General features: G+C 60.5%; 108 protein-coding genes, 1 tRNA gene, 1 other RNA gene and 1 riboswitch (2 of these 111 running past the window's edge). Of the genes, 59 read left to right on the forward strand and 51 right to left on the reverse strand.

Annotation, left to right across the window (positions count from 1 at the left end; all coding sequences use genetic code 11):
* The 3 genes from XMD517_RS12985 to rsgA all read left to right on the forward strand — a co-directional run.
* A protein-coding gene (locus XMD517_RS12985) for a bifunctional 2',3'-cyclic-nucleotide 2'-phosphodiesterase/3'-nucleotidase (protein ID WP_173488423.1) crosses the window boundary here: on the forward strand, positions 1–3 show its 3' portion. 1950 nt of this gene lie to the left of the window's left edge; only the last 3 of its 1953 coding nucleotides appear in the window; the start codon falls outside the window, past its left edge; it ends in the stop codon at positions 1–3.
* Positions 4–55: 52 nt separating this feature from the next.
* An RNA gene (gene ffs, locus XMD517_RS12990) (signal recognition particle sRNA small type) lies at positions 56–153 on the forward strand.
* A gap of 281 nt (positions 154–434) precedes the next feature.
* On the forward strand, positions 435–1463 hold the full coding sequence (rsgA, locus tag XMD517_RS12995; protein ID WP_173484897.1) for a ribosome small subunit-dependent GTPase A: 1029 nt from the start codon (positions 435–437) through the stop codon (positions 1461–1463).
* 4 nt (positions 1464–1467) lie between these two features.
* Here the strand turns inward: rsgA and XMD517_RS13000 are convergent, their stop codons facing one another.
* Positions 1468–1962, reverse strand: a complete 495-nt coding sequence (locus XMD517_RS13000) for a dual specificity protein phosphatase family protein (RefSeq protein ID WP_173488046.1) — start codon at positions 1960–1962, stop codon at positions 1468–1470.
* A gap of 146 nt (positions 1963–2108) precedes the next feature.
* Here XMD517_RS13000 and XMD517_RS13005 point away from each other — a divergent pair, with 146 nt between their 5' ends.
* The 4 genes from XMD517_RS13005 (at position 2109) to recR (ending at position 5378) form a co-directional block, all read left to right on the forward strand.
* The gene (locus XMD517_RS13005) at positions 2109–2486 is read left to right on the forward strand and encodes a YidH family protein (RefSeq protein ID WP_173484899.1); all 378 of its coding nucleotides are present in this window, start codon (positions 2109–2111) and stop codon (positions 2484–2486) included.
* 84 nt (positions 2487–2570) lie between these two features.
* Positions 2571–4355, forward strand: coding sequence for a DNA polymerase III subunit gamma/tau (locus XMD517_RS13010; RefSeq protein ID WP_173484900.1), 1785 nt, complete (start codon positions 2571–2573; stop codon positions 4353–4355).
* Positions 4356–4421: 66 nt separating this feature from the next.
* Positions 4422–4766: a YbaB/EbfC family nucleoid-associated protein gene (locus tag XMD517_RS13015; protein ID WP_055187468.1), complete on the forward strand. Its 345-nt coding sequence runs from the start codon at positions 4422–4424 to the stop codon at positions 4764–4766.
* Between the two features lie 15 nt (positions 4767–4781).
* Positions 4782–5378: a recombination mediator RecR gene (gene recR, locus XMD517_RS13020; RefSeq protein ID WP_055187469.1), complete on the forward strand. Its 597-nt coding sequence runs from the start codon at positions 4782–4784 to the stop codon at positions 5376–5378.
* Positions 5379–5830: 452 nt separating this feature from the next.
* Here recR and XMD517_RS13025 read toward each other — a convergent pair whose 3' ends face one another.
* The 3 genes from XMD517_RS13025 to argH all read right to left on the reverse strand — a co-directional run bounded on the left by XMD517_RS13025 (position 5831) and on the right by argH (position 11333).
* Positions 5831–8362: a DUF4175 domain-containing protein gene (locus tag XMD517_RS13025; RefSeq protein WP_173484901.1), complete on the reverse strand. Its 2532-nt coding sequence runs from the start codon at positions 8360–8362 to the stop codon at positions 5831–5833.
* 15 nt (positions 8363–8377) lie between these two features.
* Positions 8378–9643: a diaminopimelate decarboxylase gene (gene lysA, locus XMD517_RS13030; RefSeq protein ID WP_173484902.1), complete on the reverse strand. Its 1266-nt coding sequence runs from the start codon at positions 9641–9643 to the stop codon at positions 8378–8380.
* A 295-nt stretch (positions 9644–9938) separates the two neighbouring features.
* Complete coding sequence (gene argH / locus XMD517_RS13035; RefSeq protein ID WP_254449774.1) at positions 9939–11333, reverse strand: argininosuccinate lyase; 1395 nt, start codon at positions 11331–11333, stop codon at positions 9939–9941.
* 22 nt (positions 11334–11355) lie between these two features.
* Between argH and XMD517_RS13040 the strand changes: the two genes are divergently transcribed.
* From XMD517_RS13040 to XMD517_RS13055, 4 genes are all read left to right on the forward strand, one after another.
* Positions 11356–11943: a TlpA disulfide reductase family protein gene (locus tag XMD517_RS13040; RefSeq protein WP_173484903.1), complete on the forward strand. Its 588-nt coding sequence runs from the start codon at positions 11356–11358 to the stop codon at positions 11941–11943.
* A 435-nt stretch (positions 11944–12378) separates the two neighbouring features.
* Positions 12379–12771, forward strand: a complete 393-nt coding sequence (locus XMD517_RS13045; protein WP_173484904.1) for a hypothetical protein — start codon at positions 12379–12381, stop codon at positions 12769–12771.
* The gene (locus tag XMD517_RS13050; RefSeq protein WP_217360408.1) at positions 12771–13709 is read left to right on the forward strand and encodes a sterol desaturase family protein; all 939 of its coding nucleotides are present in this window, start codon (positions 12771–12773) and stop codon (positions 13707–13709) included. The genes XMD517_RS13045 and XMD517_RS13050 overlap by 1 nt, the downstream gene beginning before the upstream one ends.
* Before the next feature lie 153 nt (positions 13710–13862).
* Positions 13863–15047, forward strand: coding sequence for a lytic murein transglycosylase (locus XMD517_RS13055; protein WP_173488047.1), 1185 nt, complete (start codon positions 13863–13865; stop codon positions 15045–15047).
* Here XMD517_RS13055 and XMD517_RS13060 read toward each other — a convergent pair.
* Entirely contained in the window at positions 15044–15625 is a 582-nt protein-coding gene (locus tag XMD517_RS13060; RefSeq protein WP_173484906.1) for a DNA-3-methyladenine glycosylase I, read from the reverse strand. The two genes, XMD517_RS13055 and XMD517_RS13060, sit on opposite strands and share 4 nt — an antisense overlap.
* Positions 15626–15789: 164 nt before the next feature.
* On the opposite strand from XMD517_RS13060, the gene XMD517_RS13065 reads away from it, so the two are divergent.
* The 5 genes from XMD517_RS13065 to XMD517_RS13085 all read left to right on the forward strand — a co-directional run bounded on the left by XMD517_RS13065 (position 15790) and on the right by XMD517_RS13085 (position 21187).
* The gene (locus tag XMD517_RS13065; protein ID WP_173484907.1) at positions 15790–16602 is read left to right on the forward strand and encodes an EAL domain-containing protein; all 813 of its coding nucleotides are present in this window, start codon (positions 15790–15792) and stop codon (positions 16600–16602) included.
* 278 nt (positions 16603–16880) lie between these two features.
* Positions 16881–18059: an acetyl-CoA C-acetyltransferase gene (locus XMD517_RS13070; protein ID WP_055190408.1), complete on the forward strand. Its 1179-nt coding sequence runs from the start codon at positions 16881–16883 to the stop codon at positions 18057–18059.
* Positions 18060–18398: 339 nt separating this feature from the next.
* Positions 18399–19121: an acetoacetyl-CoA reductase gene (gene phbB, locus XMD517_RS13075; RefSeq protein WP_173484908.1), complete on the forward strand. Its 723-nt coding sequence runs from the start codon at positions 18399–18401 to the stop codon at positions 19119–19121.
* A gap of 267 nt (positions 19122–19388) precedes the next feature.
* Entirely contained in the window at positions 19389–20330 is a 942-nt protein-coding gene (gene gcvA, locus XMD517_RS13080; protein ID WP_173484909.1) for a transcriptional regulator GcvA, read from the forward strand.
* Entirely contained in the window at positions 20327–21187 is an 861-nt protein-coding gene (locus XMD517_RS13085; protein WP_173484910.1) for a DMT family transporter, read from the forward strand. The genes gcvA and XMD517_RS13085 overlap by 4 nt, the downstream gene beginning before the upstream one ends.
* A gap of 87 nt (positions 21188–21274) precedes the next feature.
* Here XMD517_RS13085 and XMD517_RS13090 read toward each other — a convergent pair whose 3' ends face one another.
* The 3 genes from XMD517_RS13090 to XMD517_RS13100 all read right to left on the reverse strand — a co-directional run bounded on the left by XMD517_RS13090 (position 21275) and on the right by XMD517_RS13100 (position 22543).
* Positions 21275–21442, reverse strand: a complete 168-nt coding sequence (locus XMD517_RS13090) for a YdcH family protein (RefSeq protein WP_074963795.1) — start codon at positions 21440–21442, stop codon at positions 21275–21277.
* Positions 21443–21561: 119 nt separating this feature from the next.
* Entirely contained in the window at positions 21562–22323 is a 762-nt protein-coding gene (locus XMD517_RS13095; RefSeq protein WP_173484911.1) for a tRNA1(Val) (adenine(37)-N6)-methyltransferase, read from the reverse strand.
* 4 nt (positions 22324–22327) lie between these two features.
* Complete coding sequence (locus tag XMD517_RS13100) at positions 22328–22543, reverse strand: DUF2007 domain-containing protein (RefSeq protein WP_173484912.1); 216 nt, start codon at positions 22541–22543, stop codon at positions 22328–22330.
* A gap of 73 nt (positions 22544–22616) precedes the next feature.
* Here XMD517_RS13100 and XMD517_RS13105 point away from each other — a divergent pair, with 73 nt between their 5' ends.
* Positions 22617–23609 (forward strand): polyprenyl synthetase family protein, encoded by a 993-nt coding sequence (locus XMD517_RS13105; protein WP_173485579.1) that lies wholly within the window; start codon positions 22617–22619, stop codon positions 23607–23609.
* Between the two features lie 230 nt (positions 23610–23839).
* On the opposite strand, the gene XMD517_RS13110 is transcribed toward XMD517_RS13105, so the two are convergent.
* From XMD517_RS13110 to XMD517_RS13125, 4 genes are all read right to left on the reverse strand, one after another.
* Positions 23840–24682: a 4-(cytidine 5'-diphospho)-2-C-methyl-D-erythritol kinase gene (locus XMD517_RS13110; RefSeq protein ID WP_173484913.1), complete on the reverse strand. Its 843-nt coding sequence runs from the start codon at positions 24680–24682 to the stop codon at positions 23840–23842.
* Between the two features lie 3 nt (positions 24683–24685).
* Entirely contained in the window at positions 24686–26404 is a 1719-nt protein-coding gene (locus XMD517_RS13115; RefSeq protein WP_173484914.1) for a tetratricopeptide repeat protein, read from the reverse strand.
* A gap of 119 nt (positions 26405–26523) precedes the next feature.
* A complete protein-coding gene (locus XMD517_RS13120; RefSeq protein ID WP_173484915.1) occupies positions 26524–28176 on the reverse strand; it encodes an electron transfer flavoprotein-ubiquinone oxidoreductase in 1653 nt (550 codons plus the stop codon).
* Positions 28177–28305: 129 nt separating this feature from the next.
* Positions 28306–29313, reverse strand: coding sequence for a phosphatase PAP2 family protein (locus XMD517_RS13125; RefSeq protein WP_173484916.1), 1008 nt, complete (start codon positions 29311–29313; stop codon positions 28306–28308).
* A 126-nt stretch (positions 29314–29439) separates the two neighbouring features.
* Here XMD517_RS13125 and greA point away from each other — a divergent pair, with 126 nt between their 5' ends.
* Positions 29440–29910, forward strand: coding sequence for a transcription elongation factor GreA (gene greA / locus XMD517_RS13130; RefSeq protein WP_055190395.1), 471 nt, complete (start codon positions 29440–29442; stop codon positions 29908–29910).
* A 46-nt stretch (positions 29911–29956) separates the two neighbouring features.
* The gene (locus tag XMD517_RS13135) at positions 29957–31006 is read left to right on the forward strand and encodes a hypothetical protein (protein WP_173484917.1); all 1050 of its coding nucleotides are present in this window, start codon (positions 29957–29959) and stop codon (positions 31004–31006) included.
* Between the two features lie 232 nt (positions 31007–31238).
* On the opposite strand, the gene XMD517_RS13140 is transcribed toward XMD517_RS13135, so the two are convergent.
* The 4 genes from XMD517_RS13140 to XMD517_RS13155 form a co-directional block, all read right to left on the reverse strand.
* Positions 31239–34583 carry an efflux RND transporter permease subunit gene (locus tag XMD517_RS13140; protein ID WP_173484918.1) on the reverse strand — a complete coding sequence of 1115 codons (3345 nt, stop codon included), beginning with the start codon at positions 34581–34583 and terminating at the stop codon, positions 31239–31241.
* 3 nt (positions 34584–34586) lie between these two features.
* Positions 34587–36053 (reverse strand): efflux RND transporter periplasmic adaptor subunit, encoded by a 1467-nt coding sequence (locus XMD517_RS13145; protein ID WP_173484919.1) that lies wholly within the window; start codon positions 36051–36053, stop codon positions 34587–34589.
* 112 nt (positions 36054–36165) lie between these two features.
* Positions 36166–36717: a molybdenum cofactor biosynthesis protein B gene (gene moaB, locus XMD517_RS13150; RefSeq protein WP_173484920.1), complete on the reverse strand. Its 552-nt coding sequence runs from the start codon at positions 36715–36717 to the stop codon at positions 36166–36168.
* Positions 36718–36818: 101 nt separating this feature from the next.
* The gene (locus XMD517_RS13155) at positions 36819–37616 is read right to left on the reverse strand and encodes a uracil-DNA glycosylase family protein (protein WP_173484921.1); all 798 of its coding nucleotides are present in this window, start codon (positions 37614–37616) and stop codon (positions 36819–36821) included.
* A 266-nt stretch (positions 37617–37882) separates the two neighbouring features.
* On the opposite strand from XMD517_RS13155, the gene XMD517_RS13160 reads away from it, so the two are divergent.
* From XMD517_RS13160 to XMD517_RS13190, 7 genes are all read left to right on the forward strand, one after another.
* The gene (locus tag XMD517_RS13160) at positions 37883–38848 is read left to right on the forward strand and encodes an aspartate carbamoyltransferase catalytic subunit (protein WP_173484922.1); all 966 of its coding nucleotides are present in this window, start codon (positions 37883–37885) and stop codon (positions 38846–38848) included.
* Positions 38841–39281: a hypothetical protein gene (locus XMD517_RS13165; protein WP_173484923.1), complete on the forward strand. Its 441-nt coding sequence runs from the start codon at positions 38841–38843 to the stop codon at positions 39279–39281. The genes XMD517_RS13160 and XMD517_RS13165 overlap by 8 nt, the downstream gene beginning before the upstream one ends.
* A 1-nt stretch (position 39282) precedes the next feature.
* Positions 39283–39729: a hypothetical protein gene (locus tag XMD517_RS13170; protein ID WP_173484924.1), complete on the forward strand. Its 447-nt coding sequence runs from the start codon at positions 39283–39285 to the stop codon at positions 39727–39729.
* A gap of 81 nt (positions 39730–39810) precedes the next feature.
* Positions 39811–40440 carry a hypothetical protein gene (locus tag XMD517_RS13175; RefSeq protein ID WP_173484925.1) on the forward strand — a complete coding sequence of 210 codons (630 nt, stop codon included), beginning with the start codon at positions 39811–39813 and terminating at the stop codon, positions 40438–40440.
* Positions 40441–40582: 142 nt separating this feature from the next.
* A complete protein-coding gene (gene pyrC / locus XMD517_RS13180) occupies positions 40583–41845 on the forward strand; it encodes a dihydroorotase (RefSeq protein WP_173484926.1) in 1263 nt (420 codons plus the stop codon).
* Positions 41846–41952: 107 nt separating this feature from the next.
* Entirely contained in the window at positions 41953–42561 is a 609-nt protein-coding gene (plsY, locus tag XMD517_RS13185; RefSeq protein ID WP_173484927.1) for a glycerol-3-phosphate 1-O-acyltransferase PlsY, read from the forward strand.
* A 4-nt stretch (positions 42562–42565) separates the two neighbouring features.
* Complete coding sequence (locus tag XMD517_RS13190) at positions 42566–42994, forward strand: DUF805 domain-containing protein (RefSeq protein ID WP_173484928.1); 429 nt, start codon at positions 42566–42568, stop codon at positions 42992–42994.
* An 8-nt stretch (positions 42995–43002) separates the two neighbouring features.
* Here XMD517_RS13190 and XMD517_RS13195 read toward each other — a convergent pair whose 3' ends face one another.
* Complete coding sequence (locus XMD517_RS13195) at positions 43003–43257, reverse strand: DUF167 domain-containing protein (RefSeq protein WP_173484929.1); 255 nt, start codon at positions 43255–43257, stop codon at positions 43003–43005.
* 72 nt (positions 43258–43329) lie between these two features.
* On the opposite strand from XMD517_RS13195, the gene XMD517_RS13200 reads away from it, so the two are divergent.
* The 3 genes from XMD517_RS13200 to XMD517_RS13210 all read left to right on the forward strand — a co-directional run bounded on the left by XMD517_RS13200 (position 43330) and on the right by XMD517_RS13210 (position 46015).
* Complete coding sequence (locus XMD517_RS13200) at positions 43330–44436, forward strand: class II histone deacetylase (protein ID WP_173484930.1); 1107 nt, start codon at positions 43330–43332, stop codon at positions 44434–44436.
* A gap of 304 nt (positions 44437–44740) precedes the next feature.
* A complete protein-coding gene (locus XMD517_RS13205) occupies positions 44741–45319 on the forward strand; it encodes a nitroreductase family protein (RefSeq protein ID WP_173484931.1) in 579 nt (192 codons plus the stop codon).
* Positions 45320–45328: 9 nt separating this feature from the next.
* Complete coding sequence (locus XMD517_RS13210) at positions 45329–46015, forward strand: EI24 domain-containing protein (protein ID WP_173484932.1); 687 nt, start codon at positions 45329–45331, stop codon at positions 46013–46015.
* A gap of 33 nt (positions 46016–46048) precedes the next feature.
* Here the strand turns inward: XMD517_RS13210 and XMD517_RS13215 are convergent, their stop codons facing one another.
* From XMD517_RS13215 to mce, 3 genes are read right to left on the reverse strand one after another with little or no spacing between them, the layout of a single operon-like run.
* The gene (locus XMD517_RS13215; RefSeq protein WP_173484933.1) at positions 46049–46570 is read right to left on the reverse strand and encodes an alpha/beta hydrolase; all 522 of its coding nucleotides are present in this window, start codon (positions 46568–46570) and stop codon (positions 46049–46051) included.
* A gap of 39 nt (positions 46571–46609) precedes the next feature.
* Positions 46610–46885 carry a DUF1467 family protein gene (locus tag XMD517_RS13220; protein WP_173484934.1) on the reverse strand — a complete coding sequence of 92 codons (276 nt, stop codon included), beginning with the start codon at positions 46883–46885 and terminating at the stop codon, positions 46610–46612.
* Entirely contained in the window at positions 46885–47289 is a 405-nt protein-coding gene (gene mce / locus XMD517_RS13225; protein ID WP_173484935.1) for a methylmalonyl-CoA epimerase, read from the reverse strand. The genes XMD517_RS13220 and mce overlap by 1 nt, the downstream gene beginning before the upstream one ends.
* A gap of 291 nt (positions 47290–47580) precedes the next feature.
* Here mce and XMD517_RS13230 point away from each other — a divergent pair, with 291 nt between their 5' ends.
* Together XMD517_RS13230 and XMD517_RS13235 are read left to right on the forward strand one after the other, a co-directional pair.
* Positions 47581–48300, forward strand: coding sequence for a response regulator (locus XMD517_RS13230; RefSeq protein ID WP_173484936.1), 720 nt, complete (start codon positions 47581–47583; stop codon positions 48298–48300).
* A gap of 258 nt (positions 48301–48558) precedes the next feature.
* Positions 48559–48792, forward strand: coding sequence for a hypothetical protein (locus XMD517_RS13235; RefSeq protein WP_173484937.1), 234 nt, complete (start codon positions 48559–48561; stop codon positions 48790–48792).
* Between the two features lie 109 nt (positions 48793–48901).
* Here XMD517_RS13235 and aspS read toward each other — a convergent pair whose 3' ends face one another.
* The 3 genes from aspS to XMD517_RS13250 all read right to left on the reverse strand — a co-directional run bounded on the left by aspS (position 48902) and on the right by XMD517_RS13250 (position 52561).
* Positions 48902–50677, reverse strand: coding sequence for an aspartate--tRNA ligase (aspS, locus tag XMD517_RS13240; RefSeq protein WP_173484938.1), 1776 nt, complete (start codon positions 50675–50677; stop codon positions 48902–48904).
* A 109-nt stretch (positions 50678–50786) separates the two neighbouring features.
* Positions 50787–51455 (reverse strand): aminotransferase class IV family protein, encoded by a 669-nt coding sequence (locus XMD517_RS13245; RefSeq protein ID WP_173484939.1) that lies wholly within the window; start codon positions 51453–51455, stop codon positions 50787–50789.
* Entirely contained in the window at positions 51410–52561 is a 1152-nt protein-coding gene (locus XMD517_RS13250; protein WP_371732393.1) for an aminodeoxychorismate synthase component I, read from the reverse strand. The genes XMD517_RS13245 and XMD517_RS13250 overlap by 46 nt, the downstream gene beginning before the upstream one ends.
* A gap of 331 nt (positions 52562–52892) precedes the next feature.
* Here XMD517_RS13250 and carB point away from each other — a divergent pair, with 331 nt between their 5' ends.
* Positions 52893–56159, forward strand: a complete 3267-nt coding sequence (carB, locus tag XMD517_RS13255; protein WP_173484941.1) for a carbamoyl-phosphate synthase large subunit — start codon at positions 52893–52895, stop codon at positions 56157–56159.
* 135 nt (positions 56160–56294) lie between these two features.
* On the opposite strand, the gene XMD517_RS13260 is transcribed toward carB, so the two are convergent.
* Entirely contained in the window at positions 56295–56942 is a 648-nt protein-coding gene (locus tag XMD517_RS13260) for a hypothetical protein (RefSeq protein WP_173488049.1), read from the reverse strand.
* 157 nt (positions 56943–57099) lie between these two features.
* On the opposite strand from XMD517_RS13260, the gene XMD517_RS13265 reads away from it, so the two are divergent.
* Positions 57100–57918 (forward strand): hypothetical protein, encoded by an 819-nt coding sequence (locus XMD517_RS13265; protein WP_173484943.1) that lies wholly within the window; start codon positions 57100–57102, stop codon positions 57916–57918.
* Here XMD517_RS13265 and rimO read toward each other — a convergent pair whose 3' ends face one another.
* The 4 genes from rimO to XMD517_RS13285 form a co-directional block, all read right to left on the reverse strand.
* Positions 57919–59337: a 30S ribosomal protein S12 methylthiotransferase RimO gene (gene rimO / locus XMD517_RS13270; protein ID WP_173484944.1), complete on the reverse strand. Its 1419-nt coding sequence runs from the start codon at positions 59335–59337 to the stop codon at positions 57919–57921.
* 267 nt (positions 59338–59604) lie between these two features.
* Complete coding sequence (locus tag XMD517_RS13275; RefSeq protein ID WP_173484945.1) at positions 59605–59988, reverse strand: VOC family protein; 384 nt, start codon at positions 59986–59988, stop codon at positions 59605–59607.
* Positions 59989–60166: 178 nt separating this feature from the next.
* Complete coding sequence (locus XMD517_RS13280) at positions 60167–60772, reverse strand: GcrA family cell cycle regulator (protein ID WP_173484946.1); 606 nt, start codon at positions 60770–60772, stop codon at positions 60167–60169.
* A 100-nt stretch (positions 60773–60872) separates the two neighbouring features.
* The gene (locus XMD517_RS13285) at positions 60873–61772 is read right to left on the reverse strand and encodes a DMT family transporter (RefSeq protein WP_173484947.1); all 900 of its coding nucleotides are present in this window, start codon (positions 61770–61772) and stop codon (positions 60873–60875) included.
* Between the two features lie 291 nt (positions 61773–62063).
* Here XMD517_RS13285 and XMD517_RS13290 point away from each other — a divergent pair, with 291 nt between their 5' ends.
* The 3 genes from XMD517_RS13290 (at position 62064) to XMD517_RS13300 (ending at position 64578) form a co-directional block, all read left to right on the forward strand.
* Positions 62064–63248, forward strand: a complete 1185-nt coding sequence (locus XMD517_RS13290; RefSeq protein ID WP_173484948.1) for an aspartate aminotransferase family protein — start codon at positions 62064–62066, stop codon at positions 63246–63248.
* Positions 63245–64171 (forward strand): ornithine carbamoyltransferase, encoded by a 927-nt coding sequence (argF, locus tag XMD517_RS13295; RefSeq protein ID WP_173484949.1) that lies wholly within the window; start codon positions 63245–63247, stop codon positions 64169–64171. Before XMD517_RS13290 ends, argF begins: the two co-directional genes overlap by 4 nt.
* 158 nt (positions 64172–64329) lie before the next feature.
* Positions 64330–64578 (forward strand): hypothetical protein, encoded by a 249-nt coding sequence (locus XMD517_RS13300; RefSeq protein WP_173488050.1) that lies wholly within the window; start codon positions 64330–64332, stop codon positions 64576–64578.
* A 93-nt stretch (positions 64579–64671) separates the two neighbouring features.
* Here the strand turns inward: XMD517_RS13300 and XMD517_RS13305 are convergent, their stop codons facing one another.
* The 3 genes from XMD517_RS13305 to hrpB form a co-directional block, all read right to left on the reverse strand.
* A complete protein-coding gene (locus tag XMD517_RS13305) occupies positions 64672–66153 on the reverse strand; it encodes an inorganic phosphate transporter (protein ID WP_173484951.1) in 1482 nt (493 codons plus the stop codon).
* 206 nt (positions 66154–66359) lie between these two features.
* Entirely contained in the window at positions 66360–66818 is a 459-nt protein-coding gene (locus XMD517_RS13310) for an NUDIX hydrolase (protein ID WP_055190320.1), read from the reverse strand.
* A gap of 333 nt (positions 66819–67151) precedes the next feature.
* Entirely contained in the window at positions 67152–69602 is a 2451-nt protein-coding gene (gene hrpB / locus XMD517_RS13315; protein WP_173484952.1) for an ATP-dependent helicase HrpB, read from the reverse strand.
* A gap of 206 nt (positions 69603–69808) precedes the next feature.
* Here hrpB and meaB point away from each other — a divergent pair, with 206 nt between their 5' ends.
* The 6 genes from meaB to XMD517_RS13345 all read left to right on the forward strand — a co-directional run bounded on the left by meaB (position 69809) and on the right by XMD517_RS13345 (position 75659).
* Complete coding sequence (meaB, locus tag XMD517_RS13320; protein WP_173484953.1) at positions 69809–70792, forward strand: methylmalonyl Co-A mutase-associated GTPase MeaB; 984 nt, start codon at positions 69809–69811, stop codon at positions 70790–70792.
* Between the two features lie 427 nt (positions 70793–71219).
* Positions 71220–73049, forward strand: coding sequence for an ABC transporter ATP-binding protein (locus XMD517_RS13325; protein WP_173484954.1), 1830 nt, complete (start codon positions 71220–71222; stop codon positions 73047–73049).
* A 110-nt stretch (positions 73050–73159) separates the two neighbouring features.
* Complete coding sequence (locus XMD517_RS13330; protein ID WP_173484955.1) at positions 73160–73726, forward strand: hypothetical protein; 567 nt, start codon at positions 73160–73162, stop codon at positions 73724–73726.
* Between the two features lie 350 nt (positions 73727–74076).
* Positions 74077–74364 carry a 50S ribosomal protein L28 gene (gene rpmB / locus XMD517_RS13335; RefSeq protein WP_055190275.1) on the forward strand — a complete coding sequence of 96 codons (288 nt, stop codon included), beginning with the start codon at positions 74077–74079 and terminating at the stop codon, positions 74362–74364.
* A 198-nt stretch (positions 74365–74562) separates the two neighbouring features.
* Entirely contained in the window at positions 74563–74919 is a 357-nt protein-coding gene (locus tag XMD517_RS13340; protein WP_173484956.1) for a hypothetical protein, read from the forward strand.
* A gap of 173 nt (positions 74920–75092) precedes the next feature.
* Positions 75093–75659, forward strand: coding sequence for a copper chaperone PCu(A)C (locus XMD517_RS13345; RefSeq protein ID WP_173484957.1), 567 nt, complete (start codon positions 75093–75095; stop codon positions 75657–75659).
* A 314-nt stretch (positions 75660–75973) separates the two neighbouring features.
* On the opposite strand, the gene XMD517_RS13350 is transcribed toward XMD517_RS13345, so the two are convergent.
* Positions 75974–76705: an NAD-dependent deacylase gene (locus XMD517_RS13350; protein ID WP_173484958.1), complete on the reverse strand. Its 732-nt coding sequence runs from the start codon at positions 76703–76705 to the stop codon at positions 75974–75976.
* A 64-nt stretch (positions 76706–76769) separates the two neighbouring features.
* Positions 76770–77420 (reverse strand): helix-turn-helix domain-containing protein, encoded by a 651-nt coding sequence (locus XMD517_RS13355; RefSeq protein ID WP_173484959.1) that lies wholly within the window; start codon positions 77418–77420, stop codon positions 76770–76772.
* A 105-nt stretch (positions 77421–77525) separates the two neighbouring features.
* Between XMD517_RS13355 and XMD517_RS13360 the strand changes: the two genes are divergently transcribed.
* Positions 77526–78026: a low molecular weight protein-tyrosine-phosphatase gene (locus tag XMD517_RS13360; RefSeq protein ID WP_173484960.1), complete on the forward strand. Its 501-nt coding sequence runs from the start codon at positions 77526–77528 to the stop codon at positions 78024–78026.
* Between the two features lie 216 nt (positions 78027–78242).
* Here XMD517_RS13360 and XMD517_RS13365 read toward each other — a convergent pair whose 3' ends face one another.
* From XMD517_RS13365 to XMD517_RS13375, 3 genes are all read right to left on the reverse strand, one after another.
* The gene (locus XMD517_RS13365) at positions 78243–78563 is read right to left on the reverse strand and encodes a hypothetical protein (protein ID WP_254449773.1); all 321 of its coding nucleotides are present in this window, start codon (positions 78561–78563) and stop codon (positions 78243–78245) included.
* A 234-nt stretch (positions 78564–78797) separates the two neighbouring features.
* On the reverse strand, positions 78798–79793 hold the full coding sequence (locus XMD517_RS13370; RefSeq protein ID WP_173484961.1) for a 1-phosphofructokinase family hexose kinase: 996 nt from the start codon (positions 79791–79793) through the stop codon (positions 78798–78800).
* 114 nt (positions 79794–79907) lie between these two features.
* The gene (locus tag XMD517_RS13375) at positions 79908–80972 is read right to left on the reverse strand and encodes a Glu/Leu/Phe/Val dehydrogenase (protein ID WP_173484962.1); all 1065 of its coding nucleotides are present in this window, start codon (positions 80970–80972) and stop codon (positions 79908–79910) included.
* A 122-nt stretch (positions 80973–81094) separates the two neighbouring features.
* Between XMD517_RS13375 and XMD517_RS13380 the strand changes: the two genes are divergently transcribed.
* Complete coding sequence (locus XMD517_RS13380; protein WP_055190259.1) at positions 81095–81550, forward strand: Lrp/AsnC family transcriptional regulator; 456 nt, start codon at positions 81095–81097, stop codon at positions 81548–81550.
* A 204-nt stretch (positions 81551–81754) separates the two neighbouring features.
* Here XMD517_RS13380 and XMD517_RS13385 read toward each other — a convergent pair whose 3' ends face one another.
* Positions 81755–83242 (reverse strand): hypothetical protein, encoded by a 1488-nt coding sequence (locus XMD517_RS13385; protein WP_173484963.1) that lies wholly within the window; start codon positions 83240–83242, stop codon positions 81755–81757.
* An 82-nt stretch (positions 83243–83324) separates the two neighbouring features.
* Between XMD517_RS13385 and lepA the strand changes: the two genes are divergently transcribed.
* Positions 83325–85124, forward strand: coding sequence for a translation elongation factor 4 (gene lepA, locus XMD517_RS13390; protein ID WP_173484964.1), 1800 nt, complete (start codon positions 83325–83327; stop codon positions 85122–85124).
* Between the two features lie 1395 nt (positions 85125–86519).
* On the opposite strand, the gene XMD517_RS13395 is transcribed toward lepA, so the two are convergent.
* Positions 86520–86963, reverse strand: a complete 444-nt coding sequence (locus XMD517_RS13395; protein WP_173484965.1) for a type II toxin-antitoxin system Phd/YefM family antitoxin — start codon at positions 86961–86963, stop codon at positions 86520–86522.
* A 117-nt stretch (positions 86964–87080) separates the two neighbouring features.
* Between XMD517_RS13395 and XMD517_RS13400 the strand changes: the two genes are divergently transcribed.
* From XMD517_RS13400 to XMD517_RS13410, 3 genes are all read left to right on the forward strand, one after another.
* Positions 87081–87587 carry an alkylphosphonate utilization protein gene (locus XMD517_RS13400; protein ID WP_173488051.1) on the forward strand — a complete coding sequence of 169 codons (507 nt, stop codon included), beginning with the start codon at positions 87081–87083 and terminating at the stop codon, positions 87585–87587.
* A gap of 1 nt (position 87588) precedes the next feature.
* Entirely contained in the window at positions 87589–87783 is a 195-nt protein-coding gene (locus XMD517_RS13405) for a CTP synthetase (RefSeq protein WP_254449772.1), read from the forward strand.
* Between the two features lie 72 nt (positions 87784–87855).
* Positions 87856–88041, forward strand: a complete 186-nt coding sequence (locus tag XMD517_RS13410) for a hypothetical protein (RefSeq protein WP_055190246.1) — start codon at positions 87856–87858, stop codon at positions 88039–88041.
* 121 nt (positions 88042–88162) lie between these two features.
* Here the strand turns inward: XMD517_RS13410 and XMD517_RS13415 are convergent.
* Positions 88163–88239 (reverse strand) — tRNA-Arg (locus tag XMD517_RS13415).
* A 343-nt stretch (positions 88240–88582) separates the two neighbouring features.
* On the opposite strand from XMD517_RS13415, the gene XMD517_RS13420 reads away from it, so the two are divergent.
* Both XMD517_RS13420 and XMD517_RS13425 read left to right on the forward strand, forming a co-directional pair.
* Positions 88583–89953 (forward strand): efflux RND transporter periplasmic adaptor subunit, encoded by a 1371-nt coding sequence (locus XMD517_RS13420; protein ID WP_173484967.1) that lies wholly within the window; start codon positions 88583–88585, stop codon positions 89951–89953.
* Between the two features lies 1 nt (position 89954).
* A complete protein-coding gene (locus XMD517_RS13425) occupies positions 89955–93095 on the forward strand; it encodes an efflux RND transporter permease subunit (RefSeq protein ID WP_173484968.1) in 3141 nt (1046 codons plus the stop codon).
* A gap of 70 nt (positions 93096–93165) precedes the next feature.
* On the opposite strand, the gene XMD517_RS13430 is transcribed toward XMD517_RS13425, so the two are convergent.
* From XMD517_RS13430 to fabA, 10 genes are all read right to left on the reverse strand, one after another.
* Positions 93166–93594: a helix-turn-helix domain-containing protein gene (locus XMD517_RS13430; RefSeq protein WP_173484969.1), complete on the reverse strand. Its 429-nt coding sequence runs from the start codon at positions 93592–93594 to the stop codon at positions 93166–93168.
* 109 nt (positions 93595–93703) lie between these two features.
* Positions 93704–94447 (reverse strand): HisA/HisF-related TIM barrel protein, encoded by a 744-nt coding sequence (locus XMD517_RS13435; protein WP_173484970.1) that lies wholly within the window; start codon positions 94445–94447, stop codon positions 93704–93706.
* A 203-nt stretch (positions 94448–94650) separates the two neighbouring features.
* A complete protein-coding gene (locus tag XMD517_RS13440) occupies positions 94651–95733 on the reverse strand; it encodes a zinc-binding dehydrogenase (RefSeq protein ID WP_173484971.1) in 1083 nt (360 codons plus the stop codon).
* Between the two features lie 95 nt (positions 95734–95828).
* A complete protein-coding gene (pcaD, locus tag XMD517_RS13445) occupies positions 95829–96635 on the reverse strand; it encodes a 3-oxoadipate enol-lactonase (RefSeq protein WP_173488052.1) in 807 nt (268 codons plus the stop codon).
* The gene (locus tag XMD517_RS13450; RefSeq protein WP_173488053.1) at positions 96632–97828 is read right to left on the reverse strand and encodes an endonuclease/exonuclease/phosphatase family protein; all 1197 of its coding nucleotides are present in this window, start codon (positions 97826–97828) and stop codon (positions 96632–96634) included. Before XMD517_RS13450 ends, pcaD begins: the two co-directional genes overlap by 4 nt.
* Positions 97825–98805: a threonine/serine dehydratase gene (locus XMD517_RS13455; protein ID WP_173484974.1), complete on the reverse strand. Its 981-nt coding sequence runs from the start codon at positions 98803–98805 to the stop codon at positions 97825–97827. The genes XMD517_RS13450 and XMD517_RS13455 overlap by 4 nt, the downstream gene beginning before the upstream one ends.
* Entirely contained in the window at positions 98802–99641 is an 840-nt protein-coding gene (locus tag XMD517_RS13460; RefSeq protein WP_173484975.1) for an alpha/beta fold hydrolase, read from the reverse strand. Before XMD517_RS13460 ends, XMD517_RS13455 begins: the two co-directional genes overlap by 4 nt.
* A 262-nt stretch (positions 99642–99903) precedes the next feature.
* Complete coding sequence (locus tag XMD517_RS13465) at positions 99904–100692, reverse strand: enoyl-ACP reductase (protein WP_173484976.1); 789 nt, start codon at positions 100690–100692, stop codon at positions 99904–99906.
* A 78-nt stretch (positions 100693–100770) separates the two neighbouring features.
* Complete coding sequence (fabB, locus tag XMD517_RS13470) at positions 100771–102000, reverse strand: beta-ketoacyl-ACP synthase I (RefSeq protein ID WP_173484977.1); 1230 nt, start codon at positions 101998–102000, stop codon at positions 100771–100773.
* A gap of 60 nt (positions 102001–102060) precedes the next feature.
* Positions 102061–102570, reverse strand: coding sequence for a bifunctional 3-hydroxydecanoyl-ACP dehydratase/trans-2-decenoyl-ACP isomerase (gene fabA / locus XMD517_RS13475; RefSeq protein WP_173485582.1), 510 nt, complete (start codon positions 102568–102570; stop codon positions 102061–102063).
* A 203-nt stretch (positions 102571–102773) separates the two neighbouring features.
* Here fabA and irr point away from each other — a divergent pair, with 203 nt between their 5' ends.
* Positions 102774–103190 (forward strand): Fur family transcriptional regulator Irr, encoded by a 417-nt coding sequence (gene irr, locus XMD517_RS13480; protein ID WP_173484978.1) that lies wholly within the window; start codon positions 102774–102776, stop codon positions 103188–103190.
* A gap of 234 nt (positions 103191–103424) precedes the next feature.
* Here the strand turns inward: irr and XMD517_RS13485 are convergent, their stop codons facing one another.
* Positions 103425–103853 (reverse strand): peptidylprolyl isomerase, encoded by a 429-nt coding sequence (locus XMD517_RS13485; protein WP_055190227.1) that lies wholly within the window; start codon positions 103851–103853, stop codon positions 103425–103427.
* 149 nt (positions 103854–104002) lie between these two features.
* Positions 104003–104872 carry a hypothetical protein gene (locus XMD517_RS13490; RefSeq protein WP_173484979.1) on the reverse strand — a complete coding sequence of 290 codons (870 nt, stop codon included), beginning with the start codon at positions 104870–104872 and terminating at the stop codon, positions 104003–104005.
* A gap of 279 nt (positions 104873–105151) precedes the next feature.
* Between XMD517_RS13490 and miaB the strand changes: the two genes are divergently transcribed.
* The 8 genes from miaB to metK all read left to right on the forward strand — a co-directional run.
* Positions 105152–106489, forward strand: coding sequence for a tRNA (N6-isopentenyl adenosine(37)-C2)-methylthiotransferase MiaB (gene miaB, locus XMD517_RS13495; protein WP_173484980.1), 1338 nt, complete (start codon positions 105152–105154; stop codon positions 106487–106489).
* A 286-nt stretch (positions 106490–106775) separates the two neighbouring features.
* Complete coding sequence (locus tag XMD517_RS13500) at positions 106776–107315, forward strand: OmpA family protein (RefSeq protein ID WP_173484981.1); 540 nt, start codon at positions 106776–106778, stop codon at positions 107313–107315.
* Positions 107312–107674, forward strand: coding sequence for a hypothetical protein (locus tag XMD517_RS13505; RefSeq protein WP_173484982.1), 363 nt, complete (start codon positions 107312–107314; stop codon positions 107672–107674). The genes XMD517_RS13500 and XMD517_RS13505 overlap by 4 nt, the downstream gene beginning before the upstream one ends.
* Positions 107675–107840: 166 nt before the next feature.
* Positions 107841–108887, forward strand: coding sequence for a PhoH family protein (locus XMD517_RS13510; protein WP_173484983.1), 1047 nt, complete (start codon positions 107841–107843; stop codon positions 108885–108887).
* Positions 108888–108924: 37 nt separating this feature from the next.
* Entirely contained in the window at positions 108925–109425 is a 501-nt protein-coding gene (ybeY, locus tag XMD517_RS13515; protein WP_173484984.1) for an rRNA maturation RNase YbeY, read from the forward strand.
* 91 nt (positions 109426–109516) lie between these two features.
* Positions 109517–110431 (forward strand): hemolysin family protein, encoded by a 915-nt coding sequence (locus tag XMD517_RS13520; RefSeq protein WP_173488061.1) that lies wholly within the window; start codon positions 109517–109519, stop codon positions 110429–110431.
* 11 nt (positions 110432–110442) lie between these two features.
* Positions 110443–111948, forward strand: a complete 1506-nt coding sequence (gene lnt / locus XMD517_RS13525; RefSeq protein WP_173484985.1) for an apolipoprotein N-acyltransferase — start codon at positions 110443–110445, stop codon at positions 111946–111948.
* A gap of 34 nt (positions 111949–111982) precedes the next feature.
* A riboswitch (SAM-SAH riboswitch) is annotated at positions 111983–112032 on the forward strand.
* A gap of 6 nt (positions 112033–112038) precedes the next feature.
* Positions 112039–112641: the 5' portion of a methionine adenosyltransferase gene (gene metK, locus XMD517_RS13530; RefSeq protein WP_173484986.1), read on the forward strand. 564 nt of this gene lie beyond the right edge of the window; only the first 603 of its 1167 coding nucleotides appear in the window; its start codon is at positions 112039–112041; its stop codon lies beyond the right edge, outside the window.

Consider the following 112641-nt stretch of genomic DNA (forward strand, 5'->3'; position numbering starts at 1 on the left):
TAATCTCGTGCGCGCAAGGCTTGCATCCGGTTTGAACCCATCCTATATGAAACCCCGAGAGGTTGGCGCGGGCAGGCGCCTCGCCAACCTGGTCAGGTCCGGAAGGAAGCAGCCACAACGAGCCCCGCTTGGGTCGTGTTCAGCCTCTCACCCGCGTGCATTTCCGTCCGGAAATCACAAGCCCGACAGGTGATTGGCACAATCACCGAGAGGGACACTACCAGCCCCCAGAAGGTGAACGCAGTGTCACCAAAAGGGACACACCAACAACGCACCAGACGGAGGGACTTTATGATTGTAACAAACACCCTTCAGGCAGGTCGTTTCTGATCCAATCCCGGCCCAGCTGGCCGCAAGGGATCACTGCCTGATACACCCTTCCGACATCGCATCGCGATGCCCGGAAATGTTGTGTTCTCTACACAGGCAAACCAATGACATACACTCTTAAGGACCTCGGATGGTCCAACCACTTTGCGCGCCAACTGGAAGATGCCAGCGCGCAAACCCCGTTTCGCATCAGCGAAGTGCATCGCGACCGCCTGTCGGCGCTGGGCGCAGATGGCGAACTGACCCTGATCACTACGGATCACTCCACCGGCGATTTCGCCGTGGGCGATTGGGTGCTGGCCGATGATGCCAGCCGCATCACCCATCTGTTTGATCGACAGACAGAGCTGAAACGCCGGGCGGCTGGCACGGACGCTCGTTTGCAGCTGATCGCGGCCAATGTGGATGTGCTTTTCATCACCTCATCCTGCAATGCCGATTTCAACCCGGCACGCGTTGAACGCTATCTGGCCCTGGCCCATGAGGCCGGGTGTTTTGCGGTTCTGGTGCTGACCAAAGCGGATCTGTGTGACGACCCAAGCGTGGTCACACGCGAGGCCGAACGGCTGGCCCCGGCCTTGCCTGTCCTCGCCGTGAATGCGCTTGATCCGGAGGGGATTGCCCAACTGGAAAGCTGGCTGCCTGCGGGGCAAACCGCTGCTCTGGTCGGCTCATCCGGCGTGGGTAAAACCACCTTGATGAACGGGCTTTGCGATTTGCACGATGCCACTCAGGGCATTCGCGAAGATGACGCAAAAGGCCGACACACCACCACCGCGCGGTCGCTGCGGCCCACCCGCAAGGGCGCCTGGCTGATCGACACGCCGGGGATGCGCGCGCTGCGTCTGGCAGATGCGGGCGAGGGGATCGACGCGTTGTTTGATGACATCGTGACCCTGACCGCGTCCTGCCGGTTTTCCGATTGTCAGCATGAGGGGGAGCCGGGCTGTGCGGTGCAGGCGGCGATTTCGGACGGGGACCTTGACCCGGATCGTCTGAAACGCTGGCGCAAGTTGCAGGCCGAGGATCGGCGCAACACCGAAACCCTGGCCGAAGCCCGCGCGCGCGACAAGGCGTTTGGCAAAATGGTCAACAGCGTGGTGCGCGACGCGCATTACAAGAAGGGGCGGTAACGCTTTAGATGCGATCTGACGCAGGCGCGGCGGCCCAATCCTGCTGCGCCTGTGTCTCAACCGCACAGGGGCGGGCGTCGCGCAGGCGCGCCAGCGCCGCTTCGGGATCTTCCCCCAACTCAACCATCAACCGCATCACCGTCATGCCCGACCGGCCACAGCCGCCCCGGCAATGGGCCAGCACCTTGCCGCCTTGGCGCAGGATCGCCAGCGCCAGCATGGACACTTCCGGCCAGGTCAGCTCCACATCCGCGTCGGGTGCGCCGAAATCCGTGATCGGCAGCGCATACCAACTGATCCCCCCATCCTGCAGGTCGTCGCCCAGCGTGTTCGCGCCAACCGTGACAAGCTCGGCCTCTTCGGTCATGGTCAGCACCAGATCCGGCGACCAGTCGATGATCGTGTTCAGATCATCCGCATAGGGCGACAGCAGCCCCGGCATGGGGCAGATCCCAACCTGTCCTGCGGCTGCACTCAACGCGTAGATTTCAAATGCCATGGAGGGTGCCCTTTTCGAATATAGTGTGGCCGCATCAGCGGCTTCGCCGGGATAGCATCTGACGTCGCGATGTTCCACAACCGAACGCTGACCACCCGGCGGAATAGGGGTTCACATCCGCAGGGCAGGGTGACTATTCTTCCCTCATGCCCGACAGGACCGATACCGACAACCAATCAAAAGCAGAAACGCGCACCCGCTGGGCGGAAGACCGCACAATCATGGCCAATGAACGCACGTTTTCGGCCTGGATGGGCACGGGTCTGGGTGCCGTTGGGGTGGCCATCGGACTGAAAGCCGTGTTTGGCGATTTTGATCCGACCTGGGCTGCGAAACTGGTGGCCAGTATGTTTCTGTGCATCGCAGTGGTGATCTATTGGGCGGCGCAACGGCAGGCGTGCAAGACATTGCAGCGCCTATCGGAAAATGATGCCGAGACCATGCCCACCAAATCCTTCACCCGTCTGGCCCTGCTGATGTCGCTGGTGACAGTTGCGGTGGGTGGGGTCCTCTGGGCGCTCTGAGGTGATTTTTGCATCTGCTGTAGACCTCGCCTGCACGGGGGCTTAGGCTCTGCATGACACCACGAATCCCGACAAAGGCTGACGATGAGCGACACCCTGACCGACACCGCCGAGCCACGCAAAGCCTATCAGGTGCTTGCCCGCAAATACCGCCCCGAAACCTTTGCCGATCTTGTCGGGCAGGGGGCGATGGTGCGCACGCTGAAAAATGCCTTTGAAAGTGACCGGATTGCGCAGGCCTTCGTGATGACCGGCATTCGCGGCGTGGGCAAGACCACCACTGCGCGCATCATCGCAAAGGGGATGAACTGTATCGGCCCTGACGGCACTGGCGGCCCGACAGTGGAACCCTGCGGCAAGTGCGAACATTGCGTGGCGATTGCCGAAGGGCGCCATGTGGATGTGATGGAGATGGACGCGGCCTCTCGCACCGGGGTGGGGGATATTCGCGAAATCATCGAAAGTGTGCATTACCGGGCGGCCTCGGCCCGCTACAAGATCTATATCATCGATGAGGTTCACATGCTCTCGACCAGCGCGTTCAACGCGCTGCTCAAAACGCTTGAGGAACCGCCGGCCCATGTGAAATTCATTTTTGCCACCACCGAAATTCGCAAAGTGCCGGTCACGGTGCTGTCGCGCTGCCAGCGGTTTGACCTGCGTCGGATCGAACCCGAGGATATGATGGCGATGCTGAAACGCATTGCCACGGCGGAAGGGGCCGAGATTGCCGAAGATGCGCTGGCGCTGATCACCCGCGCGGCCGAAGGGTCTGCCCGTGACGCCCAGTCACTTCTGGATCAGGCGATTTCGCACGGGGCAGGGGAAACCACCGCTGATCAGGTCCGCGCCATGCTGGGGCTTGCGGATCGTGGCCGGGTGCTCGACCTGTTTGACCTGATCATGCGCGGGGACGCGGCAGGCGCGCTTTGGGAAATCGGGTCGCAATATTCCGATGGGGCTGACCCGATGGCGGTGCTGCGGGACCTGGCGGAAGTGGCCCATTGGGTCAGTGTGATCAAGATCACACCCGAAGCCGCCGAAGACCCCACCGTGTCGCCGGACGAACGCACCCGTGGTCAGGCCATGGCTGAAAAACTGCCGATGCGCGTGCTGGCGCGCATGTGGCAGATGCTGCTGACCGCGCTGGAAGAGGTGGGCAATGCCCCCAACGCGATGATGGCTGCTGAAATGGCGGTGATCCGCATGACCCATGTGGCGGATTTGCCGACACCGGAAGAGTTGGTGCGCAAGCTGAAAGATGCGCCTCCTCCCCCGACACCGTCCGGTGGTGGCGGTGGCGGCGCCCCGGTATCGCATGGCAATGGTGGCGCGAATGCGCAGGGGGGATTTGCCCCCAATGGTTCCGGCGCACCTTCTGGGCCGGGCGGCCCCACCGCCCTTGCCGTCGCGCATGCCCCCGAAAGCGCCCTTGCGGAATACGCCCGGTTCGAAGATGTTCTGCAGCTCATCCATCATCACCGCGACGGGCTGTTGAAGGTGCAGGTCGAGGAATATGTCCGTCTGGCGTCGTATCAGCCGGGGCGGATCGAGTTTACCCCCACCGAGGACGCCCCAAAGGACCTCGCGGCGCGGCTGGCGCAGCGCCTGCAGGGCTGGACCGGGGTGCGCTGGGGGGTGACGCTGGTCAATGGCTGCGAAGAACCCACGATTTACGAGGTGCGAAACCGCGAAAAGCTTGCCTTGCAAGAAGAAGCGGAAGCCCACCCTCTGGTTCGAGCAGTCAAATTGGCCTTTCCCAAAGCGACAATAAAAAAAGTCCGGTCCAATGCTGACCTTGCGCAGGAGGCGGCCACCGAGGCTCTTCAGGAGGTCGAGGACGAGTGGGACCCGTTCGAGGAGGCGTAACCTATCCTTGTATCCCAGCCGCCCGGCCCGTATCTAAGACCGAAGCTGAATTGTAAGGAGCATCAGATGTTCAAAGGACTGGGTGGGCTCGGCGATATGGCCGGGATGATGAAAAAGGCACAGGAAATGCAGACCCGCATGGCGGAGCTGCAGGAGAGCCTGGAAACCATGACCGTGGTGGGCGAAAGCGGCGCTGGGCTGGTCAAGGCCACGGCCACGGCAAAAGGGGTGCTGACCGGGCTGGACATCGATCCGACCATCTTCAACCCGGATGAAAAAGAAGTGGTTGAGGATCTGATCCTCGCGGCCATCAAGGATGCTCAGTCAAAGGCGCAGGAACGGTCTGCACGCGAAATGGCTCAGCTGACCGAAAGCCTTGGCCTGCCCAAGGACATGAACCTGCCGTTCTGAACGGTAGCCCTTTCCATGACAGACGCACCGCGCGACATTGAAAACCTGATCGAGCTGATGGCCAAGCTGCCCGGGCTCGGTCCGCGCTCGGCCAGACGCGCGGTGCTGCACCTGATCCGGAAACGCGCCCTTGTGCTGACCCCCCTGGCCGACGCGATGCTTGCGGTCGCGGAAACGGCACGCGAATGCGTGACCTGCGGCAATGTCTCAACCTCAGACCGCTGCGCGATCTGCACGTCCCCCAAACGCGCCACCGGAGAGATCTGTGTGGTCGAGGATGTGGCGGACCTTTGGGCGATGGAGCGGGCGGAAATCTTTACCGGTCGCTACCATGTGCTCGGGGGCACCTTGTCGGCACTTGATGCGGTGGGGCCGGAGGATCTGGGGATCCCGCGTCTGGTCCGCCGTGTGATCGAAGAAGATGTTCAGGAAGTGATCCTGGCCCTAAACGCCACCGTCGATGGCCAGACCACCGCGCATTATATCGCGGAAGAACTGGAAGGGCGCTGTATCGTGTCCTCGCTTGCGCAGGGGGTGCCCGTGGGGGGCGAGCTTGATTATCTTGATGAAGGCACCATCTCAGCCGCGCTCACCGCCCGCAAACGCATGTAGCGCGCCTGAAAAAGGACCTCGCCCTCGCTCGGGCAGGTATTGCGCCGTATCGAAGCTCCAATGGACGCGGTTCGGGAGATACCCAAGGCACATGTCCGCCCCGATCTGCCCACCAAGCAGAGATCGCTTTGGGGTCACAAGCTAAGGCTGGAAAAACCGAACCGCTTCAGGGGCGCCGCCCCTCGCGGCTTTGCCGCTCACCCCGGGATATTGAACACCAGAAAAGGGGGGGGGGCTGCATTTCAGGGCATTGGTCATTCGCAATGAGGTGAAGAGGTACGGTCATGAACGGATGCCTGACCGCTGGTAGGCGATCATATTTGCAAGCCGTACCCCGGCCTGATCCCGAAACGCTTTAATTATCCGTTATTTTCTTGTCAGAAATATCCCGGGGTGAGGCCGAATGGCCGAGGGGCAGAGCCCCTTTCCTCTGGCTGCGGTCAGTGCGCAGGTCAGAACTGGTCAAGCAGGCGTTCAAAGTAATCCCGCTCCGGCTTTGGTCGGTTGGTCTCACCGGCGCGATTGCGCAACTCTTCTGTCAATTCCTGTGCGCGTTTTCGCATGTCCTCTTCACTGGTAAATCCCCCATCCGAGGGCCCCCTTCCCAGTTGGTTGCCGGTGGCGCGTCCAAGCGGGTCACGCGCATTGGGGTTGGTGCTCTCCTGTCCGGTTTGCCCCTGTTGCCCATCGCGCCCGGCCTGAGTGCTGTCCATCGCCTCGTCAAAACGGCGCAGTCCTTCCCGCAGGGCTTCCATCGCTTCGGCCTGACGATCAAGTGCTGCGCTGTTGTCGCCCTGTTCCAAAGCATCTGCCGCCTGATCCATTGCGCGCCCGGCTTGGTCCAGGGCATCCCGCGCGGCATTGCCGGCTTCGCTGCCAGCCCCGGGCAGGGCGCGGCGCTGTGCGTCCAGCTCCTGTTCAAGGCTGCGTTGTCTCTGGGACAGAGATCTGTTTTCAGCGCCCTCGGCCCCCTGTGGCCGGCCTTGCCTTTCTGCGCCTTCCGGTGAACTTTCGCCACTATGGGCCTGTCCGCGTCCCAGCTGGCCATCTCGTCCGGTATTGCCCTGGGATTCGCCCAGCTCATTTCCCTCGCCACCCTGTTCCTGAAGTTCACGGAAAGCCTCATCCGACAGACCTTGCTGTTGGCGCAGCGTGTCTGCCAGCCCGTCGCGCGCGCGCTGGTTGGCCCGTTCGCCCTGACCACGGGCCACTTGCATATTCTCCATCATTCGGTTGAGAGCATCGAGCATTTCCATGGCCTCGGCAAAACGCCCTTCCTGCATCAGCTCGTCGATCTGATCCATCATGGCGTCCAGATCCGCGAAACTTAGCTCCAGCAGGTCGCCGTCGGGCATGGGGGGCAATTCATCTTGTGGTATCTGGGCAAGGCGATCCAAATAGTCCTGAGTGGCGCGGCGCAGCTCGTCCATCAATTCGGCAAGCTCCTCGGGCGTGGCGCCATCACGCATGGCTTGCTGCAGCCGCTCCTGGGCGCGTAGCATCCGGTCTCGGGCGCTGTCAGCACCGTCTTCTTCGATCTTGATTGCGATCTCCCAAAGGGTGCTGGCCAACCGCTCCTGCGCCTCGGCGTTCATACCGGTGGCAAGGGCGCCCTCCAGGTCGCGGATTGCCGCCCGCAGCGCGAGGTAGCTACCATCCGGCAGGTCCAGATCTTCGGGACGGTGGAGTATTGCCCGCAACATCTGTGCCACTCGCGGACCCCCTGCGCGTGCCCAGAGCAGATCACGCCGCATCTCGATCACGGCGCGCGCTTCGGGGGTGAAAAATCGCCTTGCGGGTAAGGTCATGTGCAGCGGATCCGATCTGCCTGTCTGGCCGATGGCGTCGAATGCGCTCAACGTGACGGTGACCGGAAGGCCGGCCCATGGGTGCTGGGCGAGATCTTCGGTCCAGAGGCCCTGCAACTGCCGGGGGTCGGCGCGATAGGGGCGTGGCAGATCAAGGATTTCAGCCACCCGCGGATCGGGATCGAGGGACAGGCCATAGCGGCGTTCAACCGCATTCAACGCGAGCTCCAACCGTGCCTGCCCGGCGGTCACGCCATAGTCATCACCCGCGCGGTAGCCCAATTTGAACGTCCCTGAAGTCACGCGGGTCACTGCTCCGTCCGTGCGAATGCTGGGGGGCACATCGCCAATGGCGGTGAAGCGCCAGGCCGGTGTGGTCTTCGCCCCCCGGACATGGATGGAGAGCGTGCTGTTTTCGGTGATCTCTGCCTGCAGCCCATCCTCCTGCGCGCCTCGAAGCAGATCCCCTCCAAGCGTGATCCTCCCATCTTCCTGCCCGTAGAGCCGGAGGGTCAGGCGGCTGCCCGCGGGCACGGGTAACGGGCCGGGCGGTTGGTCGTTCAGGTAGAGGCTGGGCTGGCCCGTGTAGGCCGGGGGTTCGATCCAGCCTTCCCATGAGGCTGTCGGTTCGCATTCCGGGCAATCCGCCTGCGACATCCCCATCCCGTTTGGTGCGTCCACAAATCCCAATGCCATCACGCAGCCGAGGGCAGCAATCAGGCGCAGTGCAAAGGGATCGCGCTCGGCAATGCGCAGATTGGGCCATGGCGCGCGCGCAGTGCGGGCCAATTGGATCATCCGGCCCTGATGGGCATGCCAGAGGATTTGAGAGGTCTCTGTTGTCTCCAGCGCGGGCATGTCGCGCAGGGTCGCAAGGGCGGCATGGGGCAGGGTACTGTCCAGCCGCGCTTCGGCCTCAGGATCGGATGGGGGGTGGAACCTGCGGATCCCCCAGACCAGCGCGATCAGAAAACTCACCCCAAGCGCGGCAAATCCGACCGATCCAAACCCAACAAACCGTGCCCAGGTCACGGCGGCCATCACCACTGTCGCCAAAGGCCAGAACGCGCGCCAGCCCCGCTCTGCCCCGATCGCGGCCTTTGTCAGACGCAAAGGCCAACGTAGCTGGCGGGCCAGCTCGGGCGGGAGAGGGTGTCGGGCCCCGTTGCGTGCCATGTCACCTCATTTTGGTCAGATCCATTCCGGTATCGTATCGCGGGCAAGCATTTCTTCATAGGTGGGGCGGGCGCGAATAACGGAAAATTGCTCACCCGAGACCAGAACTTCGGGGATCAGCGGGCGAGAGTTATACTCCGATGCCATCACCGCGCCATAGGCACCGGCCGAACGGAACGCAATCAGGTCATCCGATTTCAGCGGCGCCATATTGCGTTCCTTCGCAAAGGTATCGCCGGTTTCGCAGATCGGACCGACAATGTCATAACCGGTCTGTTCAAGGCCCGGTTCGGCCTCGATCACCGGGATGATGTCGTGATGCGCCTCATACATGGCTGGACGCACAAGGTCGTTCATCGCCGCATCCACAATCAGGAAATCGCGACCTTCGCCTTCTTTCACATAGATCACGGAACTGATCATCAACCCCGCATTGCCCGATACCAGCCGGCCCGGCTCAATCTCGATCTCACAGCCCAGATGCCCCACGGTTTCGCGCACCATCTGACCATATTCGAGCGGCAGCGGCGGGGCCGAGTTCGACCGCTCATACGGAATGCCCAGTCCGCCCCCTAGATCCAGACGCGTGATGTCATGCCCGTCCGCGCGCAACGCCTCCGTCAGCTCTGCCACTTTCTGATAGGCCAGCCGGAACGGCTCCAGCTCGGTCAGCTGGCTGCCGATATGCACGTCAATGCCAACCACCTTGAGGCCCGGTAGCTTGGCAAGCTCGGCATAAACCTCACGCGCCCGCGCAATCGGAATGCCAAATTTGTTTTCGGATTTCCCGGTCGAGATCTTCGCATGGGTCTTTGCGTCCACATCCGGGTTCACCCGCACTGCAACCGGGGCTTCAACGCCCATCTCAGAAGCCACCTCGGACAGCGCGCGGTATTCCGGCTCGCTCTCCAGGTTGAACTGGCGAATATTGTGGCTCAGCGCCAGACGCATTTCGTCTTTGGTTTTGCCAACGCCCGAGAATACAATCCGCTCCCCCGGCACACCCGCAGCAATCGCCCGGCGAAACTCGCCGCCCGATACCACGTCCATTCCCGCGCCCATACCCCCCAGCAATTTCAGCACCGCGAGGTTCGAATTCGACTTCACCGCAAAACAGACCAGATGATCCGCCCACCCCAGGGCTTCATTGAAAAGCGAAATATGCCGCTTCAGCGTCGCCGCCGAATAAACGTAAAACGGCGTGCCCACCTGGGCCGCAATTTCGGGAATGGCAACATCTTCGGCGTGCAATACGCCCTCGCGGTAAAGGAAATGATCCACGTCTCAAGCCTGTCCTTGTTGGTCTTTGCGCTCCTACTGCCCTAAAGGAAGCGCGCCGCCCGTTCAATCCTCATAGATAGGCTTTTCCTCTTGCCACAAATATCCCGGAGCGCGAGGCAGCGCCTCGCAAAAAGAAAACGCCGACCGAAACGATGAATGTCTGGCCAGCGTTTGTAATATTATTGGGGCTGAATTTACCGCGCCGCCACGTCTTCGGGCGACCCGGGGCGGATCGGCTCTCCATCCGCGCCACAGCCCGCCAGTCCCAAAAGGACCAGAACCAACGCTACCCGGATCATGCCAGCTTCTCTTGCCAGCGGGCGATCTGCCGGCGCACTTCCGACGGGGCCGTGCCACCGTAAGAGGTGCGCGATGCGACCGAATTGTGCACACCCAGCACGTCAAATACGTCCTTGGTGATCGCCTCATGCACCGATTGCATCTCTTCCAGCGTGAGGTCCGGCAGGTCACACCCCTTGCCTTCGGCCATCGCCACCAGCGATCCGGTCACATGATGTGCGTCCCGGAACGGCATATTGAGCGCGCGCACCAGCCAGTCGGCCAGATCCGTCGCGGTTGAAAAGCCAGATGCCGCTGCGGTTTCAAGATTTTCACGCTGCCCTTCCATGTCGCTGACCATGCCGGTCATGGCGGCCAAGCCCAGCATCAGGTTGTCGGCGGCGTCAAACACCTGCTCCTTGTCTTCCTGCATGTCCTTGGAATAGGCCAGCGGCAGGCCCTTCATTACGGTCATCAGACCCACCGAGGCCCCCATGATCCGACCAATCTTGGCCCGCAGCAGTTCCGCCGCATCCGGGTTGCGCTTTTGCGGCATGATCGACGATCCGGTCGACCATTTGTCCGACATGCGCACGAAACGGAACTGTGCCGAGGACCAGATCACCAGCTCTTCGGCCAAGCGGCTGAGATGCATCGCGGTCAGGGTCGCAGCAGACAGGAACTCCAGCGCAAAATCGCGATCCGCCACGGCGTCAAGCGAGTTGGCGGTGGGGCGATCAAAGCCAAGCGCCTCTGCTGTCATGTGACGGTCAATCGGGAACGAGGTGCCAGCGAGGGCCGCCGACCCCAGAGGGCATTCGTTCATCCGCTTGCGAGCGTCCTGAAAACGGGAGATATCGCGGCCAAACATCTCGACATAGGCCATCATGTGATGCCCCCAGGTCACAGGTTGCGCGGTTTGCAGATGGGTAAAGCCCGGCATGACCCAATCCGCGCCCATCTCCGCCTGCGACAGAAGGGCGCGCACCAGCGCGGTCAGGCCTTCGATGGCGGCGTCCATCTGGCCGCGCACCCACAGTTTGAAATCGGTGGCAACCTGGTCATTTCGGCTCCGGGCCGTGTGCAGACGGCCTGCGGGCTCCCCCACGATCTCTTTCAGGCGGGCTTCCACATTCATGTGGATGTCTTCCAGCGCGGTCGAAAACTGGAACGATCCGGTCTCGATCTCTGACAAGACGGTGAGAAGCCCTTCACGGATCGCCTCCGCATCGTTATCTGTAATCACGCCCGTGGCCGCCAACATGGCGGCATGGGCGCGCGAGCCATCGATATCCTGTCGGGCCATGCGCTGGTCATAGCCGATCGACGCGTTAATCGCTTCCATGATTGCGTCTGGACCGGCAGAAAACCGGCCGCCCCACATGGCGTTCGCTTGCTTGTCGTTACTCATGGTCTAGCCCTTCGGAGGTCACATGTCTGTCTTGCGTTCCGCCCTGCTATACGCGTCCATCGCCCTTGGTGCAAATGCCGCTTTCACCATTGGGGGAGCAAATGTGGCTTTGGCAGAGACGGATGTGGCAGCACTTGCCGAAATGCGTGAGGGTGAGATGAAGAAGCTGGTGTTTCACGCCACGCCAAAACCCGCAGGCACCGCGCCGTTTGCAGCCCCGGATGGCAGCGATCACACGCTTGACGAGTTTCGCGGCAAAATCACCGTCCTGAATTTCTGGGCCGTCTGGTGCGCGCCCTGCCGCAAGGAAATGCCGTCACTTGATGCGCTGGAACAGGCCCTGGGTGGGGAAAACTTCATGGTGCTGCCGATCGCCACCGGACGCAACAAACTGCCCGCGATCGAAAAGCTTTTTGCCGAAACCGGCGTGACAGCCTTGCCGATTTACACCGATCAATCCCAGACCCTGTCACGGCAAATGGGGGTGCTGGGGCTGCCGGTCACGGTTATCCTGAACCGCGATGGGGCCGAAATCGCCCGTCTGACCGGGGACGCGGACTGGAACTCGGACAGTGCCAAGGCCATCCTGCGCGCCCTGATCGAAGGGTAATCTCCCGCACTCTGCCCCCTCTGACGAGGAGGCGCCGTTTGGGCCGGGCCTCGCTTCGCTCGGCTCAGGCCCGAAGCTGTATGCATCAACGAATGAAGCGCATCTGATAGATCCGTCAGGGGCTTTGCCCCTCGCGAGACAAGCCCGCTCACCCCAGGATATTTCTCCCCAGAAAATGAGAGAAACGTCCCTCTTCTTCTTGCCCTAAATATTCTGGGGTGAGGACATCGTCCGAGGGGCAAAGCCCCTAAAAGGCTCACGAAGTGAGCCGCCCCCAAGCAAGGCCAAGCCTCTGCGAGGCGCGGGTTTTGCGCGGGAGGGCCTGGGCATTTTGCCTGTCTGGCTTGACCCTTGGACAGCGTTGACACAGGCCAGCTGCTTTCTCTTCAATGTGCTGAAGAAAGCCGGAGCACGGTGAATTTCAGGGAGGACACGATGCCGCTGGAGGTATTGGCATCCATCGTGGTGGTGGGGCTCGCACTGATTTACGTGATCATGAAGATCTGGAAGTTTGACCGCTGCCTGGTGCTTGCGAGCGAAGAGAGCGCGCGGGCTGAGTGGGAGGCGGACAACCCGACCGCGCCGGCCCTTGAGGTGATCGTGGCGGCCAGTGGACAATCTGCGTTGGTGCGGTCTCGGCGTGGCTGGGGCGTGCTGTGGGTGATGGGGCTTGATGCGGCCAGTCACGAGCTGAAAGGGGGCGTGCTGCATGACCATCCCGCTGGACTGCGGGTGCAACTGCCGGATTTTGCAGCGCCATCCGTCGTATTGCAACTGACGCAGGATGAAATTCCCGTCTGGCGTCAACAGATTGAAGGGGCATTCTGATGGCCGTTGCCTATCCTAATGTAACCGACTACGCCGTGCCGTTTTTTGTTGCGGCCATCGCGTTGGAGCTTGCGTGGATCTTCTTTAAAAAACGCGGCGGTCGCTATGAGGCGCAGGATGCGATGACCAGCCTGTTCATGGGGGTGGGGTCAGTCCTGTCGGGGATCCTTCTTGGGTTTCTCGCATTCGGGTTTTTCATGCTGTTGTGGCGGATCACACCGTTTGATCTGGGCACGGCCTGGTGGGTGGTGGTGATCTGCTTCGTGCTTGATGATCTGCGTTATTACTGGGTGCATCGGTTCGGGCATCGGATCCGCTGGGTCTGGGCCAGCCATGTGAACCACCATTCCAGCCAGCATTACAATCTGACAACGGCACTGCGTCAGACCTGGACCGGAACCTTCACTCTGATGATGGTGGTGCGTGCGCCATTGGTGCTGTTGGGGTTTCACCCGGCGATGATCCTGTTTGTCGGTGGCATCAACCTGATCTACCAGTTCTGGATCCATACCGAGGTGATCGACAAGATGCCGCGCTGGTTTGAAGCGGTCATGAACACCCCTAGTCATCACCGGGTGCATCACGGGCGCAATGCGCGTTATCTGGATGCGAACTATGCGGGCGTGTTCATTGTCTGGGACAGGATGTTTGGCACGTTTGTGCCGGAACAGGAGAGCGAGCCGGTGGATTACGGGCTGGTTCACAACCTCGGAACGTTCAACCCGATCCGAGTGGCCTTTCACGAATGGGTAGCAATCTTCAGGGATTGGATGCAGCCAGGCGTGACGTGGAAAGATCGCTGGAATTATGCCATCAAACCGCCGGGGTGGCGCCATGACGGCAAAGGGGGATCCACAGAGATGCTCAAGCGTCTGGATGTCAAACGGCACCCGGAAAAGGCAGGCACACCAGGGTTTGAGCCCTCAAGGATGCGCTGACCGGGCAGGGGCTTTGCCCCTCGCCTCTGCGAGGCTCACCCCAGGATATTTGCAACAAGGAAACAGGGCGGGCGAAAGCTCGCCTTTTCTTTTCCCGGGGATTGAGGAAGGGGGAGGCTGCTTTATGCTATGGGCATGGATCGGGAGAGTGTCATGGTTTCACGGCGGGTTGTTCTGACAGGTTTGGTGGCGATGTCTGCGTTGCCGCATGTTGCCGGGGCTGAGGCTGGGTTCCGGGCCTGGTTGTCCGGTTTCGGGAAGACCGCGCGTCGCGCCGGGATCAAATCCGCAACCCTGAAACAGCTCGATACTGTTGCCTATCTTCCCAAGGTGGTGGCCGCAGATCGCAAGCCTGCTGAGACGGCCAAGTCACTGGATTTCTATATTTCCTCTGCGGCGTCGGCCTCGCGGATCCGAACGGGAAAATCCATGGCGCGCCGATATTCCGGGCTGCTGGAGCAGCTGGAGCGGCGCTATGGCGTGTCGCGCTACGTGCTGTTGGCGATCTGGGGGATGGAAAGCAGCTATGGCGGATTTCGCGGCAATGTTCCCACGCTGTCGGCGCTGGCCTCTCTGGCCTATGAAGGGCGTCGGAGGGAGCGTTTCGAAGCGGAACTTCTGGCGGCTTTGGAGATCCTGCAGGCGGGGGATGTGACCCCGAAACGGCTGGTCGGCTCTTACGCGGGGGCGATGGGGCATACGCAATTCATGCCCAGCTCTTACCTTGAGCATGCGGTTGATTTTGATCGGAATGGGCGGCGGGATATCTGGGGCGATGATCCCACCGATGCGCTGGCCTCCACCGCGGCGTTCCTGGCTGCGAAAGGCTGGTCCAAAGGGCCGCGCTGGGGAGAGGAGGTTCGGCTTCCACAAGGGTTTGACCTGGCGCTGACCGGGCGGATTTTTCCACGTAAGCAGACCGCGTGGGCGCAGCTTGGGGTCACCCGGGCCAATGGCCGGAAACTGTCCGGAAAACGCGAGGGCGCCGTGATCCTGCCTGCTGGGCCAGAGGGGCCGGTTTTCATGATTTACCCGAATTTTCACATCATCAAGACGTATAATTATGCCGACAGCTACGCGATCAGTGTTGGCCATCTGGCGGATCGAATTGCGGGGGAGGGGGCATTTCTGACCCGTTCGTCTGACCGCCCCTGGGGGATGAGTTTGAAGGAGCGTGTTGATCTGCAAAACCTTTTGAATACAGCGGGTTATAATGCAGGTCGGGCCGATGGGGTGATTGGGGAAAAGGGCCGCGCCGCGATCAGGGCCTATGAAAAGGCACATGGGTTGCGCCAGACGGGGGTTCCCAGCCGCGCGCTCCTTGCGCGTCTGCGTTAGGGCTGCCCGTTAAGGTCCGTGTGACTGAGACCCGGGTAACGGTGACAATCCCTCGTGTGGTTCATGAACAGTCCGCAGGCCTCCATCCACGCATAGACAATGGTCGGGCCGCAGAACTTGAACCCGGCCTTTTTCAGATCCTTGGAAATCTGAGAGCTGAGCGCAGAGGAAGTCGGTACATCGGCCTGGGTGGCATAATGCCCCACAAGCGGGCGCCCATCCACATAGGCCCACATCATTTTGGAAAAGGCCTCTGCGCCGCCCAGATCCAGATAGGCCTGTGCATTGGTGATGGTGGCTGCGATCTTGCCGCGATGGCGGATGATGCCGGGGTCTGCCAAGAGGCGAGAGATGTCTTCCTCGTCCCAGGTCGCAATCTGTTCGGGATCAAACCCGGCAAAGGCGGCGCGGAAATTGTCGCGTTTCCTGAGGATGGTGATCCAGCTGAGACCTGCCTGAAACCCGTCGAGAATCAGCTTCTCCCACAGGGCGCGCCCGTCCCGTTCGGGCACCCCCCATTCCTGATCGTGATAGGTTTGATAAAGCGGATCCTCGCCGCACCAGGCGCATCTGTTCATTTTTCTCCCAATATCAAATACTTGTTCGGAAAGTTATCAATTTTCCTCAAAAGCTGCGTTTTACCTGTTGTTAGCGAGTTTGCCGACAAAATGACAGTGTTGGGATGTGGCGAGCAGCATTGCTGAGGGGCGGCTGGTGCCACGCAAATCGTGTTGGGGACGATATGAACAAGAAGGTTAAAAGCAGCCCGTTTGATATTGCGGTGCAAAAACGGCAAAGCGAGACGCTGGACATGGTGCGCATTGCGCTGGCGCACAAACAGGTGAAACTTGCCTTCCAGCCGGTGGTGCTGACGGCTCAGCCGGATCGTATGGCCTTTTATGAAGGGTTGCTGCGCGTTACCGATCAGCAGGGGCGTGTGATCCCGGCCAAGGATTTCATCGATGTGGTTGAAGAGACCGATATGGGGCGTCAGCTGGATGCCCTGGCAATTGAGCAGGGTCTGATGGCTTTGGCTGAGGAGCCCGGCCTGCGACTTTCAATCAACATGTCTGCAAATACGATAGGATATGCCCCTTGGAACGAAGCTTTGCTTGCGGGCCTGTCCAAAGATCCCACGCTGGCGGAACGTTTGATTATCGAAATCACCGAACGTACCGCGCTGTGCAAATCCGATGACCTGCTGGATTTCATGACCGAGATGCAGGGCAAGGGGATCAGCTTTGCCCTGGATGATTTCGGGGCCGGATATACCTCGTTCAAATACCTCAAGGATTTCTATTTCGACCTGCTCAAGATTGACGGGGAACTGATCCATGGCGTGCATAAGGACCCGGATGCGCAATTGCTGACCGAGGCGCTGCTGGATCTGGCCCATAAATTCGAAATGTTTGTTGTGGCAGAAAATGTCGAAACCTTCGAAGACGCAGAATATCTCAGCTCGATCGGGATGGATTGCATGCAGGGGTATTATTTTGGAGTGCCGACCCTGACCCCCTATTGGCGGGTCAATCAGATACTGGGAAAAACGGCCTGACATCCAGATGCCCCCTGCAAAACGGGTGGTGGTCTGAGGTCAGAGCGTGCTCCTGCGCTATGCTGAAAGTTGCGCTCATCGTGTTTTCTTAAACATATTATTTCTCACGCTTGATTTTTTCTGCAATGCAGCACAGGATGCCGGCACCGCAATCACGCGGATATGGGTTGGCCTGTCTTGGGGAGGGCGGTTGCCTCTGACCCGCATGTAGGAATTTGGAACGCAGGTGATCGAGGGCGGCAACAGCCAGGTCAACTTGCATCAGGTGGAGGAAGACCATGACCAATGTCGTAATCGTATCGGCCGCGCGCACCGCGGTTGGCAGTTTCTCGGGTGCGTTTGCCAATACGCCCGCCCATGATCTGGGCGCAACCGTGCTGGAAGCCGTGGTGGAACGGGCCGGTATTGAAAAATCCGAGGTGGATGAAACCATTCTGGGTCAGGTGCTTGCGGCCGGTCAGGGGCAGAACCCCGCTCGTCAGGCCCATATCAACGCGGGCCTTCCGCAGGAATCGGCTGCGTGGAGCATCAACCAGGTCTGTGGTTCGGGGCTGCGTTCGGTCGCACTCGCTGCGCAACACATTCAGTTGGGGGATGCCGGAATTGTCGCCGCGGGTGGTCAGGAAAACATGTCCTTGTCGACCCATGTGGCGCATCTGCGCGCCGGGCACAAAATGGGGGACATGAAATTCATCGATTCGATGATCAAGGATGGCCTCTGGGACGCGTTCAACGGCTATCACATGGGTCAAACCGCCGAGAATGTTGCAAATCAATGGCAGATTTCGCGTGATATGCAGGACGAATTTGCCGTGGCTTCGCAGAATAAGGCCGAAGCCGCTCAGAAAGCGGGCCGGTTTGCGGATGAGATCACCCCCTTCACCGTGAAAACCCGCAAAGGGGATATCGTGGTTGATAGCGATGAGTATATCCGTCACGGCGCCACGATCGAAGCGATGCAGAAACTGCGCCCTGCTTTCGTGCGTGACGGTGGCTCGGTGACGGCGGCCAACGCATCGGGCATCAATGATGGTGCGGCTGCCGTGTTGCTGATGTCGGCTGATGAGGCCGAGAAACGTGGGTTGGAGCCGCTGGCGCGCATCGCCTCTTACGCCACTGCCGGGCTGGACCCGTCGATCATGGGTGTCGGTCCGATTTTCGCCTCGCGCAAGGCGCTGGACAAGGCCGGCTGGGCCGTGGGCGATCTGGACTTGGTGGAAGCCAACGAAGCCTTTGCTGCGCAGGCCTGTGCCGTGAACAAGGACATGGGTTGGGATCCGTCGATCGTGAACGTGAACGGCGGCGCCATTGCAATTGGTCACCCGATCGGCGCGTCTGGTTGCCGTATCCTGAACACGCTGCTGTTTGAAATGAAGCGCCGCGACGCCAAAAAGGGTCTGGCGACCCTGTGCATCGGTGGCGGTATGGGTGTGGCCATGTGCCTTGAGCGCCCGTAACCGGTGACATGATATCCAAGAAAGGGGCGCCGATGGGCGCCCTTTTTTTGTGCCAGATTCTTGTGCCTGATATCTTGAGCCTGACGTAAGGTCCGGGCAGCTTTTGTCATCTCGCGTTTACAAGTCTCGTGCAGCTTGTGATTGATTCGCCAGCAAGAGTGTCATTTTGCGCTGGCAGCGTTCCAAACTGCCTGAAAACTGAGCAATTTGCGGGAAATCTTGCTGCAATTGCAGTTAAATAGCCGCAATGCAGAAATATCATCGCAATATTGTTGCTCTTCTGGGTTCCTGAGGGTAATAACATTACCAATAAGTGATGTCTATTTGGGAGATATGAACATGGCAAAAGTAGCACTTGTAACCGGCGGTTCGCGCGGCATCGGAGCTGCGATTTCAACAACTCTGAAAGCCGAAGGTTACGAGGTTGCCGCCACCTACGCGGGCAACGACGAAAAAGCCGCGGCCTTTACCGCAGAAACCGGCATCAAGACCTACAAGTGGAATGTCGGCAGCTATGAGGACAGCAAGGCAGGTCTGGCCCAGGTTGAGGCTGATCTTGGCCCGATCGACGTGGTGGTTGCCAATGCCGGGATCACCCGCGATGCACCGTTCCACAAGATGTCCCCTGAGCAATGGCAGGAAGTGATCGACACCAACCTGACCGGCGTGTTCAACACCGTGCACCCGCTCTGGCCGGGTATGCGCGAGCGGAAATATGGCCGCGTGATCGTGATCAGCTCGATCAATGGTCAGAAAGGTCAGTTTGGGCAGGTGAACTATGCTGCGACCAAGGCCGGGGACCTGGGGATCGTGAAATCCCTTGCGCAGGAAGGCGCGCGTTTTGGCATCACCGCAAATGCGATCTGCCCCGGTTATATCGGCACCGAAATGGTGATGGCCGTGCCAGAGAAGGTGCGGGAAGCCATTATTGGTCAGATCCCTGCCGGTCGCCTGGGGGAACCCGAAGAAATCGCCCGCTGCGTCGCCTTCCTGGCAGATGAGAAATCCGAGTTCATCAACGGCTCAACCATCTCGGCCAACGGGGCTCAGTTCTTCGTCTGATCAGCACGGACAGGATTGCAGAGCGGGTCGCGGTTTCGCGGCCCGTTTTTTTATGGCGTCGCGGAGTGGGCGCAGGGTGAACAGGGCGTGAAAGGCTTGTGCCCGCAGGATGTGGGCTTTGCGATAGTGGCGCTGCATCTCGGTGATATTGGCAGTTTCCAGCATTGGATCCTCTCAAGTTTTATTTGCTTCACATAAGATGGGTGGCCTGAAACTAAATAACAAACGAGACTTTTCAGGGTTTCGGTTAAGTGATATTGAACTGATATGTCTGATCGCCTTCCCCCGCTGACCGCCCTGCGCGCCTTTGATGCCGCCGCCCGCCACATGTCGTTTCAAAAGGCGGCGAGCGAGCTGCACGTGACGCCCGCCGCGCTTTCGTTCCAGATCAAGTCGCTGGAAGAACATCTCGGGGGGGCTTTGTTTTACAGGCTGAACCGCGCGGTTGAGCTGACCGAGGCAGGCAAGGCGCTGGCCCCCGGGGCGCAGGAAGGGTTTGAGACGCTGACCGCTGCCTGGCGGGCTGCGCGCCGCAGTCTGGAAACCAACGTGCTGACTGTGACGGCCGGGCCGGCGTTTACCTCGAAATGGCTGGCGCCGCGCATGTATGCTTTTGCCCAGTCCCACCCCGAGGTTGAGTTGCGTTTTGCGGCCAGTCTGCAGATGGTGGACCTGTCGCGGGATGAGGTCGATGTGGCCATTCGGTTTGGTTATGGCCCCGATGGCGGATTGTTTTCGCATCCCTTGTCAGAAGAGTGGATCACGCCGGTCATGACCCCGGAAATGGCGCAGCGTTACCCCACGCCGGAGGCGTTGTTGCAGGCCCCTCTGATCTCTGATCATTCGATTGATTTTTTGCAGCCGCGGTGCGACTGGGCGGCGTGGTTTCGGGCGGCGGGGATCGATGCCCAGCCGGGGCCGGCGCTCAGTTTCAACCAGGCTGATCATGCGCTGGATGCTGCGATGGCCGGGGCAGGTGTCGCGCTGGGGCGGCGGTTTTTCGTCTCGAAAGACCTGATGGAGGGGCGGCTGGTTGCGCCCTATGGCGTGGCAATTTCGACCCGCGCGCATTTCCGGTTTCTTTGTGCACTCGGACGAGAGACCCGCCCGGAAATCAAGGCGCTGCTGGACTGGATGCTGGAGGAAATCGAAAAAACGGCCCATGTGTCGGATGACATGACAATTTTGCCGGTCGAGGCGCTGACATGACCCGGTCTCGTGCCACGGCTGTGGGGTTCATTGCGGTGTTGCTGTGGGCTTTGCTGGCGCTGTTTACGGTGGGGTCTGCACCGGTCCCGCCCTTCCAGCTTGCAGCGCTCTGCTTCGCCATTGGTGGGGCATTGGGGGCGGTCTGGATCGGGGCGACGGGCGGGTTTTCTGTGCTGCGCGGCATCAGTTGGAAGGTCTACGGTTTCGGGACGCTGGGGCTGTTTGGCTATCATGCGCTATATTTCTCGGCGCTGCGGATGGCGCCGGCTGCCGAGGCGGGGTTGATTGCCTATCTCTGGCCGCTGATGATTGTCCTGTTTTCCGGTCTGCTGCCGGGAGAGCAGCTGCGCCCCATGCATATCCTTGGTGCCCTGGTGTCTTTTGTGGGGGCGGCGTTGATCGTTCTTGGGGGCGCGGCCGGGTTTTCCGCAGACCACCTTCCGGGATATGGGCTAGCATTTCTCTGCGCGCTGACCTGGTCAGGGTATTCGGTGCTGAGCCGCCGGTTGGGCAGCACCCCGACAGCCTCGGTTGTGGTGTTCTGTCTGATGACATCCCTGTTGGCAGGGATTGCGCATGTCCTGGTCGAAGAAACGGTCTGGCCGGTCGGGGCCATTGGCTGGTTGTCCGTTCTTGGGCTTGGCCTCGGTCCGGTGGGGCTTGCGTTTTATGTCTGGGATGTGGGGGTCAAGCAGGGGGATATTCAGCTGTTGGGCGTGGCATCCTATGGGGCGCCGCTTTTGTCCACTCTGGTGTTGATTCTGGCAGGGATTGCCGCGCCAAGTGCTGCACTTTTGCTTGCTGGTGTCCTGATCACGGCAGGGGCCGTGATGGCGGCGCGCGCCAGCACCAGATAGCAGCACTGACAGGATGGAGGTTGTCAGGCGATTGCGGGAAGGCGCGCGCGGAGTTTACGTCAGATCAGATCTGTTTGGGATGCCGGTTCAGGCGTTTTCCAGACGGGCAATCTCTTCCTTGATCTTCAGTTTCTGCTTTTTCAGTTCGGTGATCTCCTGGTCCGTGGTTCCGGGTGCGCGCTGTGCGGCTTCGACCTCGCCCTCCAGGGCCTGATGTTTGCGGCGCAACTCTTCCACATGCGAACTGACGCTCATGGCGATCCTCCTTTGAAAACGATTTTGCCCTTCGAGTGCATCATAAAATTTCGGGGATGTCACGAATTGGTTGCAATTCTTGGCATATTTTCGCGCCTCCGCGAAACATTGTGAATTGGTCACCAAAGAGGGAAGGCATGGCCGTCACGCAGGATCGCCGAAACCTCGGGGGTGTAATGCTCGACATCCCCAACATGTTGTGGTCCTTCATGTAAAATGAGGGGCGCTGCGAGGCGGAAGGCACCCCGCCCACCTTTCCGGGCCTGCACAATGACAAGTGAGGTGACCCGGCCGATTCTGGGGCTGAGCGGTTTGACCATGATCGAGCCGAGCCTGTCATCCAGAGCGTCCATGATCTCCGGCAGGCGTTCGGCCTTTTGGATCATGGTCAGGTAACCGCGTGGTTTCAGTCGCCTTGTGGCCTGATCAATCCAGACGGAGAGCGGCAGGTCTTCACCCAACGCCCCTTCACGCAGCGTATCGGGTGAGGGCGTGCCGCGCTCTCGCAGATAATAGGGGGGGTTCATGATCACATGATCAAAACTTTCTTCCTTGAGCGCGGCAGGTGGGTTTGCAATATCCGCTTCGTGAACCTCGAATGGGATGTGGTTTTGTGCCCCGTTGCGGCGGGCCAGCTCAGCATAGGGTGCCTGGCGTTCAATGCCCACAAGACGCAACCCTGCCACCCGTGTGCCAAGGCAAAGTGCTGCGGCCCCGGCCCCGCACCCCATATCCAGCACGCATTCCCCCGGATGGGCCTGCACGGAGGCCGCCAGAAAGACCGGATCCACCCCGGCGCGGTATCCGTTGACGGGTTGGGTCAGAACGAGCTTTCCCCCCAGAAACTTGTCCTCACTGAAACCCGTTGGTGCTGTGCTCATCCCGCTATCCTTCCGTCGCAATGTCATGGTCGCGCAGGATTGCCCGCGCCCGGAACAGATCCTGATCGCGGACCATAGCGCGACGAGGTAAAATTCCTATTGATCCCTCCAGTGCACTCATATGGACGTCCATGACAAATAAGGGTATATCCTCGGCCTCAAGAAGGGCTGTGACGTAGGGGATCAGTGTCGGGTCAGTGGTGCGGATAAGCTCTTTCATAGACAAAGACTTAAGGGCAAGCGCGTGAAACGCCAACGGGGTTTTGCGGCAATGTGACGGGATCGTGAGCAAAATGAAGGACGCAAGCTATAAACCGCATGAACGCCTTGGGGCGCATCTGGCGGCAGACATGGATGCTGTGAACACGCTGATTCGCGATCGGATGGCGTCCGAACATGCACCGCGCATTCCCGAAGTGACGGCGCATCTGGTGGATGCTGGCGGCAAAAGATTGCGCCCGATGCTGACCTTGGCAGCGGCGCGCCTGTGCGGTTATGGCGGGCCTTATCACGTGCATCTTGCGGCAACGGTTGAGTTTATTCACACCGCGACCCTGCTGCATGATGATGTGGTGGATGAAAGCGCCCAGCGGCGTGGGCGCCCGACGGCAAACCTGCTTTGGGACAATAAATCCTCGGTTCTGGTCGGGGATTACCTGTTTTCACGCTCGTTCCAGCTTATGACCGAAACCGGGGCCATTGACGTGCTGCGCATCCTGTCCAACGCTTCGGCCACCATTGCCGAAGGTGAAGTGCTGCAACTGACCGCCGCGCAGGATCTGAAGACGGATGAAGGCATTTATCTGCAGGTGGTGCGCGGTAAAACCGCAGCACTGTTTTCCGCCGCAACCGAGGTAGGCGGGGTGATCGCCGACGCGGATCCCGCCCATGTGCAGGCGCTGTTTGAGTATGGTGACGCCTTGGGTATTTCCTTCCAGATCGTCGATGATCTGCTGGACTACTGGGGGGGGGAGGCCACGGGCAAGAATATTGGTGACGATTTCCGCGAACGCAAACTCACCTTGCCGCTGATCAAAGCGGTGGCCAAGGCGGGACCCGAGGAACGCGCCTTCTGGGTCCGCACCATTGAGAAAGGCCGGCAGGAAGAGGGTGACCTTGAACAGGCGCTGGTGCTTCTGAACAAACATAATGCCTTGGAAGAAACCCGGCAGGATGCGCTGGCCTGGGCGGAAAAAGCAAAATCCGCCATGGCCTCTCTCCCCGAGGATCCGATCCGAGACATGCTGATTGATATCGCTGACTACGTGGTGGCGCGTGTCACCTGATCAGACTTGGGGCTTGCGCCCCAATGCCTCCGGTGGGGATATTTGGAACAAGAAAAAAGCCGAAAGATTCTGTTAACCAGTATCTGGCAGTTTGGAGCTGCGGTACAGGCGGGGACGCCGATGACCGTACAAGGAAAAAGCGATAAGCTTTGAAAAGAGAGGGCACTCCCCTCTCTTTTTTCTTGCCATAAATACCTCGGGGGTCTGGGGGCAGCGCCCCCAGCCACGGTTTACCTCAAAGCGCAGGCTGCGATCCACCAATCCGGATGGTCGCGGCGCAGTTGACCCTCGGCGGTCTCGGCGGCGGCTCTGGTGTCAAACAGGGCGAAACAGGTCGCACCGGAGCCGGACATGCGGGCAAGGCGTGCGTTGGGCAAAGCGGCGAGCGCCGTGAGCGTGTCTGCGATCACCGGTGATGCGGCGATGGCCGGTGTCTCAAGGTCATTGCGTTGCCGGGCCAGCCAGTCAATCAGGGCCGCGGTGCTTTTCCAGCGCGGCAATGTCTTGGGCATGGGGGCGTTGGTCTTCTGTGTCAGCGCCTTGAATACGGTCGGGGTCGACACGGCTGCACCGGGATTGGCCAGCACCGCAAAGAGGGGAGGGAGCCCCTCGACCGGGGTCACCCGCTCTCCGATCCCCTGCATCCGTGCCGCCTGACGTATCAGACAGACCCGCACATCCGCCCCAAGTGTCGACACGTCAGGCAGGCGCGTGTCACCTGTAAGCTCCGCCAAGGCCAGAACGGTCGCCGCTGCATCCGAGCTGCCCCCGCCAATCCCCGCCATTGCAGGCAGGTGCTTGGACAGGGTGATTTCCACCGGAATACCATAGAGATCTGCCGCCTTGCAGACGAGGTTGGATCCATCCGAAGGCACGCCGTCAGCCTGCGGCCCCACCACATTGAGTTGATTGGCCGCCGCCGGTCGGATCGAAATCCGATCGCCCACATCGGCAAATACGACCAGACTGTCCAGCAGGTGATAGCCGTCGCCACGTTGGCCCGTGACGTGCAGGGTCAGGTTGACCTTGGCGGGTGCAAAGGTTTTGGAGATCTGCAGCGTGTTGAAATCCATCGCTTATTTCGATCCGTGCAGCGGCGCGGCGCCTTCCTCTGCCAGCACCTGATCCAGCCCCATTTCGAGTTTTCGGCGAATCCGTTCCGGGTTCAGCTCTTCCAGATCCGTGTCTTCCGTGACAAAGCTGAGCGCGCGTTTCCATTGAAACTCCGCCTCGCGTTTGCGCCCAACCGCCCAGTAGGTGTCGCCCAGGTGATCATTGAGGATCGGGTCAACGGGCAGCAGTTCAACCGCGCGCTCCATCTGCTCAACCGCCTCGTCATATCGGCCAAGGCGATAATAGACCCAGCCAAGACTGTCGGTGATATAGCCGCTGTCGGGCCGCTCGGCCACGGCACGTTCGATCATGTCGAGTGCCTCCTCCAGATGCTCACGCCGTTCCACCAGGCTGTAGCCAAGATAGTTCAGCACATTGGGCTGGTCCGGGTTGAGGGCAAGGGCTTTGCGAAAATCTGCTTCCGCCGCGGGCCAGTCATCCAGTTTTGTCTCAACAATGGCGCGTTGGAAATAGACCCGCCACTGGGTGTCCAGATCCTGCTCAAACAGGGAAATGGCCTGATCAAAGGCTGCCCGGGCTTCTTCATATCGATCCTCGCGGGACAGAAATTCCCCCAGCAGGGTCGGGATGCGGGCCCGTGTCGGGAACTGGCCTGAAAGTGCGCGCAGCTCGCCAATCGCTTCTTCTGCCCGGTCTGACTGGCTCAGGGCCATGGCGCGCCCAAGGGCGGCTTGCAGGAATTGCGGGCTGTCTTGCGGGATGCGGGCATAGGCGGCTACGGCCAGATCATGCTGGCCCATATCCTCGTGCAATTGCGCCGTCAGCAAGGTGGCGTCATAGAGGCCGGGGCTAAGATATTCGGCAATGCGGGCATAGATCAGAACCGAGGTCAGGCCAGAATTGGGCGGGATATTGTTGGCGATCAGGTAAAACAGCTCTGCCGCCCCTTCCTGAACCGTGCGAACGGCGGTGAAGGGCAGGGGGGTTTCGGATTTGAGCGTGTCGATAATCGCGATCAGTTCATCGTCCAGCACCCCGTTTGAGGCCTGTGCAAGCACCTCCAGCGCCTCGTCATATCGGTCCAGCTGGCTGAGGATCTGCACATAGGCGATCACGCCGCGTCGGTTCAGGCGAAACTCGGCCACCTGTTGCTGCATCAATTGGGCTGCGGTTTCGAAATCACCGACAAAGGCGGTGGCCAGGGCCTTTTGCTGGATCGCAAAGCCGCGTGTGCCTTCGTCCTCGGCCAGCCGGTCCAGCACGGCCAGCGCCTGTGACATCTGTCCGCGCCCCAGCTCTGCCCAGGCGCGCAGCATTTCGGTCATCAGCGGCCCAACCGAGACGCCCTCTTCAAGCAGTGTCAGCGCCGCGTCCCATTTGTCATGACCAAAAGCATCCCCCAGAAGCACCAGCCGGGCGATGGCGTTCTGTTCGTCCAAGGCTGCCAGCCGGCGGGCATAGGGGGTGGTCTCGGGCAGCGGGTTCAGCACCAGCTGGGCGATGGTCAGCCCTTCCAGAATCCGTGCATTGTCAGGATCTTCCGCGATGGCCCGTGCGCCATATTCCAGGGTTGCGGAAAAATCGCCCTGATAATCTGCGGTGCGGGCGGCAAGATAGGCCCCCAGCCCGGTTTCACCTTCGGCAAAGGCGGGTGGGGCCAGCATGGTTGACAGGGTCAGGAGGGCAGACAGGGTCAGGGATTTGGGGGCATGGCGCAACATACGCAAGGGTTCTGCTTTCTTTACATGAGCGTTTCGCCCCGACCCTATCGTTGCGGATGCACAAAAACAATGAGGGGCCGCACCTGCAGCCCCTCACAATACGGTCATTTTCCGCCGATTTACATATTCGGGTAGTTCGGCCCGTCGCCCCCTTGCGGAACGGTCCAGGTGATGTTCTGGCTGGGGTCCTTGATGTCGCAGGTTTTGCAGTGAACGCAGTTTTGGAAATTCACCACAAAGCGCGGCTCGGCGCCGTCTTCCTTGATCACCTCATAGACACCCGCAGGGCAATAGCGCTGGGCGGGTTCGTCAAACTCGGGCAGGTTCACATTGATCGGCACATTAGGATCGGCCAGGCGCAGGTGGCAGGGCTGGCTTTCCTCGTGGTTGGTGGCCGCAAAGCTGACATTGGTCAGGCGGTCAAACGAGAGGGTGCCATCGGGTTTCGGATAGTCGATGACCTTGTAATCCGCCGCTTTGCCGGTGGCCTGCGCATCGTTTTTGCCATGTTTCACGGTGCCGAAGAAGGAGAAACCGAAGAGCGAGTTGGTCCACATGTCCAGACCGCCCAGCATCAGAGAGGCGGTCAGGCCCCATTTCGACCAGATCGGTTTCACATTGCGCACCTTCTTGAGGTCATCAGCGATCTCGCCCGTACGCAGTTCGGTCTCGTAATCAGCCAGCTCGTCACCCGAGCGTTCAGCGGCAATCGCTTTGGCGGCCGCTTCAGCCGCCGCAATGCCTGACAGCATGGCGTTGTGGTTGCCCTTGATGCGCGGCACGTTCACGAGGCCCACGGAACAGCCCAGCAGCGCGCCGCCGGGGAAGACCGATTTCGGCATCGACTGATAGCCACCTTCGGAAATTGCCCGCGCGCCATAGGCGATACGTTTGCCGCCCTTGAGCACCTTGGCGATCTCGGGGTGATGCTTGAAACGCTGGAATTCCATGTAGGGATAGAGGTGCGGGTTCTTGTAGTTCAGGTGCACCACGAAGCCCACGTAAACCTGGTTGTTGTCCAGGTGATAGAGGAACGAGCCGCCACCTGCATTTGACCCCAGCGGCCAGCCCATCGTGTGGGTCACGGTGCCTTCTTTGTGGTTCTCCGGGTCGATTTCCCAGATTTCCTTCATGCCGACGCCGAATTTCTGCACGTCGCGCCCGGCCTGAAGGTCGTATTTGGCGATGATTTCCTTGGCCAGCGACCCGCGCACGCCTTCGGAAATGAACACGTATTTGCCGTGCAGTTCCATGCCCGGCTCAGTGTTCGGGCCGTAAGAGCCATCTTCTTCCAGACCAAATACGCCAGCAACAACGCCTTTGACTTCGCCGTTTTCGCCGTAAACCAGCTCGGACGCCGCCATGCCGGGGAAGATTTCCACGCCCAGCTCCTCGGCCTGTTCTGCCATCCAGCGGCAGACATTGGCCATCGACACGATGTAGTTGCCGTGGTTGTCCATCAGCTTCGGCATCGGCCAGTTTGGCAGGCGGATCGACCCTGCCGGCCCAAGCATCAGGAAGTTGTCTTCCTTCACCGGCACGTTCAGCGGTGCGCCTTTTTCCTTCCAGTCCGGGATCAGCTTGTCCAGCCCGCAAGGGTCAAGCACCGCGCCTGACAGGATATGCGCGCCCACTTCGGACCCTTTTTCCAGAACGACAACCTCAAGGTCGGCGTTCAGCTGTTTCAAACGGATGGCTGCCGACAGACCAGCGGGGCCTGCGCCCACGATGACCACATCGTATTCCATGCTTTCGCGTTCAATCTCGCTCATAATCTTTTCCCCGGATGGTCCGTTTCAGCAAGATCGTTAGCCCGCCACTTGGGCAGGGTCAATCGCAACACGGCGTCAAATCAGGAGATTGCGACCTATCTGTCGGTTTTTTGTAAATTGTTTGCGCTGTCAGTCGCTGAATGACCCGGCGGGGGTTTGCGGCAGGTCGGTGGCCGGGCTGGGACGGGGGGCGGATCGCTCTTCGCGCCGCCGCAACCAGACCCAGAGGCCGATCATGACGAGAATCGAAAAATACCCGTCGATCGCATAGTGCCAGCCCTGATAGACGGACAGGAACTGATAGGTCGCTATGATCAGGATCGACAGGGGCAAAAACGCCCGGTGGCGTTCGTAAAGGTAAAGGGCAAAGACTGTGGCGGTGGCGATATGCACCGACGGGAAGGCGGAAATGCCGGAACCGGGCAGTTGCGCCTTGCTTTCATAGGCGGCCCAGAGGTTGTCGCTGAGCGCAACCAGAAAGCCGCCGGCAAAGCCGATCTCCTGCAAAGAGGCCATCATCGGGACAAAGGTATCGCCCCCTAACAGGCGGTCGTAAAAGATCGGCCCGGCCGACAGAAACGCCAGCGCCAGCACATTGCCCATGACAATCCAGCTGAACAGGTAAAGCAGGATAAAACGCCGGAAACGCCGGGCGTCCATATCGAACATCACGATCAGAACCGGAAGATACATGCAGGGCAACAGCCAGGCGGTGAAATAGATCGTCCCCGCCAGTTCCGGGTTGATCCAGGCAGAAACCGCATGGGTCAGGCGCCAGGGGTCCACCCCGAAATGCAGCGCCCGATCCAGATCCGCCATCCACGGATCCGCCCAGAAGGGCAGGATGAAGGGCATGGTGGTCTTCAGCATGGTGAACATGAGGAACATTGCCGAGCAGATCATCACCGCCAGAATGGCGCGCGACAGGCGCGTGACCATGGTTTTGCGGTCAAACAGGAAGGTGACGACCAGAAACAGGGGCAGCACCCACCAGCCCAAGGACAGAAAGACAAGCAGCGAAAACGGGATCGCCTCTGCCATTTCCAGCAGCAGATGCAGGGGATTGTCCCTGTAGATCAAGGTCACCAGCCCGCCCACGATAAGGTAGGCCAGCGTGATCAAGGCGAATAATGGCATTGCAAACCGCTCGATTTTGCTTTTCTTTTATACCAAATCTAGCGGCAGACAGCCGCTTTGCCTATACATCTTTTGGAACGAAAGGTTCCGGCGCCGTGCCGGGCCAAACAGGATCTGTAACACTTCATGGACAAGATACCCCTGACACGCGCGGGCCACACCGCGCTCAGTGATGAATTGAAACACCTCAAGTCGGTGGAACGCCCCGCGATCATCGAGGCCATTGCCTCGGCCCGTGAGCTTGGCGACCTGAAGGAAAATGCCGAATATCATTCCGCGCGCGAAAAACAGGGCTTTATCGAGGGGCGCATCAAAGAGCTGGAAGGCATCTTGTCCCTGGCGGACGTGATTGACCCCGCCAACATGTCGGGTGCTGTCAAGTTTTCGGCCACGGTGACCCTGATTGATGAAGATACCGAAGAGGAAAAGACCTACCAGATTGTCGGGGAACCGGAATCCAATCTGGAAAACGGCAAGCTCAACATCAAATCCCCGCTGGCCCGCGCCCTGATCGGCAAGGAAGAAGGGGACAGCGTCGAGGTGCGCACCCCCGGCGGAGAACGTGCTTACGAGATTTTGAAGATCCAGTATATTTAAAGTAACTTTACGCGTATCTCATCGTTGACCAATCAGGAGTGAGGCCATGAGTGCTGGCCCGCAAAACGACCCGGCCAAAAAAACCGCCAAATCGGGCGGCGGGTTGAACCGTCCGTTGCAGGCACCGGATATCTCCTCGCTCAGCGCGGGTGAGGTCATCGGGCTGGCCGTGTCGGCCGTCTGGCTGTTTGCCTGTGCGGCGTTTTTCATCGTGCTGGGGGGCGGTGGCGGCAATGGTGCCGATCCGCTGCGCTTCGTGATTGTCCTGCTCGCCATCTTCATGCCGGTGGCGCTGATCTGGGTGGCCGTGGCGGCAATGCGCTCGGCGCGTATCATGCGCGAGGAAAGCAACCGGTTGCAGGCGGCAATTGACGGGATGCGTCAGACCTATCTTCAACAGCAGGCGGGCGGTGTGAAACAGCCCTCTCAGGTCGAACGAAAACTCGAGGAAATTGCCGCCGTCAGCAAGAAAACCGAAACCGCGCTGGCAACCTTTACCTCGATCCGCCCCGGTGGGGTGCAGACCCATCCCGCCATGCCCGCCCTGCCCTCCGGTCTGGCCGGGGGAACAATGGATGATCAGACCAGCCTCGCGCTGGGCACACCGCTGGAGGACATGGCCCCGCCACTGTCGATCGAGGATTTCATCCGCGCCCTGCATTTCCCCGAGAACGAAAATGACGCCGAGGGCTTCCGCGCCCTGCGCCGTGCCCTTTCCGACCGAAAAGTGTCCGGCCTGGTGCAGGCCTCACAGGACGTGCTGACGCTCCTGTCCCAGGATGGCATCTATATGGATGATCTGCGCCCAGATCGCGCCAAACCTGAAATCTGGCGCAAATTCGCGGCCGGAGAGCGGGGGCGGACGGTTGCAACGCTGGGCGGGGTGCGGGATCGCTCTTCCCTGGCCCTGACCGCAGGCCGTATGCGCCAAGATCCGATCTTCCGGGATGCCGCGCATCATTTCCTGCGCAAATTTGACCAGACCTTCGCGGATTTTGAGAAAAACGCCTCGGATAGTGACATCGCCGAATTGTCCAACACCCGGACCGCCCGCGCCTTCATGCTGCTGGGGCGCGTGACCGGCACGTTTGACTGACACGCCGCCCCCGCGCCTTTCTCCCTGTCTTCCTCTTGCTCAAATATCCCGGGGTGAGCGGCAAAGCCGCGAGGGGCAGCGCCCCTTCAGGCTCAAACCAAAGGTTTGAGCAACCTCCGAGCCTGATGGTAATTCCCCCGGGATTTTGAAGCGCTTCGACGGTCACCTGAAACAGGGAAAAGCCGAAACGCTTTATGACCAGAAAATATGCGGCTTCGCGGTCAATTCCGGCTCAGCTACCGCTTGGATGCCAGAAGGCGAAGACTGCAATGTAGATGACAAGCGTGATCCCCGCTGCGGCCAGTATGAAGACACCCACTGCCAGCGGGGTGAGGCCGTAAAGCGTGGCCGCAGTGACGGCGGCCCCCAGCAGGAGGGCAATTGCGGTTGCCACCACCCCCAGCACCTTGCGCACCGCCCGGTGGGAGCGCGCGCGCCACAGGCGTCTGAGGGCGGCCACCATGCGGGCCAGATCTGCCTGCATCGCCACCAGTGCGGGCACCACGATCAGCACCAGAACCATGCCAAAACCCAGCCCATAGGTCAGGGTGATCACCGTTGGTTTCAGAAATTGCGCCTGGCGCGAGGTTTCATAAAGAAGCGGTGCCAGCCCCAGCACGGTTGTGGCCGTGGTCAGCATCACTGCGCGCAGCCGGTCTGCGGCGCCATCTATGATTGCAGGGACAAGCCCTCTGTCCCGCGCATAAGCGTCGATTGTGGTCACAAGCACGATGGAATCGTTGATGATGATACCAGTCATGCCAATCAGCCCGACGACAGAGAACATCGACAGCGGCACCCCCCAGCTGACATGGCCGATGATGGCCCCGATCAGACCAAACGGAATGATCGCCATTACCACAAACGGGCGGGTCCAGCTGGAGAAAATCCAGCCCAGCGTCAGATAGATCCCGAGCAGGGACAGGATCAGGCCGGTGCGGGCATCGTTCAGGAACTCGTCCTGCTGCTCGGCAAGCCCACCCAGCTGCCATGTGACGGAAAACTCCTCGGCGATACGGGGCAGAATGTCATCGGCAAGAGTGCGGGTGATTTCTTCGGCGCGGGCCGGGTCGCTTTCATCCAGATCTCCGGTGACATTGATCAGGCGGATGCCATTTTCGCGTTCGACGCTGGAAAAACCGGTGCGTGTCTGCACGGAAACAAGATCGGCCAGCGGCACATAGGTGCCAGCGGCGCTGCGCATTTGGGTGCTGTCCAGAAAATCCGCGGTCAACTCCTCTTCGGGGAGTTCCACCCGGATTGCGGCGGTGCGGGTGCCATCCGGGAATGTCGCCGCCTCAAGCCCGTTCAGACGCGCGCGCAGCACCCGGCCCAACCCGTCGATGGTAAAGCCGAGGGCCTGACCCTGCGGGGTCAGATCGAGGATCAGTTCGTCCTTGTCATAAGCCATGCTGTCTTCAAGGGCCGAGACCTCCGGGAAATCAGCCAGGGCTTTTTTCAACGCTTCTGCGGCCGCTTTCAGGGTTTCGCTTTCTGCGCCATAGAGTTCCACATCCAGCGCATCCCCCCCCGGTCCGTAGCGCGAGCCACGGAAGCTGAGCGTTTCCAGAAGCGGATGTTGCGGGACATTTTCCTGCAAGGCAGAGACGAATTCGCTCACCGAATAGGGGCGCAGATCGGCGTCGATCAGCTCCATCACAATGGCCCCCAACAGGTCGGTATCCTTGCTGTCGACCCCGGACAGGCCGCGCCCGGAATTGCCCCCGGTCTGGGCAAGCGCCACGGTCAGGGGCGCGCGGCCATACTCGGTCTCGAACCGGGCGGCGGTGCTGTCGACCGCCGCTTGCACCAACCCCATCATTTCAAGTGTGTCGTCGCGGGTGGCGCCTGAGACCATGGCAAAGTTTGCGGTGATCGAGCTGCGCTCGGGGGCGTTGAAAAAGCGGAAGGTCAGATCGCCGCGAATGAAGATTGCCGCCTGGTTCATCAAGAGCAGGATCACCGCCGCCATCACGGGGTAGCGGGCCCGGATCACCAGTTTCATCAGCGGGCGGAATGCCTGATCTCGGACCCAGCGAAAGCCGCGGTTCACCTGGCGCGACGGCCAGTCATACCAGTGTTCCTTTGCGGTATGGGTCAGCGCATGGGCCATGTGATGGGGCAGGATCAGGAAACATTCCACAAGCGAGGCCAGCAGGACCACAATGACGGTAAAGGGAATATCGGCAATCATGTCGCCAAACCGCCCGCCGATCGAGGTCAGGCCGAAAAAGGCAATCACGGTGGTCATGGTGGCGGAAAAGACCGGCGGAAACATGCGGCGCGCGGCGTTCTCTGAGGCCTCAACCGGGGTTTCCCCCAGACGCCGGGCGCGAAAATCTGCGTGCTCTCCGACCACAATCGCGTCATCCACCACAATCCCCAAGGTGATGATCAGCGCAAAAAGAGAGATCATGTTGATCGTCAGTCCCGACATATACATCAGGAAAATCGCGCTCAGCATCGCCACCGGGATCCCGGCCGCAACCCAAAGCGCCGTGCGGGCGTTGAGAAACAGGAAGAGCAGGATCAACACGAGGGACAACCCCTGCAACCCGTTCTCCATCAGCATGTTGATCCGGGCCTTGATCAGCTCGGATCGGGTGCGCATCAGGGTGATCTCGACCCCGTCGGGCAGGGATGGCAGCATGGCGGCGCGCACCTCTTCCACCTCTTCCTGCAGCGCAATGGCATCCCCCGCAGCCGAGCGCGATATATTCAGCGCAACCGCCGGTCGGTCGCCCACGAAATAGGACCGGTCCCGATCCACGCCCCGGGTCAGCACCCGCCCCACATCGCCAATGGTCAGTTTGGATCCGTCCGGGTTCGAGCGCAGCACAATGTCCTCGATCTGATCGGCGGAGCGTTTGGCCACGCCGGTGCGCACCCGCGCCGCGCCCGACGCCACATCCCCCGCTGGCGCGGTAGAGACCTCTTCCCGGATCGCCGCGGCGACCTGCGCCATGGTCACATCGTGGCGCAGCAGAGAAACCGACGGCAGTTCGATCAGGATTTCCGGTGCAACAATGCCGCGAATGGTGGTGCGGGTCACGCCGCGGTCAAACAGGCGCACCACCATTTCATCGGTGAACCGTCCCAGCTGATCTATGCCCACCGGTCCGGTGATCACCACATCCGTCACACTGTCGCGCCAGGCCCCGCGCCGGACAATCGGCGTGTCGCTGTCTTCGGGCAGGGTGCTGATCTCGTCCACGGCGACCTGCACGTCATCTGCGGCCTGGGCCACATCCCAGCCGGGTTCGAACTCCATCTCGATCCGGGCCCGGCCTTCGGTTGCGCGCGAAAACACCTCTTCCACGCCATCGACAGCCAGAAGGGCGGGTTCCAGCACCTGAACGATGCCCGTATCCACATCTTCGGCCCCGGCCCCGTCCCAGGACACGGTGACATTCACGCTTTCTATCACCACGTCGGGAAAGAACTGCGCGCGCATCCGGGGGTAGGTCATGATGCCCAAGGTGATCAGCACCACCAGCAACAGATTGGCCAGCGTGGCATGGCGGGTGAAATAGGACAGGACACCATTGGCAGCCGAGAGGGGGGCACGCGCGGCCATGGGTCAGCTCCCCATCCGGGCTTGCAGCCGTTCCAGCGTGGCGGCAGGCATCCTGCCTGCTTCGATCTGTTGAAGGATCCGCGCCTTGGCGTCGTCTTTCATCTGCGTGTTCTGTTCAACAAAGGCACGGATTGCGGTGATCTGTGCGGTGCTGAGGGCGACCTCCTCGGGTGTCTCTTTGCCACCGGCGCGGCGCGGTTTGATCCGAATGCCCGCGCCAAGGGTGGGGGTGCGTTCGGCCACCACCTCACGGCCCGCAAGCCCGTCACCGCGCACCAGGATCTCATTGCCCTGACGGCGCAGGAGCGTGACCGTCACCTCTTCCAGCCGATCCCCTTCGCCCAACAGCAAAAGAGTGCCATTGGCGCCAAGGCTGGATGCCGGCAGACGCGCCACGCGATCCAGTGCAGGCTCCGCCACTTCGACGGTCACAAAGTCGCCCGGGCGCAACCCGGCTGCTGCGTCCAGCGTTGCAAAAACCAGCCGCCCGGTCTGACCCTCGCCCACTTCCGCGCTTTCGCGGGCCAGTGTTCCGGTTGCCACCAGCGCCCCGTCTGTTCCGTCTGCCCCGCCTGTGCTGTCCAGTCGCACCTTGACCGGCGCACGGGGCAGGGTGCCCGCTGGGGTCAACAGGCGGGCATATTGCGCGGTCGACAGGCGGAACCGGACTTCCAGCGCGTTCGGATCGATGATCCGGGCCAGTTTCTCATTGGTGGAAACCACCCCGCCACGCAGCACGGTTACATCCGCCAGCGTGCCGGAGATCTCGGCATAGATTTCGGTGTTTTCCAGCCGGCGCTGTGTATCGTCAAGCTGGATCGTGCGGCGGGTGAAAGTGGTGTTGGCGGTGGCAATCCGTGCCTCGGCCGAGATCACCGCCTGCCGTTTGGCCAGCACCGCCTGCTCGGCAGAGGCCGCGGCCAGTGCGGCGGTTTCCACTGCGGCCTCGGTGCCGACCCCTCGTTTGACAAGGTCATTCTGTCGTTCCAGCGCCGCCTCGCGCAAACTTGCCTGCCGCTTGGCATTGGCCAGTTCGTCCCGCGCCAGCTCAAGGGCGGCCTCGGCCTCGGCGACATCCGCCTCGGCCTGCTCCACATCTGCCTGGGCCAGTTCCTGGGCCAGCATGAATTCGGTCGGGTCGATCCGCAACAGCAGCTCTCCTTCGGTGACGCGCGCGCCGGTTTCGAACCCGTCGGCCATGTCGATCACCGTGCCACCGGCCAGCGAGCGCACATCAAGCGCGCGCCGGGAGGCCACCTCGCCATGCACCGACAGGATCGGCACGTCGCGGGCCTCGATATAGGGCAGCAGATTGGCGGCAAACAGCCGCTCGCGCCCCTGCGGGCGGGCATTGTCGCGTTCCGCACGCGCCTTGAACGCGGCCGAAATTTGCAGCGCAGCCAGCGCAAGAAGACCGATGGTGGCGGCAAGCAGGAAAAGCCCGGTCAGGCTGCGACCCAGAAAACGCATGTGGAATACTCCGTTTCATCCATCCCCATCTTGCCCGGCTTTTGTCCGGTGGCAAGGTGCGGATGGTCACATCTGCAAGAGATGATACGGGTAAATCACCGATTTCTGTCGATTATTTCCTGCGTTGCTTGTGTTCTTCGAGGCGCGGGAAGATCTCGACGAAATTGCACGGGTGGTGGCGGTAATCCAGCTGGGCTTTGAGGATCCCGTCCCAGGCATCCTTGCAGGCGCCGGTGCTGCCGGGCAGTGCAAAAAGATAGGTGCCATTGGCCACGCCGCCCGTGGCGCGGGACTGCACCGCCGATGTGCCGATCTTCTCCATCGAAATCATGGTGAAAACGGTCGCGAAGGCTTCGATTTCTTTCTCATAGACATCGCGATGGGCCTCGACCGTCACGTCCCGTCCGGTCAGGCCGGTGCCGCCGGTGGAGATGATCACGTCGATCTCCGGGTCCAGGCTCCAGGCGCGCAACTGGTCGGCAATTTCGCCGCGCTCATCGCGGATGATCTTGCGGTCGGCCAGTTCATGGCCTGCGCTTTCCAGCCGTGCAACAAGGGTGTCGCCGGAGCGGTCCTCGTCCATCGAGCGCGTGTCGGAGACTGTCAGGATCGCAATGCGCACCGGGATGAAGTCACGTTTGTTGTCGGCGGGGATGTGGGACATGAAGGTGGCCTTTCATCGGAATATGGCGCTGTTTTGCCCGGATCATATCGGCAAATCCCTGATATGGATCAAGGGGGGTATGGATCAAGGGGGCGGCCGGGTCAGAGATCGCGCAGCCGGGCCTGCAATTCCAGCAGATCCGCCCAGGCCTCGCGTTTTGCGGCCGGGTTGCGCAGCAGATAGGCCGGGTGGAACATCGGCAGGACCGGTTTGTGCCATGCCTCCTCCCATTTGCCGCGCATCCGCGTGATCCCGCGCTTGCCAAGGACCGCCTGACAGGGCGTGTTGCCCATCAGCACAATCAGCTCGGGGGCGACCAGTTGGACGTGACGCTGAAGGAAGGGCACCATCATGGCCATTTCCTCGGGGCTGGGGTCGCGGTTTTGCGGCGGGCGCCAGGGCATCACATTGGTGATGTAGAGCGCGTCTTTTGACAGTGCTGCGGTGCGCCCCATGTTGATGGCGGCAAACATCCGGTCCAGCAGCCCCCCGGCGCGGCCCACGAAAGGTTTGCCCTGAATATCTTCGTCCCGCCCCGGGGCCTCTCCGATGATCATCACGCGGGCGGCGGGGTTGCCATCGGCCAGCACCGTGTTGCGTGCCCCTTTCTTGAGGTCGCAGCCATCGAACGCCTCCAATGCGGCACGCAGGGCGTCAATATCCTGTGCCCGTGCGGCGGCTTCTTTCGCGCGGGCGACCCAGTCCACTTCCGGCTCAAGCACACGGGTGGGCGGGGCGGCCAGCGGTGTCGGCGCGGCGGTTTTGGGCTTTCTCGCCTCCAGCTCATAGCGGTTGATCGGCGCATCGCAAATCGCATCCGTCACCCCCAGTTCGACCTGCCAGTCGAGATGGGCGCGGGCGATGTGCCAGTCGAGATCAGAGAGCGCGGGTGATTCCATGAGGGCAGGGTAGGCGGTGGTGCGGGCGGGGGCAACGCCTGTTGCGCAACGGGGCCTGCAGAGCGCCCCGCCGAATTGCGGTAAACCGTGAAGGGGTGGGTAGTTGGACGTCCAAGGCGGCATCTTAACCTGCCCAGTGAGGCCCCCATACGTCACGAGTTTCTGTGCGGCTGGTTTCCCCCGATGCGATGAAACGCCCTGCATTGCAGGATAGACGTCCCGCCCCCCCGATCCTATAAGCAAAGCAACACGGATCGGAGGCCCCCATGACTTTTCGCCAGCGCCATCTTCTGGGCATCGAACATCTGCACCCCGAGGAGATTAAAACCATCCTCGATCTGGCCGACACCTATGTCGACCTGAACCGCAGCGGCAACAAACGCTCCGATGCGCTGGCCGGGCTGACGCAGATCAACATGTTTTTTGAAAACTCGACCCGCACCCAGGCGAGTTTCGAAATTGCGGGCAAACGGCTGGGCGCGGATGTGATGAATATGGCGATGCAGGCCAGTTCGATCAAAAAGGGTGAGACGCTGATCGACACCGCGCTGACGCTGAATGCAATGCACCCGGATCTGCTGGTGGTGCGCCACCCGCATTCCGGGGCAGTGGATCTGCTGGCGCAAAAGGTCAATTGCGCGGTTCTGAACGCGGGCGACGGCAAACATGAACACCCGACGCAGGCGCTTTTGGACGCGCTCACGATCCGGCGCGAGAAGGGTCGCCTGCATCGTCTGACCATTGCGATCTGTGGGGACATTGCGCATTCACGCGTGGCCCGCTCGAACCTGATCCTCTTGGGCAAGATGGAAAACCGCGTGCGCCTTGTGGGGCCGCCCACGCTCATGCCCAGTCAGATCGACCAGTTCGGGGTCGAGGTTTATGACGATATGGAGGAGGGGCTGAAAGACGCGGATGTGGTGATGATGCTGCGGCTTCAGAAAGAACGTATGGATGGGGGCTTTATCCCGTCCGAACGCGAATATTACCACCGTTACGGGCTGGATGCCGAAAAGCTGGCAAATGCCAAGGATGACGCGATTGTCATGCATCCCGGCCCGATGAACCGCGGCGTTGAAATCGACGGCACCATTGCCGATGACATCAACCGCTCGGTCATTCAGGAACAGGTGGAAATGGGCGTGGCCGTGCGCATGGCCGCGATGGACCTGCTGGCTCGCAACCACCGCATCATCGCGCGTGATCAGGCGGAAAAAGAGACCTATGCCTAAGCGTGTATCAAAAGACTGGTTGCAGCTCGATCAGGGCGAAGACCTGATCCTGCGCGGCTCTGCCCGCCGTGAAACCGCGTTGCGGATTGCAGTTTTCACCACATTGGGCGCCACGGCAATCTATGGTGTGCTGGGCAGTTTCGTAGGGTTGTTCAGCTGGGCCATGGTGCCGGTCTTCGCGCTGATCTTTTACCTCGCTTTCGGAGCGTTCATGCTGGGTCTGCGCCATCAGGGCGATTGGGCCCTGACCTCCCGGGCGCTCCACCTGCGCAAGGGGCTGACCTTTTCGCGCGACAGTATCGCTGGCATCAAACCGCTGGACCGGGCGGTGATCGTCACGATCCGGCGCAAAGATGCGGTGGCCACCCAGCGCCTTGACACCGATGCCCCCGCGGATCTGGTGGCAGAACTGAAAAAAGCCCTAGAGGACTGATATGAAACTTGAACCCCGTCTGGAAGATCAGACCGTGCCGGATCTGGAACCCGGTGAAAAAATGCTGGCGCAGTTTCAGGGCAATCGGACCACCTATATCAAGGAACACGTCATGCTGGCCGCGATCGGCTCTGTGGTGATGGTGGTGATCTTGCTGGCGATCAAGAACCCCTTCCCGTGGACAGGGGTCGTGGGGGCCGTTCTGGCCATCGCCCTGCGTGGGGCTTATCTGCTCAAGGAACAGACCGGCTTTATCTGGACCCTCACCAACCGCCGCCTGATCGGTCCCACCGGATCGGCCATCCTTCTGCACAATATCGAAGCGGTAAACACCATCTTCACCGCCGCCCAGGTGGTGACGATTGCGGGCGACAAGCACATGCTGAAATATCAGGCGGATGCAAAGGACACCAAGGCGCAGATCAACCGCGCACGAGGGGCTGCATAATTTCGTCCCGGCCAAGCTTGCCACTGCGCCCCGATCCTCCGTAAGTTGATCATATTTGAGACAGCATTTGCGAGGATTGATATGAGCGATGGTGACGTCTGGATCAGCCAGGCAATGCATTTCACGACTACTAACAAGCCTCTCACTTCTGATATTCGAGAGGAGCGAAACCAAGATTTTTTACAAGCGGGCGAGCTAAAGTCGAAAGGCCTCCCGATCCCAGAAGATCTTCTCGCCAGAAAGCTTTTTGCGAATACGCCAAGGCCGATCAAATCTCTTCCTCATTTCTTTCGGGCTGGCGGATATCACATCGTTTCGCAGACCCTCGCGAATATTCTGCGTGACTTTGATCTTGGTGAAACGCGCCTGCATCCAATTGAGATTTATCAGTTTGATCGCAAAACACTTGTGGATGGGAAATTTGAACTCCTGTCGATTGGTGAAAGAAAACACTCCTTCCTGCCGGAGTTTTCGGAGGGAGCTAGTCGATCTTATGGTGAAGACTACGATATTTGGGAGTTGCCCGGGACCGTAAAGGACGACATGTTTTCGGTCAGTTCAGCAGCGCTGAGTGGTCCCGATCTCTGGATGGAAACACCAAGGCTGCCCAGATATTTCTTCCTGTCCGGCCGCCTGGTTGAAGCGCTTGAAAAGGCCAAGATCGCCAAGTCGCTATTGCTGCACCGATGCCGCGTGCTTGCCGCAAACTGATCCCCCCTTCTTCTTGCCCAAAATACTCCCGCCGGAGGCATCCGCCCCTTCATCCTGCGCTCGGATCAAACTCCCTGTAGAAACGCCCGCCAAAACCGATTAGGACATTTCCAACCAACCCCACGCCAAAGGGACCGCTTCGATGACCAAGACCTTCACCAATGCCCGCCTGATCAATCCCGAAACCGGCGAAGATGCTCTGGGCAGCCTGACGGTGGAAGATGGGGTGATCACCGCGCTGAACCAGAAACCGAAAGGTGAGGTGATCGACTGTGGCGGCAAATGCCTGGCCCCCGGTCTGATCGACATGGGCGTGAAAATCGGTGAGCCGGGCGAACGCCATAAGGAAAGCTTTCGAACCGCCGGGGATGCAGCGGCGGCGGGCGGCGTGACCACCATGGTGATCCGCCCCGATACCACACCTGCCGTGGACACGCCGGAAACGCTCGCTTTTGCCACAAGACGTGCCGCTGAGGTGGCACCGGTCAATGTGGTTGCCCTCGCGGCGCTGACCAAGGAACGGGCCGGGCGCGAGATGGTAGAGATGGGCTTCATGCTCGATGCGGGCGCCGTGGCCTTTACCGATTGCGACCATGTGGTCACCGATCCCAAGGTCTATTCCCGCGCCATGACCTATGCCCGGTCGCTGGGGGCGCTGATCATTGGTCACCCGCAGGAACCGGGCCTGTCGAAAGGGGCCGCTGTCACTTCGGGCAAATTCGCCTCGTTGCGGGGCCTGCCCGCGGTTTCGCCCATGGCTGAACGGATGGGGCTGGAACGGGACCTCGGGCTGGTTGAGATGACCGGGGTGCGCTATCATGCGGACAGCCTGTCCACCGCAAAATCCCTGCCGGCGCTGGAGCGCGCAAAGGCTGCGGGGCATTCGGTCTCGGCCGGGGTGAATATCCACCACCTGTGCCTGAATGAACTGGATGTGGGCGACTATCGCACCTTCTTCAAACTCAAACCACCCCTCCGGTCGGAAGAGGATCGCGTGGCGATGATCGAGGCGGTCGCCTCGGGGCTTGTGGACGTGGTGTCGAGCTTTCACACGCCGCAGGATGAGGAGAGCAAACGCCTGCCGTTTGAAGAGGCCGCCTCCGGGGCCGTGGGTCTGGAAACCCTGCTTCCCGCCGCGATGCGGGTGGTGCATTCGGGGCTGATCGACCTGCCTGCAATCTGGCGGGCCATGTCGCTGAACCCGGCCAGGTTGCTGGGGCTGCCCGGCGGTCGTCTGGCGCCGGGTGCGCCTGCGGACCTGGTGCTGTTTGACCCGGATGCGCCCTTTGTGCTCGACCGGTTCAAGCTGCGTTCGAAATCGAAGAACACGCCTTTTGACGGGGCGAGGATGGAAGGCCGGGTGATCGGCACCTGGGTGGCGGGTGTGTCGGTTTTTTCGGGGTAAGTTTTTGCGGGGGACGTAAGGGGCGCTGCCCCTCGACCTGCGGTCTCACCCCGGGATATTTTTGACCAGAAAATAAGGGCGCTGGCCGTCCGAGATGAGGAATGATCATGCCTGAGTTAACGTCTGTGCTGCCGGTTCTGGCTCTGGTGGCTGTGCTTGGCTACCTGCTGGGGTCAATCCCGTTTGGTATTGTGATGGCGCGTCTGTTTGGATTGGGGGATCTGCGTCAGATCGGATCCGGCAATATCGGCGCGACCAATGTGCTGCGGACCGGCAATAAACTTGCCGCGTTTCTGACGCTGATCGGGGATGCGGGCAAAGGCGGGGCTGCGGCGCTGGCGGCGCGTGCGCTGGTGGGGGAGGACGCGGCGCAGATTGCGGGTTTCTTTGCCTTTTTGGGCCATTGCTTTCCGGTGTTTCTGGGCTTCAGGGGCGGGAAAGGGGTTGCAACCTGGCTGGGCACGATGCTGGCGCTTTCGTTCCCGTTGGGCCTCGCGGCCTGCGCGTCTTGGTTGGTGACAGCGGTTGTGTTTCGTATTTCATCCCTGTCGGCATTGGTGGCGGCGGCGCTGTCGCCGGTGGTGGCGCTGTTGCTGGGGCAGGACAGTCTGGTGGGGCTGGCGGTTGCCTTGGCGGCATTGATTTTTTACCGGCACAGCGCCAATATCTCTCGTATTCTCAAAGGTGAAGAGCCGAAAATCGGCAAAAAGGAGTGAGTTTATGGATTTCCAAACGGCAGTCAAAACCTGCTTTTCCAAATATGTGACATTTGAAGGCCGCGCTGCGCGCTCGGAATATTGGTGGTTCACGCTGTTCAATGTGGCGGGCCAGCTTTTGCTGGGGGTCGTGGATATGGCGGTTCTGGGCATGACCGAAATCACCCCGCTGTCGTCGCTGTTTGCGCTGGCCTTGTTCCTGCCTGGCATCTCGGTGACAGTGCGCCGCCTGCATGACAAGGATCGCTCTGGCTGGTGGTTCTGGATCGTGCTGGTGCCGATCATTGGCTGGCTTTTGATGCTTTACTGGATGGTCACGCCGGGCACCGAAGGGCCGAACCGGTTTGGCAATGACCCGCTGGGGGGGGATGGTGACTGGTCCGCGCCCGAGGAGGAGTATGCGCAGTCGTCGATCCCGCGTGTGGGCGACTGACTGGCGGATTAATCCACCCGAAAGACCTTGTCGCGCGACGTGGCCCCATGGGTGAGGGTCAGGCGCGATTTTGACACTCCCAAGGCGGTTGAGAGCAGCTTCTCGACCGCCTTGTTTGCTTTTCCGCCTTCGGGCACCGTGGTGACGGAGATTTTCAGCCCGCCGTCGACCTCTTCCACCGCATTGCGGGATGCTTTGGGGGTGACGCGCACCGCAAGCGTGGCACCGGGGATTGCGAGGTGAGAGAGGCTGCCTTTTTTCATACCCTCTTGGTGGCGGAAATGGCTGGACGGGGCAAGGGTGCGCGTTAAGCTTGCGCCAAAGCGGAGGATATCATGGCCACGGGATTTTACTGGGATGAACGCAGCTTCTGGCATTCGGGTGGCAATTATGCAGGGACGCTTCCGGTGGGTGGGCTGGTGCAGCCGCTGGCAGCGGGCGGTTTGCCCGAAAGCCCCGAAACCAAGCGGCGGCTGAAGAACCTTCTGGATGTGACCGGGTTGTCGCGTGAGCTGGTGGGATCGAGCGCCCCTGAAGCCACCCATGAGATGCTGGCGCGGGTCCATCCCATCGCCTTTCTGGACAGGTTCAAGCGGGTGTCCGATGCGGGGGGCGGTGAGCTTGGCCTGCGCACACCGTTCGGACAGGGGGGATATGAGCTGGCGGCGCTGTCGGCGGGCCTCTCGGTGGCGGCCATGCGGGATGTGCTGAGTGGGAAGGTGGACAACGCCTATGCGCTGTCACGCCCGCCGGGGCATCATTGCCTGCCCGATTTTCCCAACGGGTTCTGTCTGCTCGCCAATCTTGCCATCGCCATTCGCACCATGCAGGCCGAAGGGCGCGTGCGCCGGGTTGCGGTCTTGGATTGGGATGTGCACCACGGGAATGGCACGGAAGCGATTTTTATCGAAGACCCGGATGTGTTGACGATTTCCATTCATCAGGAGCGCAATTACCCGGTTGATACCGGGGATGCGGATGTGCGGGGGGAAGGGGCCGGGCAGGGGACAAATATCAATATCCCGCTGCCCCCCGGCGGCGGACATCACACCTATCTGGAGGCGTTGGAGCGGATTGCACTTCCGGCGATGCACGCGTTTGAGCCGGAGATTATCGTGATCGCCAATGGCTATGATGCGGCGGTGATTGACCCTCTGTCCTGCATGTTGGCCACGGCTGATACGTTCCGGCAGATGACCCGCAGGGTGATGGCGCTGGCGGGGGAGCTGTGTGACGGTCGGCTGATGATGGCGCATGAGGGCGGGTATAGTGAAGTCTATGTGCCGTTCTGCGGCCATGCGGTGCTGGAGGAAATGTCGGGATCGGAGATCACCGCCCCCGACCCTCTGGCGGAGATTTTTGCCGCGCGCCAGCCCAATGCGCGGATGCAGGCGGTGTTTTCCGAGCAACTTTCCGAGCTTGCGGAGTATTTCGGGGTCTAGAGCGTTTCGGGATAAACTTGTGATACATGGATATTCCGAAACGCCCACGACACTGATCGCTCTTGCCGCGTTTCGGCTTTTCCCTGTTTCAAGTTAAAGTCGAAACGCGTTAGGGGCGCTGCCCCTCGCCTCTTCGAGGCTCACCCCGGGATATTTGGAACAAGAAAATGCGGGATCCTGAGATGTGAAAATCTTGATGTAAATTGGCTTTACATCTTGACGGGAGCGGTTCGAGATACGACATGTCACCGAAGCAAGCCGCGTGAGCGGTGCAGAGTGCAACCGTGCTGAAAAGAGAAGCGATATGCCTGAACGCAATGACGCCGCCCTGAAGTTTCTGCTGACACGTCGTTCCCGGCCTGCAAAGACCCTGACTGGGCCGGGGCCGTCGCGTGAAGACCTGATGCCGATCCTGACGGCGGCCGGGCGCACGCCGGATCATGGCAAGCTGGAGCCGTGGCGGTTCATTGTGCTGGAAAAGCCTGCGCTGGAGCGGTTGGCGGCTTTGGTCACCCTCCGCGGTGCGGCGCTGGGCATTGACGAGATGAAAGTGGCCAAGGAGCGCCACGCCTATGACAATTCGCCTCTTGCGGTTGTTGTGGTTGAAAGCCCGGTGGTCTCGGAAAAAGTTCCGGCGATCGAACAGACCTATTCGGCGGGGGCGGCCTGTCTGCAACTTTTGAACGCGGCGCTGGCGGCGGGTTGGGGGGCAAACTGGCTGTCGGGCTGGGCCTCTCAGGATCGGGGGTTTCTGCGCGACGGGCTTGGGCTTGAGGATCACGAACGGGTGGCCGGGATCATTCACATTGGCACGGAAACCGTGGCCCCGCCTGAGCGCCCACGCCCGGATATTGCCGCCCTTACCACCTGGATTGAAAACTGAGGACCCGTGATGATTGATGATTTTTTCCGCGCGCTTGCCCAACTGAGTGATCCGCGCTTTCGTAAGGTTCTTTTGAAGGGTCTGGGGCTGACGGTTGGGCTTTTGGTGGCGATCACCTGGGTCATGGTCACCTTGGTAGGGTTTGTGATCCCCGACGTGCTGAGCCTGCCGTTTGTGGGGGAGGTGTCTTTTGTCGGCGGTGTTGCCATGTGGGTGGCCGCGCTGTTGATGATCGTGCTGTCTGCGGTGCTGATGGTGCCGGTGGCCGGGGCCTTTACCGGGCTGTTTCTGGACGAGGTGGCGGATGCGGTTGAGGCGCGGCACTACCCGCATCTTGCGCCGAACGCTGCTCAGCCGATCTCAGCCGCAATCCGCGAAAGCCTTGGTTTTTTCGGCGTGATTGTCGGCGTGAACCTGGTGGCGCTGATCCTGTTTTTCTTTGTGGGGCCGCTGGCGCCGATCCTGTTTTACGCGGTGAACGGCTATCTGCTGGGGCGGGAATATTTCACCATGGCGGCAATGCGCCGGCTGGAGCGCGAGGCGGCTCATGCCCTGCGCAAACGTCACAACACCCAGATCTGGATTGCGGGCATACTGATGGCCGTGCCGCTGTCGATCCCGCTGGTGAACCTGCTGATCCCCATTCTGGGGGCCGCGACCTTCACCCATATGTTCCAGCGATTGTCGGGACGGTGAGTTCAGGAGCCCGAAACCCGTGACGCAATCGGGCTAACGGTTGGACATATCGTTGGCGATCTGGCGCAGCGTGATGTGACATTGATCCGAGTGTCGATCCTGATAGTAGCTGTGCCCCACATTGGGCAACATGATACATGTGTCGGGGATGGTTGATCGCCATGAGGCTGAGGGTATATCTGGGTCCTCCTCCCCGAAAAACACCAGGGACGGGGTGGAGATTTCCCGTTCGACTCGCAGCCGTGTCGAGGAAATGCAGTAAAGCCCTCGCAAACGCACATATCGGCAAGCGGTCTGCCACAGGGCGGTTCCCCCGGCGCTATACCCCAACCCAAACCAATCACTGCTCAGGCGCTCGGAAAGGGCGCGGACGGCCGTTTCCAGGCCACCCTGTTGGAACAGATGCTGATGTAGGGCAGGCCCGTTCAGATCAGGCGCTCCGCTCAGCTCAGGCAAGGAAAGGTGCTCGACCTGGGTCAGGTCTGGCAAGCGGGCGCTGATACATTCCACCGGGGCGGGCGCGGAAAAAATGTCGGTCACAACGCATAGTTTCATGGGTTGGCTCCGTCTGTGCTGCACCTCAAAGGCCGATGATCACCCCTCTGATCCCATCCGGTTGAACCAGTCGATATCCTCAACCGTGATCCAGCCCGAGACGATGATCCCCGCAACCACTGCCCAGGCGAGGCTGGCCCAGATGGTGACGATGATCATGGTGCGCCCAAGCCTGAAATTGGCGGGCGCACCGGCATGGGTTCCCCGCAGCACGGCCCCTTCGTCGCCCTGCGTGCGCAGGCGGATGGGCAGGACCACAAACATGGTCACGAACCAGATCACGACATAAAGGACTAGGGCTGCGGTTATGGTCATCAGACTTGTTCCAGCTCAACCAGAGTGCCGTTGAAATCTTTCGGATGCAGGAACAGGACCGGCTTTCCATGGGCGCCGATCTTGGGCTCTCCGGTGCCCAGCACACGTGCGCCGGCCTCTTTCAGCTTGTCCCGTGCGGCCAGGATGTCGTCGACCTCATAACAGATGTGGTGGATGCCACCGGCGGGGTTCTTTTCCAGGAAACCTGCGATGGGCGAATTTTCCCCCAGCGGGTAGAGCAGTTCGATCTTGGTGTTTGGCAGTTCGATGAACACCACGGTCACACCATGATCCGGTTCGTCCTGCGGCGGGTTCACCTTGGCCCCAAGCGTATCACGATACTGGGCCGAAGCCGCTTCCAGATCCGGCACGGCAATGGCCACGTGGTTCAGACGTCCAATCATTTCTCTCTCCCTTCGACAAGTGTTGGGGTCTTATGCCGTGTGGGTGGGGTCTGTTGCAAGAACGCACATGCCGCAGAGCAGCAATTGTGACTATTAAAGTGTTTCAACATTCCCCTGAGGCAGGGAAAAATCGAAATGTCGTAAGAGGTATCAATGTCGTGGGCGTCTCAGGATACCCACCTGCCCCAAGGTTTCCCGAAATGCTCAATGCGGGATATTGGGCCGGGCATGGGAGATTAACCCGTGGTTTACCCTTTTCGGCTTTCGTGGGGGAGGAAAGGAATCGCTGCCATGAGTGATGATCTCGAACGCTTCTTGATGAGCCAACCCGCAACCCCCGACCGCCCCCTGCAAGGCAAGACCGTGCTGGTGGTCGAAGACAGCCGATATGCCTCCGAGGCTATTCGCCTTCTGTGCCTGCGATCCGGGGCACGGATTCGCCGGGCGGATAGCCTGGCCTCCGCGCACCGGCATCTGCGGGTCTACCGCCCCTCGATCGTGATTGTGGATATGGGGTTGCCCGACGGGTCAGGGGCAGATCTGATCCGGGAACTGGCGCAGGAGCCGTGCCGCGTTCCGGTGCTGATCGCCATCAGCGGTGATGACGCCACCCACAGCGACGCAATCAAAGCCGGGGCAGATCGGTTCATGGCAAAGCCGCTTGAAAGCCTCGCGGTGTTTCAACAAACCGTGTTGGAGCTGTTGCCCAAAGGTGAAGGCCCTACAGGTCTGCGCGAAGTCTCCGGCGAGTTGGTGCATCCCGATGAAATGGCCCTGCAGGATGACCTCAGCCATATGGCTGAGATTATGGGGGAGGATCCGGATAATGCGGATGTCGGGTATATTGCCCAGTTCCTTGGTGGTGTGGCGCGTTCGGCCCATGACACAAAGCTCGAACATGCTGCTGATGATCTTGCCCGTGCGGGTCGGGGAGAAGGGGGCTGGCGCAAGCAATATGATCTGGTCGCCGGGCTGGTTCAGGAACGGCTTGCCGCGCGTCAGGCACTCTGACAGGCCGGATAGCACCGACAACAGCGGCTGGAGGTCTGGACCATCCCGCCGGTTTCTGACTGGCGCCCCTTCACCAAGAGACATCACGTCCCGCGCTGACCGATCCGGTTGAAGATCCGGTTGCAGACTGGTCGCTCAATTGCCCCCACCCCTTCACATTTACGCCCCAATTCGGTGGAACATTCGGTTGGAATGCAACACGAGGATCAAGGGGCTCGCTGCACAAATGGTGGCGAGACCGCGTAAAAGGTGGAGGAAATGGTGGACAAGATGGCGACCGCATTACCCCAGGCAAATACCAAGATGTTGACCGATGACAGACAGGCAGGCGCCAGCTGGGCAGAGGCCGCAGTGGATTGGGCTGTGCTTGTGTGTGGTGCTGCAATGTTGATGATTGCCGTGGCGCTCACTCTCGCAACCCCGTCTCAGGCGGTTGCCACGGAAGAGGTGCCACCAGTTGGGCAGGCGGCCCTGACCGCGCGCGTGTCCTGATCTTCTGATCCATAGGCTTTGCCCCGGCAGCGTCGTTGCCGGCTGCAGGGAAAAAGAAAAGCCCGCGCATTGCGCGGGCTTTCTGTTTCGCGGTCAGGCTGGACCCGGTTTATTCCTGTGGGATAACCCGCAGGTGAAGCTCCCGCAGCTGCTCGTTTTCCGGCAAGCTGGGTGCCCCCATCATCAGGTCTTCGGCGCGCTGGTTCATCGGGAACAGCATCACTTCGCGGATGTTTTCCTGATCGGCCAGCAGCATCACAATCCGGTCGATCCCGGCAGCACAGCCACCGTGCGGCGGGGCGCCGTAATGGAACGCGTTGAAGAGCGCGCCAAAGCGGTTCTTCACCTCGTCTTCACCGTAGCCCGCCAGTTCAAACGCCTTCAACATGATCTCTGGCTTGTGGTTCCGGATCGCACCGGACACCAGCTCATAGCCGTTACAGGCCAGGTCATATTGGTATCCCAGCACGTCGAGCGGGTTGCCGTTCAGCGCGTCCATACCGCCCTGCGGCATTGAGAACGGGTTGTGCTCAAAGTCGATCTTGCCGGTTTCCTCGTCGGCTTCGTAGATCGGGAAGTCGACGATCCAGGCAAAGGCAAACCGATCCTTGTCCGTCAGGCCGAGCTCGTCCCCGATCACGTCGCGCGCACGGCCCGCAACCTTTTCAAAGGCTTTCGGCTTGCCACCCAGGAAGAAGGCCGCGTCGCCCACGCCCAGACCCAGTTGCTGACGGATCGCCTCGGTGCGCTCCGGCCCAATGTTCTTGGCCAGCGGGCCAGCCGCTTCCATGCCTTCGCCCTGATCGCGCCAGAAGATATAGCCCATGCCGGGCAGCCCTTCTTGCTGGGCGAACTTGTTCATCCGGTCGCAGAATTTGCGCGAGCCACCTTTCGGGGCGGGAATGGCGCGAATCTCTGTGCCTTCGTTTTCCAGAAGTTTTGCAAAGATCGCAAAGCCGGACCCGGCGAAATGCTCGCTGACCACCTGCATCTTGATCGGGTTTCTGAGGTCCGGTTTGTCGGTGCCATACCAAAGGGCGGCGTCCTTGTAGGAGATCTGCGGCCAGTCAGTGTCGACCTTGCGCCCGCCGCCGAACTCTTCAAACACGCCCTGCAGCACGGGTTGAATGGTGTCGAACACGTCCTGCTGGGTCACAAAGGACATTTCCATGTCGAGCTGATAGAAATCGGTGGGCGACCGGTCGGCGCGCGGGTCCTCGTCGCGGAAACAGGGTGCGATCTGGAAGTATTTGTCAAAGCCCGCCACCATCATCAGCTGTTTGAACTGCTGCGGCGCCTGGGGAAGGGCGTAAAACTTGCCGGGATGCAGGCGCGACGGCACCAGGAAGTCGCGCGCGCCTTCGGGCGAGGAGGCGGTGATGATCGGGGTCTGGTATTCGCGGAAATCCGCGTCCCACATGCGTTTGCGCATTGAGGCCACCACGTCCGAGCGCAGTTTCATGCTTTGCTGCATCTGTTCGCGGCGCAGGTCGAGATACCGGTATTTCAGGCGGGTTTCTTCCGGGTATTCCTGATCGCCGAACACGATCAGCGGCAGTTCCCCCGCGTCGCCCAGAACCTCAAGGTCACGCACGAAAACTTCAACTTCGCCGGTCGGGATCTTGTCATTGACCAGATCCGCGTCGCGCGCCTTCACGTTGCCGTCGATGCGAATGCACCATTCCGACCGCACTTTTTCCATCTCGGCAAACACCGGGCTGTCCGGGTCGCACAGAACCTGGGTCACGCCATAATGGTCGCGCAGGTCGATGAACAGAATGCCGCCATGGTCGCGGACACGGTGGACCCAGCCGGAAAGGCGAACGGTGTCGCCTACGTTGGATTTGTTAAGCTCGGCGCAGGTATGGCTGCGATATGCGTGCATGTTACGGCCTTTCATCGGCAAAATCGGATCGGTGCCCGCAGGGTTCGGGCAAAGGTGTCATGCGCTGTAAAACGCGTCTTTGCCGATACACAAGGTTGTGCCGCGCTTGTCAAGCAAACTGGTTGAAATGGGGGCATTCCGGGGCCCAAATTGCCGGGGTTGCCCCACGCAGCGCATTGGTCAGGCGGATCTCGGTTGCGCCTTTCAGGTCATGTGGTGTCAGAACGGCCTCGGTGAGGGCGCCCGTGTTCAGGCGGCTCTGCCGATAGATGCCGGGCAGGCAGCCGGAGGAAAGTGGCGGGGTCAGGTTCTTGCCGTTGGGTCGGGTCAGCTCGATATTGGTGATGGTGCCTTCGCAGACCTCACCGCGTTCGTTCAGGAAAACCCATTCGTCGATGCCATCCGGCAAGGCCGCACGCGCGTCGTTGTAAAGGGCGCGCCGGGTGGTTTTGTGCAAAAGCCACGGATTGTCCGAGCGCAGCCGTTCCGGGTGGATTGCAAAGCGCCAGCTGGTGGCTGAGGCGGGCAGGGGGGCTGTGGTCAGATCCAGCCTTCCGTCCTGCGCAAGGGTCAGCCGCGCGCGCAGGGGCTCGGGTGCGGTTTGCGATGCCAAGAGGGCGCGCGCCTTGCCCTCATCAAAGCGAAATCCAAGCCATTGCGCAGACCGCGCCATCCGCGCCAAGTGCAGATCCAGCCGCGCCACGCCCTCGGGCCCCAGCGCAAAGGTTTCAATCAGCTCTGTTCCATCTGGAACGCTTCCGCAAACCGTGCTTTCCATAGGGCTTCCTCATATTCCGACCCGCTTGTGCTGTCCCACACGACCCCGCCGCCCACATTCAGGCGGGCCTGGCCGTCTTCGACCATCAGCGTGCGGATCGCCACGTTGAAACTGGAGGCGCCATCGGGGGCGGCCCAGCCGATCGTGCCGCAATAGATGTCACGCGGCTCCGGTTCCAACCCGCGCAGAATTTCCATCGCGCGGATTTTCGGCGCACCGGTGATTGAGCCGCAGGGGAACAATGCGCGCAGGATATCGGACAGCTGCACCCCCTCTGCCAGTTCGGCCGCCACGGTCGATACCATCTGGTGCACGGTCGCATAGCTTTCCACGCAGAAGAGTTCCGGCACATGCACCGATCCGGGCCTGGCCACGCGAGAGATATCATTGCGCAGGAGGTCGACGATCATCAGGTTTTCGGCGTTGTTCTTTTCATCCGTGATCAGGAAATCGCGGTTGGCGCGATCCTGCACCGGGTCCTCCGAACGCGGCTGGGTGCCTTTCATCGGCCGCGTTTCAATGCGGCCGTCGGCGGTGGTGCGGAAAAACAGTTCGGGCGAACGCGAGAGGAGCGCGGGCAGCCCGTCTTGCTCCACCAGCGCCCCATGCAGCACCGGCTGGCGGGTCATTAGGGCAGCGTAAAGCATCGCCGGATCGCCATGGGCTGTGCTGTCAATCGGGAAGGTCAGGTTGGCCTGATAGATGTCCCCCGCGCCAATGGCGTCATGCACCTGTTCAAAGGCGTGGCGATAGCGCGCTTCGTCCCAGCGGGGGGAAAGTGTGCCCAGCCCGACATCCCGTCCCGCCCGGCCCATGGGCAGGTCTTCGGCAGGCTCGGGCCCGTCATAGACACCAAAGCGCAACAGCGGCAGGCGGCGGTTTTCAGGCAGAAGCGGCACAAGTTTCGGCTCAAGCACATAGCCCAGCTCATAGCTTGCAAATCCGGCCAGCCACAGCCCTGCCGCCCGTGCGCCATCCAGCGCGTCAAGTGCTGCGGGCACCTCGGCCGGGGTTGTCGCCTCGATCATGCGGATCGGGCGGGTGAACTGGCAGGGTCTTCCCGCCTGACCCTGGTCATGACAAAACTGGTCGAACCTGATCTGCACCCGCGGTGTCCCTTTGCTGGTTGTGCTGCTGTTCAAGCGGTGCGCGCCAATGGGCGCTGTTGTGAAGGCCATGTATAATCCCCCTCGCAGCGAGGGAAGGGCAGAATGCGCCACTTCAGTGAAGTTTTACGCGCCGTTGCGCCTTCACATCCGTGCCACATGCCCGCATTTGCCCCTCAAACCCGGTCTTTCGCAAACAAACTGCGCAAACCTGTCGCGCAGACGTAATGAGGGCTTGCACAACATCTTTCGATCACTATAACGCAGGACAATTTGCGCGCGGGACAGACTCGCGCCTATACTCTGCCTTGACCTGCCGAAGGGGGATCCCATGCCGAAAAGAACCGATATCAAATCCATCATGATCATCGGGGCGGGCCCCATTATCATTGGTCAGGCCTGCGAGTTTGACTATTCCGGTGCCCAGGCCTGCAAGGCCCTGCGCGAGGAAGGGTATCGCGTCATCCTGGTGAACTCGAACCCGGCGACGATCATGACCGACCCGGACATGGCGGATGCGACCTATATCGAACCGATCACTGCTGACGTGGTTGCCAAGATCATCGAGAAGGAACGCCCCGATGCGCTTTTGCCGACGATGGGCGGGCAGACCGGTCTGAACACCGCGCTGGAGCTGGACGACCTTGGCGTGCTGGACAAGTTCAATGTGGAACTGATCGGCGCCAAGCGCGATGCGATTGAAATGGCAGAAGATCGCAAACTGTTCCGCGAAGCAATGGATCGTCTGGGCATCGAAAACCCGCGTGCGACCATCGTCACCGCGCCGACCAATGACAAGGGGCACGCGGATCTGGACGCCGGGGTGAAAATCGCGCTGGAGACGCTGGATGACATCGGCCTTCCCGCCATTATCCGCCCCGCCTTTACCCTGGGCGGCACCGGGGGTGGTGTGGCTTATAACCGCGAGGAATACGAACATTACTGCCGCACCGGCATGGATGCCTCGCCGGTGAACCAGATCCTCGTTGATGAAAGCCTTCTGGGCTGGAAAGAATATGAGATGGAGGTGGTGCGCGACACTGCCGACAACGCGATCATCGTCTGCTCGATCGAAAATATCGACCCGATGGGCGTGCATACCGGTGACAGTATCACCGTGGCCCCCGCGCTGACGCTGACCGACAAGGAATACCAGCTGATGCGCACCCACTCGATCAACGTGCTGCGTGAGATCGGCGTGGAAACCGGCGGATCCAACGTGCAATGGGCGGTAAACCCGAAAGATGGCCGCATGGTGGTGATCGAGATGAACCCGCGCGTGTCGCGCTCCTCCGCGCTGGCCTCAAAGGCGACCGGGTTCCCGATTGCCAAGATCGCTGCGAAACTGGCCGTGGGCTATACGCTGGATGAGCTGGACAATGACATCACCAAGGTCACGCCCGCCAGCTTTGAGCCGACCATCGACTATGTGGTTACCAAGATCCCGCGCTTTGCGTTTGAGAAGTTTCCGGGCTCGAAACCCGAGCTTACCACCGCGATGAAATCGGTGGGTGAGGTCATGTCGATCGGCCGCACCATCCATGAAAGCCTGCAAAAGGCGCTCGCCTCGATGGAAACCGGCCTGACCGGTTTTGACGAGATCGAGATCCCCGGCGCGCCGGACCATGCCGCCCTGATCAAGTCGATTTCCGAACAGCGCCCGGACCGGATCCTGAAAATCGCTCAGGTGATGCGCCACGGGCTGACCAATGAGGAAATCCAGCGCGTGACCGCGTTTGATCCGTGGTTCCTTGCCCGGATCCGTGAAATCGTCGATGCCGAGAACGCGGTGAAAGACAGCGGTCTGCCCTCGGATGCGGCGGGCCTGCGCAAGCTCAAGATGCTGGGCTTTACCGATGCACGTCTGGCCAAGCTGACCGGCTTCAAGGAAAGCGACGTGCGGGGTGCGCGCCGCAAGGCAGGCGTGAATGCGGTCTTCAAACGGATCGACACCTGTGCGGCGGAATTCGAAGCGCAGACGCCCTACATGTATTCCACCTACGAAGCGCCGATGATGGGCGACGTGGAATGTGAAGCCCGCCCGTCGGACCGCAAAAAGGTTGTCATTCTGGGCGGTGGCCCGAACCGGATCGGTCAGGGGATCGAGTTTGACTATTGCTGCTGTCACGCCTGTTTTGCGCTGACCGGGGCGGGGTATGAAACCATCATGGTCAACTGTAACCCCGAAACCGTGTCGACCGACTATGACACCTCGGACCGCCTCTATTTCGAACCGCTGACCTTCGAACATGTGATGGAAATCCTCTCGACCGAAATGAGCAATGGCACCCTGCACGGCGTCATCGTTCAGTTCGGCGGTCAGACGCCGCTGAAGCTCGCCAATGCGCTGGAGGCCGAGGGCATTCCGATCCTGGGCACCACGCCCGACGCGATTGACCTTGCCGAAGACCGCGAGCGGTTCCAGGCGCTGGTGAACCAGCTTGGCCTGAAGCAACCCAAGAATGGCATCGCCTCCACCGACGCCGAAGCCCTTGCGATTGCAGAAGATATCGGCTTCCCGCTGGTGATCCGCCCGTCTTATGTGCTGGGTGGCCGCGCGATGGAAATCGTGCGCGACATGGCCCAGCTGGAACGCTATATCGCCGAGGCCGTGGTGGTGTCGGGTGACAGCCCGGTGCTGCTGGACAGCTATCTGTCCGGGGCGGTTGAAGTGGATGTGGACGCGCTTTCGGATGGGGAAAAGGTCCATGTGGCCGGCATCATGCAGCATATCGAAGAGGCCGGCGTGCACTCGGGCGACAGTGCCTGCTCGCTGCCGCCTTACTCGCTGTCGGCGGAGATCATCGCCGAGCTGCGCCGCCAGTCCGAAGCCCTGGCGCTGGCCCTCAACGTGGTCGGTCTGATGAACGTGCAGTTTGCCGTGAAAGACAATGAGATCTACCTGATCGAAGTGAACCCGCGCGCCTCGCGCACCGTGCCCTTTGTGGCCAAGGCCGTCGGCAGCCCGATTGCCACCATCGCCGCACGGGTGATGGCGGGCGAAAAGCTTGATGCCTTCGATCTGGTCAACCCCGAGATCGACACCTTTGCGGTGAAAGAGGCGGTGCTGCCCTTTGCCCGTTTCCCCGGTGTCGACACGCTGCTTGGGCCGGAAATGCGTTCCACCGGTGAGGTGATGGGCGCGGATAAAAGCTTTGCCATGGCGTTCCTCAAGGCCCAGCTGGGGGCCGGCACACATCTGCCGACCGAGGGCAAGGTCTTCCTGTCGATCAAGGAAAGCGACAAGACCGGGCAGCTGGTGGAAACCGCCAAGATGCTGAAAGATCTTGGGTTTTCGATCATTGCCACCTATGGCACCGCCAAGTTCCTCAAGGAAAATGGCATTGAGACCGAAGAGGTGAACAAGGTTTATGAGCCGGGCCGCAACATTGTCGACCACATGAAAGACGGCGATGTGCAACTGGTGATGAACACGACCGAAGGCGCGCAATCGGTGAATGACAGTCGCCAGATGCGCAATGTCGCCCTGATGGACAAGATCCCCTATTTCACCACGCTGGCCGCGTCGCACGCCGCTGCGCGCGCGATGAAAGCGCGGGTGGAACGTGAGATCGAGGTGGCGCCGCTTCAGGCGTAACCCCCCTGTCCAAAACAAGAAAAGCGCCGTCCCTCGGGGCGGCGCTTTTGATTTTGTGCGGGGTTTTGACGTGCTTAAAGCGTTTCATCGTGTCGGGGCATGTTGCCCCCGTTCAGCCCCCCATTCAGCCCCCGTTCATCCCCCTGTCGCCACCCCGTCATTCAGATGGGCAAAGGGGCGATGGCTGCCTTTGGATCGGCTCAGCAGGTCCATCGACAGGCGCAACCATTGCCAGCATTTATCCGCGACCGCCTCGGTCTCGGGTTGGCGTCCGATGCTGGCAATCACCCGGCCCAGATCCACGAAATGCTCCATCCGCAGAGTGCGTGTTTCCAGCTGCGCGCGCAGGGTGCTCAGCACCTGACGGGCCTCTTGCTCCATGGTCTGTGGCAGGCGGGTGTTTTCGATTTCCGCGGTGATGCTGTTTAACAGGCTGAGCAGCCGGTGATGCTGATCTTCCGGCAGGTGCCGGGGTTTGACCGGGTCATGGCGGGCAAATTTCAGGCGCAGCGCAACCAGGGTGTGATCAATCTCATCCCGCAGATGGTTCAGGTTTCCCGCGTCTTTCAACAGCGGGATTTCGGGACGGGTCAGATGGGACAACAGCTGAATACCCAGCGCGTCCGCGGCCGCCAGCACCTTGTTCACATAGGCCAGTTGCGCCCGCAAAGGATCGCGGCCCTTCTGGTGCACATCTTCATCCAACGCCTGCCGGAACCCCTGTTCCATCCGCAAAAACGCCGTGTCATCATCCCCTGTCGGGTCAGGATAAGGAGGTTCCATCTTGCCTCTCGCTTACCAACCCTCGCGGGGGTAGCGTAGGATGTGACGGGAGATGAGGCAAGGGGGATCTGCTTGGGGTTGATTGTCTGAAAAGCAATTTCGCTTTCCCACTCGCATAGATTGAGTATGATGTGGGCCGGTTAGAGATGAGGGTGCCATGGGTGACGTGCTGAAAGATCTGATGGAAGCGGCGAACAACCGGATCCGTAGCCCGTTTTTGGGATCAATCCTCTTTGTGTTTCTGGTGGTGAACTGGCGACCCCTGTTCAACCTGCTGTTTGGGGATAGCCCGGTGCTGGTGCGGTTGGCGCATTTTGACAATGTGACCACCTGGGTGACGCTTTACCTGGTTCCGATTGTTGGGGGAGTGGTGTTTGCGCTGGCAAGCCCATGGGTGCAGCATGTCGGTGCACTTTGGGCAAAGCAGCCGAATGCGAAGCTCAAGAACCTGCAAGATGAGGTCGCGCACCAACACCAAATCGCGGAAATCCGTCGGGCGACAGAACTTGAGGAAACCCGTGCGGCGGAAGAGGACGCGCGTGAACGCCGCAAAATTGAGGCGGCGAAGCGAGAACAAGAAGCGGAAGAGATTGGTGGTGAGGAGTTGCGTGAGGAGGTTGCGCAAGATCGTCCGAAAACCAAAATAATGCAGAGTTTCCCACTGCTGACTGATGAGCAAAACCAGTTGATGATCCAGGCGGCACAGGACACCGTTCTCCATCTACCAACTCAGGATAGCTTCAGTGCTCCGCTGTCATTTGGTAAGGGAGTTTTGTTTTCAGCTTCGGCTGACACACCGGAGGAAGCGCAGGCAAACCAAGTGAAACGTAAAGTTGCGGACAAGTTGGTTGGGATGGGGTTGTTGAGCAGATCTGATATGGATGGTCCATGGAGGATTACTGCGAAAGGCAAGGCGTATGTGAAGCACCTATCTCAGCAAGGCAATGGCTCCATGAAGTATCCTACTGCACCTTGATCAGCGCAACACCCCCCAAAGGTCATACTCCCCAGCCTCATCCACCTCGACCGAGACGATCTCTCCGACCTGCAACCCTTCGGTGCCCTCGTCGATGAACAGGTTTCCGTCGATCTCCGGTGCATCCGCCTTGGTGCGGCAGGTGGCGATGCCGTCTTCGTCGATGTCGTCCACGATCACATCCATGGTCTGGCCTACTTTCGCCGCCAGTTTCGCCTCGGAAATTGCCTGCGCCTTTTCCATGAACCGTTCCCACCGGTCCTGTTTGACCTCGGCAGGCACGTGATCGGGCAGGTCGTTTGACCGTGCGCCCTCGACATTTTCATATTGAAAGCAGCCAACCCGATCCAGCTGCGCCTCATCCATCCAATCCAGAAGGGTCTGAAACTCGGCCTCGGTTTCGCCGGGATAGCCGACGATAAAGGTGGAGCGCAGGGTGATGTCCGGGCAAATGTCGCGCCATTCGGCAATCCGGTCCAGCGTGCGTTCCGCAGCCGCCGGGCGCGCCATGCGTTTCAAGGTGTCAGGGTGGGCGTGCTGGAACGGAATATCGAGATAGGGCAGGATCAGGCCCTTTGAATCCTCATAGGCCGCCATCAGCGGGATCAGCTCGCGCACATGGGGGTAGGGATAGATGTAATGCATCCGCACCCACAGGTCTTTGCCCACGCCCAGCGCGCCAAGGTCGCGCGCCAGATCGGTGATATGCGCTCGGTGCCCACGGTCCTCTGCGTGTTTGATATCCACCCCATAGGCGGATGTGTCCTGCGAAATGACCAGCAGTTCCTTGACGCCTGCCTCCACCAGCTTTTCCGCCTCGCGCACCACCGCATGGGCCGGGCGCGACACAAGGCGCCCCCGCATGTCGGGGATGATGCAGAATTTGCAATGGTGATTGCAGCCCTCGGAAATTTTCAGATAGCTATAGTGGCGCGGGGTCAGCTTCACGCCCGACGCCGGCAGCAGATCCACAAACGGGTCAGGCGCGGGCGGCACCGCCCCATGCACCGCGTCCAGAACCTGCTCATATTGATGTGGGCCGGTCACGGCCAACACGCTGGGATGGGTGCCGCGGATGTAATCCTCTTCCGCCCCCAGGCAGCCGGTGACGATGACGCGCCCGTTTTCCTTCAACGCCTCCCCGATGGCCTCAAGGCTTTCGGCCTTGGCTGAATCAAGAAACCCGCAGGTGTTCACGATCACCGCATCCGCCCCGGTGTAATCCGGGCTGATCGCATAGCCCTCAGCGCGCAATCGTGTCAGGATCCGTTCGCTATCCACCAGCGCCTTGGGGCAGCCCAGGCTGACCATGCCAATTTTCGGCTGGCCAGAACGATCAGAGTGGCGCACAGGGTCGGTGATGCGGGCCTTGGGGGCAAGGTCCGGGCGAAGATTGGGAGGGTTGATCGCATCAGTCATGGCGCGCGGTATACCCCGCTATGCCTGCCCTGACCAGCCTTCCAGAACATTAGTTGCAAGGGGGAGAACACCAATCCGACCGGCCCACCATCCTTATTTGATCCGCAAGGCTTCCACGTCACGCTGTTTCAACGCATTATGGAAACACTTCAGCGCAACAGCGTCGCCCCTCACAACAAGACAACGCCATGCGGCGATCCCGCGCACGCGTGTGATTTTCATCGCGCCACCGCCACCGAGATCGGTCACGCAGAGATTTCTGAAAGATCATGTCGGCTTCGGCACATGTTGATCCAGCATGATCGTATTGCCATCCGGATCGGTGATCAGCAGATGATCCGGGCCGTCCGCATCAGGCGCGGCCGGACGGATGGGGGTGATCCCCACCTCCTGCAACATGGCCTGAATTTTGCGAATATCATCAAACTCTTCCGCGCTTACGCCGGGGGCCGACCAGCCCGGATTGAACGTCATCATGTTCTTTTCAAACATGCCCTGGAAAAGCCCGATCACTGTGCCGCCACTTTCCAAAATGACCCAGTTCTGATCCATGTCACCGCCAATCTGGCGAAACCCAAGCGCCTGATAAAAGGCCACGGACGCGGTGATGTCCTTCACCGCGAGGCTCAGGGAAAAGGTGCCAAGCTGCATAACACACCTCCTTCGTGTCAGGCTCCCCCATCCTATCACAATTTCCCCGCCGCCGTCTTTTTCTTGCCGGAAATACCTCGGGGGGCCGAAGGCGGGGGCAGAGCCCCCTCGCGGCGGGCCACAAAAAAAGGCGCGGGATATGCCCACGCCTTTTCCGGATACAGTTGAACCAGAGCTCTTATCGTTTGCGGTCACGACGCGAGGACATCGGCTGGAACGCCACCCCCACATGGGCTTCGCAATACGGTTTGCCCTGCTGAACAGGCAGGCCGCAGAACCAGAATTCTTCGGTGGCCGGGTCGCCGATCGGCCATTTGCAGGTCTTCTCGGTCAGCTCCATCAGGCTCAGCTTCTTGGCGCCCTTCTCGACCTCGTTCACCTTGGCCAGCGCCTCGGGGCTGACCTCATTGGCCGAGGGTTGGGGCGGAAGGGGCTGGCCTGCGGGAATGATCGCCTTGCGGGCGGGCAGGGCCGGTTTTTCCGCAGCGGGCGCTGCTGCTGGTGCGTCTGCTTCAGCCGTCGCGTCTTTCTTGGCGGCGGGTTTGGGCTTCGGGGCCGCCTTCGCTTTGCTTGCTGCGGGTTTTGCCGCCGGTTTTTCCTTGGCAGCCGGTTTGGTGGCCGCCTTGGCACCACCGCTGGTGCGGTTTGACAGGCCCAGACGGTGCACTTTGCCAATCACCGCGTTGCGGGTCACGCCGCCCAGTTCCTTGGCGATCACCGAGGCCGATTGCCCCTCACCCCACATCTTTTTCAGAATTTCAACGCGTTCGTCGGTCCAGGACATGCAGTTTCCCGTCTTTCGGTCTGATTGGGCAGATATACCCGGTGAATTCACGAAGGCTTATATTAGCCACAAGCGCGCCGGATACAAGACGTCACACGAATCAATTTCTGCGACGTGGCGCATGGGCCTCGCGTCCGGCAAGGATCACCCCTCCGGCAATGATAATCCCTGCCCCAAGCAGGGATGTGGCGGCGGGGATCACGGAAAATCCGATGAAGTCGTAAAGGCCCGCAAAGATCAGCGTGGCATATTGGAACGGGGCGACGAAACTCGCATCTGCCCGTTTCATGCCCTGGATGAAGGCGGCCTGCGCCGTGGCCATCATGAGCCCCAGCGCGGACAGCGCCAGCCACTGCGCGCCATTGGGCCACTGAAACGTTCCGCTCATCCAGATCCAGAGCACCGCGCCGCTTGCAATGGTGCAGCCGATTGCATTGTTGAACCACAGGATCTGAAGCGGGCTTTCCCGCCCGGTCAGCCGCTTGATCAGGGTGATTTCGAACCCCATCGCAAAGGCGGCGGCAAGGGCCAGCAGCACCGCCGGGTGAAACCCGCTGCCACCGGGCTGCACCAGGATTAACGCCCCGGTCAGGGCAATCGCCGCCGCCCCCCAGCGCCATATCCCCACCCGCTCGCCCAGCAAGGGCACCGCCAGCATCATGGCAATGATCGGGTTCAGGAACGAGATCGCCGTGGCATCCGCCAGAGGAATGAAGGTCACCGCCGCAAACATCAGCGAAATCCCCAGCCAGCCCGCGGCAGAACGCGCCACATGCAACTGCCAATGCACCTGGTGAAAGCCCGGACGCAGCGCCAGCACGGCCCCGGAAATGGCAAGGAAGGCAAACAGAAACCGTCCATGGCTGATCTGCAACGGATGGAGCGGCAGGCCCAGATGATCCTGCCCCACCAGCTTGGCCAGCAGGGTTGTGCCCGCAATCAGGGCCGAGGCGACAAGGATGAAGGCAGCCGCAGCTACCGGGTTTTGGCGCGTTTCCATGACCTCTCGCTTATCCTGTGCGCCAGTTGCAGAAAAGCAGAAGTTGAAAAGGCTGGACAGATCGCCGGCCAATCGCTACATCGCCCCCATGATCACGCGGACCCATCCCCTCTGCGGCGCTGCCGCCATCCGACGCCGACGCTTTTGCATCTGACGTCCGGTTTCGCATGATCGCGCGCCAGTTCGGCGCATTCCACCACCCCACTCCTCCTAAAAACCCATTGTAATTGTTGACTTGAAGCCCGCCTTTCGGCACGAAAGGGGCTTCGATAGACCACGAAGGATATCACCATGATCCCGTCGCTTCTGCCGACCTATAACCGTGTTCCCCTCGCGTTTGAGCGTGGCCAGGGAAGCTGGCTCGTGACCGAGGGTGGGGTGCGATATCTTGATCTGGCGTCCGGCATCGCGGTGAACGCGCTGGGCCATGCCCATCCCGCACTGGTTGAGGTGATCACGGAGCAGGCCGCCAAGCTGTGGCATGTGTCGAACCTTTACCAGATCCCCGGCCAGCAGGCGCTGGCAGATGCGCTGGTGGACAAGACCTTTGCCGACACCGCGTTTTTCACCAACTCGGGCACCGAGGCCTGCGAGCTGGCGGTCAAGATGGCGCGCAAATACTGGCACGATAAAGACCAGCCGGAGCGGGTGGAGATCATCGGTTTCGAAGGCTCGTTCCATGGCCGTTCCTCGGCGGGGATTGCCGCGGCAGGTGGTGAGAAACTGACCAAAGGGTTCGGACCTTTGCTGCCGGGCTTCAAACACCTTGCCTTTGGGGATCTCGATGGTCTGACCGATGCGCTGTCCCATGACACTGTGGCGGCGGTGATCATCGAACCGGTTCAGGGCGAGGGCGGTATTCGCCCGGTGCCGGATGCTGAACTGAAGGCGATCCGCGCGGCCTGTGATGACGCGGGTGTGCTGCTTATCTTTGACGAGGTGCAATGTGGTGTTGGCCGCACCGGCAAACTCTTTGCCCATGAATGGGCAGGCGTAACCCCGGACATCATGATGGTCGCCAAGGGCATCGGCGGGGGCTTTCCGCTGGGCGCAGTTCTGGCCACCGAAGATGCGGCAAGCGGCATGGTCGCGGGCACGCATGGCTCGACCTATGGCGGCAACCCGCTGGCCTGTGCGGTGGGCAACAAAGTGCTCGAGATCATCTCGGACGAGACCTTCCTGGATGAGGTGAACCGCAAGGCGGGGCTGCTCCGGCAGAAACTGGAAGGGCTGGTGGCAAACCATCCCGACGTGTTTGAAGAGGTGCGGGGATCGGGCCTGATGCTGGGGCTGAAATGCAAGCCTGCCAACACCGATGTGCTGTCCGCCTGTTACGACGCGCATCTGCTGCTGGTGCCGGCCGGCGACAATGTGCTGCGCCTGCTGCCGGCGCTGACAATTGAAGACGAAGATATTGACGCCGCGCTCTCGCGGCTGGATCAGGCCGCCACGGCGGTAGAAGGGCAAGCCCAATGAAACATTTCCTTGATATCCACAAAACCGAAGTTGCCGACCTGAAGGCGATGCTGACCCAGGCCCATGACATGAAACAGGCGCGCAAGGGACAGCCCAAGGCAACGCCGGATGCGGATCAGCCGCTGAAGGATCACATGGTTGCGCTGATTTTTGAAAAACCGTCTACCCGCACTCGGGTGAGCTTTGACGTCGGCGTGCGCCAGCTGGGCGGGCAGACCATGGTTCTGTCGGGATCCGAGATGCAGCTGGGCCATGGCGAAACCGTGGCCGACACGGCGCGCGTCCTGTCGCGCTATGTCGATATGATCATGATCCGCACCTTTGAAGAGGCCACCCTGCTGGAGATGGCCGAACATGCCGATGTGCCGGTGATCAACGGGCTGACCAACCGCTCGCACCCTTGCCAGATCATGGCCGATATCCTGACCTATGAAGAGCATCGCGGCTCCATCGAGGGCAAGAAAGTGGTCTGGGCGGGGGATGGCAACAATGTCTGCGCCTCGTTCATCCATGCGGCTGGACAGTTCGGGTTTGACCTGACCTTTACCGGGCCGGACGTGCTGGATCCTGAACAGGTTTTTGTCGCGGACGCCCGCGCCAAAGGGGCCAGGATCGAGATCGAGCGCGATCCGATGAAGGCCGTGGAAGGGGCTGACCTGGTGGTTGCGGATACCTGGGTCAGCATGCATGACGCCCCCTCAGCGCGCGAGCGGCGCCACAACCTGCTGCGCCCCTACCAGGTGAATGACGAATTGATGAAAGCTGCCAATGATGACGCGCTGTTCATGCATTGCCTGCCTGCTCACCGGGAAGAAGAGGTCACCAATTCGGTCATGGACGGGCCGCAATCGGTGATCTTTGACGAAGCGGAAAACCGGCTTCATGCGCAGAAGGCTGTCATGCGCTGGTGCCTCGGCAAATAAGCGCATTCAGCTTACGTCACGTCAATACCTCAGGAAGGGCGGATCCTCGACAGGATTCGCCCATATTTTTGCCTAATTTCCCGTTAAAATAGAGGGAGTAGCCAGTGAATGTGTATCGAGAAACCTTGATTTTCTGCCGATCAACACACTGAGATAAAATGAATTTTGAACATTTGACACATTTTTCGCAAACCCTCGCCAACCCGCATGTCGGGGCATTATTGGTTGGTGGTCTGTGGTCTTACTGGTTTGGCGCAACCTACTCTCGTTTCTGGGTGATGCGACGTCTTCACCTTGCGGGTCTGGTTGTGCTGATTTTGCTGACCTTCTACCTGATTGGCGTGCTGCTGCTCAGGGGGGGTGGCTATCTGACAGACACGCTGACCCAGATGCCGGTTGGCGGATGAGGATGCACTGATATCAAACTGCGAAATAAAAAAGCCGCGCTGAGAGGCGCGGCTTTTTCTGTTTCGATCTGTGCTTTCCTTGCCGGAGGGCAATTAGCCAACCATGGCGTTCAGGATGTAAAAAATCACCCCGGACATGAGGGCCGCGGCAGGCACGGTGATCACCCAGGCCGCCACAATGGTCATGAAATGGGACCGGCGCACCAGCTTGCGGCGGCGGCGCTCTTCGGCGGGCAGGCGTCGGGCTTCCGGGCGCTTCGATGCCTGACCACGCAGGCGGCGCTCCATATGCCATTCGCGGTAGAACCCCACGCCGAACACGCCGCCCACGGCGATATGGGTTGAGGAGACCGGCAGGCCCAGCCAGCTGGCAACAATCACGGTGATGGCTGCGGACAGGGCCACACAATAGGCGCGCATCGGGTTCAGCTTGGTAATCTGGCTGCCGACCATGCGGATCAGCTTGGGCCCAAACAGGACCAGGCCAAACGAGATCCCGAAGGCGCCGATCACCATCACCCAGACCGGGATCGGCACTTTCGAGGCAAAATCACCCACGCTTTCTGCATGTACGATGGCGGCCAGCGGGCCAACCGCATTGGCCACGTCATTGGCCCCATGGGCAAAAGACAGCATCGCGGCCGAGAAGATCAGCGGCAGGCCAAACAACGCCTTCAGCGATTTGGTGCGGTTCTCAAGCCCTTCTGCCTGTCTGGCAATCAGCGGCGCCGAAATCGCATAGGCCGTGCCCCCCACGAAAGCGCCAATCATCAGCGCAGTGACAAGGTCGATCTTGATGATCCGCTTGAACCCTTTGATGGCAAGATAGGCGCCAAAGGCGGCGGCCATGATGCCGATCAGCACCGGCACCCAGCGTTTGGCCGCTGCAATCTTGTCGTCCTGATAGATGATCTTGGCCTTGATAAAGGCCAGGAACAGGGCTGCGATCGCGCCGCCCAGAACCGGTGAGATCACCCAGCTGGCGGCAATCTTGCCCATCGTCGGCCAGCTTACCGCGGCAAACCCCGCCGCCGCGATGCCCGCCCCCATCACGCCACCCACAACCGAGTGCGTGGTGGACACCGGTGCGCCCACCCAGGTGGCAAGGTTCACCCAAAGGGCCGAAGAAATCAGCGCCGCCATCATGGCCCAGACAAAAATACGCACATCTGAAAACCCTGACGGGTCAATGATGCCCTTGGAGATGGTCGACACAACATCGCCCCCCGCCAGCATGGCCCCCGCACTTTCGAAAAGGGCAGCAATCACGATTGCGCCCCCCATGGTCAGCGCATTGGCCCCCACGGCGGGACCCATGTTGTTGGCCACGTCATTGGCACCGATATTGATCGCCATGTAAGCGCCAAAGGCAGCGGCAGTTACCACCACAAGCGAGGTCGGGGTGCCGCCGAAAAACACGGCAGCCCCAATGGCGGCCACGACGATAAAGACCAGCGCAACCCCCATGCCCACCAGCGGGCGCGAGATATATTGCGCGGCATATTCAAACTGGCTGATTTTGTTCAGGTCTTTGTCCAGCGTGTTCCACTGGTTGCCCTTCGGTGCGTCCGACATGGCTCCGGTCCCCTTGTCTTGGCCTGATGCCCGTTGACCGGCAGAGGTGTGACAGTGTCACAAAACGGTCATCCAAGCGTTACATTCAGGGCTGCGCTAGCGCGTCAGCGCCTCAATTGCAACAGGGAATGGGGCTGGTCGGCCCGGTGGGACGCAGTGTTGCAGAACTGGCGACAGAAGCCGAAATGATAGCGCCTGAAAATTGGTCAGAAATTGCGCAGGAGCCGTTTCAGACCCGGCTCATCCACCATTTTCGCCGCCTTTTCCGGGGCCACCCATTTGCGGGTGCGCTCATGGGATTCGGGAAACTCGTCGGCCAGTTTTTTGACCTTCAGCGGAAACACCGTTGCCTCGCAGCGGGTGACAAGCCCGTTATCAAGCGCCTTCTCATAAGAAAACGCCCCCACCGGCATATGTCCCAGCTTGGCTTCCTTGACGCCGGCCTCTTCCCAGGCTTCCTGCGCGGCCGCATCCGGGGCGGCTTTCCCCTCCATCGGCCAGCCTTTTGGCAAAATCCAGCGTCCGGTGCCACGCGACGTCACCAGAAGGACCTCTTTTTCTTCCCCCTTGCCGCGATAGCACAGCGCAGCCACCTGCGGATAAGACGGGCGGCGAAACAGGGGAGCGACATATTCCTCCCAGGCGTATTTCAGGATTTGAGGCATGGATCGGGCTGTTCTGGGCCTGTGGCGTGTTCTTCACGTGTTATTTTGCTGCGTATCGGGCGGATATAAGGGGGCTGTGGATAGAATTCAAGCACTGAGCACTTGGCGCCAGGCAACGGAGGCGTGGTTGGGACCATACGGGGGGTGGCAGCCTCGTGCCTTGGTAAGGGGCGTTGCCCCTCGGCCCCCCTCTTCGAGTGCGGCCTCACCCCAGGATATTTTGACCAGAAAATGAGGTGGGATGTTCCTGTCCGTGCCGGTGTGTCTGGCGCTGCGGTTTTTTCGTGCGCGGTTTGGTGCAGAATTTATTTTGTGCGCGGTTTCGCGCGGGGCTTACTTTGTGCGCGGTTTCGCGCGCAACGTCGGATCGGCCTGGGTCGGGTCTTCGGGCCAGGGATGTTTCGGGTAGCGCCCACGCATGTCCTTGCGCACATCGGCGTATGAACTGGCCCAGAAGCCGGGGATATCAAGCGTGGTCTGCACCGGTTTGTGCCCCGGCGACAGCAGGGTGACGCGCAGCGGGGTGCGGCCCACCCTGGGGTGATGGGTCACGCCAAAAAGCTCTTGCAGGCGGATCTGGATTTCCGGGTGGTCGCCGGCATAGTCAATCGGAACCTTCCGCCCCAGCGGTGTTTCGAAATGGGCGGGGGCGAGCCGGTCCAGCATCTGCATCTGCGGCCAGTCGAGCCGCGCGCGCAGGGCCTCAAGCGCGTCGAATTTTTTCCAGTCGGCGGCGGTTTTCACCCCGGCAAGATGCGGCAGCAACCAGGTTTCGAGGCTGTCCATCAGCGCGCTTTCGCGCATGTCCGGCAGCTCTTCCCCCTCTTGGCGCAAGAGCTCAACCCGCGCCACAAAACGTTTTGCGGCATCTGACAGGCGCAGGCCCAGGTCGCGCACCCCGTCCAGCATGGCGCGGGCGATCTCCTCGTTCGGGGCGTCTTTCCAGATCCGGTCGTCCAGCACCACGGCCCCGAGCCGTTCCCGGCGTCGCGCCACGACACGGCCGTCACGTCTGGACCATTCACAGTCATCATGCCAACGGATGTTGTCCGCGAACAGCTCACGCAGTTCGCTTTCGCTGATCTGGATGGCCTGACGGATTTTTGCTTCGCGCGGATTGCCGTCGGTATCGGTCACCACGATCAGCCGGGCATTTGCCAGGGGGGTGGCCGGGTCCATGATGCAGCCCTTGCCGCCGGACAGCACGAAACGGGGGGTGTCCCCCGGGCGGCGCAGGCCAATGCGGTCGGGATAGGCGAGGGCCGTCTGTTGGGCCTCAGTCAGGTCCGGCCCCTCGGGCACCATGCGTGCCACCCGCCTGGCCTCGGCCCGGATACGCTCAACCGCGCCCCGATTGGCCTGCAATCCCCGGCGCCGGGCAAACCCGTTGGGATCGCGGATCGCCTCAAGACGGAGCGCAAGATCGGGATCCGCCCCGCGGGGCAGCGGATCGCGTTCCCCCCAAAGGGCGGCGAGCGGTGCCGCGGATGCGCCGGCAACCACCATCATATGCCCGAGGCGCGGATGCATCGGCAGGCGGGCAAGCTGGCGACCGTGATCGGTGATCCGCCCGTCCGCATCCAACGCCCCCAGATCACGCAGCAACTGCTGGGCTTCGCGCAGGACCCCGGCATTCGGCGGGGTCAGGAAGGCCAGCCCAGACCCGTCGGCAGCCCCCCACATCGCAAGCTCCAACGCCAGTGGCGCAAGGTCGGCAGTTTCGATTTCAGCGGGTGGGAACGGCGGCAGCCCGCCTTCTTCGCCGCGTGTCCACAACCGGTAGCAAACCCCCTCGGCCACCCGACCGGCGCGCCCCTGCCTCTGGGTGGCTTCGGCCTTGGAGACACGTTCGGTCACCAGACGTGACATGCCGGATCCCGGATCAAACCGCGCCCGGCGCGCGAGCCCCGCATCGACCACCACGCGGATGTCCTGAATGGTCAGTGAGGTTTCGGCAATGGCGGTTGCCAGCACGATCTTGCGTCCCGCGCCTGCGGGTTGAATGGCCGCGCGCTGGGCCGAAAACTCCATGGCGCCAAAAAGGGTGTGGAGGTGGCAATCCTGCGGCAGGTGCCCCTTCAGGGCGGCTTCACAGCGCCGGATTTCCCCCTCGCCGGGGAGGAACACCAGCACGCCGCCCTTCGTTTCGTCAATGGCCCGCAACACGAGATCTGCAGTTGCCTCCGGGAGGCGCGCACCCTTGGCAAGGGGGCGGTCGAGATGCCGGGTTTCGACCGGAAATGCGCGCCCGTGCGAGCGGATGATCGGCGCGTCCTCCAGCAGTTGCGCCACCGGTTCGGCGTCCAGCGTCGCGGACATGACCACCAGTTTCAGGTCGTCTCGCAGCGCGCCCATGGCCTCCCATGTCAGGGCCAGCCCGAGATCCGCCACCAGGGAGCGTTCGTGGAATTCGTCGAAGATCACGGCGCCGACCCCTTCAAGGGAGGGGTCGGATTGCAACATCCGGGTCAGGATCCCCTCGGTCACCACCTCGATGCGCGTGGTCTTTGACGTTTTCACCTCTCCGCGAATGCGATAGCCTACGGTTTGCCCGACAGGCTCCCCAAGCGTTTGCGCCATGCGCTCGGCCGCGGTGCGTGCCGCAAGCCTGCGCGGCTCCAGCATGATCAGCCGCCCTTCAAAAGCGCCCGCCGCCAGCATCTTCAGGGGCACCACGGTGGTTTTGCCCGCCCCCGGTGGGGCCATCAACACCGCGCGCCCGGTGTCATGAAGGGCCGTGAGAAGATCGGGCAGGGCGTCGTGAATGGGCAGTTGATCCGTCATGCCCCCTTATCCCCAAGCTGGTGCAGCCCGTCCAGTCACCACTTTTTTCTTGTTTCAAATATCTCGGGGTGAGCGAGCTTGCCTCGCGAGGGGCAGCGCCCCTGATCTGCCCGGGTGGCCAGCCCCGCAAAGGGTGCGCCCGGCAACGCTCTGGACGAACCCCCTTTGCCCCGTTATGACTTTCGCGGAAAATCGAGGGGGCAGGCATGGACATTCAGGATCTCGCGAACCGGGTCGCGGCAGGAGAGCGCCGGGCGCTGGCGCGGGCGATCACTCTGGTCGAGAGCGCGCGCAAGGATCACCGGGCGCAGGCGACCGAGCTGCTCGAAGCGGTGGCCCCCCTGAAACGCGAAGCCTTGCGGATCGGTCTGTCCGGCACGCCGGGTGTCGGGAAATCCACCTTTATCGAAGCTTTTGGCATGTTCCTGATCGAACAGGGGCTTAAGGTGGCGGTTCTGGCCGTTGACCCCTCATCCGCGCGCTCCGGCGGGTCCATTCTGGGGGACAAGACCCGGATGGAAAGCCTGTCGCGGGAGAAAAACGCCTTTATCCGCCCCTCGCCATCGCAGGCGCAGATGGGGGGCGTTGCACGCCGCTCGCGTGAGGCGGTGGCGCTGTGTGAGGCGGCGGGGTTTGATGTGGTCCTGATCGAAACCGTGGGGGTGGGCCAGTCCGAGACCATGGTGGCGGAAATGGCGGATCTGTTCCTGCTCCTGATTGCGCCTGCGGGCGGGGATGAGTTGCAGGGGGTGAAACGCGGCATCATGGAAATCGCCGATATCATCCTGGTGAACAAGGCTGACGGGCCGCTGAAGGAAACCGCCATGCGGACCTGCGCGGATTATGCCGGTGCGTTGCGTCTGCTGCGCAAACGTCCCTATGACCCGGAGGGTTTCCCCAAGGCGCAGATGGTCTCTGCGGTGACCCATGCCGGTCTGCCCGAGGCCTGGGAGGCCATGACCGAGCTGAGTGACTGGCGCCGCGCGCAGGGCCACTGGTCCACCCGGCGGGCCGAGCAGGCGCGTCACTGGTTCGAGGAAGATGTGCGCCTTGGCCTTCTGGCGGCCCTTGAAAAGGGCGATATCCGCGCGCGCCTGAATGTGCTGGGCGGGCAGGTTGCCCGTGGCGAGGTGGGCGCCGGTCGTGCGGCGGAAGAAATGATTGCCCATATCCGCGCCGACATGCGCTGATGCAAACGGCGGGCCCTCCCGCGCCTTATTGACCTGCGGTCGTCAGGCTTGGGGGTGGCTCACTTTGTGAGCCTGAAGGGGCTTTGCCCCTCGGCCCCCCTTTTTGAGGGTGCCCTCACCCCAGGATATTGGTGACCAGAAAAAGGGGGCTGGGCCCGCGCGCGGTGCGCGGCTTTTGGCGCGGCTCTTGTTAGCGCATATGGGGCTTGATATGCGCTAACATCTGGGTTAGGCAGGGTGTCACGCATGTAAGGAGATATGCCGATGAAGCAGTTCAGGACCCCCTACCGAGGCTAAACCGCCGGTCCTGCTGTTGCGGGCTGTCGGTTTTTCAGCCGGTCCCGCCCATCATCCCATCCCTTTTGCGCTTTCCAGAAGTTGCGCTTTTTCAATCCGTTATGCCGGATTTCCGTTTTTGGAGCTTTAGATGTTTCGTTATTTTGAAAACCTTGTGAACCCCTTTGCTGCCCATGAAGGGGGCACGCCACCTGCCGCGCTTTGGCCTTTCATGACAAGCCAGTTCGGGCCGTTCAGAAAATGGATGGTCTGGATGGCACTGACCGGAGTTCTGGTGGCCCTGATCGAGACCGGGCTGATTTTCTACACCGGGCGGGTGGTGGATCTGATGAATGCCTCTGAGCGGCAGAGTTTCTGGTCCAGCCATGGGTGGGAGCTGTTGGCGGCGGCGCTGTTCATCCTGATCCTGCGCCCTGTTGCGATTGTCTGGAACCGGTTTTTTCTGGAGCAGACCCTTGCGGGTAACATGCAAGAACAGGTGCGCTGGCGGGCGCATAAGCACATGCTGGGCCAGTCGCTTTCGTTTTTCCAAAATGATTTTGCGGGCCGTCTGTCAAACCGGGTGATGCAGCTGGGGCCGGCGGTCGAAGACAGCACCTACATGTTTTTCGAGGGCATTTTCTATGCCACCACCTATGTGCTGTCGGCGATGCTGATCCTTGGATCGGTTGATTGGCGCCTGTCTTTGCCGTTGGCGATCTGGTTGGTGCTTTACATCGCCTACACCCGCCACATCGCCAGGCGGGTGGCGGTGGCGTCCGAGAAATGGTCGGATGCGCGGTCGCTTGTGAACGGGCGGGTGGTGGATGCCTATGCCAATATCGAAAGCGTGAAGCTTTTTGCACAAGGCGCGGGTGAGGAACGCTATGTGTTGTCCGCCATGCGCCGGTTGCGGTTGCGGTTCATGCGGTTCCTGCGCCTGATGACCGAGCTGTCCTTTGGCCTGAACATCCTCAACGGGATGCTGATCACCGGGGTGCTTGGCCCGGCGCTGTGGCTGTGGACGGCCGGACTGATTTCGGTCGGAGAGGTGGCGGCGGCGTCGGCGCTGACCGTGCGGCTGAATGGCATGTCGGGCTGGATCATGTGGGTGACGATCCGGCTGTTTGAACATGCCGGGGTGATCCGCGAGGGGCTGCGGTCGATCGCGGTGCCGCATGAGCTGGTGGATGCGCCGGGCGCAACCCGGTTGCAGATCGACAGGGGGGAAATCCGGTTTGACGCCCTGACCCACCATTATGGTCGGGGCAAAGGGGGATTGGACAATGTATCGATCACCGTGAAACCCGGCGAGAAAGTGGGGCTGGTCGGGCGGTCCGGTGCGGGGAAATCCTCGCTTGTGAACCTGCTGTTGCGGTTTCGGGACCCGGAAGGGGGACGGATCCTGATTGATGGTCAGGATGTGGCCCAGGTGACGCAGGACAGCCTGCGGGCGCAGATCGGCATGGTGACGCAGGACAGCTCACTTCTGCACCGGTCGGTGCGGGCCAATATCCTTTACGGTCGCCCGGATGCGGATGAGGCGATGATGGTTGCGGCGGCGCGCCGGGCCGAAGCGCATGAGTTCATCCAGACGCTGGAAGACCCGCAGGGGCGCCGGGGTTATAATGCCCATGTGGGTGAGCGGGGCGTCAAGCTGTCGGGCGGGCAACGCCAGCGGGTCGCCATTGCCCGGGTGATGCTGAAAGACGCGCCCATTCTGGTGCTGGATGAGGCGACATCCGCGCTCGACAGTGAGGTGGAAGCCGCGATCCAGAAAACGCTCTATGGCATGATGGAAGGGAAAACCGTGATGGCCATTGCGCACCGCCTGTCGACGATTGCCGAAATGGATCGGGTGATCGTGCTGGATCAGGGGCGGGTGATCGAACAGGGAACCCATGATGAACTGTTGGCGCTGGGCGGCACCTATGCCGGCCTGTGGGAGCGGCAATCCGGTGGTTTCCTGGCGGAAGAGTGATGTGGCGTCGGGGACACGGTGCGGGGGCAATGAGGATCCCGCCCCGTGTTATGTCCCGTTCGGATCCCCAGATCTGAGATGTCGATTGCATCGTGTAAGGAGTATCAAAGATGAGCAGATTTCAGATTGTGAAACCCGCGCTGAGCGCCAGCCTGGTCGGGGGGATTGCCAGCGCGCTGGTGATGGGGTCAGCCGGCCTGTCGCAAGAGGCCACCGGGCAGGGATATGGTGTCAACCGAAGCGCCGCCTTTGCCCCCGCGCTGGCCGCTTACGAGGCGGAGCTGGCGCAGGACTGCGCGGCTTTTGAAAAGGGTGAGCTGCACATCAATCCCGGCGGCCTGCAGACTGTTGCCGATTTCAATGGCGATGGCATCACCGATCCGGTGCTGGATACCGGCGTTTACAGCTGCTCCAGCATGGCGTCGTTCAACCGGGGAACCGGCGGGCGGGTGATCACGGTGTTTGTCTCTGATCAGACAGCGGAACAGGGCTATCACCGGTTCGAGTTCCTTGGCGAAGGCAATGTGACCGTCTCATTGGGGGATCGGGCGATTCTGCTGCTTGCCCAGCACGGCAGCGGATGCGGGCGCAGCGGGGCTGAAATCTGTTTTGGTGCCTATAGCTGGTCCGAAGGGGCTTTTATCTCGCTTGGGGGAGAGGTGACGCCGGTTCGCTAGTGCCTAATACGCCCGGTGGCGCCCTGTGGGTGTTCCTGCGCGATCACCGGGCGGATCTTTGTGGGCGTGCACGCTTTTTCCCCCATGTTCTCTTGGGGGAAAGCCCCTATCCCCGCATCAAACCCGGCCCGCAGATGTGCCCTTGAAATTCGCTGCTCCGACTCACTTGACGTGCCCCTGAAAGGCGTTTATTGAGCGCGGACGGAATTCGGGGTGCCGCTTTGGCGGTGCCTATGACTATTGACCGGCCAAATGTGGGTATCCATGGCGGACGGTGCAGAAGATGGGGATGGCCCCGGCTTTGCATCGCAAAATCCCACCAATCTGGCCCGAGAAGCAAGGAAGAGACCATGTCGCGCGTTTGCGAACTGACCGGAAAAGGCCCGATGACTGGCAACAATGTCAGCCACGCGAAAAACAGAACCCGTCGCCGGTTTCTGCCGAACCTGAACGACGTTACCCTGCAGTCGGAAGCTCTGGGTCGTGGTTTCAAACTGCGCATCTCGGCGGCTGCCCTGCGCTCGGTGGACCACCGCGGTGGTCTGGACGCGTTCCTGGCCAAAGCCAAAGACACTGAACTGTCGGCCAATGCGCTGAAGATCAAAAAAGACATCGCCAAAGCACAGGCTGCTGCCTAAGTCGTAGCCCGCCTGTGTGTTGCCCCCGGGGGCGACAAGATGGACAAGAGATGCCGCCCGAAGGTGACTTCAGGGCGGTTTTTCTGTGTTCCAGATAGTCTTCCGATCTAGGTTGCGACGTGGGGTATCTGGCCTGCCATGATGCCTGTTACCTTTTGTCACTTGCCAAGCGCAATCGACAGGCGTAGCCATTAGGACATGATCCGCGGTTTTGTCGCATATCTCCTTGCGCTGGTCCTCACCGTGACCGGCTTTTCGCTCGCTCAGGCGCGCGGCGGGGCCCCTGTGACCACAGCTTATGTGGACGGGATCGAGATGGTGATCTGCACCGGCATCGGTATGACCACCATCACCATCGGCCCTGATGGCGAACCGATCGAAACCCAGCATGTCTGCCCCGATGGCGCGCAGAATTTCGTGGCCGGGTTTGATATCCCCGCGATGGATGCCCCCGAAGGGCGTCTGCTGGCGCTGTCTCCGGTTGTGACCGCGCTGTCGGTGACGGATCGGGCTGAAACCAGCCCCTCTGCCCGCGGCCCTCCTGCCCTGATCTGATCCCTTCGTCGGGCGTTTTGCCGTCCGTTTACAGGTGATTTCCGTCTTGTGACGGGACCAATCCCATCTGAAACCGAGCGCAAATCCCCCGATCAGTCCCTGTGAATATGCAGGGCGATCCTTTCCGCGTGTCCCACGCCACCCTTATTCAAATCAGGATATCAGGAGCTGTTATGTCCAAATTGAAAACCCTTCTCGCCGCCGGCGCCTGTGCGTTTGTCACCCTGCCGGCCTTCGCTGACAGCAAGATCATGGTGCAGGATGCCTATGCGCGTGCGGCTGGCATGTCGGCCAAGGCCGGTGCGGCCTTCATGCAGATCATGAACCAGGGGGACGAAGATGATCAGTTGATTGATGCGCGCTCTGACATTTCCAAACGGGTTGAGCTGCACACCCATAAGATCGACGATCAGGGCGTGGCCAAGATGATGCACGTGCCGGAAGGGTTCACGATCCCCGCTGGTGGAATGCATGCGCTCCAGCGTGGCGGTGATCATGTGATGTTCATGGGGCTGAACGGCGCGATGGAGCAGGGTGATACCGTGACCGTGACGCTGGTGTTTGAGAAAGCCGGTGAGCTTGTGGTCGAGATCCCGGTGGATCTGAACCGTGATCAGATGGGCGGCGGCATGATGAAAATGGATCACAGCAATATGGGCCAGAACAATATGGGTCAGGGCCAGATGGGCAACCAGATGGGCACCATGGGCAGTGGCGCAAACGCCGGTGCCAGCAACTGAATTGAAGTTTTCGGAAGGCCGGGCCGCGCGGTTTTTGCGTCCCCTGCGGGCCAGGCCTTCCGATACGGGGACTAGTCACCCCCAAAGCGTTTCGGGATAAACTTGAACCACATGTTTATCCCGAAACGCCCACAACATTGATATCTCTGATTGATATCTTTGACAGTGTTTCGGCGTTTCCCTGTCTCGGGTGAACGTGTCTCGGGTGAACGTCGAAACGCTTTAAAATCGCACCTCTCGGGGTGCGGTCTCATTCTGTCAGGCTCTTGCGGGCGCTGCAACTGAAACCGGCTCTTTCGACGCCGGAATTTCTCTTATACGTCAAGGATTTCCTGCACCCATTCAGGAACGACACGGCTTGCCGGGCCATAGATCCCGCGATCAAACACGCCGCTGCCATCGCTGCGTTCAAGGTTGATCTCAAGGGTTGGAATGCCCATCGCTTGCGCTTCCCCCACAAAACCGGCCGCGGGATAGACCGTGCCGGATGTGCCCAGTGCCACAAACAGGTCCGCTTCGGACAGCAGGGTCAGGATGCGCTCCATCTGATAGGGGATTTCCCCGAACCAGACGATGTCCGGCCGGGTGGTGGCGGCGTGGCAATTGGGGCAGGGATCGGCAGGGTCCATTTCGCGCGGCGCAGCCCAGCGATGCCCGCAAGTGGCACAAAGCGCGCGGGCAAGCTCCCCATGCATATGGATCACATCCACCGCCCCGCCGCGTTCATGCAGATCATCGATATTCTGGGTGATCAGGCTGACCCGGCCGGGATGCCTGGCCTGCAGCTGGGCAAGGGCTGTGTGGGCGGCGTTGTGGCTGGCCTCCAGACAGTTTGCGCGCCGTGCGTTGTAAAATTCATGCACCAAAGAGGGGTTTTTCGCAAAGCCCTCCGGGGTGGCGACCTCCTGCAGATCATATCTGGTCCAGATCCCGCCCTTGTCGCGAAACGTGCCCAGCCCGCTTTCGGCGGACACGCCCGCGCCTGTCAGGATGACGATATTCTGAAAGCCCGGGTTTTGAAAGCCTGAGTTCTGAAATCTGTCCATCTGCCTGCCCCTTTTCTGTCAGGGCACGCGCGCAGCCATTGGTGAAAGCCACGGGCCGAGCGCTTTAACGATGCCCAGCCAGACTGTCGATGGCTTTTTGCAGCAGGTCAAGCAGGGCCGCGACCTCAGCCGGGTCCTGGGCCTCAATCCCCTGTGCCTCGGCAAATTCGGCAAATCGGCCCATGTCGTCGGCAACCTTGTCCACATCCCCCCAGTCAAAGCGCAGCCGCACCGGCGGCAGGGGCAGGGGGCCTACTTCCAGTGAGACATGGCCATCGGCGACGATCAGGCTGAACGGTTCGCCGTCGATCACCAGTTCCGCCCGCAAAGAGGTCTGCGGCGTGGCAATCCGTTCGATTGCGCCCGCCAGCGGCACCGCGCGATGGCGGCTGTTTTCCGGGTCGGACGGGATGTCGGGCATGGGCAGGGTTCGGCCAAACCGGGCCAGTTCGAACAGGATGCCACGGGTGGCCGTGCCTTCGGGGGTCAGCCGGTAGGACCGTCCCGCCTTATGGACCAGCCCGGCCTCGACCAGTTCCGACAACCGGGATGAGAGCATATTGGTCGCAATGCCGGGCAGACCCGCCTTGATCTCTCCGAAGGAGGTGGGACCGGCGTGCAGCTCGCGCAGGACATGGATCCCCCAACGGTTCCCGATCACATCCAATGCGCGGGAAATGGGGCAGGTTTGGGCATAGGGTTTTGCACGTTTCATAGGCTCATTTTCGGGTCGTTGCGTTTCAATTCAAGATAGGCGCACGCCCGTCGGCGTGGTTTCGCGGATGGGTGACAGCAGCAAACAGAACCGCTATCAGAAACTATGACCACTCGTATTCTCTTCGTCTGCCTTGGCAATATCTGCCGTTCGCCCAGTGCCGAGGCGGTGTTTCGCCAGATCGCCAATCAACACGCCCCGGAACTGGCGCTGGAGGTCGACAGTGCCGGCACGTCAGACTGGCACGAAGGTGAACCCCCATATAGCCCCATGCAGCGGGCTGCAAGGGCGCGTGGCTATGAGTTGGCAACATTACGCGCGCGTCAGTTTTCGCGCGCCGATTTTGACCGGTTTGACCTGATCATCGGCATGGATCGCGACAATATCACCAATATCGAGGCGCTGCGCCCAGCGGGGCGGACAACGCCTGCACATGTGTTTACCGACTACCTTCCGTCAGACCTGCCCGCGCAGGATCCGCGCCGGGGCATGGACCACGTGCCCGACCCCTATTACACCCGCGATTTCGACCAGACACTCGACCTGGTCGAGGCCGCGTCACACGGGCTGTTGCAGCAGTTGCGCCGGGACCCGGCAGCAGGCTGAAGCAAGAGGTAAGCAGGGGACAAACAAGATACGGACCGGCCAGGGAATAGGCTGGCCAAGCTATGCACTGGCAAGGGCGATGGGCACGCAATCCTGTCGCGGACCCAACGCCAGTGATGTCACAATTTAAATCTCAAACCACGCTTCAAATCCGCAGTTCTTGACAGGGTCGCCACCAAAAATGGGGCGGCAACCAGAGCGGGGAACAGGAAACGCTCAGCCGCAATAAGTGTTCACGGCCTGACCGAACTGCTTGTATTTCTGCCAGAACTTCTCATCCGTCCGCCGATCGGACTGACGCAGGACCTGGCTTTTATGCGGGTCTTTGAAAAACTTCACGACACGCGATTGCTCGCTCCTGCTCAACATGGCCCCTGCCACGTCTTCGATACAGCCGCACAGATTGCGTGATGCGGCGGACCGATCCGCGCTCATGCAGGCCTTCTGAATACCGCCTGCGGTGGCTGGGGTGGGGGCAATTGAACTGATGCCAAAGCCACTGATCCCCAGTGCAACGGCCATTGCCAGATATTTCATGTGCTGCCTCGTGCTCATATTTTCTTGGGGCCCGTTTTGCATGACCACGCACCGGTTTCAGCACCTGTCGCGGCGAAATACCCGCGTTTGGATGCCACCCTGACGCGCGGCCTGACCTGGGCCTTGGTTGGGTTGTTTTGGCCCCGGTTTTTCCGGGACTCGACTGGGAAAAGCCTAGCATATTTTTCCCTTTGGTGCAATTTTTCCTGTAAATCACCGGCGACAGCCCGCCGCTCACAGCGCGGTCAGGGACACCTGCGGCACGATCGCCTCGACTTCCGGGCGCCTGCACAGGGCGGTTGCCTCAGACATGACCGCCGCCGAGGCCGCCGCCACACCGTGGCACAGGGCCTGCGGGCCGGTCTGTCCCCGGACAAGTGCCAGAGTGAACGCGCCCAGAAAACTGTCCCCGGCCCCCACCTTTGAGCGCACCGGCACGTCAGGCCCAACCCCGTGCCATGCCTGATCTGCCGTGACCAGAACCGATCCCTCTGCGCCGCGCCCCAGCACCACCTGATCCGCAACACTCTGCCGGATCAGCATCCGGGCAAATCGGGCTGCGTCCTGCGGGCCGGGCAGGGGCTGACCCGCAAGCGCCTCGCTTTCGCTCTGGTCAAGCCGCAGCAGCGACAGGGCCGCGCCACGGCTGCGGTTGTGAACCGCCTCGTTCAGGGCGGCGCCGGATGTGTCGAGGATCAGTTTGCCCCCCTGTCGGGCCGTCCGGATCGCAAGCTGTTCGACAAAGCCATGGGTCACGCCCGGCGGCATGGATCCCGACAGCACCACCAGCATTCCCGGTATGATCCGCGTGGTGATCAGGTCCAGACAGGCAGAGCTGAGCTCGGGCGTCCAGGTCGGGCCGGGCATGACAAATCGGTATTGGCTGGCTTGGTGAGGGGTGGGCTGGTGAGGGGCGGTTCCGCCCCGCTCCCCGACCGCAACAGAAAGGCGGGTTTCACCGGGCAGTTTGAAATGGATCTGCGGGACATTTTCACGCGCCAGAAGGGCCGCCACCTGCGCGCCGTGGTGGCCTGCCAGGGCGACCAGCGCCGTGGCCTCGCCGCCCAGAATATGGATCGCGCGCGCCACGTTGATGCCGCCCCCGCCCGGATCCAGCCGGGGCGTGTCACAGCGGATCTTGTCACCCGCCACGATATGCTCGGCCTCGGTGGACAGATCCAGCGAGGGGTTCAGCGTCAGGGTCAGGATGGGCAGGGGATCTGCTGGCATGATTAGGCTCCGGCCGGTGTCGGTCGGAGCCTAAAGTGTTTGGGGATAAACTTGAAACGCTTTCGCCCCGCCCCCCCCAGTCGGGGTCCATGGGCCTTGTGCGCTATGGCAAAATCAGGCGGCGGGGGCCTGTGCCAGTCTGGCGGGAATGGCGCGGGAGACCACTTCCAGCGCCACATCTGCCGGGCTGACCTCGCGGCGTTCCGCCTCGGTCAGGATGGCCTCCATCGTGGCATCCAGCGCCTCCAGCTTTTCATCCACCCAATCCACGCGGTTTTCAATGCCGAGGATCTCGGTCGCCACATTGATGATCCCGCCGCCATTGGCAACAAAATCGGGGGCATAAAGGATGCCGCGATCCTGCAGGCGCTGCGCGTCTTCGGGCGTGGCCAGCTGGTTGTTGGCGCCGCCGGCCACGGCCTCAACCCGCAATTGCGCGATACTGTCTTCGTTCAGGATGCCACCGATGGCGCAGGGGGCAAAGATATCGGCCTTCGCGGCATAGATCTCCTCCAGCCCCACGGCCTCGGCACCAAAGCTGGTCACCGCCATCTGCACCCGTTCCGGGTTGATGTCGGTCACGATCAGCTTTGCCCCGGCCGCAGTAAGGCGATAGCACAGGTTCCACCCCACATTGCCCAGCCCCTGAACGGCGATGATGCGTCCACGCAGGGTCCAGTCATCAAACTGGTGCAGGGCCACGCGGCGGATCGCGTTGAAAATGCCGCGCGCGGTGATGGGCGAAGGATCGCCCGAGGCAAATTCCCCATCCGCCAGCCCGGCCACATACCGGGTTTCTTTCGCAAGCTCTGCCATATCCGCCGTGGTCATGCCCATGTCTTCGGCGGTCCAATAGCGCCCGGCGCAGGCCTCAACCGCACGGCCAAAGGCGTGCAGAAGCTCCGGCGTTTTCTGTGTCGCCGGATCGCCCATGATCACCGCCTTTCCCCCGCCCAGCGGCAGGCCCGCGGCGGCGTTTTTGTAGGTCATCCCCTCGGACAGGCGTTTCACATCCGTAAGCGCCTCGTCTTCGCTGGCGTAAGGCCGCATCCGCAGGCCTCCCGCCGCCGGACCAAGATCGGTGGAGTGAATGGCGATGAAACCGACCAGCCCGCAGGCCGGGTCTGCCACGCGCAGGATCTGTTCATGGGTGGTGGATGCAATGGTGGTGATGGTCATAAATCTCTCCCTTTGGGTCAACTTAACGCCGGGGCAGGGAAGATTTTCACCAATTTCACGCGTGAAGTTTTTATGGATTGGTGATAATCTGATGTGGAATCACATTTGACGCGAGAAATCTGATGGATGCCACTGATAGACGTATTATTTCTGCTCTGCAGCAAAACGGGCGGCAGAAACTCGGCGACCTGGCCGAGGAGGTTGGCCTCTCCCCCACGCCCTGCGCGCGCCGGGTGGCGGCGCTGGAAGACAGCGGCGTGATCACCGGCTATGGCGCGCGGGTCGATCAGGCCAGGCTGGGCCTGCCGGTCACGGTGTTTATCGAGGTGGAGCTGGAAAGCCAGAAGCGCGAGGCGATCAGCGCGTTTGAGCGGGCGATTTCGCGGATGGAAGAGGTGATGGAGTGCCATTTGATGAGCGGATCGCGCGACATCCTTCTGCGGGTTGTCGTCGCCGACCTCGCATCTTTTGACGCGTTCATGGAAAACCACCTGATGCGGGTGGAGGGCGTCAGCCGGATGCGATCGAGCTTTACCCTGCGCACGATGGTCCGGCGCAACCGCTTGCCGATGGGATAACACAATACAAGGGCCACGCCCGACCTCGGGAGGGCGATGTAACGGGACTGACAGGCGCGCCCTATCAAGAGCCGGAACGATGCGTGTGTTGAACCCGCGCAAAACGCCCTCCCGTCATGCCGAAGGCATGCCAACAATGAACAGCACACCTCTGGTGTGACGGGGAGGATCGGGCGTGGCCCGCGCTGCGCACGTGCCGGGGGCCTAGAAATACATGAATATGCGCATGCCCAATTGGACCAGCCACTCCAGAACCTGAACAATACGAAGCGCTTTGTAACCGGAATGGCCGTCGATCCTCTGGATGATATTCGCAGATTTCTTCGTTTCAAGGGCCATACGCGCGGCGCGCCCGAAGATGCGCGTTGCTTCATCCGCTCCCGGCAATCGCGGAGCGGTGTCAGGCACCGGTAACAAACTGTCATTGGTCAACGCGGGAATATCCTGTGCCCATTCCTCGGCCAACGCCTCGTCTGAAATCGCCTGCAATACAGGAAGGGCTTCCTCCAGTGTGGCTTTCTCGTGGGGTGTAAGTTCCCGCAAGCTTTGCTCTTGCAGAATTCTCCGGTTTTCAGCCACTTCCGGGTGGGTCGCCCGCACCGCTTTTGCCCCCTCCTCCAGTGCGGATTGCAGCGCGAGGTTTTCTTCGCTTGGCGGCAGTTCCCCACTGATGATCTGACGTGTCAGCCCCGCATGAACAGTGGTGAAATCCATCTCGATCCGTTGCGGATCATTTCCATACTTTCGGAAGGTGCGGGTGAGTTTGCGACACTCGATAGACCGCTCATTGATCCCATTGGAACCGGCTTCCATCACATCTTCTAATGCATCTTCAACCTGACTGAGGGTCGCGCCCAATAGGTCGGGCTTGGCCATCTCGCGTGGTGTGGTGTGGAACGTGCCACTGTCTTGGTCGAATGCGAGGTCTTCTGCGAGGGGGAGTTGCTCTGCCAAATATTCGGCTTTGATCTCGTCAATCTTCCGCGCAATATGCTCCGGGCCTTTTTCCCAGTCCTGATCTGGGATCAGCGCCACGCGGCGTTGCAGCTCCCAGTCGAGTGGTTTGCCGTCGAGAAAGCCTTGGTACCATTCATTCCAAAATTGAGTGATACCCTTTCGATAGTAACTGTTATGTGACCTATGGGATCTCCATTTCGGATTTAGAGGCTGCCCAATTTCAAGAGTACCTCTTTGGATCAATGTCGCATCTGTATATAGCGCTTTGTCCCAGTCCTCTGGTGTTTCCATGCTGCGATCTCGGAAGTATAGTGTGTCCCTTGGCTTACTTAGTGCGCTATGAGCACGCGCGCGCTGATTGAAAAGAGGGTAGACAACCTGAGCAGATTCATCATCGAAATGAAAAGGTATCTGTTCAAAGTTGCTGTATCTGATGCATTCGAAAGCCAATCCAGCGGGAGTGGTGATGAATCGGTGCAGCAAATCGAAAATCTCGCCTGAAAATCCTTCAGAGTGAACATATGCTGTACCTTGTTGATTTAGGTTTGTAACAGCGCGAACTAGGTATGAAAGTGCAAGCAGGCTTGGTTTTCCATCACCCTCCCAAGTTCCACCTAAGTTGGAAATAAAAATTGGAACGAGCCTAAGTGCGCCGCGTAAAGCTAGAGTGTGGAGTGTGTATGCGTCGGTTTGTTTTTTTATCCATGCATCAAACTCTTCAAAATCATCTATCATCTAAGGTTATGATCCTTGCGCCGTCTGCCGGGTGGTCTTCTGTTCTTGACCAATCCCCAAATCCCTATAATACGCTCCTCTTATGACTGACCTGAAACACATCCGCAATTTCTCGATCGTGGCCCATATCGACCACGGGAAATCCACGCTGGCCGACCGCCTGATCCAGGAGACGAACACCGTCGCCGATCGGGATATGAAAGAGCAGATGCTCGACAGTATGGATATCGAGCGCGAGCGCGGCATCACCATCAAGGCCAACACGGTGCGGATCGAATATACCGCCGAGGATGGCGAGAATTACGTGCTGAACCTGATCGACACGCCGGGCCATGTTGACTTCGCCTATGAAGTCAGCCGCTCGATGCGCGCGGTCGAAGGCTCGCTCTTGGTGGTGGACAGCACCCAGGGGGTCGAGGCGCAGACACTGGCCAATGTCTATCAGGCGATTGAAGCGGATCACGAGATTGTGCCGGTTCTGAACAAGATCGACCTGCCCGCGTCGGAATGTGACCGCGTGGCTGAACAGATCGAGGATGTGATCGGCATTGATGCCTCCGGCGCCATTCAGGTCTCTGCCAAAACCGGGGTTGGTATCCGTGAAACGCTTGAGGCGATTGTCACCGAACTGCCCGCCCCCAAGGGCGACCCGGATGCGCCGCTGAAGGCGATGCTGGTGGACAGCTGGTATGACTCCTATCTGGGGGTGATCGTTCTGGTGCGGATCATCGACGGGAAGCTGAAAAAGGGCGAACGCATCCGCATGATGTCGACCAACGCCGTTTACCCGGTGGATCGGGTTGGTGTCTTCACCCCCGAGATGAAGCCGATTGACGTGCTGGGCCCGGGCGAGATCGGCTTTCTCACCGCCTCGATCAAACAGGTGCGCGACACCCGCGTGGGTGACACGATCACGCATGAGAAAAAGGGCACAACCGAGGCGCTGCCGGGCTTCAAACCTTCGCAGCCGGTGGTGTTCTGTGGCCTGTTCCCGGTCGACAGTGCCGAATTTGAAGACCTGCGCGACTCGATTGAGAAACTGGCGCTGAACGATGCCTCCTTCTCTTACGAAATGGAAACCTCGGCCGCCCTTGGCTTTGGCTTCCGCTGCGGTTTCCTGGGGCTTTTGCACCTCGAAGTGATCCGCGACCGGATCGAACGCGAATACAATATCGAGCTGATCACCACCGCGCCCAGCGTGATCTACCACGTCTATATGAAAGACGGCTCGATGATTGAGCTGCACAACCCCGCCGACATGCCCGACCTCTCAAAGGTCGATCATATGGAAGAGCCGCGCATCAAGGCCACCATCATGGTGCCGGACGAATATCTGGGCGACGTGCTGAAACTGTGCCAGGACCGCCGCGGTATCCAGATGGATCTGACCTATGCGGGGTCGCGCGCGATGACGGTCTATGACCTGCCATTGAACGAGGTGGTGTTTGACTTCTACGATCGCCTGAAATCGGTCACAAAAGGGTATGCGAGTTTCGACTACCAGATGGAGGGCTACCGCGAGGACAATCTGGTGAAGATGTCGATCCTTGTGAATGATGAGCCGGTGGACGCGCTCTCGACCATGGTGCACCGCGACCGCGCGGAAATGCGCGGCCGGGCGATGGTGGAGAAACTGAAGGACCTCATCCCCCGCCACATGTTCAAAATCCCGATCCAGGCGGCGATTGGCGGCAAGGTGATCGCGCGCGAGACGCTGTCCGCGATGCGCAAAGACGTGACCGCGAAATGTTATGGTGGCGACGCGACCCGGAAGAAGAAACTGCTGGAGAAGCAGAAGGCGGGTAAGAAGAAGATGCGCCAATTCGGGAAAGTGGATATTCCGCAGGAAGCTTTCATTAGCGCGCTGAAAATGGACAATTAAATGAAAAGGGCCTCGCAAGAGGCCCTTTTCATTTGGTGGGCGACAGCGAATTTGGCGCAATTGAAAATTGCGCCAGTGCGCGAAAGCGAATTACGCAGTAAATCGCGTGCGCACCCCCTGCATGTTCTGCGAAACCCAAGCGGCAATCACCGCCCAAAAAGCCCCGCCATACACGCAGCTTTTCTACGGCGCACCTCCCTCAAAACCGCCCCGTCCGGTGGCACACCGGGCAGCGCCCGACCCTCCCCGTCAAACCGGCAAAACGGAGGGCGCCTTTGCAACGGTGCAAGTTGGGTCAGCGTATGTTTTGGGGTGGCCGGGTGCCAAACAGGCCTGTCCCTGCGCCCACCCAAGGTCCTGCGCTGTCCTGACGGTCCAGAGTGAAAAGGGCCGCGGATGCGGCCCAAATCTTATTTCTCTTTGCGAACACCTTTGAAGGGTTTCTTATCAGACTTAACGTCCATAAACCTGCCAGTGCTGGTGTCGCGTTTTACGTAGTGGCCAGATGGTGTCTTGGTTTGAGAGCGCCCCTTGACCATGCCTTTGCGATGCCCATCGCCTGTGGGAGGGTTGGTTGCCATTCGATATTTTCCTTATTGGGTGTGGCAGCTGGGGCAACAATAGTAGCAACCATTTACTTGGCTGTAATAGTCTCTAGCCTTGGTGACTGCCGGCGCACAGCTGCTGTAGTCACCAAGATAAATCCGATTTTCGGATTGAGGCATCCAACTACACCCTGTTGTGTGAACTTCGTGGTCACCGTTTGCTTGGGCATTTTTGTTAACGTAGTAAAGGGCCAATTGCGGCTCTCCTTTTGCAATTTGCAAAGGCCGCTTGACTCATTCGTCCTGAGTTGATTCAATCAGGTTGCACTCGAACTACCGCTGCGACCTTCTATCGGTTGCGGTTCTGGAGTGAAGCGTCACCTTGGTTGCAGCCTTGGTGGCGCATTTGATTATCCAGCTGTCAGAGTGATAATCCAACAGGCGGTCTTGTGGTGTCAAGAGGTGCAGGGTGTAAATATCGCAAAAACCCCTATGAGGGGTGTTTGTTGCCCCTTATTACCTCTACATTTTGTATAGTGTCAAAGAATATTTCCCAAAAAGGGCAATTTTTTTCCGTCAGATTCTACCATAGAGGTAAATTCGCCCTCGGCTTATTAACTTTCTGTTAATATTGGTTGCTAAATGCAACTTATTTTGAGGGCGTTAGCTCGGAAGGTTTGGTTGCGCCTGAATGAAACCCGCCCCGCAGGGGCAGCGCCCGACCCTCCCCACGGGAGGGCGCTTTTGCGAGGTTGCAAGTTGGATAAACGTATGGAGTGTTGTGACCGGGTGCCAAGCAGACCTGTCTCTACGCCCACCTAGGGTCGGGCGCTGCCCCTGCTACGCAACCTCACCACCCCCACCACCGCTTCCACCACACAGGCCGCGCGTCCCCCACACTCCCTTCTGAGGATTGCTCGGTCTCCGTGTCTTCCTCCTCCCACGACTTGATCTCAGCCTCGATCCGGGTGAGCATTTCCTGTTCCTCGGCTTTCTCCGCCGCCTCTTTCGCAATCACCTCCGCCTCAAACAGCGGGCGTGTCCACCCCGTCCGGGCGACCCATGCGGCGCCGTGGCGGTGGCCGGTTTCGGGGTTCACCGGCCCGTAAAGCTCGTAATCCTCATCGGCCCAGATCCGGTGCAATTCGTTGATCGTGACCAGCGCCACCACCGGTTTGCCGTGGCGGGTGATGATCATCCGCTCCTCGCCATTCAGGGTGCGTTTGATCATTTCGGTGAGGTTGAGGCGCACGTCGGTCAGGCGGACGTAGAGGGGCGGCAGGATTGTGGACATTCTGGGCCTTCAAAAGTTTAAAGTTTCGGTTTTTTGCGGGGGAAAACTTGCAAATCCGCCCCTGATGCTCGTTAAAGAGTTTAAAGTTTTGATGAGATGAGCGAACGGAGCCCCCCAATGTCCTGTCCCCTATGTTCGGCCGATGTGGCCATGGTGAAATATGATGTGAGCGGTGGTCCCGAGGGCGCGGCGGTTGAGGTCTGTGCCACCTGTGCCGGGCAGCTTTCAGGGGATCTGGATCCGGCGCATTGGCGCGGGTTGGCGTCCGCCATGTGGTCCGAGGATCCTGCGGTTCAGGTGATTTCTGCCCGTGTTCTCAAACGGTTAGGGGAAGGCTGGGCGCAGGACCTGCTGGATCAGCTGTATCTTGATGAGGACACGCAGGCCTGGGCCGACAATGTGCTGGACGCGGTGGAGCATCGCGACAGCAATGGCACGCGGCTGGCGCAGGGCGACAATGTGGTGCTGATCAAGGACCTGCCGGTCAAGGGGGCGGGGTTCACGGCGAAACGCGGTACTGCGGTGCGCGGGATTTCTCTGGTGCCGGATAACGCGGAACATATTGAAGGGCGCGTGGAAGGACAACGCATTGTTATACTTACGAAATTTGTGAAGAAGAAGTAAGATGAAGTCGCCGTTGTTCAAGCTGGTCATGACCTTTTACGGCATTATCGGGTCCACCGTGGCCTCCGTGCTGGTGGTGCTGGCGCTGGTCAATGGGATCACCGGACTCTGGCCGCTTTTGGCGGCGGCGGCGGTCGGATTTATCTTAGGGTTTCCCGTGAGTTACTATGTCGCACGCGCAATGATGGGTGACTGATCCAGATCAAGGAAGGGGCGGTTGGAGCGCGCAAGAATTCCCGAAATTGAATATTATTCATGAGGGATCGCCATGCTCCGCCTTACCGCCGTCATTTACACCTTGCTTGGTGCAACGCTTGCCGGAATATTCATCGTGGTCGCGCTGACCATGGGGTTTGATACTGGCAAACCCATTGTTTATTCAGCGATTTTGGGATTCATCCTTGCGGTGCCCGTGTCTTGGATCGTGGCCAAACAGCTCAGCAATCTTTCCTGATCCGGCCCTACCGGGCGCTTTACCTGCCAGGGCCTCTGGCGGATCAACCAGCTGTCTCACCTGCATAGCGGGTGGGCGGCTGGTTTTTTGATTTGGATATCCGGTGTGGGGGAATGGAGAGTGGCGACCCCGGAAGGACTCGAACCCTCAGCCTATTGATTAGAAGTCAATTGCTCTATCCAGTTGAGCTACGGGGCCGCAGAACGGTCATCTGACCGCATGTAACACTCTCATTGCTTTGCAACATCATGAAATCATTAGGGTAATCTGGAGGGAGCGTGTTTGGTGCCCCCCGTCGTCTGCCCGGCTTGACCTGCCATTGCGTTGCTGCAGGGCCGGTGTAGCAGATCCGAATTTCGCTGAAAAGCGCCTTTCGGACCGGGGGCATTATGGGACGGGAAATTTGATGGTCACGAGGTCAGAAGTGTTTCTGAAGGGCGCATGAATGGGCGATGGAAAATATTCCGAAAAAGGAATATCAACGCGACGGAAACCCTGCACTGCCACGTTTGAACAGATGCGCCCCTTTCGGAGATAAGATATGAACGTCAAACCCCTGTTGATCCTCCCGCCTCTGGTCCTCGGTATCGCGGGCTTTCTTTGGATGACATCTGGTGCCCCCAAGCAGGTGAAAGAGGCCAGTGAACATGCGCTGGCTGTTCGGGTGATGGAGGTGACTGAACAAACCGTCACCCCGTCTACAATCGCGTATGGGCGGGTGAAGGCCGAGCATAGCTGGTCCGCGCTGGCAGAGCTGTCCGGGCGGGTGGTGTCGGTGTTGCCTGGGCTTGCAGAGGGCAAGATGATCCGTGCGGGGGAGGTTCTGGTTGAGATTGACGCCACCGATTACCAGATCGGTTTGAGCAAGGCAGAGGCCAATCTTGGGGCCGCGCAGACACAGCTTGCACAATTGCAGCGCGAGGAGCTTAACACCCAGCGCAGCCTGGCGCTGGAGACCAGCAAACTTGCCATTGCCGAAGCTGAGTTTGAGCGGGTTCAGGCCCTGGTCAAACGGGGTGCCAGCACCGAAACAGCGTTGGACAACACCCGGCGCAACCTGCTGGCCCAACAGGCGGCCACCACCAATCTGACCAATGCGCTGGAGCTTTACCCGACCCGGCGCCAGACCACCGAAGCCACAATTGCCATCCGTGAGGCGGAGGTGGCCGAAGCAAAGCGTGCCCTGAGCAAGACCCGCATCCTCGCCCCTTTTGATGGGCGCGTGACCAAAGCGGCGGTTGAGCTGGGGCAGTTTGCCCGGTCGGGTGACGTTCTGGTGATACTTGATAGTGTGGAAGCTTCTGAAATTACGGCCGAAATCCAGCCGAGGTCCTTGGCGGGCCTGATCGAGAACGCTCTTGGAGAGATGCAGGCGCTGGACCTGCAGGGGGTGCAGGATGTTCCCGTGGCCCTGTTCGAAAAGGCCGGTGTGCGGGCGGAGGTTTCGTATCCTCATGCGGAGGATCTGGACCCCTGGCCGGCTGAGATTGTGCGGTTTCGGGGCAGCCGGGACAGCCAGACAGGTGCCATGGGTGTTGTGGTGCGTGTGACCGACCCGACCCGGCTGTCGTCTGAGGCGACCCGCCCGCCCTTGACCACGGGCAGCTTTGTCGCGGTGCGTTTCAGTGCAGCCCCCCGCCATAATGTTCTGGCGGTGCCGCGTGCGGCCCTGCATCAGAACGATGATGGATCGGCGCTGGCCTATATGGTGGACGCGGACAGCCGGTTGGAAATGCGTCCGGTCAGCCTGGGGGACGTGGTTGGACCGGATGTGATCGTGACCTCGGGCATGGCGCCGGGGGACCTGTTGGTTCTCAGCGATCCCCGCCCGCCGGTGCCGGGGCTGAAACTGACCCCGGTGCGGGAAGGGAGCATCGTTGCGGGTGCGGACCTGACGGAAGGGGACCAGTAACATGATCCGCTTTTTCGTAAGGCATCCGGTGGCCGCCAACCTGCTGATGGTGGCGATCTGCATCCTCGGGATCGGCATGATCTCATCAATCGAACGCGAAACCTTTCCCGAGTTTACCGCCTCCACCGTTGGGGTGAGTGCGATTTACCCCGGTGCCTCGGCGCGGGATGTGGATGAAAATGTCTGTGCGCCGATCGAGGATGCGCTGATTGGGGTGGAAGGGTTGGAGGACCTGACCTGCCTGTCTGTGGCCGGGCGGGCCAATGCCACGGCGGAACTGGTGGAAGGCGGCGACCTGACCCAGTTCTTCAATGACATCTTTTCTGCCGTGTCCGGCATCACCACCTTCCCGTCAGATGTGGAAACCCCCGCGGTCGAGGTGCTGGCCCGGTCCGACGTGGTGGCGATGATTGCGGTGTCCGGTCTGCCGACCCGGGCAGCCCTTGCGGATTATACCGATGGGCTGGCGGATCGTATTCTGGCGCTTCCGGGGGTGTCCAGGGCCAGCGTGTCCGGAATTACGGATCGCGAATTTCAGGTCGCGTTTGACGAGGCGACCCTGCGTCAGCATGGCTTGTCGAGCAGCGATATCACCGGTGCGCTCACATCGCGCAGCCTGTCGCGCCCGTTGGGGGATGCAGAGCTGAAGGCCGGGTCAATCACGCTGCGCTATGCGGATGTGCGCCGCTCGGTGGCAGAGCTGGAAGATCTGATCGTGTTGCAGACCAGCGCGGGGGCCGTGGTGCGCCTGGGGGATATTGCCTCGGTCACGCTGAGCGACAAGAACCCGGATATTTCCTCTTATATCAATGGGGTGCAGGCTGCGATCATCACCTTCTCGAAATCCAAGGAGGATGACAGCATCCGGGTTTACAATGCGGTTGAGAAACTGCTGGAGGCTGAACGGGCGACCTATCCCGACACGCTCTCCCTCAGCGTGATTGCCAATAATACAACCGAGTTGAACGAGCGTCTGGCGCTGATTGTCAAGAATATCGCCATGGGGCTGGTGCTGGTCTTTGCCACCATGTGGTTGTTTTTCTCGATCCGCGAAGCCCTGTGGATTTCCGCCGCCCTTCCGGTGTCGTTTCTGGGCAGCCTGTTTATCATGAGCGTGTTCGGGATCACCATCAATATGATCACGCTTGTCGCGCTTTTGATGGCGGTGGGGCTGATCATGGATGATAGCATCGTGATCGCGGAAAATATCGACAACTGGCGGCGGAAAGGGGCCAGTGCAACCGAGGCCGCCTGGCGTGGCACGGTTGAGGTGATGCCGGGTGTCGTGTCGTCCTTCCTGACCACGGTGGCGGTGTTTGGGCCGCTGATGTTCATGACCGGGCGGCTGGGTGTCATCCTGAAATTCATCCCGACCGTGCTGCTGATCACGCTGGCCCTGTCTCTGATCGAAGGGTTTTTGATCCTGCCGCATCACCTGAGTCATGCAGGCGGGGATGGGCCGGAAGGTCATGAAAACCGGCGAGCGGCGCAGATGCTTGAACGGTTCAAGGAAGGGGTGGTCCTGCCGGTGGCCGGCTGGCTTGCCAAATGGCGCTATGCCACGCTGGGCAGTGTGATTGCGCTTTTGATGCTGGCCCTCAGTCTTGTGGTTTCAGGCACGATCAAGGTGATCCCGTTCCCCTCCTCCGAAAGTGATACGGTCATTGCCAGGGTGGCGCTGACCGACGGGATTGCGCGGGACCGCACCATTCAAACGGTCGAACAGCTTGTGGCCGGGCTGACCAGGGTGAATGCCGATCTGAGCCCGAACACACAGGGGCAGGTCCCTCTCGTGGATCGTGTGCTGGTGGAATATGGCACCAATTCAGAGGTGAAGAACAACGGATCAAACACCGCCACGGTGACGGTGGACCTGCTGCCCAGCTCGCAGCGCAATGTCGCGGCAGATGACGTGGTTGAGGCATGGCGGCGGGCCACGGGGCCAATGCCGGATCTGGTGCAAAGCAGTTTTGCGCAATCGGTTCGCGGTCCGGCCGGGGCGGATCTGGATGTTGAGCTGCGAGGCCATGACCTGCACCAGCTGGAAACCGCCGCGTCTGAGCTTCTGGCCCGTCTTCTGGAGCGAGAAGACGTGATCGAAGCGCATCAGGATCTTTACGGGGGGCAGCAGGAATTGCAGTTTGCGCTGACCACCTATGGCTATGCGGTGGGGTTGACGCCGAAGATGCTGTCAGACCAGCTGCGCGCCGCTTTCGAGGGGGCAGAAACCGACAGTTTTCGTGTCAACCAGTCGAACCTGACCGTCCGGGCCCAATTGTCCGAAACGGTGCAGACCCTGTCCGAGCTGGAGCAGTTTCCGATCCGGCTGGCAGGTGGCGAGCAGGTCGCCCTGTCCTCGGTGGCTGAGATGAAGATGACCCGCGGCTATCCGGTGATCTCGCGCAAAAACGGCATGGCAATGGCGCGGCTGACCGGCCAGATTGACGGCAGCAAGGTCACCTCGGCGCAGATTTCCAAAGTGGTGACGGATGAGCTTGGCCCGGCGCTGGTGGCGAAATATCCGGGCATTGAGATCGGCATCGGGGGGGCCACGGAAGAGCAGAACAAAAGCCAGTCCTCGCTGGGCAAGCTGATGGGGCTGGGATTGATCGGGGTTTATATGATCCTTGCGTTCCAGTTCCGGTCCTACGCGCTTCCGCTGGTGATCATGGCCGCCATCCCCTTTGCGCTGGTTGGGTCCATCCTTGCCCATTGGGCGTTGGGGCTGGCCATCGCCATGCCATCGATGATCGGGTTTGCCTCGTTGTCAGGGATTGTCGTGAACAACTCGATCCTGTTCCTGACCTTTTTCCAGACCCATCTGGAGAAAGGCGATTATGAGAAGGCGGCGCTGAATGCGGCGCGGGCGCGGTTCCGGCCCATTCTTCTGTCCACGCTGACCACTTTTGCCGGGTTGGTGCCGATCATTTTCGACAGCAGCCCGCAGGTGCAGATCCTGGTGCCGCTGGTGGTCTCGGTGGCGTTTGGCCTGTTGGCCTCGATGGTGATGGTGGTGCTGGTGTTCCCGTCCTTGCTTTCGATCTATTTCGACTGGGCCTCACTTGCGCGCTGGACCCGCGCCTTTGACAAAGGCAGCGTGGATGAGGCGCTGGGTGTTGCCGGGGAGAAACCCGCAGGGTGATCGCAGATAACGCGACAAGAAAGGCCCGGCGACGGGCCTTTCTTTAATGCGCTTCAATATGTTGAGAGGATCACGCGCCGATCTCGTCGTGATTGGTCAGGCATTCGGAATGGTCACGCAACACTTCGATCACCCGACAGTCCCCGGTTCTGCCATGGCCGCAATCCGAGACCATGCGGGCCAGTTCCTGTTCCAGCGCCTGCAACCGCGCGATGCGATTGCGCACCTGCTCTAGCTGTTGTTGAGCGATATGGTCGGCCTCAGCGCAGGGCAGGGTCGGGTGATCTGAGAGTTCCAGCAGCGACCGGATCGCCTCAAGCGAAAAGCCAAGCTGCCGTCCGTGGCGCACAAAAGACAGGCGGTCGAGGTCGCCCTGATCATATCGCCGTTGCCCCCCCGCGCTGCGCCCGGGTTCTTTCAACAGGCCAATCTGTTCGTAATATCGAATGGTCTGCACCTTGGTGCCGGTCTTTTTTGCCATGGTGCCGATGGTCAGCATGGGGGTCTCCTGCGTGGGTCTGCTGGTCAGAAAACCACAAAGTTCGACAATGAAAAACCCGGCATCTTTCGATGCCGGGCTGATCTTGGACGGAATGCTTACACCCTGGTCAGATGAATTCTGCCTTGGCCGTTGCTTCCGGCTTTGCCACGGCCAGCGCCTCGGCCAGGTCCACGCTGCGGTCAAACAGGGCGCGACCGATGATCGTTCCCGAGACATGCGGCACATAGTGCAGGCGGGATACGTCGTCGATGTCGTTGATGGTGCCGCGCGCAATCACGGGTGCATTGGCCTCGCCTGCCAATTGCGTGATCAGGGCAAGCGTATCCTCGGCGTCCCCAATATCGGCATCGATATCGGTGATGAGGATTGCGGCCAGCGGATCGCCCTGAAAGCGGGCCAGAAAGCTTGAGGCGTCAAAGGCGGATTTGTTTTTCCACCCATCGCTGACAACTTTGCCTTCAAAGACATCCACGGCCAGAATGATCTGGTCCGGGTGCAGACGGGCCGCCTCTTTCACGATATCCGGCTGATAGACGGCGAGCGAGCCGACAACAATGCGTGCCGCGCCATGGTCAATCCACTCAGCGATCCGTTCCAATGTCTTGAAACCGCCCCCGATCTGCACCGGGATGCCCACCGTGCGGATGATCTCGCGGATGATTTCATCATTGCGATAATCGCCCGACATGGCGTCGAAGTCGGTGATCTGGATCGCTTCGGCCCCCGCTTCCGCATATTCCTGCGCGCGTTTAACCGGATCGACATGCCAGATCTGTGGCTCTTCGGTGCGGCCGCGATAGAGGCTGACACACCGTCCTTCAAGCAATTCGATCAACGGGTAAATCTGCATGGGCATCTTCCTTTCCAAAACTCGTGTATCGGGTTCACCCACAGCAGGCGCGATTTTCGCCTGCGCGTCGGATTGGAAACCGACTGGAAATAGGGCGAAACAGACAGTTTCACCTTAGGGGAGGGTCAGGAGAGTGTAGCAGAGAAACCTCGCGCGGGCGAATTCGGCGCGCCGGGCGGTGGGGCAGAGGGTGATTCCCCGTCTCAGAACACGATCACATTGCGTCGCGCGGCCCCGGTTCTGGTATCTGTGATGGCGTCGTTGATCTCTTCAAAAGACCAGCATCCTGAAATCAGTTCGTCGAGTTTCAACCGCCCCTGCCGGTAAAGCTCTACCATCCAAGGAATATCGCGTGAGATCACGACGTCGCCCATATAGCTGGCCTGAATGCCCTGCCCAAGCACGCCCATCACCACCGGTTCATATTGGGCCTTTTCACCCGAATGCGGCAGGCCCACCGCGATGATCCGCCCACCGGGGGCAAGAAAGCGATGGGCGCTGTCATAGGCGGGAATGGCGCCAACGGTGACAAACACCGCGTCCGCGCCGCCTCCTGCCGCTTTATAGGCCGCTTTCCACGGGGTGGGATCGCTGGCCAGAACGGCGGCTGTGGCGCCGAACTCTCGCGCCATGTCGAGCTTTTCTTCGCTCATGTCCACTGCGGTGATATGGGCGGCCCCAGCCAGTCGGGCCCCCTGAATGGCATTCAACCCGACGCCACCGGCCCCGATCACAACCACGTTTTGCCCCGGGCGCACACGGGCGGTGTTCACCACCGCCCCGATCCCGGTGATCACGCCGCAACCCAGAAGGCATCCGACCTGTGACGGGATGTCTTCGGGCAGCTTCACAACCTGCGCCGCCCCCACCACCAGCTTTTGTGCAAACGCGCCAGTGTCGAGCCCCTGCGCCAGCGCCGTGCCATCCGCGCAGGCAATCGGCCCTTGGGTCTGGTCATAGCGTTCCGTGCAGCGTGTGGGCTGGCCGGAACAGCAGGGCGTGCAGCTTTGGCACGACCGGATCAGCGTGACCACCACCTTGTCCCCAACCTGTAGCCCCGTGACCTCTGCCCCAAGGGCCGAGATGCGCCCCGCCGCTTCATGGCCAAAAACCGCCGGTAACGGGCCGCCCCAGGCACCATCCGCATATGAGATATCCGAATGGCAGATTGCCACCGCTTCGACCGTCACCTCCACCTCGCGCGAACCGGGGGCGCGCAGGGTGATATCTTCGATCACCAGATCCTTGCCGAACTCATGGCATATGGCGGCTTTGATTGTCTGCATCTCACGCTCCCTCGCGGTGTTTTCAATACTGTGCAAAGGGGGCGGGCAGGGGGCAAGGGAAATGGGCGTGACGTGGTGTCACGACCGGTGTGGGGTCAGATATGCTTGGTGATATGCAGGAAGTCCACCAGAGCTTTGGCATAGGCTTCGGGTTGCTCGATGGGTGGCATATGCCCGGATCTGCGGATCAGTCTGAAATCTGCGCCGGGGATCAGGTCCGCCAGCTCGCGCACCAGGTCTGCGGGGGTGGATCCGTCTTCGCTGCCCGCTGTGACCAGTGTGGGCAGGGTCAGGCGCGCCGTGCTTTCATAAAGATCCGTTTCGGCAATCGCCCCCATGCAGCCAAGGTAGCCCGCAAGCGGGGTGGCCTGCATCACCTCGGCTGCGCGCAACACAAGTTCGGGATGGTCTCGATGGGTGCTTCGGGCAAACCAGCGCTGCATGTTCTGGCCGATCACGGCGGCAATCCCGCCCCGGCGCACCTCCTCCATGCGGGCATCCCACAGGGCGGGGGTGCCGATCTTGACCGCGGTGTTGGAGAGCACCAGCGCGCGCACCAGATCCTTGCGTTCCGCCGCCAGCCCCTGCGCGATGATCCCGCCAATCGAAATGCCGACGAAGGTGCAGTCCCTCACCCCCAGCCGATCCAGCGTGGCAGCCACATCCCTGACCAGATGCCCCATCGGGTAGGCATCGCCCTGTTCCGCGGGCGGGCAGGGGCTTTGTCCATGGCCGCGCATATCCATACGGATCACCCGCAGCCCATCTGGAAGCTGCGGCAACAGCGCGTCCCACATGGTCAGATCCGCCCCGAGCGCATGGGCAAAGACCAGCGCGGGGGCCTCACGCGGGCCGGTGTCGGTGGTGAAAAGCGGAACGGGGGCCTCTCCTGGCAGGATCATGCGCCACCTCTCAGCGTAAGATGGGCCATGATCTGACCGTGATCCGACGCGAGCTTGTTATAAGGCGCCTCGGGGTGAGAGCCATCGGTGATATGATCGTTCAACACGCTGAAATAGGTCATGTCGGCAATCCGATCATCATTGTCCGGGTGAAAATCACGGCTGAGGAAAATCTGGTCGATGCTTTCAAACACACCGCCGAAACTTGCCGTATAGACCATGTCGCGCAGGGATTTTCGCACAAAGAGCTTTTCCGCCGAATGCAGCCGCACCTTCTCGATCGCGTCGGTGATGGCGGCGCTTTCGTCACGGGAATAGCGGTCATTTGCGGTCTTTGCATCATGGCGCAGCATCCAGGCATAGTTCTTGAACGGGACCTCTCCTGCAATGATTTCAGAGCTGACCGAGTGTTCGCCATCATTGAAGTCGCCCAGAACCACCACCGGGTGGCCGGCTGTGATTTCTTCCACCACCAGTTTGCGCAGCACCCAGGCTTCGGCCATTCTGCGCATGGCAGAGCGAGCCGCCCCCAGGGCCCGAGATACGGGATCATAGGCGGTGAGGTCCGCTTCGGGGGCAAATTCAGCGCCTTCCGGGCGGATAAACTCACCCAGTTTGGATTTCAGGTGGCAGTTGAACAGGGTGAGGATCTGCCGGTTCTGGCCCTCCCCGACAGGGATCCGCACCTTGAGGATCGGGCGGGACAGGCGGGTTAGCCGGAACATCCCGCCTCCCTCCCCTAACGGGACGTCCAGCGGGGTATCCAGATCCTGAATGACTTCCGGCTGGCCGACAAAGCCGAACCGCGACAGCACCGCAAGCCCCGGTCGCCGCGCGCCGGGAGCGCCGTCATTTGCGTTGGGAGCAAAGGCGATATTGTCGATGCTCCAGGGATCAACTTCCAGCCTGCGAAAAATCGCTTTCCGGTGATAGCGTTTTGAACGGTCCGGGATGGTGGCGGCGTTCAGCGCGCCCGCCCGCCTGTTGGCCTCTTTCACCACATCCAAGAGGGCATCCTTTTCGAACACTTCCTGAAAGCCGATGATATCTGCGTCCAGAGACAGCATCTGGTCGGCCATCCAATCCCGTTTCCACGCGTATTCTTCCGGGGTGTAGGACAGGAAACGGTAAAACTCCTGATCCGCTCCGATCAGGTTTTTCACGTTGAACGAGGCGATGGTGAAGTCGGTCATTGGTCAAGATACTCCAGGGCACGGGTAAAGATTGGCACATCCACATTGCCGCCCGTGGCGACGATAAACACGCAGTCCCCCTCAAGCGTGCCGGGGTGAAACAGGGCGGCGGCAAGGGCGGTGGCCCCGCCCGGTTCCAGAACAATTTTCAGATGGTGAAAGGCCAGCGCCATGGCGCGCAGGCACTCTTCTTCGCGGACCACCAGACCGGGGCCGCACAGGCGTTGAATGATCGGAAATGTCAGCGCCCCCGGTTCCGGGGTCAGGATCGCATCGCAAATGGATCCTGAGAGCTGGGTATTGCGCTGAACCGTTCCACTGGCGAGGGACCGGGCAATGTCGTCAAACCCGTCAGGTTCGACCGGGCGCGCCCGCATTCCGGGTGCCTCATGTTCCAGCGCAAGGGCAATCCCCGCCAGCAATCCCCCGCCACCTGACGGCACCAGCACCTCGGCCGATGCGGCATCCAGCGGGCGGGCGGCATTGGCGATTTCAAGCCCAACAGTGCCCTGACCTGCAATGACGCGCGGGTTGTCATAGGGCTTGATCAGGGTAAGCTCGCGTTCCTGCGCGATTTGCGCGCCAATTGCGTCGCGGTCTTCGTGCGCCCGATCATACAGCACCACCTCCGCCCCAAGGGCGCGCGTGCCATTGATCTTAGCGGTTGGCGCATCCGAGGGCATCACGATCACCGCAGGGCATTGGTGGGCCCGTGCCGCGCGCGCCACCCCCTGCGCATGGTTGCCCGAGGAATAGGCAATCACGCCCAGCTCTTTTTGAGTATCCGATAATTGTGAAATGGCCGCCCAAGCACCGCGGGCCTTGAAGCTTCCGGTTTCCTGCAGGTTCTCGGCCTTGACCAGAACCCGCCGCCCGGCAATGGCATCCAGTGCGGGTGAGGACAGGATCGGGGTTTGCCGGACATGACCGGCCAAGCGGCGGGCGGCTGCGCGGATATCATGAATGGAAACGCTCACGCCGCGCGCTCCTTCATGTCGTTGATCCAGTGCTGAATGACGATCAGCGCTTCCGGCTCGTCCAGAAAAGGCACATGCCCCCGATCCGCCACATGGGCATAGCGCAGCGCCGGAATGCGGCGGCGCATTTCCGCAACGGTTGCATCTGTCAGCAGATCGGAATTTGCGCCGTGGATCAGCGCCAGCGGCAGCCCCGCAAAACAATCATATAGCGGCCAGAGATCGGGCATCGGTTGCGCCCCCGCCTCCTCTACGGCGGTGCGCAGCGCCGGATCATAGCGGTTTTCCCAGCGCCCTTCGCGGTTTTCATAAAGGTAGGAAACCTCCTCTTCCCAACGCGTGTCCGGGACATTGTGAAACCCTGCCTGCTCCATCGCCGCCTTGCGCATGGCGACAATCGACCCAAAGGCGCGCCAGGCCGGGCGGCGGCCGAGATAGGACATGATATAGGTCAGCCCCGCTGGGTCGAGATCAGGACCGATATCGTTCAGACAGACCCCCAACAACCGCTCCCGCACGGTTGCTGCCAGACCCATCGCAATCAACCCGCCGCGGGAGGTGCCCAAAATTGCGGCTTTTTCAATCCCCAAATGATCCAGCAACCCCAACGCATCCTGCGCTTCCTGCGGAATGGTATAGGTCGCGTGGGGCGCCCAGTCCGACTGGCCGCGCCCCCGGTAATCCATGCGGATCAGGCGTATGCCTTTCAGATGCGGGGCGAGAAAGTTGAAGTCGTTTGAATTGCGCGTCAGTCCTGACAACGCCAGGACCGGCAGGCCGTCCCCTTCATCCCGATAGGCTATCTGTACGCCGTCCGCCGCCTGAAATCTCTGCATCACCACCTCCTGAAACCTTTGCCGCACCAAAGCATGGAACCTGACAAGGGTCCACACTCCTCTCCTCCCCTTGCGTCAAATATCCCGGGGTGAGGGGCCACTTGCAAAGTGGCGCTGAGGGGCAGGGCCCCTGCCGAGGCATAGCCAAGGCCACCGCAAGCCCGACGCCCCCCAGGGGGGGATAATAGGTGCAGGCCCGTTCACACCTTGCAAGAAAAAGGCCACCCGAAGGTGGCCTTGCAAACCCATTGTCCGGGTGTTGTCACAGGTTGTCCGGCTGCGGCATGCCCAGAACGTGAAACCCGCTGTCCACGGTGATAATCTCACCCGTGGTGCAATTGCCGTAATCCGAGGCAAGGTAAGCTGCGGTGCCCCCCACGGCCTCCAGCGTTGCGTTCTGGCGCAGCGGTGCATTGGCCTCGGTGTGGCGGAAGGTCTTGCGCGCGCCACCAATGGCCGCACCCGCCAGTGTTTTCATAGGACCGGGCGAGATGGCGTTCACGCGGATGCCATCGGGGCCAAGGTCATTGGCAAGATACCGCACCGACGCTTCCAGCGCCGCCTTGGCAACCCCCATCACGTTGTAAAACGGCGTCACCCGGTTCGATCCGCCATAGGTCAGCGTCAGGATCGTGCCGCCATTGGTCATTTTGGGGGCAACACGACGTGAGACTTCGATCAGGGAATAACAGCTGATATCCATCGAGTTTTTGAAATTCGCGCGCGAGGTGTCGACAAAACGCCCTGTCAGCTCGTCCTTGTCGGAATAGGCAATCGCATGGACAAGGAAATCAATGCTGTCCCATTTGGAAAACAGGTCGTCGAAGCCCTTGTCCAGGGCTGCGTCATCCGTCACATCCATGTCGACCAGCAGATCGGACCCGACGCTGGCGGCCAGCGGCGCCACGCGCTGCCCAAAGGCCTCGCCCTGATAGCTGAAAGCCAGCTCCGCGCCCTCATTTGCCATCGCCTGCGCAATGCCCCATGCGATCGACCGCTGGTTGGCTACCCCCATGATGAGGCCCCGTTTCCCTTGCATCAATCCCGCCATATCTTGCTCCTTAAATCCGGCCCTCCCTGCCGCGCCATTTCACGCGATCTGAAGGGCCTCTTAATACAGGTTCTGAAATCAGTCCTTGAACGTGCTCAAAATCATCGAGCCATTGGTGCCGCCAAAGCCAAAGCTGTTGGTCATCACGCTGTCCAGACCAGCGTTTTCGACCAGCGAGGTTGCAATCTCGCCCTCATTGATCGCCGGGTCCAGATTTTCCACGTTGATCGACGGTGCAATAAAGTCATGTTTCAGCATCAGGAGGCAGTAGACGGCCTCTTGTGCGCCGGTGGCGCCCTGGCTGTGACCTGTCATGGATTTGGTCGAGCTGATCGGCGGTGTCGAGCCTTCTCCAAAGACGCGGCGCACGGCTTCCACTTCGCCCACATCGCCAACCGGGGTCGAGGTGCCGTGGGCGTTGATATAGCCAACTTTGCGCCCCTCAGGCAGCATGTCCATGGCCAGACGCATGGCGCGTTCGCCGCCTTCGCCGGACGGGGCCACCATGTCGTGACCATCCGAGGTCGCGCCATAGCCGGTCACTTCCGCATAGATCTTCGCGCCGCGGGCTTTTGCGTGCTCAAGCTCTTCCAGCACCAGAATGGCCCCGCCACCACCGATCACGAACCCGTCGCGGTCGGCGTCAAACGCGCGCGAGGCTTTCTCGGGCGTGTCGTTATACTTGGACGACATGGCGCCCATCGCGTCAAACAGACACGAAAGCGTCCAGTCCAGTTCCTCACCGCCGCCAGCGAACATCACATCCTGTTTGCCCAGCATGATCTGCTCTGCCGCGTTGCCGATGCAGTGCAGCGACGTCGAACAGGCCGAGGTGATCGAATAGTTGATCCCCTTGATCTTGAACGCGGTCGCGAGGTTGGCGGAAATGGTTGAGCCCATGCATTTCGGAACCGCAAACGGCCCGATCCGCTTGGTGGCACCCGATTTCAGCGCGGTCTGGTGGGCGGCAAACATCGCGCTGGTCGACGGGCCGCCGGACCCTGCCACAAGGCCGGTGCGCGGGTTCACCACGTCGTCTTCGCCAAGACCGGCATCTTCGATGGCCTGGCTCATCGCGATATGCGCGTAAGCGGCACCTGGCCCCATGAAGCGCAGCGTGCGTTTGTCCACATGTTCCGTGATGTCGATATTGGGCATACCCGCAATCTGGCTGCGGAACCCGTGCTCCACCATATCCTGATTTGCAGTGATGCCGGATTTCCCGGCTTTCAGCGAGGCCAGAACCTCTTCGGCATTGTTCCCGATGGCCGAGACGATGCCCAGACCGGTGACGACTACACGACGCATATGCGCACTCCTCTGATTGCCCCGACACCACGCAAAGGTCATCGGGGCAGGGTATTGGGGTCAGCTCTCTGAAAGAGCCACTTTCATGTCTTTGACCTGATAGATCACCTCGCCATCGGCTTCGACGATCCCGTCAGCCACACCCATGGTCAGGCGACGGGTCTGGATCGCCTTGGTAAAGTCGATCTTGTAGGTCAGCATCTTGCGATCCGGGCGCACCATGCCGGTCAGCTTCACCTCGCCGACCCCCAGCGCATAGCCACGCCCCTGCCAGCCGCGCCAGCCCAGGTTGAAGCCGGTCAGCTGCCACAGACCGTCAAGGCCAAGGCAGCCGGGCATGATTGGGTTGCCGGGGAAGTGGCAGTCAAAAAACCAAAGGTCCGGGGTGATGTCGAACTCGGCCAGAACGTGGCCTTTGCCATGCGCCCCACCGTCGCCGGAAATCTCGGTGATCCGGTCCATCATCAGCATGGGCGGTGCCGGAAGCTGCGCATTGCCGGGGCCAAACAGCTCTCCGCGTGCGCATTTCAATAGATCTTCCTTGTCAAAGCTTGTCGGATAGTCCGCCATCAGCCGCCCCATATCTTGTGTCATTTCATCCCCTCTCCTCTATCACCCGCGCCAAGGCGGACGCAAGGGCAGGGCGCATGCAAGCCCCAGAAAACCGGGGCCCAGGGCGGACATTTACAGGGCGTTTATAATGCACATGTAAAAAAACATGGAAACCCGCGCAAAGCCCCCTTATATTACGGTCCACGAAACGGATCCGAGTCATGAACGTCACAGCATCCCCTCTTGAAGAAATCTGGCTGGCCAGTGCTGGCCTGCGCCCGACGCGGCAACGCCTGTCTCTTGCCAATCTTCTGGTGGGCGACGGAGAGCATCGCCACGTCACCGCAGAAAGCCTTTATGAGGCGTCTCGCGAGAGCGGTGAGAAAGTGTCCCTTGCGACCGTCTACAATACGCTCCGGGTCTTTTCGGAAGCAGGACTTCTGCGCGAAATCACCGTAAACGGTGCGCGTAGCTATTTTGACACCAACGTGTCAAACCACCCTCATTTCTTCTGGGAAGACACGGAAGAGCTGATGGATGCACCGGCTCAGGACCTGAAAATCGCCAGCCTGCCAGACGCGCCGAAAGGGGCTGAAATCAGCAAGGTTGATGTGGTCATCCGGCTGCGCCGCAGCTGAGCATTCAACACCACACACAGTCACGCACCGCGCCGCCTGTAACGTGTTTGCCTGCCTATAGGGCTCGGCGTGGCCGCTTATCTCATTTTCTGGTCAGAAATATCCCGGGGTGAGCCGCGGGTGCGGCGAGGGGCAGAGCCCCTCAAAAGGCTCACGACGTGAGCCACCGAGCGCCTGCCCCCCTTTGCCGATACCTTTTTCAGGTCGTGCAGAGGGGCAAGATCAGGGCGTGTATCAGCCGATGGATACAAGTTCAAAATCGAAGATCAGGGTTTTGCCCGCCAGCGCGTGGTTGGCGTCCAGCGTGACGCTCTCCTCGGTCAGGGCGGTGACGGTCACCGGGATCGGTTGCCCCTGCGGACCGGACATTTGCAATTGCAGCCCAACCTCCAGCGGAATCTCGGCCGGGATATCCGAGCGCGGCACATCCATGACAGCCTGATCGTGGCGCGGGCCATAGGCTTCTTCCGGGGCGATGGTGACTTTTTTCTTCTCGCCAACCGTCATGCCAGGCAGGGCCTTGTCGAGACCGGGAATGATCATGCCGGATCCCACGGTAAATGACAGCGGGTCCCGCCCTTCGGAGCTGTCAAAGACAGATCCGTCTTCCAATGTGCCGGTATAATGAATGGCGACCTGTGCGCCGGATGTGACTTCCGTCATGAAAACCTCTTGATGTCGGGGGGATGAATGGATGAGGCCCTTACGTGTTTCGCAACGGGTGCTCAAGATGAGGGGGCAACCCTAAACAAATGGGCTGCAAAGTAAACCACCTGCGCGGAAATGGGTCTCTTTCGAAACGGGTCGTCGCGTCAGAACCACTGCCCCGGTTCCATCAGCCCCAGATCCAAAAGCTGCTGGGAGGACCAGTCAAACTCGGTGGAGTTGTGCCATTTGAAAGTTTCGATATCGAAGGTCGAGCCCGGATTGGATTTCAAGGCTTTCGCAGTGCGGAAACTGGCGATCGCGGTGGTGATGTTGTTGTGCCACGGGCAGGCGTAGGTGTTGTATTCTTCATCGTTGAAGGTGTGATCTGCGCGCATGGTAAGCCCCGGTTTGGCGCGAAACAGGGCAATTCGGTCAATCTTTCGGCGGGGTGCGGGGATATGCTCTTCAAACCGCCAGCGCAGCCCGCCAAAGAAATCCAGTTGCCGTTCCTTGGGGTGGCCCTCATTGTCCGGATCCGGGCGACCAAGCGCGTAATAGCCGGATCTGTCCAGCCAGGCATGTTCCAGAGAGACCGCGTCGGGATAGGTTTCCAGATCATCCGCATAGAGGTCAACGACATAGGTCAGGACCGAACTGCGCCGTTCTTCTGTCTGGAAGGACAGCAATTCACCGATCGTGCGGGTTTCACAGAACGGGTGAAACAGGTATTCGGCATTGAAGCAATAATAGAGCCAGATCCCCGGCGCAGATTTGATCACTGCGTTCACGGCATCCACCATGGCATTATCGCGCGAAATGTCGAAATCGATCCGGTGGATCAGGTCGGACAGGCTGGGTGGCAGGCTCAGTTGCGTAGGTGCAAACACAAGAAGCGATTTGAAGCCGGCCAGATGGTGATGGCGAATGGTGCTTTCCACTTCGACCAGATCTTCAACAAAGATCATGCCGACAGGCCCTTTGGCCAGGGCCGCAGGGGTAGAGGTCAAGAACTCGTTCAAATTGGCGTAACGCATCAAAGGCTCCCCAAAGGCTCCCAGAAAGGCTCCCGGTCGGCCACCTGACGCACAGTCTGGGGGCGCCCGGTTAAAAAATCACGAAATTGCGGGTATTTGCAAGGGGGCGTGTTGAGGGGGTGGGTCTTGCGACGGGGCAAGCGGCGGGGCGTGGGGATGGGAAGGGTACGATCGTGAGCGCGCTGGGCGTTGCAGCGCGGGGCGCTTTTGTGTAGGAGAGCGCCTTGACCCCGGCGATGATCCAACATCACGCCAGCCAGACCCATCGGGAACGCCATCATGTCCGACCAGAAAACCGATCCGAAGAAACTCTTCATCCGCACCTATGGCTGCCAGATGAATGTCTATGACAGCGAACGCATGGCCGAGGCGCTGGGCGCGGATGGCTATGTGCAGACGGACAGTGCGGATGATGCGGATATGATCCTGCTCAACACCTGCCACATCCGCGAAAAGGCCGCCGAGAAAGTGTATTCCGAGCTGGGCCGCTTCAAGGGGCTGAAAGCGGAAAAGCCGGATCTGAAGATCGGTGTGGCGGGCTGTGTTGCCCAGGCCGAAGGGGAAGAAATCATGCGCCGCCAGCCGCTCGTGGATCTGGTGGTTGGCCCGCAGACCTATCACCGCCTGCCTGCGATGATGGAGCAGGTGGCCAAAGGGGAAAAGGCGCTCGATACCGAGTTCCCGGAAGAGGACAAGTTTGAACACCTGCCCAAGCTGCGCGGCACCAAGGCCCGGCGCAATCCGGCGGCGTTCCTGACCGTGCAGGAAGGCTGTGACAAGTTCTGTGCCTTCTGCGTGGTGCCCTATACCCGTGGGGCCGAGGTCAGCCGCCCGGTGGAGCGGATCCTGCGCGAGGCCAATGAATTGGTCGAACGTGGCGTGCGCGAAATTACCCTTCTGGGCCAGAATGTGAATGCGTATCACGGTCAGGGGCCGGATGGCGACTGGTCGCTGGCGCGCCTGATCTGGGCATTGAATGACGTGGACGGGCTGGAGCGGATCCGTTTTACCACGTCACATCCCAACGACATGGAAGAGGACCTGATTGCCGCCCATGGGGAATGTCGGAAACTGATGCCTTACCTGCATCTGCCGGTGCAATCGGGGTCTGACAAAATCCTCAAGCGGATGAACCGCAGCCACACCGCCGAAAGCTATCTGCGTCTGATCGAACGGATCCGGGCGGCACGTCCCGATATCCTGATCTCCGGTGACTTTATTGTCGGTTTCCCGGAGGAGGATGATCAGGATTTCGAAGATACGATGGCGCTGATCCGCGAAGTGAAATACGGTCAGGCTTTCAGCTTCAAATACTCAACCCGCCCCGGCACGCCGGCTGCGGAGCGGGCACTGGTGGACGATGATGTTGCATCGGAACGGCTGTATCGCTTGCAGGCTCTGATCACCGAACAGCAGCGCGACGTGCAGGATGGTATGGTCGGCCGTGAAGTGGGCGTTCTGTTCGAGAAGCAGGGTCGATTTGACGGGCAGATGGTGGGCAAATCCGACTATCTTCATGCGGTGCATGTCAAAGGAGACGTGGGTGTTGGTGACCTGCGTCGCGTGAGAATCACCGAGAGCGGTGCCAATTCCCTGGCGGGTGAGCTGGTTGACTAGATCGCGGCCGGTTTAGGGTTCAAAAAGCAACAGTTCGGCTGGCTTTCGGGTATTGTGTTGAAAAGAAACACAATACCTTGGGGAAACCCCTTTGTTGTAAACACAAAATTTGCTAAAATCCCCTCTAATAGGGAGTAAATTTGGCTGTCCGCTTCGTATGGTTTGCAGGTCGTTTTGTGCTTTTTGAGGGGGCGCGCCTGTGTCTGACCCGCGTTGCCATGCCAATCTGTTAAATGGAAGAGGGATAGTGGTGACGTTTCTTCGAAAAATTTTTACAGGTGCCGCCATGGCCTCAGCGGTGACGCTGGGTCTGGGTGCCGCACCTTCGCTGGCTCAATCTGCGCCGCCGGTCTATGGCAGCGTGAACTGGGGTGTCTGGGTCGATCATGATGGCTGCATGCATTGGTGGGCTGATGGTGGGCTTGAGGGCTACATGCTTGACCGGGTGGATCCGAAAACCGGCAAACCCGTCTGTCTGGCCAAGAACACGTGCCTGGTGGAAAATACCGATACGCTCTTTGCAACCGACAGCGCACGTCTGACGAGCTCGGGCCGTAAGCGTCTGGAGCAGTTTTTCTCTTCGTCGGACGCCTTTGGATATGGCATTTACGGCCACACCGACAGCCGCGCATCGGACAGCTACAACATGCGCCTGTCCAAGCGTCGCGCCGCCGCCGTGGCCAAGGTTGCCCGCTCGGTCGGGGCCGTGGTTGAGCGTGAGATCGGGTTTGGCGAACGTCAGCCGCTTGTGCCCAATACCTCTGCCGCCAATATGCAGAAAAACCGCCGCGTCGAAGTGGTATGCTATACGTGGGATGACAAATGATGGTGAAATCTTCTTTTCCGCTGGTGATGGGGGCTGTTGTTCTGGTGCTGTCCGGTTGTGTGGGGGGCGATGGGCTGCAGCAATATAACGGCAATCCAAACGCAATTATCGCAACCAGTCAGGACCGCGGTAGCGACAAGGTGTCGATTGCTGACGGCCATGCCGCCATCGTTTATGATCCGGACGGGTGTCAGGGCTGGATGATTGATGACGGGGTTGAGGGGTATTCCGGGCGTCGTTTCGATCCGAAGTCCGGTCTGCCGATCTGTAACAAGAAATACCCGCCGGGCACTGTGATTGGGCAATATCAATCCGATAGCCCGGGCATCCGGGACTATGTGCCGAGCAATGGCAATTGACCGGAATGGTTGTAGAATTTGCAAAAAGAAAGGCCGTCGGGTTTCCGGCGGCCTTTTTGTGTCAGGTTCATGAAGAATGCGTGAGAGGGCTTGCACTCTTGCCCGGCTCTCGGCACACTTTCAGGTAGGACACACGCTAACGGAGACCGTCTTGGGATTTGAAAACATGACCGCAGCCCCCCCCGCCGTTGAACACGAGCATGAGGTGTTGCTGGATTTCCCGGACAATCGGCTGCTGATTGATCTGTGTGGAGAGTTCGATCGCAACCTGACCCAGATCGAAAGCCACCTTGGGGTGCAGATCATCCGACGCGGAAATCATCTTGTTGTATTGGGGGAAGCGCGCGACAAGGCGGGCGAAGTGCTGAGCGCGCTTTACCAGCGGCTTGAAGCGGGACGCATGATTGAACCCGGCGATATTGATGCCGAGATTCGCATGGGAGGGTCGGGCGAAGACACCGGCACCCGCGAAGGCGATCAGATGGAGATGTTCAAACGTGGCGGCGTCGAGATCAAGACGCGCAAGAAAACGGTTGAACCCCGCACCGAAGCGCAGAAAGCCTATGTGCAGAACCTGTTTGAAAACGAGCTGGCCTTTGGTATCGGCCCGGCCGGCACCGGCAAGACCTATCTGGCGGTTGCTGTCGGGGTGAACATGTTCCTTGGCGGTCATGTGGACAAGATCATCCTGTCGCGCCCCGCAGTGGAAGCGGGCGAGCGCCTGGGCTTTTTGCCCGGCGACATGAAGGACAAGGTCGATCCTTATATGCAGCCACTTTATGATGCGCTGGGGGATTTCCTGCCCGGTAAGCAGGTGGCCAAGCTCATTGAAGAAAAGCGGATTGAAATCGCGCCGCTCGCCTTCATGCGGGGGCGCACATTGTCAAATGCCTTTGTGGTGCTTGATGAGGCGCAGAACGCGACCACCATGCAGATGAAGATGTTCCTGACCCGCCTGGGTGAAGGGTCGCGCATGGTGATTACCGGCGACCGCAGCCAAGTTGACCTTCCGCGCGGTGTGCAGTCAGGGCTGCGGGATGCGGAACGGCTTCTTGGCGGCATTGACCGGATCTCGTTCAACTATTTCACCTCAAAAGACGTGGTGCGTCATCCGCTTGTGGCCAAGATCATTGAGGCCTATGACGCGGCAAGTGAACGTGAACAGGCGCGTCGGGCCACCGAGGCAGGGGGCGCTGCCCCGTCCGCTCCCTGAGCGGACTCCCCGGGATATTTGAGACAAGAAAAAAGAGATGGACGTCGATATCGTTTTTGAAGATCCCCGCTGGGAAGAGGCGGGGCTGGAGGCGTTGGCCCAACGCGCTTGCGAAGAGACGCTTGGGCATCTGGATGTCGCGGATGCGGAGGTTGCGGTTCTGGCCTGCGACGACGCCCGCATTGCAGAGTTGAATGCCGAGTTTCGCGCCAAGGGGCAGCCGACAAATGTGTTGTCCTGGCCGTCTGAGGAGCGGGCGGCAGAGGAGCCGGGTGAGCACCCTTTGCCGCCGGAACCCGACTTTCCCGGTGCGCCGCTTGAGTTGGGGGATATTGCCATTTCCTATGAAACCTGCGCGCGCGAAGCAGCGGAGCAGGGTAAGGAATTTTCAACCCATGTGACCCATCTTATGGTGCATGCGACGCTACATTTGTTGGGTTATGATCACATTCTCGACAAAGATGCCGCTCTTATGGAGGGGCTGGAGGTTGAAATTCTTGGCAAGATGGGCATTTCAGATCCATATATGAATGAGTGAAACACTGTCGCTCCGCGCCTGAGCGTGGAGCGCCGAGGTTGAAACGCGGTTTCCCCGCGACAACGGAAAAGGTCAAATGGGCGAAAGTCACATGGATGAGGGCCAGGACGGCTCTTCTAACGCAGCGCAAAGCGCGCAGGACAAAGACGGATCGGAAGGGGCTGAGCCTCGATCTGCCAGATCCGGGTTTTTCAGCCGGGTGTTCGGGGCGCTCAGCCCGTCGGACGAAGCCAGAGAAGCGCCGGTGCAAGCCACAACGCCGGTCAATGGCGCCCCGCAGCTTACCGTGCCGGGGATGGTCAATCTGCGCCGGATGCGGGTCGAGGATGTGGCGATCCCGAAATCTGAAATTGTTTCCGTCCCGGTGGATATCGACAAATCCGAGCTGGTGGAAGTGTTTCGCGACAGCGGGCTGACCCGCCTGCCGGTCTTCGAAGGAACGCTGGACACGCCGATTGGTCTTGTGCACCTCAAGGATTTTGCCCTCAACCATGGCTTCAACGGGGCGACAGGGCAGGACAGCTATGATCTGAAGGCGCAGCTGCGCCCGTTGCTGTATGCGCCGCCTTCGATGCCGATCGGGGTGCTGTTGCAAAAAATGCAAACCGAACGGATCCACATGGCGCTGGTGATCGACGAATATGGCGGTGTGGATGGATTGCTCACCATCGAGGATCTGATCGAACAGGTTGTGGGCGAAATCGAAGACGAACATGACACCGAGGAAACCGCCCTCTGGTCCGAGGAAAAGCCGGGTTGTTATCTGGTTGAGGCGAAAGCACCGCTGGAGGAGTTCGAGGCCGAAATTGACGTGCCTTTGCATGATGATCAGGAAGATGAGGAGATCGACACTCTGGGGGGGCTGGTCTTTCTGCTTTCCGGCCACGTGCCGACACGCGGTGAAGTCATCCAGCATCCTGCCGGCCCGGAATTTGAAGTGGTGGATGCCGATCCACGTCGGATCAAGCGCCTGCGGGTGCGGATCCCCACCGGTCTGCCAGGCTGATCCGGGGCGAAATGCGCAAGGCGCTGCAATCCGTGGTGACCCGCGTCCCCCTCGTGCCCGTTTTGTCCGGGGCGGTTGCCGCCCTGGGGCAGGCGCCATTTGGTCTTTGGTGGGCTATGCTGGGCGGATTGAGCGCGGGGCTGTTTTACGTGTTGCGCGCCGCCAGTGCAAAACAGGCGGCGTTGCGGGGATGGCTTTTGGGGCTTGGCTATTTTGCCGCCACCTTGAACTGGCTGGTTGAGCCGTTTTTCGTGGATGCGGCCCGCCATGCCTGGATGGCCCCCTTTGCCGTGTTCGGGCTAGCTGGGGGGCTTGCTCTTTTTTGGAGCCTTGCCGCCGGATTGGCCTTTGGGGCCCGCACGGTTCAGACCCGCTGGATGGCGCTGGCCGCAGCGCTGACCGGGGCCGAGCTGTTGCGTGGCTATGTTCTGACAGGCTTTCCCTGGGGCGGGCCGGGGCTTGCCTGGATCGACACACCACTGGCCCAGATTGCAGAAGGGGTTGGGGTTTATGGCCTGTCGGCGCTGTCCTTCCTTGTTTCTGCTGGCGTGGCCCGTGCAGCCCAGATGCGCTCTTACCGAATATTTGCGGCCCTTGCCGCGCTATCTGCTCTGGTTTTCACCTTTGCGATGGCGCTGCCGAAACCGCCTCTGCCGGATCAGGAAACCTTTTTGCGGCTGGTGCAGCCCAACGCACCGCAGCATCAGAAATGGGATCCGCGTTATGCGCAGGGTTTTGTCCTGCGTCAGCTGGAACTGACCCGTGCTCCTGCAAAAAACGGCGCGCGCCCCGATCTGGTCCTCTGGCCCGAAACCGCTGTGCCCTACCGGTTGGGGGATACAGGCGGATTGGGGAAGGCCATGGCTAAGGCCGGGCAGGGGGCTCCTATCCTCTTCGGTGCCCAGCGAGGGGAGGGGGTGCGGTTTTTCAACAGCCTTGCGCTGGCCAGCCCTGAGGGAAAGCTGACCCCGGTTTATGACAAGCATCATCTTGTGCCTTTTGGCGAATATGTTCCTTTCGGGGATCAACTGGCGGGGCTCGGCGTGACCGCCTTTGCGGCCCAACTTGGACGGGGCTATTCTGCGGGGCAGGGCGCAGAAGTGGTCGATCTGGGGAAGGCGGGAAAGGTTCTGCCTCTGATCTGCTATGAGGCGGTTTTCCCCCAGGATCTGCGCGCCGCCCCCGAGCGGGCCGACTGGATTTTGCATGCCACAAACGACGCGTGGTTTGGCAATTTCTCAGGCCCGCAGCAGCATCTGGTGCAGGCGCGATTCCGGGCAATCGAATTTGGCTTGCCGGTGATCCGTGTGGCCAATACCGGGGTCTCTGCGGTGATCAATGCCTATGGTGAAATAGGGCAGTCGCTGCCTCTGGGTCAGTCTGGAAAGATTGACACAAAAATTCCCGGAAAGCGTGCCGCAACGCCTTATTCTCGCCACGGTGATCTTCCATTAACCGTGCTCGTGCTAGTCGCTCTTGGTGTTTTTGTTGCCCGGCGACGCGGCAAAAGCATTTGACCTCCTTACTGGGGGCATGTATCGGACAGGCATCCCCCCGTCACAACGGCTTCCTGGCGTGATGGGGATTGTATCAATGGAGCACTTCTCATGACCCGCAAATCCCACGTATTCACTTCGGAATCCGTTTCCGAGGGCCATCCCGACAAGGTCTGTGACCGTATCTCTGATGCGGTGCTGGATGCTTTCCTTGCCGAAGACCCGCATTCGCGCGTGGCCTGTGAAACCTTTGCCACAACCGATCGTGTTGTGATCGGCGGCGAAGTCCGCGGTCCGGCCAGCGTGATCGAGCGTGTGGAAGACATCGCCCGCGACTGTGTCAAAGACATCGGGTATGAGCAGAAAGGGTTTCACTGGGCCAATATGAAGGTCTCGAATTACCTGCATGCCCAGTCCGCCGACATCGCCCAGGGGGTGGATGCCAGTGAAGACAAAGACGAAGGCGCAGGTGACCAGGGCATCATGTTTGGATATGCCACGGTTGAGACCGATGCGCTGATGCCGGCCCCGGTGCACTACAGCCACGCGATTCTGCGTCGTCTGGCAGAGGTGCGCAAGAACGGCACCGAAAGCTGGATGGGCCCGGACAGCAAGTCGCAATTGTCCGTGCGCTATGAAAATGACCTGCCGGTCGAGGTGACCTCGCTGGTTTTGTCTACCCAGCACCTGGATGAAAGCATGACGCCGAATGAT

Source organism: Aliiroseovarius sp. xm-d-517, from assembly GCF_013283135.1.
GTDB lineage: Bacteria > Pseudomonadota > Alphaproteobacteria > Rhodobacterales > Rhodobacteraceae > Aliiroseovarius > Aliiroseovarius crassostreae.

Coding starts and splice junctions, on each gene's coding strand:
- rsgA (WP_173484897.1), top strand. CDS start 435: ATGACATACACTCTTAAGGACCTCGGATGGTCCAACCACTTTGCGCGC.
- XMD517_RS13000 (WP_173488046.1), bottom strand. CDS start 1,962: ATGGCATTTGAAATCTACGCGTTGAGTGCAGCCGCAGGACAGGTTGGG.
- XMD517_RS13005 (WP_173484899.1), top strand. CDS start 2,109: ATGCCCGACAGGACCGATACCGACAACCAATCAAAAGCAGAAACGCGC.
- XMD517_RS13010 (WP_173484900.1), top strand. CDS start 2,571: ATGAGCGACACCCTGACCGACACCGCCGAGCCACGCAAAGCCTATCAG.
- XMD517_RS13015 (WP_055187468.1), top strand. CDS start 4,422: ATGTTCAAAGGACTGGGTGGGCTCGGCGATATGGCCGGGATGATGAAA.
- recR (WP_055187469.1), top strand. CDS start 4,782: ATGACAGACGCACCGCGCGACATTGAAAACCTGATCGAGCTGATGGCC.
- XMD517_RS13025 (WP_173484901.1), bottom strand. CDS start 8,362: ATGGCACGCAACGGGGCCCGACACCCTCTCCCGCCCGAGCTGGCCCGC.
- argH (WP_254449774.1), bottom strand. CDS start 11,333: ATGAGTAACGACAAGCAAGCGAACGCCATGTGGGGCGGCCGGTTTTCT.
- XMD517_RS13040 (WP_173484903.1), top strand. CDS start 11,356: ATGTCTGTCTTGCGTTCCGCCCTGCTATACGCGTCCATCGCCCTTGGT.
- XMD517_RS13045 (WP_173484904.1), top strand. CDS start 12,379: ATGCCGCTGGAGGTATTGGCATCCATCGTGGTGGTGGGGCTCGCACTG.
- XMD517_RS13050 (WP_217360408.1), top strand. CDS start 12,771: ATGGCCGTTGCCTATCCTAATGTAACCGACTACGCCGTGCCGTTTTTT.
- XMD517_RS13055 (WP_173488047.1), top strand. CDS start 13,863: ATGGTTTCACGGCGGGTTGTTCTGACAGGTTTGGTGGCGATGTCTGCG.
- XMD517_RS13060 (WP_173484906.1), bottom strand. CDS start 15,625: ATGAACAGATGCGCCTGGTGCGGCGAGGATCCGCTTTATCAAACCTAT.
- XMD517_RS13065 (WP_173484907.1), top strand. CDS start 15,790: ATGAACAAGAAGGTTAAAAGCAGCCCGTTTGATATTGCGGTGCAAAAA.
- XMD517_RS13070 (WP_055190408.1), top strand. CDS start 16,881: ATGACCAATGTCGTAATCGTATCGGCCGCGCGCACCGCGGTTGGCAGT.
- phbB (WP_173484908.1), top strand. CDS start 18,399: ATGGCAAAAGTAGCACTTGTAACCGGCGGTTCGCGCGGCATCGGAGCT.
- gcvA (WP_173484909.1), top strand. CDS start 19,389: ATGTCTGATCGCCTTCCCCCGCTGACCGCCCTGCGCGCCTTTGATGCC.
- XMD517_RS13085 (WP_173484910.1), top strand. CDS start 20,327: ATGACCCGGTCTCGTGCCACGGCTGTGGGGTTCATTGCGGTGTTGCTG.
- XMD517_RS13090 (WP_074963795.1), bottom strand. CDS start 21,442: ATGAGCGTCAGTTCGCATGTGGAAGAGTTGCGCCGCAAACATCAGGCC.
- XMD517_RS13095 (WP_173484911.1), bottom strand. CDS start 22,323: ATGAGCACAGCACCAACGGGTTTCAGTGAGGACAAGTTTCTGGGGGGA.
- XMD517_RS13100 (WP_173484912.1), bottom strand. CDS start 22,543: ATGAAAGAGCTTATCCGCACCACTGACCCGACACTGATCCCCTACGTC.
- XMD517_RS13105 (WP_173485579.1), top strand. CDS start 22,617: ATGAAGGACGCAAGCTATAAACCGCATGAACGCCTTGGGGCGCATCTG.
- XMD517_RS13110 (WP_173484913.1), bottom strand. CDS start 24,682: ATGGATTTCAACACGCTGCAGATCTCCAAAACCTTTGCACCCGCCAAG.
- XMD517_RS13115 (WP_173484914.1), bottom strand. CDS start 26,404: ATGTTGCGCCATGCCCCCAAATCCCTGACCCTGTCTGCCCTCCTGACC.
- XMD517_RS13120 (WP_173484915.1), bottom strand. CDS start 28,176: ATGAGCGAGATTGAACGCGAAAGCATGGAATACGATGTGGTCATCGTG.
- XMD517_RS13125 (WP_173484916.1), bottom strand. CDS start 29,313: ATGCCATTATTCGCCTTGATCACGCTGGCCTACCTTATCGTGGGCGGG.
- greA (WP_055190395.1), top strand. CDS start 29,440: ATGGACAAGATACCCCTGACACGCGCGGGCCACACCGCGCTCAGTGAT.
- XMD517_RS13135 (WP_173484917.1), top strand. CDS start 29,957: ATGAGTGCTGGCCCGCAAAACGACCCGGCCAAAAAAACCGCCAAATCG.
- XMD517_RS13140 (WP_173484918.1), bottom strand. CDS start 34,583: ATGGCCGCGCGTGCCCCCCTCTCGGCTGCCAATGGTGTCCTGTCCTAT.
- XMD517_RS13145 (WP_173484919.1), bottom strand. CDS start 36,053: ATGCGTTTTCTGGGTCGCAGCCTGACCGGGCTTTTCCTGCTTGCCGCC.
- moaB (WP_173484920.1), bottom strand. CDS start 36,717: ATGTCCCACATCCCCGCCGACAACAAACGTGACTTCATCCCGGTGCGC.
- XMD517_RS13155 (WP_173484921.1), bottom strand. CDS start 37,616: ATGGAATCACCCGCGCTCTCTGATCTCGACTGGCACATCGCCCGCGCC.
- XMD517_RS13160 (WP_173484922.1), top strand. CDS start 37,883: ATGACTTTTCGCCAGCGCCATCTTCTGGGCATCGAACATCTGCACCCC.
- XMD517_RS13165 (WP_173484923.1), top strand. CDS start 38,841: ATGCCTAAGCGTGTATCAAAAGACTGGTTGCAGCTCGATCAGGGCGAA.
- XMD517_RS13170 (WP_173484924.1), top strand. CDS start 39,283: ATGAAACTTGAACCCCGTCTGGAAGATCAGACCGTGCCGGATCTGGAA.
- XMD517_RS13175 (WP_173484925.1), top strand. CDS start 39,811: ATGAGCGATGGTGACGTCTGGATCAGCCAGGCAATGCATTTCACGACT.
- pyrC (WP_173484926.1), top strand. CDS start 40,583: ATGACCAAGACCTTCACCAATGCCCGCCTGATCAATCCCGAAACCGGC.
- plsY (WP_173484927.1), top strand. CDS start 41,953: ATGCCTGAGTTAACGTCTGTGCTGCCGGTTCTGGCTCTGGTGGCTGTG.
- XMD517_RS13190 (WP_173484928.1), top strand. CDS start 42,566: ATGGATTTCCAAACGGCAGTCAAAACCTGCTTTTCCAAATATGTGACA.
- XMD517_RS13195 (WP_173484929.1), bottom strand. CDS start 43,257: ATGAAAAAAGGCAGCCTCTCTCACCTCGCAATCCCCGGTGCCACGCTT.
- XMD517_RS13200 (WP_173484930.1), top strand. CDS start 43,330: ATGGCCACGGGATTTTACTGGGATGAACGCAGCTTCTGGCATTCGGGT.
- XMD517_RS13205 (WP_173484931.1), top strand. CDS start 44,741: ATGCCTGAACGCAATGACGCCGCCCTGAAGTTTCTGCTGACACGTCGT.
- XMD517_RS13210 (WP_173484932.1), top strand. CDS start 45,329: ATGATTGATGATTTTTTCCGCGCGCTTGCCCAACTGAGTGATCCGCGC.
- XMD517_RS13215 (WP_173484933.1), bottom strand. CDS start 46,570: ATGAAACTATGCGTTGTGACCGACATTTTTTCCGCGCCCGCCCCGGTG.
- XMD517_RS13220 (WP_173484934.1), bottom strand. CDS start 46,885: ATGACCATAACCGCAGCCCTAGTCCTTTATGTCGTGATCTGGTTCGTG.
- mce (WP_173484935.1), bottom strand. CDS start 47,289: ATGATTGGACGTCTGAACCACGTGGCCATTGCCGTGCCGGATCTGGAA.
- XMD517_RS13230 (WP_173484936.1), top strand. CDS start 47,581: ATGAGTGATGATCTCGAACGCTTCTTGATGAGCCAACCCGCAACCCCC.
- XMD517_RS13235 (WP_173484937.1), top strand. CDS start 48,559: ATGGTGGACAAGATGGCGACCGCATTACCCCAGGCAAATACCAAGATG.
- aspS (WP_173484938.1), bottom strand. CDS start 50,677: ATGCACGCATATCGCAGCCATACCTGCGCCGAGCTTAACAAATCCAAC.
- XMD517_RS13245 (WP_173484939.1), bottom strand. CDS start 51,455: ATGGAAAGCACGGTTTGCGGAAGCGTTCCAGATGGAACAGAGCTGATT.
- carB (WP_173484941.1), top strand. CDS start 52,893: ATGCCGAAAAGAACCGATATCAAATCCATCATGATCATCGGGGCGGGC.
- XMD517_RS13260 (WP_173488049.1), bottom strand. CDS start 56,942: ATGGAACCTCCTTATCCTGACCCGACAGGGGATGATGACACGGCGTTT.
- XMD517_RS13265 (WP_173484943.1), top strand. CDS start 57,100: ATGGGTGACGTGCTGAAAGATCTGATGGAAGCGGCGAACAACCGGATC.
- rimO (WP_173484944.1), bottom strand. CDS start 59,337: ATGACTGATGCGATCAACCCTCCCAATCTTCGCCCGGACCTTGCCCCC.
- XMD517_RS13275 (WP_173484945.1), bottom strand. CDS start 59,988: ATGCAGCTTGGCACCTTTTCCCTGAGCCTCGCGGTGAAGGACATCACC.
- XMD517_RS13280 (WP_173484946.1), bottom strand. CDS start 60,772: ATGTCCTGGACCGACGAACGCGTTGAAATTCTGAAAAAGATGTGGGGT.
- XMD517_RS13285 (WP_173484947.1), bottom strand. CDS start 61,772: ATGGAAACGCGCCAAAACCCGGTAGCTGCGGCTGCCTTCATCCTTGTC.
- XMD517_RS13290 (WP_173484948.1), top strand. CDS start 62,064: ATGATCCCGTCGCTTCTGCCGACCTATAACCGTGTTCCCCTCGCGTTT.
- argF (WP_173484949.1), top strand. CDS start 63,245: ATGAAACATTTCCTTGATATCCACAAAACCGAAGTTGCCGACCTGAAG.
- XMD517_RS13300 (WP_173488050.1), top strand. CDS start 64,330: ATGAATTTTGAACATTTGACACATTTTTCGCAAACCCTCGCCAACCCG.
- XMD517_RS13305 (WP_173484951.1), bottom strand. CDS start 66,153: ATGTCGGACGCACCGAAGGGCAACCAGTGGAACACGCTGGACAAAGAC.
- XMD517_RS13310 (WP_055190320.1), bottom strand. CDS start 66,818: ATGCCTCAAATCCTGAAATACGCCTGGGAGGAATATGTCGCTCCCCTG.
- hrpB (WP_173484952.1), bottom strand. CDS start 69,602: ATGACGGATCAACTGCCCATTCACGACGCCCTGCCCGATCTTCTCACG.
- meaB (WP_173484953.1), top strand. CDS start 69,809: ATGGACATTCAGGATCTCGCGAACCGGGTCGCGGCAGGAGAGCGCCGG.
- XMD517_RS13325 (WP_173484954.1), top strand. CDS start 71,220: ATGTTTCGTTATTTTGAAAACCTTGTGAACCCCTTTGCTGCCCATGAA.
- XMD517_RS13330 (WP_173484955.1), top strand. CDS start 73,160: ATGAGCAGATTTCAGATTGTGAAACCCGCGCTGAGCGCCAGCCTGGTC.
- rpmB (WP_055190275.1), top strand. CDS start 74,077: ATGTCGCGCGTTTGCGAACTGACCGGAAAAGGCCCGATGACTGGCAAC.
- XMD517_RS13340 (WP_173484956.1), top strand. CDS start 74,563: ATGATCCGCGGTTTTGTCGCATATCTCCTTGCGCTGGTCCTCACCGTG.
- XMD517_RS13345 (WP_173484957.1), top strand. CDS start 75,093: ATGTCCAAATTGAAAACCCTTCTCGCCGCCGGCGCCTGTGCGTTTGTC.
- XMD517_RS13350 (WP_173484958.1), bottom strand. CDS start 76,705: ATGGACAGATTTCAGAACTCAGGCTTTCAAAACCCGGGCTTTCAGAAT.
- XMD517_RS13355 (WP_173484959.1), bottom strand. CDS start 77,420: ATGAAACGTGCAAAACCCTATGCCCAAACCTGCCCCATTTCCCGCGCA.
- XMD517_RS13360 (WP_173484960.1), top strand. CDS start 77,526: ATGACCACTCGTATTCTCTTCGTCTGCCTTGGCAATATCTGCCGTTCG.
- XMD517_RS13365 (WP_254449773.1), bottom strand. CDS start 78,563: ATGAAATATCTGGCAATGGCCGTTGCACTGGGGATCAGTGGCTTTGGC.
- XMD517_RS13370 (WP_173484961.1), bottom strand. CDS start 79,793: ATGCCAGCAGATCCCCTGCCCATCCTGACCCTGACGCTGAACCCCTCG.
- XMD517_RS13375 (WP_173484962.1), bottom strand. CDS start 80,972: ATGACCATCACCACCATTGCATCCACCACCCATGAACAGATCCTGCGC.
- XMD517_RS13380 (WP_055190259.1), top strand. CDS start 81,095: ATGGATGCCACTGATAGACGTATTATTTCTGCTCTGCAGCAAAACGGG.
- XMD517_RS13385 (WP_173484963.1), bottom strand. CDS start 83,242: ATGATAGATGATTTTGAAGAGTTTGATGCATGGATAAAAAAACAAACC.
- lepA (WP_173484964.1), top strand. CDS start 83,325: ATGACTGACCTGAAACACATCCGCAATTTCTCGATCGTGGCCCATATC.
- XMD517_RS13395 (WP_173484965.1), bottom strand. CDS start 86,963: ATGTCCACAATCCTGCCGCCCCTCTACGTCCGCCTGACCGACGTGCGC.
- XMD517_RS13400 (WP_173488051.1), top strand. CDS start 87,081: ATGTCCTGTCCCCTATGTTCGGCCGATGTGGCCATGGTGAAATATGAT.
- XMD517_RS13405 (WP_254449772.1), top strand. CDS start 87,589: ATGAAGTCGCCGTTGTTCAAGCTGGTCATGACCTTTTACGGCATTATC.
- XMD517_RS13410 (WP_055190246.1), top strand. CDS start 87,856: ATGCTCCGCCTTACCGCCGTCATTTACACCTTGCTTGGTGCAACGCTT.
- XMD517_RS13420 (WP_173484967.1), top strand. CDS start 88,583: ATGAACGTCAAACCCCTGTTGATCCTCCCGCCTCTGGTCCTCGGTATC.
- XMD517_RS13425 (WP_173484968.1), top strand. CDS start 89,955: ATGATCCGCTTTTTCGTAAGGCATCCGGTGGCCGCCAACCTGCTGATG.
- XMD517_RS13430 (WP_173484969.1), bottom strand. CDS start 93,594: ATGCTGACCATCGGCACCATGGCAAAAAAGACCGGCACCAAGGTGCAG.
- XMD517_RS13435 (WP_173484970.1), bottom strand. CDS start 94,447: ATGCAGATTTACCCGTTGATCGAATTGCTTGAAGGACGGTGTGTCAGC.
- XMD517_RS13440 (WP_173484971.1), bottom strand. CDS start 95,733: ATGCAGACAATCAAAGCCGCCATATGCCATGAGTTCGGCAAGGATCTG.
- pcaD (WP_173488052.1), bottom strand. CDS start 96,635: ATGATCCTGCCAGGAGAGGCCCCCGTTCCGCTTTTCACCACCGACACC.
- XMD517_RS13450 (WP_173488053.1), bottom strand. CDS start 97,828: ATGACCGACTTCACCATCGCCTCGTTCAACGTGAAAAACCTGATCGGA.
- XMD517_RS13460 (WP_173484975.1), bottom strand. CDS start 99,641: ATGCAGAGATTTCAGGCGGCGGACGGCGTACAGATAGCCTATCGGGAT.
- XMD517_RS13465 (WP_173484976.1), bottom strand. CDS start 100,692: ATGGCGGGATTGATGCAAGGGAAACGGGGCCTCATCATGGGGGTAGCC.
- fabB (WP_173484977.1), bottom strand. CDS start 102,000: ATGCGTCGTGTAGTCGTCACCGGTCTGGGCATCGTCTCGGCCATCGGG.
- fabA (WP_173485582.1), bottom strand. CDS start 102,570: ATGGCGGACTATCCGACAAGCTTTGACAAGGAAGATCTATTGAAATGC.
- irr (WP_173484978.1), top strand. CDS start 102,774: ATGAACGTCACAGCATCCCCTCTTGAAGAAATCTGGCTGGCCAGTGCT.
- XMD517_RS13485 (WP_055190227.1), bottom strand. CDS start 103,853: ATGACGGAAGTCACATCCGGCGCACAGGTCGCCATTCATTATACCGGC.
- XMD517_RS13490 (WP_173484979.1), bottom strand. CDS start 104,872: ATGCGTTACGCCAATTTGAACGAGTTCTTGACCTCTACCCCTGCGGCC.
- miaB (WP_173484980.1), top strand. CDS start 105,152: ATGTCCGACCAGAAAACCGATCCGAAGAAACTCTTCATCCGCACCTAT.
- XMD517_RS13500 (WP_173484981.1), top strand. CDS start 106,776: ATGGCCTCAGCGGTGACGCTGGGTCTGGGTGCCGCACCTTCGCTGGCT.
- XMD517_RS13505 (WP_173484982.1), top strand. CDS start 107,312: ATGATGGTGAAATCTTCTTTTCCGCTGGTGATGGGGGCTGTTGTTCTG.
- XMD517_RS13510 (WP_173484983.1), top strand. CDS start 107,841: ATGACCGCAGCCCCCCCCGCCGTTGAACACGAGCATGAGGTGTTGCTG.
- ybeY (WP_173484984.1), top strand. CDS start 108,925: ATGGACGTCGATATCGTTTTTGAAGATCCCCGCTGGGAAGAGGCGGGG.
- XMD517_RS13520 (WP_173488061.1), top strand. CDS start 109,517: ATGGATGAGGGCCAGGACGGCTCTTCTAACGCAGCGCAAAGCGCGCAG.
- lnt (WP_173484985.1), top strand. CDS start 110,443: ATGCGCAAGGCGCTGCAATCCGTGGTGACCCGCGTCCCCCTCGTGCCC.